The organism is Pradoshia sp. Z6_59 (assembly GCF_058267515.1).
The window spans coordinates 1-115,343 of the sequence record NZ_JBZCPP010000006.1 but is presented as its reverse complement, the minus strand read 5'-3'; the positions used below and the strand labels follow the sequence as shown (position 1 = coordinate 115,343).

The 115,343-nt window shown below is 37.0% G+C and carries 110 protein-coding genes, 1 pseudogene and 1 riboswitch (1 of these 112 running past the window's edge); of the genes and pseudogenes, 81 read left to right on the top strand and 30 right to left on the bottom strand.

Going from position 1 to position 115,343, the window contains the following annotated elements; translation table 11 throughout:
- The 5 genes and pseudogenes from AC4D4B_RS08435 to AC4D4B_RS08415 form a co-directional block, all read left to right on the top strand.
- Window positions 1-251 (top strand): annotated as a pseudogene (locus AC4D4B_RS08435) (SDR family oxidoreductase); it begins 470 nt to the left of the window's first position.
- A complete protein-coding gene (locus tag AC4D4B_RS08430) occupies window positions 251-1,285 on the top strand; it encodes an S-adenosylmethionine:tRNA ribosyltransferase-isomerase (protein ID WP_490999653.1) in 1,035 nt (344 codons plus the stop codon). Before AC4D4B_RS08435 ends, AC4D4B_RS08430 begins: the two are co-directional and overlap by 1 nt.
- Window positions 1,282-1,635: a VOC family protein gene (locus AC4D4B_RS08425; RefSeq protein ID WP_490999652.1), complete on the top strand. Its 354-nt coding sequence runs from the start codon at window positions 1,282-1,284 to the stop codon at window positions 1,633-1,635. Before AC4D4B_RS08430 ends, AC4D4B_RS08425 begins: the two co-directional genes overlap by 4 nt.
- 72 nt (window positions 1,636-1,707) lie before the next feature.
- A complete protein-coding gene (locus AC4D4B_RS08420) occupies window positions 1,708-1,866 on the top strand; it encodes a hypothetical protein (RefSeq protein ID WP_490999651.1) in 159 nt (52 codons plus the stop codon).
- Window positions 1,867-1,931: 65 nt separating this feature from the next.
- The gene (locus AC4D4B_RS08415) at window positions 1,932-2,495 is read left to right on the top strand and encodes an NAD(P)/FAD-dependent oxidoreductase (RefSeq protein ID WP_490999650.1); all 564 of its coding nucleotides are present in this window, start codon (window positions 1,932-1,934) and stop codon (window positions 2,493-2,495) included.
- A 196-nt stretch (window positions 2,496-2,691) separates the two neighbouring features.
- On the opposite strand, the gene AC4D4B_RS08410 is transcribed toward AC4D4B_RS08415, so the two are convergent.
- Entirely contained in the window at window positions 2,692-3,027 is a 336-nt protein-coding gene (locus AC4D4B_RS08410) for a L,D-transpeptidase (protein WP_490999649.1), read from the bottom strand.
- Between the two features lie 189 nt (window positions 3,028-3,216).
- Entirely contained in the window at window positions 3,217-3,945 is a 729-nt protein-coding gene (locus AC4D4B_RS08405; protein WP_490999648.1) for an NAD-dependent deacylase, read from the bottom strand.
- Window positions 3,946-4,130: 185 nt separating this feature from the next.
- Between AC4D4B_RS08405 and AC4D4B_RS08400 the strand changes: the two genes are divergently transcribed.
- Window positions 4,131-4,580 (top strand): hypothetical protein, encoded by a 450-nt coding sequence (locus AC4D4B_RS08400; protein ID WP_490999647.1) that lies wholly within the window; start codon window positions 4,131-4,133, stop codon window positions 4,578-4,580.
- Between the two features lie 63 nt (window positions 4,581-4,643).
- Here the strand turns inward: AC4D4B_RS08400 and AC4D4B_RS08395 are convergent, their stop codons facing one another.
- Complete coding sequence (locus AC4D4B_RS08395) at window positions 4,644-4,991, bottom strand: hypothetical protein (RefSeq protein WP_490999646.1); 348 nt, start codon at window positions 4,989-4,991, stop codon at window positions 4,644-4,646.
- 66 nt (window positions 4,992-5,057) lie between these two features.
- Window positions 5,058-5,204: a hypothetical protein gene (locus AC4D4B_RS08390; protein ID WP_490999645.1), complete on the bottom strand. Its 147-nt coding sequence runs from the start codon at window positions 5,202-5,204 to the stop codon at window positions 5,058-5,060.
- Between the two features lie 99 nt (window positions 5,205-5,303).
- Here AC4D4B_RS08390 and AC4D4B_RS08385 point away from each other — a divergent pair, with 99 nt between their 5' ends.
- The 4 genes from AC4D4B_RS08385 to AC4D4B_RS08370 all read left to right on the top strand — a co-directional run bounded on the left by AC4D4B_RS08385 (window position 5,304) and on the right by AC4D4B_RS08370 (window position 7,955).
- A complete protein-coding gene (locus AC4D4B_RS08385) occupies window positions 5,304-5,669 on the top strand; it encodes a DUF1878 domain-containing protein (protein WP_490999644.1) in 366 nt (121 codons plus the stop codon).
- Between the two features lie 37 nt (window positions 5,670-5,706).
- A complete protein-coding gene (locus tag AC4D4B_RS08380) occupies window positions 5,707-6,270 on the top strand; it encodes a hypothetical protein (protein WP_490999643.1) in 564 nt (187 codons plus the stop codon).
- A 388-nt stretch (window positions 6,271-6,658) separates the two neighbouring features.
- Window positions 6,659-7,213: an RNA 2'-phosphotransferase gene (locus AC4D4B_RS08375; protein ID WP_490999642.1), complete on the top strand. Its 555-nt coding sequence runs from the start codon at window positions 6,659-6,661 to the stop codon at window positions 7,211-7,213.
- Between the two features lie 211 nt (window positions 7,214-7,424).
- Complete coding sequence (locus AC4D4B_RS08370; protein WP_490999641.1) at window positions 7,425-7,955, top strand: tetratricopeptide repeat protein; 531 nt, start codon at window positions 7,425-7,427, stop codon at window positions 7,953-7,955.
- Between the two features lie 280 nt (window positions 7,956-8,235).
- On the opposite strand, the gene AC4D4B_RS08365 is transcribed toward AC4D4B_RS08370, so the two are convergent.
- Entirely contained in the window at window positions 8,236-8,412 is a 177-nt protein-coding gene (locus tag AC4D4B_RS08365; RefSeq protein WP_490995299.1) for a hypothetical protein, read from the bottom strand.
- A 332-nt stretch (window positions 8,413-8,744) separates the two neighbouring features.
- Here AC4D4B_RS08365 and AC4D4B_RS08360 point away from each other — a divergent pair, with 332 nt between their 5' ends.
- From AC4D4B_RS08360 to AC4D4B_RS08340, 5 genes are all read left to right on the top strand, one after another.
- Window positions 8,745-10,106 (top strand): aspartate kinase, encoded by a 1,362-nt coding sequence (locus tag AC4D4B_RS08360; protein ID WP_490995298.1) that lies wholly within the window; start codon window positions 8,745-8,747, stop codon window positions 10,104-10,106.
- A 118-nt stretch (window positions 10,107-10,224) separates the two neighbouring features.
- Window positions 10,225-11,007: an HAD family hydrolase gene (locus AC4D4B_RS08355; RefSeq protein ID WP_490995297.1), complete on the top strand. Its 783-nt coding sequence runs from the start codon at window positions 10,225-10,227 to the stop codon at window positions 11,005-11,007.
- Window positions 11,008-11,301: 294 nt separating this feature from the next.
- Window positions 11,302-12,990, top strand: coding sequence for a DUF6044 family protein (locus AC4D4B_RS08350; RefSeq protein WP_490999640.1), 1,689 nt, complete (start codon window positions 11,302-11,304; stop codon window positions 12,988-12,990).
- Between the two features lie 14 nt (window positions 12,991-13,004).
- Window positions 13,005-14,003, top strand: a complete 999-nt coding sequence (locus AC4D4B_RS08345; RefSeq protein WP_490999639.1) for a glycosyltransferase family 2 protein — start codon at window positions 13,005-13,007, stop codon at window positions 14,001-14,003.
- A gap of 46 nt (window positions 14,004-14,049) precedes the next feature.
- Window positions 14,050-14,646 (top strand): DedA family protein, encoded by a 597-nt coding sequence (locus AC4D4B_RS08340; protein WP_490995294.1) that lies wholly within the window; start codon window positions 14,050-14,052, stop codon window positions 14,644-14,646.
- Between the two features lie 87 nt (window positions 14,647-14,733).
- Here the strand turns inward: AC4D4B_RS08340 and AC4D4B_RS08335 are convergent, their stop codons facing one another.
- The 4 genes from AC4D4B_RS08335 to AC4D4B_RS08320 are packed head-to-tail and all read right to left on the bottom strand — an operon-like array spanning window position 14,734 to window position 17,729.
- Window positions 14,734-15,504, bottom strand: a complete 771-nt coding sequence (locus AC4D4B_RS08335) for an ABC transporter permease (RefSeq protein WP_490999638.1) — start codon at window positions 15,502-15,504, stop codon at window positions 14,734-14,736.
- Window positions 15,501-16,403 carry an ABC transporter ATP-binding protein gene (locus AC4D4B_RS08330; protein WP_490995292.1) on the bottom strand — a complete coding sequence of 301 codons (903 nt, stop codon included), beginning with the start codon at window positions 16,401-16,403 and terminating at the stop codon, window positions 15,501-15,503. Before AC4D4B_RS08330 ends, AC4D4B_RS08335 begins: the two co-directional genes overlap by 4 nt.
- Complete coding sequence (locus AC4D4B_RS08325; RefSeq protein WP_490995291.1) at window positions 16,403-16,606, bottom strand: PLDc N-terminal domain-containing protein; 204 nt, start codon at window positions 16,604-16,606, stop codon at window positions 16,403-16,405. The genes AC4D4B_RS08330 and AC4D4B_RS08325 overlap by 1 nt, the downstream gene beginning before the upstream one ends.
- A complete protein-coding gene (locus AC4D4B_RS08320; RefSeq protein ID WP_490999637.1) occupies window positions 16,599-17,729 on the bottom strand; it encodes a helix-turn-helix domain-containing protein in 1,131 nt (376 codons plus the stop codon). The genes AC4D4B_RS08325 and AC4D4B_RS08320 overlap by 8 nt, the downstream gene beginning before the upstream one ends.
- Before the next feature lie 624 nt (window positions 17,730-18,353).
- Here AC4D4B_RS08320 and AC4D4B_RS08315 point away from each other — a divergent pair.
- The 13 genes from AC4D4B_RS08315 (at window position 18,354) to AC4D4B_RS08255 (ending at window position 34,808) form a co-directional block, all read left to right on the top strand.
- On the top strand, window positions 18,354-19,292 hold the full coding sequence (locus tag AC4D4B_RS08315; protein WP_490999636.1) for a S66 peptidase family protein: 939 nt from the start codon (window positions 18,354-18,356) through the stop codon (window positions 19,290-19,292).
- Window positions 19,282-20,364, top strand: a complete 1,083-nt coding sequence (locus tag AC4D4B_RS08310) for a dipeptide epimerase (protein WP_490995288.1) — start codon at window positions 19,282-19,284, stop codon at window positions 20,362-20,364. The genes AC4D4B_RS08315 and AC4D4B_RS08310 overlap by 11 nt, the downstream gene beginning before the upstream one ends.
- Before the next feature lie 14 nt (window positions 20,365-20,378).
- Complete coding sequence (locus AC4D4B_RS08305) at window positions 20,379-21,302, top strand: C40 family peptidase (RefSeq protein ID WP_490999635.1); 924 nt, start codon at window positions 20,379-20,381, stop codon at window positions 21,300-21,302.
- Between the two features lie 422 nt (window positions 21,303-21,724).
- On the top strand, window positions 21,725-22,978 hold the full coding sequence (locus tag AC4D4B_RS08300) for a CDP-glycerol glycerophosphotransferase family protein (RefSeq protein WP_490995286.1): 1,254 nt from the start codon (window positions 21,725-21,727) through the stop codon (window positions 22,976-22,978).
- Between the two features lie 137 nt (window positions 22,979-23,115).
- The gene (locus AC4D4B_RS08295; protein ID WP_490999634.1) at window positions 23,116-23,244 is read left to right on the top strand and encodes a hypothetical protein; all 129 of its coding nucleotides are present in this window, start codon (window positions 23,116-23,118) and stop codon (window positions 23,242-23,244) included.
- A 433-nt stretch (window positions 23,245-23,677) separates the two neighbouring features.
- Complete coding sequence (locus AC4D4B_RS08290; RefSeq protein WP_490995285.1) at window positions 23,678-24,286, top strand: alpha/beta hydrolase; 609 nt, start codon at window positions 23,678-23,680, stop codon at window positions 24,284-24,286.
- 15 nt (window positions 24,287-24,301) lie between these two features.
- Window positions 24,302-24,916 (top strand): flavin reductase family protein, encoded by a 615-nt coding sequence (locus AC4D4B_RS08285; RefSeq protein ID WP_490995284.1) that lies wholly within the window; start codon window positions 24,302-24,304, stop codon window positions 24,914-24,916.
- 284 nt (window positions 24,917-25,200) lie between these two features.
- Window positions 25,201-28,533 carry a YhgE/Pip family protein gene (locus tag AC4D4B_RS08280; protein WP_490999633.1) on the top strand — a complete coding sequence of 1,111 codons (3,333 nt, stop codon included), beginning with the start codon at window positions 25,201-25,203 and terminating at the stop codon, window positions 28,531-28,533.
- 108 nt (window positions 28,534-28,641) lie between these two features.
- Window positions 28,642-29,193 carry a glycerol-3-phosphate responsive antiterminator gene (locus AC4D4B_RS08275; protein WP_490999632.1) on the top strand — a complete coding sequence of 184 codons (552 nt, stop codon included), beginning with the start codon at window positions 28,642-28,644 and terminating at the stop codon, window positions 29,191-29,193.
- Between the two features lie 185 nt (window positions 29,194-29,378).
- Window positions 29,379-30,218 carry an MIP/aquaporin family protein gene (locus AC4D4B_RS08270; RefSeq protein WP_490995281.1) on the top strand — a complete coding sequence of 280 codons (840 nt, stop codon included), beginning with the start codon at window positions 29,379-29,381 and terminating at the stop codon, window positions 30,216-30,218.
- 59 nt (window positions 30,219-30,277) lie between these two features.
- Window positions 30,278-31,771 carry a glycerol kinase GlpK gene (gene glpK, locus AC4D4B_RS08265; RefSeq protein ID WP_490995280.1) on the top strand — a complete coding sequence of 498 codons (1,494 nt, stop codon included), beginning with the start codon at window positions 30,278-30,280 and terminating at the stop codon, window positions 31,769-31,771.
- A gap of 168 nt (window positions 31,772-31,939) precedes the next feature.
- Entirely contained in the window at window positions 31,940-33,610 is a 1,671-nt protein-coding gene (locus tag AC4D4B_RS08260; RefSeq protein WP_490995279.1) for a glycerol-3-phosphate dehydrogenase/oxidase, read from the top strand.
- A gap of 133 nt (window positions 33,611-33,743) precedes the next feature.
- Complete coding sequence (locus AC4D4B_RS08255; protein ID WP_490995278.1) at window positions 33,744-34,808, top strand: lactonase family protein; 1,065 nt, start codon at window positions 33,744-33,746, stop codon at window positions 34,806-34,808.
- A 42-nt stretch (window positions 34,809-34,850) separates the two neighbouring features.
- On the opposite strand, the gene AC4D4B_RS08250 is transcribed toward AC4D4B_RS08255, so the two are convergent.
- Together AC4D4B_RS08250 and AC4D4B_RS08245 are read right to left on the bottom strand one after the other, a co-directional pair.
- A complete protein-coding gene (locus AC4D4B_RS08250; RefSeq protein ID WP_490999631.1) occupies window positions 34,851-35,072 on the bottom strand; it encodes a hypothetical protein in 222 nt (73 codons plus the stop codon).
- A gap of 91 nt (window positions 35,073-35,163) precedes the next feature.
- Complete coding sequence (locus AC4D4B_RS08245; protein ID WP_490999630.1) at window positions 35,164-35,712, bottom strand: peroxiredoxin family protein; 549 nt, start codon at window positions 35,710-35,712, stop codon at window positions 35,164-35,166.
- Window positions 35,713-35,872: 160 nt separating this feature from the next.
- Here AC4D4B_RS08245 and gntK point away from each other — a divergent pair, with 160 nt between their 5' ends.
- From gntK to AC4D4B_RS08225, 4 genes are all read left to right on the top strand, one after another.
- Window positions 35,873-37,411 carry a gluconokinase gene (gntK, locus tag AC4D4B_RS08240; RefSeq protein ID WP_490999629.1) on the top strand — a complete coding sequence of 513 codons (1,539 nt, stop codon included), beginning with the start codon at window positions 35,873-35,875 and terminating at the stop codon, window positions 37,409-37,411.
- Between the two features lie 103 nt (window positions 37,412-37,514).
- Window positions 37,515-37,715: riboswitch (Lysine riboswitch) on the top strand.
- Window positions 37,716-37,847: 132 nt separating this feature from the next.
- A complete protein-coding gene (locus tag AC4D4B_RS08235; protein ID WP_490995274.1) occupies window positions 37,848-39,287 on the top strand; it encodes an amino acid permease in 1,440 nt (479 codons plus the stop codon).
- Window positions 39,288-39,479: 192 nt separating this feature from the next.
- Window positions 39,480-41,129, top strand: a complete 1,650-nt coding sequence (gene cdr / locus AC4D4B_RS08230; RefSeq protein WP_490999628.1) for a CoA-disulfide reductase — start codon at window positions 39,480-39,482, stop codon at window positions 41,127-41,129.
- Between the two features lie 157 nt (window positions 41,130-41,286).
- The gene (locus AC4D4B_RS08225; protein ID WP_490999627.1) at window positions 41,287-41,427 is read left to right on the top strand and encodes a hypothetical protein; all 141 of its coding nucleotides are present in this window, start codon (window positions 41,287-41,289) and stop codon (window positions 41,425-41,427) included.
- A 136-nt stretch (window positions 41,428-41,563) separates the two neighbouring features.
- Here the strand turns inward: AC4D4B_RS08225 and AC4D4B_RS08220 are convergent, their stop codons facing one another.
- Window positions 41,564-42,832 carry an MFS transporter gene (locus AC4D4B_RS08220; protein ID WP_490999626.1) on the bottom strand — a complete coding sequence of 423 codons (1,269 nt, stop codon included), beginning with the start codon at window positions 42,830-42,832 and terminating at the stop codon, window positions 41,564-41,566.
- Window positions 42,833-42,984: 152 nt separating this feature from the next.
- Here AC4D4B_RS08220 and AC4D4B_RS08215 point away from each other — a divergent pair, with 152 nt between their 5' ends.
- The 5 genes from AC4D4B_RS08215 (at window position 42,985) to AC4D4B_RS08195 (ending at window position 48,074) form a co-directional block, all read left to right on the top strand.
- Window positions 42,985-44,190: a helix-turn-helix domain-containing protein gene (locus tag AC4D4B_RS08215; RefSeq protein ID WP_490999625.1), complete on the top strand. Its 1,206-nt coding sequence runs from the start codon at window positions 42,985-42,987 to the stop codon at window positions 44,188-44,190.
- A 528-nt stretch (window positions 44,191-44,718) separates the two neighbouring features.
- Window positions 44,719-45,993, top strand: a complete 1,275-nt coding sequence (locus AC4D4B_RS08210) for a right-handed parallel beta-helix repeat-containing protein (protein ID WP_490999624.1) — start codon at window positions 44,719-44,721, stop codon at window positions 45,991-45,993.
- On the top strand, window positions 45,990-46,490 hold the full coding sequence (locus AC4D4B_RS08205; RefSeq protein WP_490995269.1) for a nitrous oxide reductase accessory protein NosL: 501 nt from the start codon (window positions 45,990-45,992) through the stop codon (window positions 46,488-46,490). The genes AC4D4B_RS08210 and AC4D4B_RS08205 overlap by 4 nt, the downstream gene beginning before the upstream one ends.
- A 70-nt stretch (window positions 46,491-46,560) precedes the next feature.
- A complete protein-coding gene (locus AC4D4B_RS08200; RefSeq protein WP_490995268.1) occupies window positions 46,561-47,373 on the top strand; it encodes an ABC transporter permease in 813 nt (270 codons plus the stop codon).
- Entirely contained in the window at window positions 47,370-48,074 is a 705-nt protein-coding gene (locus AC4D4B_RS08195) for an ABC transporter ATP-binding protein (protein ID WP_490995267.1), read from the top strand. Before AC4D4B_RS08200 ends, AC4D4B_RS08195 begins: the two co-directional genes overlap by 4 nt.
- Window positions 48,075-48,195: 121 nt before the next feature.
- Here the strand turns inward: AC4D4B_RS08195 and AC4D4B_RS08190 are convergent, their stop codons facing one another.
- On the bottom strand, window positions 48,196-49,236 hold the full coding sequence (locus AC4D4B_RS08190; RefSeq protein ID WP_490999623.1) for an AI-2E family transporter: 1,041 nt from the start codon (window positions 49,234-49,236) through the stop codon (window positions 48,196-48,198).
- A gap of 224 nt (window positions 49,237-49,460) precedes the next feature.
- Here AC4D4B_RS08190 and AC4D4B_RS08185 point away from each other — a divergent pair, with 224 nt between their 5' ends.
- The 8 genes from AC4D4B_RS08185 (at window position 49,461) to AC4D4B_RS08150 (ending at window position 58,278) form a co-directional block, all read left to right on the top strand.
- Entirely contained in the window at window positions 49,461-50,249 is a 789-nt protein-coding gene (locus AC4D4B_RS08185) for an SDR family oxidoreductase (RefSeq protein WP_490999622.1), read from the top strand.
- Between the two features lie 380 nt (window positions 50,250-50,629).
- Complete coding sequence (locus AC4D4B_RS08180; protein WP_490995264.1) at window positions 50,630-51,571, top strand: ATP-dependent DNA ligase; 942 nt, start codon at window positions 50,630-50,632, stop codon at window positions 51,569-51,571.
- Window positions 51,481-52,773 (top strand): non-homologous end-joining DNA ligase, encoded by a 1,293-nt coding sequence (ligD, locus tag AC4D4B_RS08175; RefSeq protein ID WP_490999621.1) that lies wholly within the window; start codon window positions 51,481-51,483, stop codon window positions 52,771-52,773. The genes AC4D4B_RS08180 and ligD overlap by 91 nt, the downstream gene beginning before the upstream one ends.
- A gap of 69 nt (window positions 52,774-52,842) precedes the next feature.
- On the top strand, window positions 52,843-53,670 hold the full coding sequence (gene ku / locus AC4D4B_RS08170) for a non-homologous end joining protein Ku (protein ID WP_490995262.1): 828 nt from the start codon (window positions 52,843-52,845) through the stop codon (window positions 53,668-53,670).
- Window positions 53,671-54,100: 430 nt separating this feature from the next.
- Window positions 54,101-55,477, top strand: a complete 1,377-nt coding sequence (locus AC4D4B_RS08165; RefSeq protein WP_490995261.1) for a murein hydrolase activator EnvC family protein — start codon at window positions 54,101-54,103, stop codon at window positions 55,475-55,477.
- Window positions 55,478-55,656: 179 nt separating this feature from the next.
- Window positions 55,657-56,112: a hypothetical protein gene (locus AC4D4B_RS08160; protein ID WP_490995260.1), complete on the top strand. Its 456-nt coding sequence runs from the start codon at window positions 55,657-55,659 to the stop codon at window positions 56,110-56,112.
- A gap of 291 nt (window positions 56,113-56,403) precedes the next feature.
- The gene (locus tag AC4D4B_RS08155) at window positions 56,404-56,739 is read left to right on the top strand and encodes a DUF485 domain-containing protein (protein WP_490995259.1); all 336 of its coding nucleotides are present in this window, start codon (window positions 56,404-56,406) and stop codon (window positions 56,737-56,739) included.
- Window positions 56,740-58,278 (top strand): solute symporter family protein, encoded by a 1,539-nt coding sequence (locus AC4D4B_RS08150; RefSeq protein ID WP_490995258.1) that lies wholly within the window; start codon window positions 56,740-56,742, stop codon window positions 58,276-58,278.
- Window positions 58,279-58,467: 189 nt separating this feature from the next.
- Here the strand turns inward: AC4D4B_RS08150 and AC4D4B_RS08145 are convergent, their stop codons facing one another.
- From AC4D4B_RS08145 to AC4D4B_RS08130, 4 genes are all read right to left on the bottom strand, one after another.
- Window positions 58,468-59,418 (bottom strand): NADP-dependent oxidoreductase, encoded by a 951-nt coding sequence (locus tag AC4D4B_RS08145; RefSeq protein ID WP_490999620.1) that lies wholly within the window; start codon window positions 59,416-59,418, stop codon window positions 58,468-58,470.
- A gap of 239 nt (window positions 59,419-59,657) precedes the next feature.
- Window positions 59,658-59,864, bottom strand: coding sequence for a zinc ribbon domain-containing protein (locus AC4D4B_RS08140; protein WP_490995257.1), 207 nt, complete (start codon window positions 59,862-59,864; stop codon window positions 59,658-59,660).
- Between the two features lie 96 nt (window positions 59,865-59,960).
- Window positions 59,961-61,181, bottom strand: coding sequence for an MFS transporter (locus AC4D4B_RS08135; protein WP_490995256.1), 1,221 nt, complete (start codon window positions 61,179-61,181; stop codon window positions 59,961-59,963).
- A 166-nt stretch (window positions 61,182-61,347) separates the two neighbouring features.
- Window positions 61,348-61,989, bottom strand: a complete 642-nt coding sequence (locus AC4D4B_RS08130; protein ID WP_490995255.1) for a Bax inhibitor-1/YccA family protein — start codon at window positions 61,987-61,989, stop codon at window positions 61,348-61,350.
- 260 nt (window positions 61,990-62,249) lie between these two features.
- On the opposite strand from AC4D4B_RS08130, the gene AC4D4B_RS08125 reads away from it, so the two are divergent.
- Together AC4D4B_RS08125 and AC4D4B_RS08120 are read left to right on the top strand one after the other, a co-directional pair.
- A complete protein-coding gene (locus AC4D4B_RS08125; RefSeq protein WP_490995254.1) occupies window positions 62,250-63,515 on the top strand; it encodes a metallophosphoesterase family protein in 1,266 nt (421 codons plus the stop codon).
- Window positions 63,516-63,518: 3 nt separating this feature from the next.
- The gene (locus AC4D4B_RS08120) at window positions 63,519-67,049 is read left to right on the top strand and encodes an AAA family ATPase (protein WP_490999619.1); all 3,531 of its coding nucleotides are present in this window, start codon (window positions 63,519-63,521) and stop codon (window positions 67,047-67,049) included.
- Between the two features lie 55 nt (window positions 67,050-67,104).
- On the opposite strand, the gene AC4D4B_RS08115 is transcribed toward AC4D4B_RS08120, so the two are convergent.
- A complete protein-coding gene (locus AC4D4B_RS08115) occupies window positions 67,105-67,941 on the bottom strand; it encodes a formate/nitrite transporter family protein (RefSeq protein ID WP_490995252.1) in 837 nt (278 codons plus the stop codon).
- 601 nt (window positions 67,942-68,542) lie between these two features.
- On the opposite strand from AC4D4B_RS08115, the gene AC4D4B_RS08110 reads away from it, so the two are divergent.
- The 6 genes from AC4D4B_RS08110 (at window position 68,543) to AC4D4B_RS08085 (ending at window position 76,272) form a co-directional block, all read left to right on the top strand.
- Window positions 68,543-70,126, top strand: a complete 1,584-nt coding sequence (locus tag AC4D4B_RS08110) for a peptide chain release factor 3 (RefSeq protein WP_490995251.1) — start codon at window positions 68,543-68,545, stop codon at window positions 70,124-70,126.
- 132 nt (window positions 70,127-70,258) lie between these two features.
- Window positions 70,259-71,356, top strand: coding sequence for an SDR family oxidoreductase (locus AC4D4B_RS08105; RefSeq protein WP_490999618.1), 1,098 nt, complete (start codon window positions 70,259-70,261; stop codon window positions 71,354-71,356).
- Between the two features lie 17 nt (window positions 71,357-71,373).
- Window positions 71,374-72,918: an aldehyde dehydrogenase family protein gene (locus AC4D4B_RS08100; protein WP_490995249.1), complete on the top strand. Its 1,545-nt coding sequence runs from the start codon at window positions 71,374-71,376 to the stop codon at window positions 72,916-72,918.
- 247 nt (window positions 72,919-73,165) lie between these two features.
- Window positions 73,166-73,942, top strand: coding sequence for a TerC family protein (locus AC4D4B_RS08095; protein ID WP_490995248.1), 777 nt, complete (start codon window positions 73,166-73,168; stop codon window positions 73,940-73,942).
- Window positions 73,943-74,200: 258 nt separating this feature from the next.
- The gene (gene sigI, locus AC4D4B_RS08090) at window positions 74,201-74,947 is read left to right on the top strand and encodes an RNA polymerase sigma factor SigI (protein WP_490995247.1); all 747 of its coding nucleotides are present in this window, start codon (window positions 74,201-74,203) and stop codon (window positions 74,945-74,947) included.
- On the top strand, window positions 74,944-76,272 hold the full coding sequence (locus AC4D4B_RS08085) for an anti-sigma factor domain-containing protein (protein WP_490995246.1): 1,329 nt from the start codon (window positions 74,944-74,946) through the stop codon (window positions 76,270-76,272). The genes sigI and AC4D4B_RS08085 overlap by 4 nt, the downstream gene beginning before the upstream one ends.
- A 73-nt stretch (window positions 76,273-76,345) precedes the next feature.
- Here AC4D4B_RS08085 and AC4D4B_RS08080 read toward each other — a convergent pair whose 3' ends face one another.
- Entirely contained in the window at window positions 76,346-76,540 is a 195-nt protein-coding gene (locus tag AC4D4B_RS08080; RefSeq protein WP_066100972.1) for an alpha/beta-type small acid-soluble spore protein, read from the bottom strand.
- 191 nt (window positions 76,541-76,731) lie between these two features.
- On the opposite strand from AC4D4B_RS08080, the gene AC4D4B_RS08075 reads away from it, so the two are divergent.
- Window positions 76,732-76,887 carry a hypothetical protein gene (locus AC4D4B_RS08075; RefSeq protein WP_490995245.1) on the top strand — a complete coding sequence of 52 codons (156 nt, stop codon included), beginning with the start codon at window positions 76,732-76,734 and terminating at the stop codon, window positions 76,885-76,887.
- Between the two features lie 18 nt (window positions 76,888-76,905).
- Here the strand turns inward: AC4D4B_RS08075 and AC4D4B_RS08070 are convergent, their stop codons facing one another.
- A complete protein-coding gene (locus AC4D4B_RS08070) occupies window positions 76,906-78,678 on the bottom strand; it encodes a B12-binding domain-containing radical SAM protein (protein WP_490999617.1) in 1,773 nt (590 codons plus the stop codon).
- Between the two features lie 213 nt (window positions 78,679-78,891).
- Window positions 78,892-79,962, bottom strand: a complete 1,071-nt coding sequence (locus AC4D4B_RS08065) for an acyltransferase family protein (RefSeq protein ID WP_490995243.1) — start codon at window positions 79,960-79,962, stop codon at window positions 78,892-78,894.
- A 315-nt stretch (window positions 79,963-80,277) separates the two neighbouring features.
- Here AC4D4B_RS08065 and AC4D4B_RS08060 point away from each other — a divergent pair, with 315 nt between their 5' ends.
- From AC4D4B_RS08060 to AC4D4B_RS08035, 6 genes are all read left to right on the top strand, one after another.
- On the top strand, window positions 80,278-81,291 hold the full coding sequence (locus AC4D4B_RS08060; RefSeq protein ID WP_490999616.1) for a 2-oxoacid:acceptor oxidoreductase family protein: 1,014 nt from the start codon (window positions 80,278-80,280) through the stop codon (window positions 81,289-81,291).
- Window positions 81,291-83,591, top strand: a complete 2,301-nt coding sequence (locus AC4D4B_RS08055) for a thiamine pyrophosphate-dependent enzyme (RefSeq protein ID WP_490999714.1) — start codon at window positions 81,291-81,293, stop codon at window positions 83,589-83,591. The genes AC4D4B_RS08060 and AC4D4B_RS08055 overlap by 1 nt, the downstream gene beginning before the upstream one ends.
- Before the next feature lie 179 nt (window positions 83,592-83,770).
- Entirely contained in the window at window positions 83,771-85,915 is a 2,145-nt protein-coding gene (locus tag AC4D4B_RS08050) for an ATP-binding protein (protein WP_490999713.1), read from the top strand.
- 217 nt (window positions 85,916-86,132) lie between these two features.
- Window positions 86,133-86,306, top strand: a complete 174-nt coding sequence (locus tag AC4D4B_RS08045; RefSeq protein ID WP_490995241.1) for a Spo0E family sporulation regulatory protein-aspartic acid phosphatase — start codon at window positions 86,133-86,135, stop codon at window positions 86,304-86,306.
- 790 nt (window positions 86,307-87,096) lie between these two features.
- Window positions 87,097-87,534 carry a MarR family winged helix-turn-helix transcriptional regulator gene (locus tag AC4D4B_RS08040; protein ID WP_490995240.1) on the top strand — a complete coding sequence of 146 codons (438 nt, stop codon included), beginning with the start codon at window positions 87,097-87,099 and terminating at the stop codon, window positions 87,532-87,534.
- Window positions 87,535-87,785: 251 nt separating this feature from the next.
- On the top strand, window positions 87,786-88,811 hold the full coding sequence (locus tag AC4D4B_RS08035; RefSeq protein WP_490995239.1) for a YkvI family membrane protein: 1,026 nt from the start codon (window positions 87,786-87,788) through the stop codon (window positions 88,809-88,811).
- Window positions 88,812-88,917: 106 nt separating this feature from the next.
- On the opposite strand, the gene map is transcribed toward AC4D4B_RS08035, so the two are convergent.
- Window positions 88,918-89,661: a type I methionyl aminopeptidase gene (map, locus tag AC4D4B_RS08030; protein WP_490995238.1), complete on the bottom strand. Its 744-nt coding sequence runs from the start codon at window positions 89,659-89,661 to the stop codon at window positions 88,918-88,920.
- Between the two features lie 165 nt (window positions 89,662-89,826).
- Entirely contained in the window at window positions 89,827-90,006 is a 180-nt protein-coding gene (locus AC4D4B_RS08025) for a YkvS family protein (RefSeq protein ID WP_066100944.1), read from the bottom strand.
- A gap of 271 nt (window positions 90,007-90,277) precedes the next feature.
- On the opposite strand from AC4D4B_RS08025, the gene ykzS reads away from it, so the two are divergent.
- Together ykzS and AC4D4B_RS08015 are read left to right on the top strand one after the other, a co-directional pair.
- Window positions 90,278-90,472, top strand: coding sequence for a protein YkzS (ykzS, locus tag AC4D4B_RS08020; RefSeq protein ID WP_066100941.1), 195 nt, complete (start codon window positions 90,278-90,280; stop codon window positions 90,470-90,472).
- A gap of 42 nt (window positions 90,473-90,514) precedes the next feature.
- Entirely contained in the window at window positions 90,515-90,709 is a 195-nt protein-coding gene (locus AC4D4B_RS08015) for a hypothetical protein (protein ID WP_490999615.1), read from the top strand.
- Window positions 90,710-90,826: 117 nt separating this feature from the next.
- Here AC4D4B_RS08015 and AC4D4B_RS08010 read toward each other — a convergent pair whose 3' ends face one another.
- Window positions 90,827-91,330 (bottom strand): sigma-70 family RNA polymerase sigma factor, encoded by a 504-nt coding sequence (locus tag AC4D4B_RS08010; RefSeq protein WP_490995237.1) that lies wholly within the window; start codon window positions 91,328-91,330, stop codon window positions 90,827-90,829.
- A gap of 219 nt (window positions 91,331-91,549) precedes the next feature.
- Between AC4D4B_RS08010 and AC4D4B_RS08005 the strand changes: the two genes are divergently transcribed.
- From AC4D4B_RS08005 to AC4D4B_RS07990, 4 genes are all read left to right on the top strand, one after another.
- Entirely contained in the window at window positions 91,550-92,293 is a 744-nt protein-coding gene (locus AC4D4B_RS08005) for an SDR family oxidoreductase (protein ID WP_490995236.1), read from the top strand.
- Window positions 92,294-92,768: 475 nt separating this feature from the next.
- A complete protein-coding gene (locus AC4D4B_RS08000; protein WP_066100932.1) occupies window positions 92,769-93,035 on the top strand; it encodes a phosphocarrier protein HPr in 267 nt (88 codons plus the stop codon).
- Complete coding sequence (gene ptsP, locus AC4D4B_RS07995; RefSeq protein WP_490995235.1) at window positions 93,035-94,756, top strand: phosphoenolpyruvate--protein phosphotransferase; 1,722 nt, start codon at window positions 93,035-93,037, stop codon at window positions 94,754-94,756. The genes AC4D4B_RS08000 and ptsP overlap by 1 nt, the downstream gene beginning before the upstream one ends.
- A gap of 162 nt (window positions 94,757-94,918) precedes the next feature.
- A complete protein-coding gene (locus tag AC4D4B_RS07990; protein WP_490999712.1) occupies window positions 94,919-95,797 on the top strand; it encodes an NAD(P)-dependent oxidoreductase in 879 nt (292 codons plus the stop codon).
- Between the two features lie 65 nt (window positions 95,798-95,862).
- On the opposite strand, the gene AC4D4B_RS07985 is transcribed toward AC4D4B_RS07990, so the two are convergent.
- A complete protein-coding gene (locus AC4D4B_RS07985; RefSeq protein ID WP_490999614.1) occupies window positions 95,863-97,017 on the bottom strand; it encodes an aminotransferase A in 1,155 nt (384 codons plus the stop codon).
- A 171-nt stretch (window positions 97,018-97,188) separates the two neighbouring features.
- Between AC4D4B_RS07985 and corA the strand changes: the two genes are divergently transcribed.
- Window positions 97,189-98,151, top strand: coding sequence for a magnesium/cobalt transporter CorA (gene corA / locus AC4D4B_RS07980; protein ID WP_490999613.1), 963 nt, complete (start codon window positions 97,189-97,191; stop codon window positions 98,149-98,151).
- Window positions 98,152-98,225: 74 nt separating this feature from the next.
- Here the strand turns inward: corA and AC4D4B_RS07975 are convergent, their stop codons facing one another.
- Window positions 98,226-98,396, bottom strand: coding sequence for a hypothetical protein (locus tag AC4D4B_RS07975; RefSeq protein WP_490995232.1), 171 nt, complete (start codon window positions 98,394-98,396; stop codon window positions 98,226-98,228).
- Window positions 98,397-98,625: 229 nt separating this feature from the next.
- On the opposite strand from AC4D4B_RS07975, the gene AC4D4B_RS07970 reads away from it, so the two are divergent.
- On the top strand, window positions 98,626-99,534 hold the full coding sequence (locus tag AC4D4B_RS07970) for a chemotaxis protein (RefSeq protein WP_490999612.1): 909 nt from the start codon (window positions 98,626-98,628) through the stop codon (window positions 99,532-99,534).
- Between the two features lie 27 nt (window positions 99,535-99,561).
- Here the strand turns inward: AC4D4B_RS07970 and AC4D4B_RS07965 are convergent, their stop codons facing one another.
- A complete protein-coding gene (locus tag AC4D4B_RS07965) occupies window positions 99,562-100,056 on the bottom strand; it encodes a YkyB family protein (RefSeq protein WP_490995230.1) in 495 nt (164 codons plus the stop codon).
- 181 nt (window positions 100,057-100,237) lie between these two features.
- On the opposite strand from AC4D4B_RS07965, the gene AC4D4B_RS07960 reads away from it, so the two are divergent.
- The 3 genes from AC4D4B_RS07960 to AC4D4B_RS07950 all read left to right on the top strand — a co-directional run bounded on the left by AC4D4B_RS07960 (window position 100,238) and on the right by AC4D4B_RS07950 (window position 103,178).
- Window positions 100,238-100,618 (top strand): fluoride efflux transporter FluC, encoded by a 381-nt coding sequence (locus AC4D4B_RS07960; protein WP_490999611.1) that lies wholly within the window; start codon window positions 100,238-100,240, stop codon window positions 100,616-100,618.
- Window positions 100,570-100,977 carry a fluoride efflux transporter FluC gene (locus tag AC4D4B_RS07955; protein WP_490999610.1) on the top strand — a complete coding sequence of 136 codons (408 nt, stop codon included), beginning with the start codon at window positions 100,570-100,572 and terminating at the stop codon, window positions 100,975-100,977. Before AC4D4B_RS07960 ends, AC4D4B_RS07955 begins: the two co-directional genes overlap by 49 nt.
- 92 nt (window positions 100,978-101,069) lie before the next feature.
- Window positions 101,070-103,178, top strand: a complete 2,109-nt coding sequence (locus AC4D4B_RS07950; protein ID WP_490999609.1) for a sensor domain-containing protein — start codon at window positions 101,070-101,072, stop codon at window positions 103,176-103,178.
- Window positions 103,179-103,242: 64 nt separating this feature from the next.
- Here the strand turns inward: AC4D4B_RS07950 and AC4D4B_RS07945 are convergent, their stop codons facing one another.
- Window positions 103,243-104,031 (bottom strand): metallophosphoesterase, encoded by a 789-nt coding sequence (locus tag AC4D4B_RS07945; RefSeq protein WP_490999608.1) that lies wholly within the window; start codon window positions 104,029-104,031, stop codon window positions 103,243-103,245.
- Between the two features lie 323 nt (window positions 104,032-104,354).
- Here AC4D4B_RS07945 and AC4D4B_RS07940 point away from each other — a divergent pair, with 323 nt between their 5' ends.
- From AC4D4B_RS07940 to AC4D4B_RS07930, 3 genes are all read left to right on the top strand, one after another.
- The gene (locus AC4D4B_RS07940; protein ID WP_490999607.1) at window positions 104,355-104,564 is read left to right on the top strand and encodes a hypothetical protein; all 210 of its coding nucleotides are present in this window, start codon (window positions 104,355-104,357) and stop codon (window positions 104,562-104,564) included.
- A 181-nt stretch (window positions 104,565-104,745) separates the two neighbouring features.
- Window positions 104,746-105,510 (top strand): 2,4-dienoyl-CoA reductase, encoded by a 765-nt coding sequence (gene fadH, locus AC4D4B_RS07935; protein ID WP_490995224.1) that lies wholly within the window; start codon window positions 104,746-104,748, stop codon window positions 105,508-105,510.
- A gap of 227 nt (window positions 105,511-105,737) precedes the next feature.
- Window positions 105,738-106,376, top strand: a complete 639-nt coding sequence (locus AC4D4B_RS07930) for a DUF3993 domain-containing protein (RefSeq protein ID WP_490995223.1) — start codon at window positions 105,738-105,740, stop codon at window positions 106,374-106,376.
- A gap of 59 nt (window positions 106,377-106,435) precedes the next feature.
- Here the strand turns inward: AC4D4B_RS07930 and AC4D4B_RS07925 are convergent, their stop codons facing one another.
- Window positions 106,436-106,675: a glutaredoxin family protein gene (locus tag AC4D4B_RS07925; RefSeq protein ID WP_490999606.1), complete on the bottom strand. Its 240-nt coding sequence runs from the start codon at window positions 106,673-106,675 to the stop codon at window positions 106,436-106,438.
- Between the two features lie 409 nt (window positions 106,676-107,084).
- On the opposite strand from AC4D4B_RS07925, the gene AC4D4B_RS07920 reads away from it, so the two are divergent.
- The 6 genes from AC4D4B_RS07920 (at window position 107,085) to AC4D4B_RS07895 (ending at window position 112,710) form a co-directional block, all read left to right on the top strand.
- On the top strand, window positions 107,085-107,324 hold the full coding sequence (locus AC4D4B_RS07920) for a YkuJ family protein (RefSeq protein ID WP_066100892.1): 240 nt from the start codon (window positions 107,085-107,087) through the stop codon (window positions 107,322-107,324).
- A gap of 211 nt (window positions 107,325-107,535) precedes the next feature.
- Complete coding sequence (gene cbpB / locus AC4D4B_RS07915; RefSeq protein ID WP_490995221.1) at window positions 107,536-107,982, top strand: cyclic-di-AMP-binding protein CbpB; 447 nt, start codon at window positions 107,536-107,538, stop codon at window positions 107,980-107,982.
- 263 nt (window positions 107,983-108,245) lie between these two features.
- Window positions 108,246-109,751 (top strand): MDR family MFS transporter, encoded by a 1,506-nt coding sequence (locus AC4D4B_RS07910; protein ID WP_490995220.1) that lies wholly within the window; start codon window positions 108,246-108,248, stop codon window positions 109,749-109,751.
- A 106-nt stretch (window positions 109,752-109,857) separates the two neighbouring features.
- Entirely contained in the window at window positions 109,858-110,730 is an 873-nt protein-coding gene (gene ccpC / locus AC4D4B_RS07905; protein ID WP_490995219.1) for a transcriptional regulator CcpC, read from the top strand.
- 79 nt (window positions 110,731-110,809) lie between these two features.
- Window positions 110,810-111,520, top strand: coding sequence for a 2,3,4,5-tetrahydropyridine-2,6-dicarboxylate N-acetyltransferase (gene dapD / locus AC4D4B_RS07900; RefSeq protein WP_490995218.1), 711 nt, complete (start codon window positions 110,810-110,812; stop codon window positions 111,518-111,520).
- A 71-nt stretch (window positions 111,521-111,591) separates the two neighbouring features.
- Entirely contained in the window at window positions 111,592-112,710 is a 1,119-nt protein-coding gene (locus tag AC4D4B_RS07895; RefSeq protein WP_490995217.1) for an N-acetyldiaminopimelate deacetylase, read from the top strand.
- A 42-nt stretch (window positions 112,711-112,752) separates the two neighbouring features.
- Here AC4D4B_RS07895 and AC4D4B_RS07890 read toward each other — a convergent pair whose 3' ends face one another.
- Window positions 112,753-113,571, bottom strand: a complete 819-nt coding sequence (locus AC4D4B_RS07890) for a mechanosensitive ion channel family protein (RefSeq protein WP_490995216.1) — start codon at window positions 113,569-113,571, stop codon at window positions 112,753-112,755.
- 685 nt (window positions 113,572-114,256) lie between these two features.
- On the opposite strand from AC4D4B_RS07890, the gene AC4D4B_RS07885 reads away from it, so the two are divergent.
- Window positions 114,257-115,246 carry a cytochrome d ubiquinol oxidase subunit II gene (locus AC4D4B_RS07885; RefSeq protein ID WP_490995215.1) on the top strand — a complete coding sequence of 330 codons (990 nt, stop codon included), beginning with the start codon at window positions 114,257-114,259 and terminating at the stop codon, window positions 115,244-115,246.
- Window positions 115,247-115,343 lie beyond the last annotated feature (97 nt).

Genomic DNA, 115,343 nt, shown 5'->3' with positions numbered 1-115,343 from the left:
TTGCGCTGGAAGGGCTGACTGAAACATGGGCAGATGAGCTTTCGGAAACGAATATAAGAATTAATATGGTTGATCCAGGCAGCATGGACACGGATATGTATGCATTGGCAGACCCTGATCATAATGAGGAACTTGCAAAACCGGAAGAGGTATTGGATGCCTTTGTTTATTTAGCCTCTGATCATTCACGGCATATTAACGGTAAACGGTTTGAAGCCCAGAACTTTGAGCTTGAACAGGAGGGATTTTAATGGCATTGCCTCTCGAAAAGACTTTTTTTCTGCCTCAGGAACTGAATGCGTCTGAACCTCCTGAGTTCAGAGGGATGAGAAGGGACCAAGTCAAGCTAATGGTGACAGACAAAAGGACTGGAACAATGGAACACACTCAATTTTTCCACTTGGACCGGTATCTGAAGAAAGGTGATATTCTGGTTTTAAATAATAGCAGAACAATTCCTGCCTCAGCAAGGGCAACTATAACTAGGAAGGGCATCGTTAAAGCAGAAGCTGTAGAAGTAAGGTTTGCAAAAAAGATTGAGAATAACGCCTGGGATGTGCTGGCCCTGCATGAAGATATAGAAGCTGGAGATATGCTCATTTTTTCGGAGGGACAATTGAAAGGAGAGATAAGAGGCAGGGCAGAAGCTACCCCTTTGTGGAGGATTTGTTTTTCTCATTCAGAGGATCATATTTTGCATTATTTATATCAAAAAGGAGAACCCATTCGGTATGAATATACGAAACATGCACTTGATTTAAACTTCTATCAAACGGTCTATGCCTCAGTCCCTGGCTCCGTTGAAATGCCATCTGCTGGCCGAGCTTTTACCTGGGAAATGCTTTTCAATCTTCAAAAAAAGGGAGTGATGCTTCAGTTTATTCAGCTTCACACAGGCTTGAGCTATTTACTGGATGACTACTGGCCGGTAAAACCGGAAACCAATCCTGAAACCTATCAAATTCCCGTGGAGATAATGGATATGATTCGGCATGCGAAAGAAGAGGGAAGAAGAGTTATTGCAGTTGGAACTACGGTCGTTCGTGCTTTGGAGGCAGCTATGCTAACTGAAAAGCTTAAGGGTAGCACCCATTTGTATATCGGGCCTGATTATCGTATGAAGGCAGTTGATGGTATCCTCACCGGTTTCCATGAACCTGAGGCGAGCCATTTGGATATGCTCACTGCTTTTATTGATTCGGAGTTCCTTTTTAAAACGTATGAGGAAGCCGTACTAAAGGGGTATTTATGGCATGAGTTTGGAGATGTGAACTTAATTATATGAAAATGTTGAATTTCCATCACATCGGTTTTGAGGTGAGAAGCCTCGAATTTACAAGGTTCTTTTTTGAAAAATATCTGGGATTTCGCACTGAACAATACATGGAGTTGGATGGAGAAAAAATCGTATTCTTAGTGAATGACCGATTAAGGGTTGAATTGATTGAAAATGGAATGATTGATGAAAAAGGTTTATACGAGGCACATATATGTTTTGAAACAGATTGTTTACAAATTTTAAATGAATTTAATGTATCTATTTTGGAGGGGCCAATAAGGTTGGAAAATGGCTGGACAATTGTTTTTGTTGAGGGGAATAATGGTGAACGTATTGAGTTATTAAAGAGGATTTAGACTTTCTGCAAGCGAACATCTTACGAATGAATAAAGTACAGATGTGGATTTCAACATAACGCTGATAGGAATATGAGGTATGGTCTTTTAAAACATGTCTTCCAGTCAGTTGAGGTATTTAAGCAGATTATTAACCTACCATTTGCTAATAAAGAAATTGTGCCTATTATAAAAGAACTTGGTTTCACTGAAACGATTGGTCAGATATCGATGGAAAAATCTCTTCGATAGAATTTGGTAATTATTTCCGTTATAATAAGAGGGATTTTATAATTGGTTGGGGGAGGTTTGAGGATATGTATGATGTTATAGTTATTGGAGCAGGACCAAGCGGTGCGAGTGCTGCATTATTCACTGCCAAAGCAGGTAAAAAAACATTAGTGTTGGATAATGATAAAAGTGTCACTAAACGTGCCTGGATTGAAAATCATTATGGTGTAGAAGAAATTGCTGGACCTGATCTTATTGCAATCGGTAAAAAACAGGCAGAGAAATTCGGCGCTGAATTTAAGGTTGCAACGGTTGAAAAAATAGAAGTGGCGAATGATGGAGTGATCATCCAAACAGATGAAACCAACTATATGGCAAGTGAAGTGATTCTGGCTTCCGGTATGTTAGTTGACCTCGCTGAAGCTTCAGGCATCAAAACAAAGGATGGTACTGAACCACGTATTAAAAAAGTGATTGATGTCGATGATTCCGGTAAAACCTATCTTGACCATGTCTGGGCAGCCGGTACAGTTGCAGGTGTGAGCATGCATACAATTATTACAGCAGGGGACGGAGCAAGAGTCGCGATTAATGTTATCAGTTCTCTGAATGGGGAACGGTATGTGGACCACGATATTCTTAAATCTTAATTTAAATGAATGGTAGAATGATATGGTAACGGCTCATTAGTGGGTCGTTTTTTTGTTTGACTCTGTTTGTAGATAATGTTCGTTTTTGAATTCCTGTTCTTATTCAACTAAGGCGAAGATTAGTTGAATAGAGAAGTGATGCTTTTATGTCGTATTGGACCAAAATTATGCAGTAAGGGAAGCTAGATTAACAGAGTCATTTATGAATAACAACCCGAGTACCAATTGGAACTCTAGATGATAATTCTAGAACATCATGATTAAACATCCTAATACAGCCATGTGAGACATTCTTACCGATTGAAGCTGGGGTATTTGTTCCGTGTATACCGTAATGAGGCTTTGACAAACCCATCCAAAGAACCCCGAATTGTCTTCCAGGATTACGTTGTTTATTGATTATCTTGTATGTCCCAGAAGGTGTAGGTGATAACATTTTTCCAACTGCAATTGGGTAAGCTTTTATCAGCCTATTTCCGTCAAAAAGTTTTAATTGATGTTTCGATGTTGATATGTCAATCCATCTCGCCATGAATAACAACTCCAATTTTTAATATTGTATGAAGTAATTTAGGTATTTGTTAATTAACAGACATTAGCAGCAATATATACGAACAGAGCCCTTTGTTTAGTACTAATTTGTACAGCTTCCAGGTACTGAGATAGAAGATAACTGCATATAAAAAGCCATTCTTCTTCTCAAAGATTGGCATGAATCTGTTTAATTATTTTCAGATAACTCGGCATCTATTTCTGCTAAAAGCTCACCTGCTTTACGATCATTTATCACAAGGTCGGCATAAAAATCAAAATTAGTTGGCTCTAAATTAATAATAACCAGTTTCGCACCATTTTGCTTAGCAATTAAAGGGAACTGATTAGCAGGTGTCACTGATAACGATGACCCGAGAACAATAAACAGGTCTGCTTTTTTACTTTCAGCCTCAGCCATCATGAATGGTTTTTCAGGCAGCATTTCACCAAATAAAATGACGGATGGGCGAAGCTTGCCGCTACACTCACATTGATAGGATTCATTTAAATACATTTCACTGCCATATTCCTTACCGCATGTTTGGCAATGTACCTTTTGTAAGGTTCCGTGCAACTCTGCTACTCGATTGCTGCCGGCTTCCTGGTGGAATCCATCCACATTTTGCGTGATAATACTTTGTATAATACCTTCCTGTTCCCATTTAGCGAGAATAGAATGGCCTTTATGTGGGCCGTGTTCCTTCACTCCTACCACACGCTGGCGATAAAATTCAAAAAATTCTTTGACATTTTGATTAAGTGCATCTGTACTGGCAATAGTGCCTGGATCTTGCTTCTTCCACAATCCGTTATTAGTTGAGCGGAAATCTGGTAATCCGCTTTCAGTCGACATTCCAGCTCCTGTAAATACAACCGTATATTGGGAATTTTTTAACAAATTAGTTAGTTCGGACAAAATATCTGCCTCCTGTTTTATGTCCTATGTACATCATTATACCATGAGCCAATTGGCTATTCTAAATCATTGGTTTCGCGAAAATTACAACGCATATTATGAGAGAACAGTAGATTCGTATCTGAGTCGAGGGTTAAAAGCCTAGCTGTTCTCTTTAATTTTTATTTGAAAAGGAGAAAAGAAACATGAGTGAAAGATTGTCGGAGAAACATTTGAGGCAGGCAAAGGTGGATGAACTTAAGAAAAAATTGAGTGAGCAAATTCAGAAAGACTTAAAAGATTCGCTTACGTTTTTAAGTGTATCTTTTCCAGAGCATAACAATCCACTTGAAGCGAAGTACGTCATTGACAGAATTCATATGTTGCATGAGTTGGAAGAGTATTTGAAGAGGGACGGTTCGTTTATGAAGTATTATGCATTTTACAAAGATATGGATGTAATCGTGTATATTATAGACGATGACACTATTGATTATTTTCTTCAAGATGACTACATGCTTTCATCTACTTTACACGCTATGTCTCGATCTGGTTGCGTGTTAGCATGTTTATTAAACGATGAGTTTTTTAAGAACGAAGTTTTTACTATCATCGATAAAGTTCTGTGGAGTAAAAAGAAAGAAGAATTAGAGTAAAAGAATTCGGTTACAAAAAGAGGGGCTAGCGAAAGCTACAACCCCTCTTCTTTTTTACTCTTATCACATTTGATGTTCTTTCGCCCATTTTGTCTCTAAAGCTTCCATTTCCTTTTTAAAACAGCTCGGACAAATGTCTTTATATTCACCAGCCCATGATTTTACCGGGTAGTGTATTGTAGCTTTTTCTTCGTGACAATCTTGACAGATATCTGTTTTAATCGCGTTTTCGTCTGCTGAATATTTGATTGCAATAGCAGTAGCATCACATTTATAGGTAATACAGTCACAGGTCATCTCGCCGAAATAATAATCTGTTTCCCTGAAGCCTGGCGGTCCCGTTCGTTCACTTATGATTTCAATCGTCCCCTCCTTGCAGATTGGGCAAATATATTGATTATTTGTGTCCACTCTAAAAACCTCCTTTCTTTTTATTGTAACAAATGGAAATCACAAGTATATATTATTCGACGATTTTTACTTTTTCTTATTCTTATGTTCATCTTTAGGCACAAACTTTATCTTAATCTTTGCATCGTATTTGTCCGAAAATATCCTAGACATAACTTCTTCAATGCGAGACTTCATTATTTCGCCCTCTGTTTTCTCCTCTTCTTTATCCATGCAAGCATCCCCTTTTAAGAAGTATATTTATCTCTACCACATTAAAAGGGATTTACTTCCATTTTGTCGAATATAGGTAATAAGGAGGAGGTGATAGTAATGGATACAGAATTAGAGGAACGGTTGAACTTTATAGAATTTAGGCAAGATCTATTATTCGAAAATACAGCTTTCAGTAGACTGATGTATGACTACAAAGTAAATAGAGGTCAGCATAAAGCTTTGATAGATTTATTTGTTGAATATAGAGATGCTGTAGATAATGGGGAAATCGTGAGTAGCTCAAATTATGAAGTGCAGGTTGGAGAAATCGTGCTCCAACATATTCATAATTACCACTTCGCTGAAGATGTAGCGAAAACTTTACACGAAGAAGGAAAGTTCCAAGAAGTTTTTGAAGCGTTATATGGAGACGAGCCCAAGTTTCAAAGTTATTTAGAAGCATATAAAAACCAATATAAATAGATATGAAAAAGAGGGTTATAAGGAGGAGGTGAGTATAGTGAACAGTATAGAAGAGCACAGATTGATGTATATTAATAACGGTTTAATAGAGTCGCATAAAAGGTTTCACGAGTATCTGAACGCAGAGGGTACACAAAATAGTACATCTATAACCGCCGCGTTAACTGAACTTCTAATGTGGATTTGCATATCAGATGAGTGGCACCGTTTAAACAATAACGAAGATGGTAGCTATAATAATCGCAAATCAGATAACGTTGGCGGGAGGTATGTAAAAGGACTTAGATACGCTTTTAATTCGATAAAACACGTGATGTCTTTTATGAAATTAATAGGTACGACTGGTCAGAAAAGTTGGATTATAAAAGGCTATTATCAGGAGGATTACACTTCCGAAGTTATATGGCTGAATGTAGAGAATTTAATTGAACTAGAAAATGATAAATATAAAAATCAGAGACAGAACTATATAAAATATGTAGAGGGTAAATCCGTTATTGAAACGGTTGATAATGCATATAGATTTTTACGAGCTGAATACTCTGAGGTTGATTCAAGGGCTCGCTTTAGAAGAGCCATGGATGAAGAGGAAACCGAATAACAAACTAACGGCAGAACTCATTGAAGAGCCTGCCGCTTTTTATGCCTTATTATTAGTGTATATTTACATGATTATTGACCTATTTACAAATACGGTGTAACTGGACTATCTCAGTCGAAAAACCTGCACCTGTGAAGATAACGGTGTAGTTAGATTCTTTTAATAAAGTAGCTAGTTTGGACAAAATATTTGCCTCCTATTTTAGATCCTATATAAATGGTTATTTCATCATTATATCATGAGCCAATCGGCTATTATAAATCATTGGTTTCGCGAAAATACAACGCGTTTTATGAGAGAATAGAAGAAACTATTCGAATAATCGAGAATCAGCTTCGAACGTGGAGTTTCTATTCGCATTTTTTCTGTTATAAAGGAGGACCCAAAAATGAGTTTGATTAAAGCGAGCAGGTTTATGAGTTTGATTCTTCGTCACAAACCGGAATCGATCGGAATAACCCTGGACGAGCATGGATGGGCGAATGTCGAGGAATTGATTAAGGGTATTTCTAAAAAATATCCTTTTGATATGAACATCTTAGAGGAAATTGTGCGAACCGATGATAAGCAGAGATACGCTTTTAATGAGGACAAGACGCTTATTCGAGCAAATCAAGGACATTCCATTTCGGTTGATGTAGAGCTGGAAATCGTGGACCCACCGGAGTTTTTATGGCACGGTACAGGAGAAAAGTATACAGAATCCATTGAACGTATGGGACTGATTCCAAAGAGTCGTTTGTATGTTCATCTATCATCTGATGAAGAAACGGCAATCAATGTAGGAAAACGCCATGGAAAACCGGTTGTGTATCGTGTACGAAGTGGTGAAATGATGAAACAAGGATATGTGTTTTATCGATCAAAAAATCATGTTTGGTTAACAAAAACAGTACCGGTTGAGTTTTTGGAGGGCAATGAAAAAGATAAAAGAGGGATGTAACATTTAGTAGATGTGTTAGCTAGAACTCTTAACAAAATCTCATCAAAATATTTCTTGCCCCTTCGTTCTGCGATGATTTATAACAACTATTTTAGAAATCTGGATCTAATTGTACTTTTCTAAAAAGGGGTTTCATTCAATATTGTCGAATGTAGGAAACAAGGGGAAGGCGGCTGATTGTAAATTACAAGAAATAATGAGGTGGGAATAAATGGATAAAAATGTACGTGAGCTTCTGGATAATGCTATTGCGATGCGGGAAGATGGTCGTGCAAAACAGGATTCGGCTATCTTAAATCATGCACTTAATCTTCTGTTAAATCTATCAGAAAATGATCCAGAAAATGCAGAAATAAATTATCAAATTGGGATTGCCTTTGATAATTCTGGGTTATGTAAAAAAGCAATTCCATACTATGTTAAAGCAATCGAAAAAGGTCTATCCGGTACTAATCTACAAAGATGTTTCCTTGGTTTAGGAAGCAGTTACCGGATTTTGGGATATTATAAAGAAGCTGTTGACATCCTTCATCGTGGTGTGACGGAATTTCCTGAACATCGAGCCCTGCAAGTCTTTTATTCTATGGCATTATATAACACAGGGGAATATAAAAGGGCTATGGAAATTGTCTTAATGAATCTAATGGAAACTACAAATGATGAAATCCTTCAGTACTATAAGCGTGGTATTTCATACTATGCCCAGCACCTTGATGAAATTTTAGATTTAGACAATCCTTAAATCGGAATTACCTCACCCTGTAGGTAGAATAGGCTAACTGTATATAACCTTTTTACTTAGAAGAAGCATTCTATATGATTGGACAGTGATCTCTGGTTGCCATGTATGTTTCGTGGACGATCGATGTGATTTACGGTTGGTACAATTGGAGTAAATTAAATAAAGAAGAAGTAAAATAATAGTTACTAAAAAATTCAAGAATTTAAAAAGGGCAAGTCATAGTGACGGTCCTTCTATTGTTATTGGTACAAGTTATAAAGAATAAAGGACTGTATCAAGATTATGGATTTAACTGATTGATGCTATTACTTTTCTTGATTTCGTCACGAATTTCCTTTAGATATTCATTTTTTTGTTTCATTAACTTTAAGATAGTAAGTGCTACATAAATAATAAAAACGATAATTCCTAAGTATACCAATATAGAAATAAATCCAAATAAAGATGCCACAAACATAAGTTAACCCCCTCCAGACAATATATTATAATGATTTTACCTTATTTTTCCTCGTAATCTATTGTTTTTTTAAAATATATTTTCGACTTGTGTCTAAAATGTACCATTTACTCATTTCCGCGGTATCAAAATATGATCGATATCTAGAATATTTATTACGCCTTCATGAGGCAATCAGCCATTCTCATTCTTTGAAGAGTAGGCTTACTTTCAAAGAATGGAAGTTACAATGGATATTATTTGAAATTTTTCATATTTTCTCTTGAAACTTTAGCGCTGAGAAGTGATAATAGTTTATATTATCTGAAAATTAAACATAGGGGATATGCAGAATGAAAGTAGTTAAATTTGGGGGAACTTCTCTTGCATCCGGTGAGCAGTTGAATAAAGTTTTTGAGATTGTCGTATCAGATCCACAACGTAAAATTGTGGTAGTTTCGGCACCAGGTAAACGATTTTCATCCGATACAAAAGTGACTGATTTGCTCATTGCATGTGGAGAAAGCTGGTTAAATGGGGCTTGTGATCAATACTTATTTGATATGGTTATTGATCGATACCGATTAATAGCAGAAGATTTATCTATTTCAGGCTCTGTCGTCGAAAGAATTAAAGCTGATTTATTGGAAATTCTTAATGGAGACCTAAGTGATAAGGGGCAGTTTATGGATGCCGTTAAAGCCAGTGGAGAAGACAATAATGCCAAATTGGTAGCTGCTTTTTTCCAAGCCAGAGGTGTTGAGGCTGAATATATGAATCCTCGTGAGGCAGGATTAATCGTCAGTGATGAGCCGGGGAATGCTCAGGTTTTAGCAGAATCGTATGCCAATCTGTATCATTTAAGAAATAAAAAAGGGATCGTCATATTTCCGGGATTCTTTGGTTATACAACGGATGGAAAGGTGATGACGTTCCCGCGGAGCGGCTCGGATATTACAGGTGCAATTCTGGCTAATGCAGTTAAAGCTGATTTATACGAAAATTATACAGATGTTGATGCCGTATTTTCTGTTAATCCAACGATTATTAATAAACCAAAGGAAATCAGTGTATTGACGTATCGAGAAATGCGTGAACTTTCCTATGCTGGCTTTAGTGTTTTACATGATGAAGCATTAATTCCCGCCTTTAAAGCAGGGATTCCAGTGAATATTAAAAATACGAATAATCCGTTATCTCCTGGGACCATGATTGTGAATAAAAAAGAGTTAACCAATGGTCCGGTTGTCGGTATTGCAAGTGACAATGATTTTTGCAGCATTTATGTTAGCAAGTATTTAATGAATAGAGAAATAGGCTTTGGACGTAAACTTCTTCAAATCCTTGAGGATTTAAAGTTGTCCTATGAGCATGTTCCTTCTGGAATTGATGATTTGACTGTTATTTTAAGACAGAATCAAATGGACTCTGAGCTTGAAGGGATTATTAGAAACCGGATTATAGAGGAATTAGAGGCTGACGAAGTGAAAATTGAACACAATTTATCCTTGATTATGATTGTAGGAGAGGGAATGCGTTCGAATGTTGGTACGGTTGCCAGGGCATCCAAGGCTTTGTCTGATGCCGGCATCAATATCGAAATGATCAATCAGGGGTCTTCTGAAGTCAGCATGATGTTTGGTGTGAAAGAACTTCAGGAAAACCGAGCAGTGGCTGCTCTTTACAATGAATTTTTTACCAGTGTGAGCGTGTAAGGAAAAGTGGTAAATCCATTATAGAAATGTTTCATGATGTCATTTACGAAAGAACAAAACATTTCTATATTAATAGGATACTAACCGGAGTGGTTGATGCAGGGACGGAGGAACCGATATGGTAAAGGCAATCATGTTTGACCTCGATGATACATTGTTATGGGATCAAAAAAGTGTTCAGGAAGCCTTCAGGGTAACCTGCAGGTTGGCTATAAACAAATATCAGATTGATCCAGTGCAGCTGGAAGAATCAGTAAGAAAGGAAGCCGCTAAACTGTACAGCTCCTATGAAACATTCGCATTTACACAAATGATTGGGATAAATCCATTTGAGGGGTTATGGGGCGATTTTCAGGACAACCATGAGCAATTTCAAATAATGGCTCAAATTATGCCGCTCTATCGCAAGGATGCGTGGACGAATGGATTGAAAGCATTGGGAATAGAGGATGCGGATTTAGGCAAGGAATTAGCAGAAAAGTTTCCTGAAGAAAGAAGAAAACATCCCTTTATTTATGAGGATACCTTTGAAGTGCTGGACCAATTAAAGGGTTGTGTTAAGCTTCTTTTACTGACAAATGGCTCACCGCAATTGCAAACAACAAAACTGGAAATAACACCTGAAATAGCTCCTTATTTCGATCATATTGTTATTTCAGGGGATTTTGGACAAGGGAAGCCGGCTCCCGAACTCTTTGAACATGCTATAGGGTTATTAGAGGTTGAAAAAGAAGATGTCCTAATGGTTGGAGATAATCTGATGACAGATATTCTCGGTGCCAATCGGGCAGGAATAAGATCTGTTTGGGTAAACCGCTATCTTAAAGTAACGGATCAAGTGAAGCCTACCTATGAGATTAAGAAACTGGCAGATTTACTACCATTGCTGCAGGAAATATAACTATGGCCTGAAAGAAATTTTACAAAGTGTCGCGGAGACCAATTCATCCTTTAGGGGTAAAACCCCCGGGTTGAATTGGTTTTTTATTTTTGGCTGTTTTCGTAGTGATGATTTTATCTTTACTTACTTCAGTAAGCCTATATTTATAAGTGCCTATTTTTGTGACTATCAGTATCCATATTGACCCAATAGCTCCTTGACATCGGATATGTAAATAGCTACCATGAGTACATTGGAATTTTACAATTATTGGTGGGTTAGTTTAAATATATCTTGAAAAGTCGGTGTATAGCTGTGGGGGAATTAAGAAATAAATGGACTGAGGAAACTAAGTTATTGATAGCTGCGACGGTGTTGCTGATCATTTATTTGTCTCCGATGTTTATACTTGGTGAAAATTCTCATATACGGGTGCATGATAACTTAGATTCCAATATCGCTTGGTATAAGGTTCTGAAGGATAATCAAATGCTGTTTGGGCCGATAAATGAGACTATTCCACAAATCATTAATGGTTTGCCGAGGAATGCAATTGGAACCGAATTCAGCGGAATTGAGTGGCTCCATTATTTAATACCATCCATGACGGCATATTCAATCAGTCAGGCGATTACCAGGATCTTTGCGTTTATAGGCATGTACCTCTTACTTAAAAAGCATTTTGTTAGAAAAGAGGAATATGGCTTTATTCGTGTATTCGTTGCACTGGCCTTTGCTTTGACTCCTTTTTGGCCATCCGGAATGCTTGCAACATTGGGTCATCCATTAGCCTTGTATGCTTTTTTAAATATTAGAGGCAGAGATAGTAAATGGACGGATTGGCTCATTTTAATCCTACTGCCTTTTTATTCGAGCTTTGTCCTGGGGTTCTTTTTCTTCCTGGTGGCTATGGGATTGCTTTGGCTTTATGATTGGATCAAGAAAAAAGACCCTAATTGGAAGTTCTTCGGAAGTATTGCTTTAATGACTTTTATTTACTTGTTGATTGAATATCGCTTGGTTTATTCTTTAGTATTTCCTGAAGAGCCCAACAGCCGGGATGAATATTTCAGCTCAGCATTAGGATTTGCGCGATCTGTACGGCTTATATTTAAAAATTACATAATTGGACATAATCATGTATTAACGCTTCATCAATATATTATTTTGCCTGTGTCATTTATAGCTTTATGGTTTATTTATCGGAATAAGCTTTGGAAAAGTGAGAAACGCTTTGTGCAGCTGTTTATTTTGAATTTTATTTTGTCTGCGTGGTATGCGTTTTGGTTTTATGAGGGATGGGCATCCTTGAAAGAACAAATTTCACTTTTAAATAATTTTAATTTTGCCCGTTTTCATTTCCTGAGACCGTTAGTTTTGTACTTATTGTTTGCCCTGTCCTGCCGCGTTCTTTGGAAAAATGGAGGGGGATGGAGGCAGTTTTCAAAAGGAGTCATTGTTGCTCAGCTGATTGTCTTATTTATGTACAATCCGGAAGTGTATTATGGAAGACTGAATGCACCGACTTTTAAGGAGTTTTATGCTGTTGACCAATTTACTGAGATTAAAGATTATATTGGAAAACCTCAGGAAACGTACAGAGTGGTGAGCATAGGATTACATCCTGCCATTTCTCAATATAATGGCTTTTATACCTTGGATACGTATAACAATTACTATCCATTAGCGTACAAGCATCAGTTCCGAGAAATTATTGAGGGTGAGCTGGATAAGAACGCTCAGCTTAAAAAATATTTTGATAAATGGGGCGGGCGTTGTTATATTTTCGTGGATGAGCTTGGAAAGAAATATGATTACGAAAAAAATTCATCCAAAACGATAAAAAATTTAGAGTTGAATACGAATGTACTGAAAGAAATGGGCGGTCAATATATAATCTCAGCTGTACCTATTGTGAATGCAGATGAGAATAACCTTGAATTGATGGATGTTTTTGATCATGAAGATTCAGCGTGGAAGATCTATCTATATCATGTCATGTAAAGGAGTTACTCATAATGAATCTGCCTGTATTAACAATCGTTGTGCCTTGTTACAATGAACAGGAGGTATTGTCTAAAACATCTGAAGAGCTTTCATCCATTCTTAAAGAGTTATTGGACTCCCGCGTAATCTCAGAAAGAAGTGCTATTTTATTTGTGGATGATGGCAGTGTTGATGATACCTGGGATTTAATACAAATGGAGAGTGTACAGAATAGGTTAGTCAAGGGCCTGAAATTAGCTGGCAATGTGGGTCATCAAAATGCATTGCTCGCTGGTCTGGCAACGGCCCAAAAGCATTCCGATTGTGTCATCTCCATCGATGCTGATTTACAGGATGACATTCAGGTCATAAAAGAGATGGTTGAAAAATACAACCAGGGATATGATATTGTCTATGGAGTCCGAGATCAGCGGAAGAAGGATACTATATTCAAGCGGACTACAGCGCTTAGCTTTTATCGTATGATGGGTAAATTGGGAATCAAACTAATTCCTAATCATGCAGATTTTAGATTAATGAGCAAGCGAGCATTGGGAGAACTCTTAAAATATAAGGAACGGAATTTATTCCTAAGAGGGATGATTCCGATGATTGGCTTTTCCTCCGCTGAAGTCTTTTATAATCGGAAGGAAAGAGAAGCGGGAGAGTCTAAATATCCGTTAAAGAAAATGATTTCATTTGCGCTTGATGGGATTACCTCCTTTAGTGTTGCGCCGATACGCTGTGTTACCTACATTGGCATTTTGACGCTGTTTATCAGTGTGGTCGCAGGCAGCTATGCTCTGATTCAAAAAACACTGGGGAATACACAATCTGGCTGGACTTCCATTATGATTTCTCTATGGATTATTGGCGGGCTGCAGTTGATTGGTATTGGAATAGTGGGTGAATACATTGGCAAGATTTTTAAAGAGGTTAAACAAAGGCCGATATATGCCATTGATGTGGACAACTATACTGAAGATCAAAAAGACCAGGCGAACCAGGAAAATCAATATAAATCTCGTTAACAGGAATATATATGTATCATTGGTTTGAAAACAGGAAGGAAACTACATGACGCTTGATGCTATTACACATTATATACAGCTGTATGGATACTGGGTGATTATCTTTGTTTTATTTTGCGGGATTGTAGGTATTCCTGCACCTGAGGAAACATTTGTTATTTTTATCGGTGCTGTTATTGCTGAACAAAACCTTAATTTTCTTTGGGCCATTTGCGCTGCTCTATTGGGTGCTAATGTGGGCATGTTTTTTACCTATATGATTGGAAGGAAGCTTGGGACATCCATTATCCAGAAGTATGGAAATCTAGTGAAAATCACACCGGAACGCTGGCAGAGTATGCATACGAGGTTTGATCGATTTGAAAATAAAATGGTTGTTATAGGGTATTTTTTGCCGGGAATTAGACAGCTAACTCCCTATATGTCAGGAACACGTGAATTACCCTATGCAAAATTTTCCTCACTCGCATTTTTAGCAAGCTTACTATGGACAACCCTTTATATGACGATTGGATTTTATTTCGGAAATATGATTGGTCTCAAGTATTTGAGCTTCATTGCGGTCATTTTTTTCTTGATTTTCATCGTAGTACTTGCATGGAAAAACTGGTTCTCTCCTGCGAGAAATAAAATTAGACTTTAAAAATATTTTACATATAGTTCATTATAATGTAGAGAAACAGAAGCCGCTGTCGGATAATCCTGACAGTGGCTTCTGTTTTAACATATCTTATATCTTTTTTGTTTTGAAAATCGTTACCGCAACAGCAAGGCATATTCCGACCATGCCGGCAGATAGTGCTATCGGAGTGACATACTCTCCCGGTGCTTCGAGCCCTGTTAGGAGACTCATGGCTTCAGTTAGCTTTATCGGTGTGAAAGATTCTAGCTTTGGGAAAAGTCCGATGAGATAAACCGCCAGTACAGTACCCCCAGTTCCGAGTAAAACAGTGGTATTACTGGAGGATAGTGTAGAAAACAGTACCATAAATGACAGCACCCAAAGCCCGAAAAGCCAGTAACACATTGCTGCAAAGTTGGTGTACAAAGCAATGCTATTATCCCAATAAAAAGCATTATAAGCATAAGTGATGCCAAAGCAGATCCAATAGCAAGCTGTCCAAAATGTAAATATCATCATGCTCTTTGCGATAATGAATTTCCAGCGAGAGAGACCCTTTGTCAGAACAGGGATGAGTGTTCCTTTTTGATATTCTGAAGTAAAGGATCCACTGCATAGCAGTATAAAAATAATCAGGGCTATTGGCATGTTTTTATAAAACTGAGTCCAGGAGGTTAAGGCATCTACTGTAACCTCTGTAACGACAAGACCCGATCCCTCCAGAGAGTCTGCCATCATCTCCATCATCCATGGAGTTATCTTTGCTATGGCTGGATTCATAATCCCGAAAAGTACAAATACTAGCAGTAGAATGAGCATTCGTCCTGTTCGACTCCATTCCATCCACTCTTTTTTGAAAAAAGCTAGAAAAGATTTCATTTACTGACGACCTCCATAAACAGAGATTCCAGCGATAGCTCCTGCTTTTCGAAACGGCGGAAAGGGATATGATTCTCCAAAATAAAACGTAGGACAGCTTCTGTCTGTACCTGGTCAGTTCGTTCCAGCAATAGATGTTTCTCATTACTTTTTTTCATACTTTGAAAAGCAGCAAGCAGTTTTTCCGTATCTTCAGGATACTCCAACTCAATTTCATACCCGATGCTTGCATGGTCTCTTTTTAACTGTTCCATTGATTCCTGGAATACAATTTTTCCATCGTGAAGGAATGCGACCTCATCACATATACGCTCAACATCGGATAGGATATGCGTGGAAAAGAGAATGGTTGTATGTTCCTTTGCTGCTGTAAGAATATCTAGAATTTCCCTTCTTCCGACAGGATCGAGAGAGGAGGTAGGTTCATCGCAAATCAGCAGTCTAGGTCGGTTGAAAAGCGCTTGTGCAATTCCTAGCCGTTGCTTCATGCCGCGTGAAAATCCTTTGATTCGCCGTTTCTCATTGGAGAGTCCCACAAGCTCCAGAAGCTCCTTGGTACGAGCCTTGATACTCGAAGATGACATCCCTGTGAGCTCACCGCAAAAATGCAAATATTCCATAGGAGTCATAAAAGAATAAAACTCAGGTACATCAGGTAAATATCCAATAAGCCGATTTGTAGGAGTATCGCCGTAGCGAACCTTTTCTCCGCCAACAGTAATCTCTCCGCTGTTTGCCTCCAGCAAGCCAAGAATGATTTTCATAGTCGTGGTTTTCCCAGCACCATTCTGACCCACAAAACCAAAAACAGTATGCTCCGGTACAGAAAAAGTGACATCCTCTAATACTTTTTTATCTCCAAACCGCTTTTTAACATGAGATAAAGTTAACATATTCATCATGCATCCTCTTTTCCCAGCAGGAAATACAGAATGGGTCCTATGAATTGCATGCCGATTATCACGATAACTAGCCACATGGTACGACTGCCGCGCTTATAGGTCTTATGAGTCAAAATATGATGTATGGTAAAACCCAGCAATGTAAATTCTGCAATAACCAAAGGGATAATAAAGGGTAAGAATTCTTTGATTTCATTCATAATATTTTACTCCTTCCGTAAGTTCTCTTTGTATTCTCTGAAATTCCAGATCGTCTTGAAGTGCTGTAAATAATGGATGCTTAAAAGACTCCAATACACTCTTTGCCACAAGGCGCATATTTCGGGGTGGTGATGCCCCTAGGTCAAGCTTGCTAATCCATTCATCCAGCCTGTCAAAATAAGTATCCCCGTGGAGAATCGCGTGCTTATGGGTAAAAAGCACTCGAGCTGTCTGAACATATTGCCTTAGCATTGCCAATGCCTTTTCTTTTTCTCCATTTGTGATATAGACAAGTGCTGCCTGATAGAAAAATTGTGCTGCGCTATTCGGATGCAGGGTGACTAAATCATACAGCTGAATCAATCCTTCTGTTTTTTTAATCGTTTTTTCACATACTGCAGGGTCATCCATATGAATGACTAGGTATTGGACCGCAGTTGCAATCAGCGATATCAAATGTAGATACATATTGATTTGTGTATAGCTTTTGGCTTTTTCTAAATCCCCGACGGCCAAATAAGCCTGCGCCAAAATTGAATCACTTTGGTGAGAAATACGAGTCGGATCTGCCATCATCTCCAATGCTTCAATGACTTCTGCAGCTTTACCGAGTTGGAGGTTGATTACAGCTTTCACAGTAATAGCATCATTACAAATATCTATTACTTTACAATTTTCCTCAATATGCTCACAAAGTGTTACAGCTTCGTGCAAAATTCTTTGTTGCTCATCCTGGTCTTTTGCGAGAGGAAAATGGTTCAGCCAAAGGATGCACATCTGGAGTAAAAAGGGATAACAGGAATAATAGCGGCGAACCAGTTCTCTTGATTTATTCATTACTTCATTAAAGGGCAGTCTTGTATAGTCAGAAGCAAGCTCCACATATAGCTTTTGGATTTGTTCACGACTCAACTGTGCTTCATAGCCCAGCAATTCATCTATACTTACATCTAAAAAGGATGCGAGCTGGGGTAATAGTAAGATGTCCGGCAAGCTCTGTTTATTTTCCCATTTAGATACGGATGCTTTCGTAACGCCGATGAAATCCGCTAATTCCTTTTGGGTGAGTTTCTTTTTACGGCGCAAGTTAGCAAGGTTATACGAAAAATTTAATGAGTACATACAACTACCTCCTATACCTATTGTAACCATAGATGCTATAAAGCTAAATGGAGCAATACGATATTTTTCGATACAAAATCAACTGTCGAGAAACTTTGTGTTAAACAGTCGACAATTAATAAGTCCTAGGGTTTTGTAATGATGATGCAATGAATGTCAGTTCAACAGGAACTCCAATCATAAATCCAATCTCCAAGTGGCTTACTTATTATAGGTATAGGTTTATTGTCTTTGGTAATTAATAATCGTTCATCCAAATCGTTGTTTATTTATGTAAATTAAATGGGTTATTGTTATTATGAATAAGGGAAGGTAAAAGTACTTTTTGGAACTCTTTGAAGAAATGAGTTTTTTATGGTTTCTTTTCGCTTTAATTATTTGATAATTAAGAAAATAAGGGAGGGTATGTGGAAAAAAATCTACACAAAAAGCTAGTTGTTTTTAGGTATAGAACTGAATAGGACTGATTTATTTTACATACATTTAGTTTAGTTGGCTTTTTATTTTGTAGGAATCGTAATTTTTAGTATTGAAGATTCCTATAAAGAAACGAACCTATAGTTCTCGGCTAATTTAAGGATGTTCAATAGAGCATCCTTTATTTCATAATTGGGGAGTGAGAAGATGTTAGAACAACTTAAACCAAAACGTATCAAAGAGGGAGATACAGTGGGCGTTATTGCTCCTGCCAGTCCTCCGAAGAAGGAGGCCCTTCAAAAAGCACTGTCTTTTCTGGAAGAGGATTTAGGTCTTACTGTAAAAATGGGCAGCCATATCTATAAGGAATATGGTTATCTTGCAGGCGAAGACGCTGATCGGGTGGAAGATCTTGAAGCGATGTTTAAGGACGAAGATGTAAAAGCCATTATCTGTGCTTGTGGAGGATATGGGACGGCGCGAACTGCGGATGCCATCGATTATGACGTAATCAGAAATAACCCAAAGATTTTCTGGGGATATTCCGATATTACATTTATACATACGGCGATTCGACAAAAGACTGGCTTAGTCACCTTTCACGGGCCTATGCTTGCATCTGATTTAGGTAATGAAGATATTCATCCTCGCTCTAAGGAATCATTTAAACAGCTGTTTCAATCTGAAGAATTGATCTATACAGAGGATATCTCTCCATTGCACCCCATTATCGAGGGAGAAGCGGAGGGAGAATTAGTAGGAGGCAATCTAAGCTTGATGACAACGACCTTGGGGACTCCCTTTGAAATAGATACGAAGGGAAAGATACTTCTAATAGAAGATATTTATGAAGAGCCAAGGAATATCGATATTTTCTTAAATCACTTATGGTTGGCTGGAAAGTTAAATGATATTGCCGGTCTAGTCATTGGTGATTTTGCCGATTGCGAGCCAAAAAGCAGACGAACACTCACCCTCGATGAGGTGTTGACTCACTATACAAAATTGATTAATAAGCCAGCTATGAGTGGATTTAAAATTGGCCATTGCAATCCACATGTCGGAGTACCACTTGGCGTGAAAGCCAAAATCAACACGATAGAGAAGACACTTACCATTGAAAGCGGCATTGCTGATGAAGATTAGTAATATTGAAACCTATCGTATACAAGTTCCTTTACTTAAACCATTTAAAACAGCATTACGGAATGTAAACAATGCTGACTCTGTTTATGTGAAAATTCAATGTGATAATGGCCTGGTTGGATGGGGAGAAGCAACCGCAACTGCTGTTATTACTGGTGATACATTACAATCAATAGAAACAGCGATTCACGATTTCTTTAAACCCTATTTAATAGGAAAAGATATTTTGAGTTTCGAAGAGATCTTTCATGATCTTTCCGCTATTATGACAAGGAATTCAAGCGGAAGAGCGGCAATTGATATGGCCATTTATGATTGTTTGGCCCAGAATAGTAAGCTGCCTCTCTATCAGTATTTAGGTGGCAGAAGCTCTCAGCTTGAAACGGACTTTACGGTAAGTGTGGATATCCCTCACGTAATGGGGGAGGAGGCATTGGAATATGTGAAGAGCGGTTTTACGACCTTAAAGGTTAAAGTAGGTCTCGGTAATATAAATGAAGATATTGCCAGAGTGAAAGAAATTAGAAAGTGTGTGGGGAATGAGATTACGATACGTCTGGATGCTAACCAGGGATGGACAGCGAAGGAAGCGATTCGGGCAATCAGCCGTATGGAAGATATGGGTTTACAAATTGAATTGGTGGAACAACCGGTGAAGGCAGATGATTTGGAAGGGCTCAGACAAGTAACGAATCAGGTGAATACATGTATTATGGCAGATGAAAGTGTATTTACCCCAAGGCAAGCCTTAGAGGTCATTCGTACACGGAGTGCAGACATGATTAATATTAAATTGATGAAAACTGGGGGGATTTTTTACGCCCAATACATTAATCAATTAGCTGAGGCGGCAGGGATGGAATGTATGATGGGCAGTATGATTGAAACGCATTTAGGTTTAACCGCTGCTGCTCACCTTGCTGTAAGTAAACGTAATATTACCCGCTATGATTTTGATGCCCCTCTCATGTTATCCCGCTCCTTGGTTGAAGGGGGCATACAATATAATGGAAGTAAATTTATGTTACCTGAAACGGATGGATTAGGTATCAGGAATATTCAGCTCAAGTGAGAGGGGATCACAAAGTGGGAGATACTCCTAAAATCATGACTGTTAATGTAGCTGTAGCAACCGTTTGGACTACTAATCAGTCCTATAGAGAGCTTGATCGGCCAGCCATTAGCCATCCGGTCCGATTGGAGGAATGGCTTCTATTTATGAATGAGGCTGAGCGGCTTGATTTATGCGAATCCAATAGAATCCAGACCCAATTATTATTTGGGGAACAGGTCCTGCTGCTCGAATGCAAACATGGCTGGGCCCATATCATCGCTATCGAGCAGTCTTCAAAGAAAGATACCAGAGGATATCCAGGCTGGGTTCCTCTATGCCAGCTGGAGAATTATGAACCTGAATCCAATGACACTTTTGCCTTGATTACAAGTCGGAAGGCTTTGCTTACACTGGAGAAAACACAAGAAACCCTCGTATTAAGCTATCAAACAAGGTTATCGTATCTTGGTGAAAAAGATGGACAGATACTTGTAGACACACCTTTAGGTATTGGATTTTTACACAGAGACGATATTGCTTTACTTAACAATCAAGAGAGGGAGGTTCAAGGGAGTAATGCAGACATCGTCATGTCTGGAGAGCAATTTGTCGGCTTGCCCTATTTGTGGGGTGGACTGAGCAGCTATGGATATGATTGCTCAGGATTTACCTATACCATTTATAAGGCAAATGGCTATTCTATTCCGCGCGATGCAAGTGAACAGGCGCAGGAGGGCAAACAGATTGCTTTAAATGAAGTGCAAAGGGGGGACTTGCTTTTCTTTGCCTATGATCATGGAAAAGGAGCCATTCATCATGTCGGGATTTATTATGGACAAGGTAAACTTCTTCATTCACCACATACAGGTAAATCAATTGAAATTATCCCGATTGATGGCACTATATATGAAAAAGAGGTATGTATGGCAAGGAGATACTCCAATTACAATGATTAGAGTTTGCTAAATCGTTTTGGCACCAACCTAAGTCTGATTATAGAAAATTATTCTTTCAAGCGAAGTCATGGTTCATATAAAAAATATGACTAGATTGTTTACTGACTTAAATCAATTGTAATTTAATGGGGTGAGATATTAATTAGAATGAAGTGCTTTTAATAAATTTTCAGTTACATTATAAGGCTAGCCCCCTTTATTTTAGACATGAAAAGCATATTTCACTCCAATGTCCTTCATCATCACTTTTTTGTGAGGTAGAAATGATTTTCATTCGCAGCATGAATTAAGGAAAGTGTCTTCACTAGTTAATATGGTAAGCTTGTATTTTACAAAAATGTATATAATTGCAATAATAGATATAGAGGTTAAAGATTGATCCTATTTAAATTTGAAATATATTGGTGGATGGAGGGGTGTAAATGAATGAAGATTTCAATGAATTAAAGAGACTGATTATTAACTATTTTTCCAATATGTCAGAAGATGATTTGAAGAAAAAGGTCTTTCCACATCATCCAGAGTTATTTAACTTAATAGCTGAGCATCGTGGGTATGGTAAACCTTGGCAGTATCGAAATGCTGTAGAAAAACTGACTATTAATAATGAGATGATCTTTTTTGAAAGTAATCTAGGAAAACAGTATACCGGAAATCCGCGTTATATTTATGAAAGAATGCTTGAGAGGTACCCTGATTTAACTTATATTTGGTGTTATGAAGGGGATTCTAAGATACCTGGTAATCCCTTAATAGTATCACGGGCAAGTGAAGAGTATTACAAACTGTTGGCTCAGTCTAAATTCATCGTCAATAATACAACATTTCCTCTTTGGTATCATAGACCTGAAACGTTTTATTTACAAACATGGCATGGAACTCCTTTTAAAAGACTTCATTGGGATTTAACATCAAGACCTATAGAAAAGAGGTCAACCCCGGAATTTTATACAAAATCAACGACATGGAATGCACTCTTAACACCAAATACATATTCAACTGACATTTTTAAATCAGCATTTAAATACAAGGGTCCTATTTTGGAGTATGGTTATCCGGCAAATGATATATTCTATCAAAATAAAAAGTATGAGAATAAAAGAAAAGAAATCAGAACCAACTTGGGAATTCTAAGTGACTCTACCCCTGTATTTTTATACGCTCCTACATGGAGGGATGGAAAACATATTGGTAACGCGATGTTTGAGTTTGATTTATTATTGGATCCAAAGACATTCATAAAATACGCTCCTAAGGATGCAGTTTTACTCATACGTTCTCATCATATGAGTAGCTCCGGAAAAACTTTATCGAATCTTTCTAATAGAGTGATTGATGTTAGCCGTTTTGATGATGCGACGGAATTAATGTGCGCGGCAGATGTTTTAATCACTGACTATTCCTCAATTGTATTTGATTGGTATTGCAGTAGAAAACCTGTTATCTATTACGTACCTGATTATGACCACTATGTAGGAACGTTAAGGGGTTCTTATTTTGATTTAAAGGATTTTCATGCTGGACCAATTTGTAAAAATGAAGAGGAATTGTATGAAGTGTTGAAGGATATTGCTAGGAAAAAAGTTAAAAATTATCCTGAATTTTACGATAAGTTTTGTGATTTAAATGATGGTAAAGCATCGGATCGGGTGATTGATTTCTTACTTTCACATTAATTTATAATAATAAACTGCTGTTTATCTATAATTACATCATTTTAAAAAATATGAAAAAGATGCAATTTAGCTGTAGAAAAAGAATGGAGAGACCTATATAAAATAGGCTCTTTTTTATTATAAAGGAGGGGTTAGGATTGAAAATATGTGAGAGTGCTCTGTCGGGTATTGGAAAGAAGTTTGAGATAATAACAAAGGAGGATTTGCATGAAACGATTCATGTTTTAGAAGCGATTGATTCTTCTATACCGACTCCCCTTCTGTAGAGAGCTTGCTTATTAACTAACGAAAAACTCCAATAACATTTAGCGGCTTACTAAGGTATTTTAATAACCTGTAGCCAAAGAAACAAAACTCAGATTGAAAGAAAGGTTAGAAGTAACAATGTGGAACCATATTATCGGTATCAATGAATAGTCCTGATCAGAGTCTTTCCGTGCTGATCAGGACCTTTTTGCGTTGGTTGGTTATCTGAATACTTTTATGGACAATCACTATAATGGCCCTCTATCCTCATCGATTATTTTAATAGAGGAATACCCTTGCTGCTCAATTTTGTAATAAATAAAGTTCTATAATATACTAGTTTCAAGATAAATTTAAAGTGATCTTAATAGAATTGAAATCCTGTGAGGTAAGAATCTCAAGAATTCAAGGGATAAATTGGAACGTTTCAAGCGATCAATTGGGGGAATATGCATGAGAGACTATTTTATAAAGGGAACAAATATGAAACTTCCAACACTTTTTATGCTGCATGGTACAGGTGGAACAGAGCATGATTTAGTACCGATTGCTCAATTGATTTCACCTGAGTCATCTGTTTTAAGTGTCCGAGGCAATGTTTCGGAAAATGGAATGCCAAGGTTCTTTAAAAGATTGGCTGAAGGTATTTTTGATGTTGAAGATTTAAAGTTTCGTACAAAGGAACTAAACGATTATTTAAACGAAGCCTCAGTCGTGTATGGGTTTGACCGAAACAATGTGTTGGCAGTCGGCTATTCAAATGGAGCTAATATAGCTGCCAGTATGCTTTTTCATTACCAGGATGTATTAAAGGGAGCTATTTTGCATCATCCTATGGTTCCGTTAAGAGGAATGAAGCTACCGGAAATGGAAGGTCTGCCAATCTTTATAGGTGCCGGCAAAAACGATCCCATTTGTCCACCGGAAGAAACAGAAGAACTGAGTGAAATGCTGAAGGCTGCCGGAGCCCAAGTAGAGGTTTATTGGGAAAATAACGGACACCAGTTGACTCAATCAGAGGTTGAGGCTGCAGGCTTATGGTTTTCTCAGCAATTTAAATAAATTGGAGATGATTAGATGATATCGCTAAATCCAACCGAAATGAGTGAACGAGAGAATTATACCTTTTTAACAGGGGCAATCGTTCCCAGGCCGATTGCTCTTATCTCAACCATTTCTAACGAAGGAATTATAAATATTGCGCCTTTTAGTTATTTTACAATCGTTAGTTCAAATCCCCCGCTGATTGCTGTATCCATCCAGCGAAGGAACGGTGAAAGAAAAGATACAGCAAGAAATGCAATTGATTCGGGTGAATTTGTCCTCCATATTACAGATGAAGAAAACGTAGAGGGAGCAAATTGGACAGCAGCCGAATTACCTCCGGACCAAAGTGAACTAGAAGGATCGCCCTTTCAAACAGTAGATAGTGTTCATGTACGAGTTCCAGGGCTTAGCCCTGCGAAAATTCGGATGGAATGTACCGTACATAAAGTAATTCCGCTTGGAGGCCATACAGCAGAAGATGCAGGTTGTGATCTATTAATCGGTAATATTGTTTTTTATCATATAGATGAAGCCATCTACAAGGATGGCACAATCCGTACAGAATTGCTCAAGCCTGTTTCCCGGCTTGCTGGCCAAAATTTTATGAAGATTGGAGAACAATTTGTTCTGGAAAGACCAAAATAATAGATTAGAAAACTTCCCGTCTCTTGTAGGGAAGTTTTTTTTATGGAGTCTTTTGGAAATAAAAAAGGTCTAAAAGACTACTTATGATAAGTTTTTCTTTAATTTAGTCATAAGATTTTCTTATTGTAAATTAAAAAAAGGTACAAAATATCTAATTATTTTACAAATTTGTTAAATTACTAGAAGGAGTTTTACTAAATATTCAGAATATATAATCAGTATACGAGTGGTTGCGCTTTCATAACCGCCTTAATATAGATAAATCAGACAAGTGGGGGTAATGCATGAGCTCTTTAGGTAATGGAAATCGGATGTCAGAACTCGGTCGCAGGAGAGGTTTTTGGATCTCGTTAATTGCTGTCTTACTGGTACCGTTAGTTTATGGGTTGATTATGTTAACGCCAAGTTGGGGACCATATGATAATCTATCAAACTTACCGGTCGCAGTTGTGAATAATGATTCAGGTACTGTAACAGATGGCAAGGAAGTCAATGTTGGTAGAGATTTGGTAGCGAAACTGAAAGACGGGAATGACCTGGGATGGAGATTTGTCAGTAAGGAACAAGCAAATCGCGGACTTAATGATAATGAATATTATATGGTAATTGAGATTCCTGTAGACTTTTCCCAAAAGGTAGCAACCGTAATGGATGAAAATCCGGAAAAACCGGAACTAAAGTATACGCAGAATGAAGGGCTGCATTTTATAGCTGCAACAGCAACGAAAACAGCTATAGGAACAATTAAAGAGCAGCTTGCTGATACAATCACCGCTACCTATACCAGCACAGTTTTTGCCCAGCTTGGTGATGTAGCAGAAGGATTTAAATCTGGCGCGGATGGTTCAACAAAGCTTCACGAAGGCTCTGTTAAACTGAAGGACGGTACTGGAACCCTACTGGATTCATTAACAACAAAAACAGGAGATATTCAAAAACTTGCAGACGGTTCAAAAGAACTTGAACAAGGCCTCGGTCAATTGAATGGAACCATGGCTGGAAAATCTGCTGATATTGCAAGATTGGCAAATGGAGCAGCTCAGGTTAGTAATGGTTCAGGCCTTATTTATTCATCCGTAAGTGGTAAGACCGGTGATATTAATACACTTGCAAGTGGGTCGAAGCAGGTTGAGGATGGGTTGGGCCAGTTGAATGGCACAATGGCAGGAAGTTCAGCTAGTATTGCAATGCTTGCTGATGGCGCAGCTGAACTCAGAGATGGATCAGGTTTAATTTATTCAACAGTGGGCGGTAAAGCCGCTGAAATTCAACAACTAGCAGACGGATCAAAGTCAATTGAAGATGGTTTAGGGACCTTATCAGGAACATTTAGTGCGAAGGAGAAGGATATTGAAGCACTTGCAGATGGGACAGAGAGCTTGAAGAAGGGTTCCTCTGTCATGTACTCAACTGTAAGTGGGAAAACAGAAGATATTGAATTGCTGGCTAAGGGGTCAGACGATCTTAAAAATGGTTTAAATCAACTTCACGGAACAATGAGTGGAAAATCTTCTGATATTGAGAAACTTGCAAAAGGTGCAAATGAACTAAAAGATGGATCAGCAGCTTTATATTCTCAGTTAGATGGTAATAGTGGTAAAATTCAGGAACTTGCAGATGGTGGTAAAGCATTAAATGCAGGTGCAGGAGATTTGAAAACAGGAACTTCTGATATGTTAGTGGGATTGAAGTCAGCGCAAGATGGTGTAAATCAACTCAATGGAAGTATGCCAACCTTGGTAGATGGAAGTGCAGCATTAAGAGACGGCATAAATGAAATAGCTGCCAATACACCGGCTCTTGCAAAGGGTTCAAGTGATGTAGCAGGTGGAATAAAACAGTTAGGAGATAAGATAGCGCTAATCTATCCAGGTATAAAAGATGATCCGGATTTTCAAAAGTTATTAAAGGGTGCCCAGGATGTCGCGGCTGGGGTAGAAGCAGTTGATCAGGGTATTAGGAAAGAAAATGGTCTGAAAAATGGGGCTGAATCCTTATCTGCAGGCATTTCAGGTAAATTGCAGCCAGGGGTACAAAAATTGGCAGGTGCTTTTGATCAACAAATTATACCGGGTCAAGAGAAAATTGTTACAGGAGCATCTGAGTTAGCAGCAGGTGCAGCGCAAATAGAAACAGGAACCAGTACAGTGAATACAAATTGGGGAGCCATTACAACTGGAGTTGGGACGATTAAAGGCGGTCTAACCGAGGTAGCAGCAGGAAATGAATCAGTTGCAACCGGTTGGATGACAGCGGTTAATGGATCAAAAGATTTATACAATGGTTCGCAACAAGTGGCAGATGGAACGGCAACCGTTAACCAATCTTGGTCGACCTTATCGAATGGTCTTTTTGATTTGGATAATGGCCTTACCACAGTATCTGCCGGTAATAAATCCGTAAATGAAGGCTGGAAAACAGCAGTCACTGGTTCTAAACAGCTTTATGAAGGGTCTAAACAAGTAGCAGCAGGCACAGGGTCAGTTAACACTGCATGGGGTACGTTAACAACTTCGTTAGATACGCTAAATAAAGGTGCTGTGCAAGTGGCGGACGGTAATGCTACGGTTAACGATGGCTGGAAAACCGCAGTAGCAGGTTCTAAACAGCTTTATGATGGTTCCAAGCAAGTGGCCGATGGAACAGCAACAGTGAATAGCGCATGGGGTACATTATCAACATCTTTGAATACGTTGAAAAATGGTGCTGCTGAAGTGGCTGGTGGTAATGCCACAGTGAATGCAGGCTGGAAAACAGCTGTTGATGGATCTAAGCAGCTATTTGATGGATCTAAGCAAGTAGCCGATGGTAACGCAACGGTTAATACTGGCTGGGGTACGATGAAGGAAGGGGTAACTGAAATTGATAAAGGTGTCGGTCAAATCAAAGATGGCACACTTGAATTATCCAACGGCTTAGGTGACGGAGCTGAAAAAACGGCCGGTATAAATGCTACTGATGAAACGATTAGCATGTTCTCCTCGCCGGTTGAGCTGATCGATTCGAAAATTAATAGTTATCCGTATTATCGTTACGCAAACGCACCATATGTACTATCGTTAGCATTATTTGTGGGTGTTTTATTAATGATGTTAGTTGTTGGGGTAAGAAAACCAATGGATGCAGCTATCTCAAACTTCGCATGGTATTCCAAAAGATTTGGTTTGCTCGCTTTATTGGTAGCTGGTCAGGCGATTCTTCTTTCTGGCTTTACCATATTCTTTGTTAACTCAGGATTTGCGAATAGTCTATTGCTCATCTTGTTTGCTGTATTGGCGAGTATTTCATTTATGTCAATTGTGTTCTTCCTGACTATGCTTGCCGGCAACATTGGTTTGTTTATAGGTGTGGCACTTTTGATTATGCAGCTTTCTACTACCGGATCTGCATTGCCAATCGATATGCTGCCTGAATATTTACGTGATCTAAGCACTGTCCTACCGATGACTTATTCGATTGCAGGATTCCGTGCATTAGTATCCTTGGATGACTTCGGTATGATGTTTGCAAATGCAATGATACTAGTTGTCTTCCTGGTTCTGTTTGCTGGACTATCTGTTGGATTATCCTTTTTCAAGAAGAATGAATCAGCAGGGGATGCAGAAATAGTACGTTAATCATAATCATATAAATCCCTTTTAGTAGAAGAATACATAGATTAATTGTATTCTATATTGAAAGGGATTTTTACCTATGAATAAGGGGTCCGAATGGGAGAGATTAGATTGGATCAGAAAATATTACCGGCAGCTTCAACTATGAAGGACTTTGAAAAGTTTTTACAATCAGGATTTAAAACAGGTGTTATTTTAGAGACCCATCTTGGGCAAATCAAACATATTACTCAAATGGCCAAGATGGCAGATAAACAGCTGTTTTTTCATGTGGATTTAATCAATGGATTAAAAAATGATGAATATGGTACTCAATATCTTTGTCAGGAGTTTAAACCATTTGGTGTCATATCTACAAAATCAGCGGTTATCCAAGAAGCAAAAAAACATCAGGCATTAGCTGTCCAGCGAATCTTTATGATTGATAGCCATGCGCTCGAACGCAGCTATAAGATGGTTAAAAAATCACAGCCCGATTATATTGAAGTACTTCCGGGTGCACTTCCAAATATGATTAAAGAAGTTGCAGGGGAAATTCAGCTACCCATTTTTGCGGGTGGTTTAATCCGAACGGTTGAAGAAGCGAAAGAAGCACTTGAAGCTGGAGCTGTCTCAATAACCTCGTCTAAACGAGATCTTTGGCAGTATTTTGCAGGGGAATGAGTCGAATTCCCTATTTTTTTCGTTTTTAATTGACAGCGTTTACAAATAGTTTTACACTGTGTTTAAGTTAATAAGTATGTGAAAAGACATGGAGACACAGGTGGCAGTATTCCTTAATAAGTAGGAATACTTTAGTGCTTGTTTCTCCATTTTTTATGAAATTATATGATAGGGAGATGGAAGGAATGACACCATTTTGGGGAGAATTAGTAGGTACGATGATCTTGATTGTTTTTGGAGCAGGAGTATGTGCTGGAGCTAACTTAACCAAATCTTATGCAAAGGATGCTGGTTGGATTGTTATTACCATTGCCTGGGGGCTTGGTGTTACATTAGGCGTTTTTGCAGTTGGCGGCATTAGCGGTGCTCATTTAAATCCTGCTGTTACATTTGGTCTTGCGTTTAGCGGAGATTTTGCTTGGGCAGATGTACCTGGATATATTTTGGCACAAATGATTGGAGCAATGATTGGGGCAACTCTTATTTATTTACAATACTTACCTCATTGGAAAGCGACTGAAGATCCAGGGACAAAATTAGGGGTTTTCGCAACTGGTCCCGCTATTCCTCATACATTTTCAAATTTACTTAGTGAAATTATAGGGACATTTATCTTATTACTTGGTTTGCAATTTATTGGAGCAAATGATTTTACGGAAGGCTTAAATCCATTCGCAGTCGGTCTTTTAATTGTAGGAATCGGTATGGCTCTTGGGGGGACAACCGGTTATGCCATCAATCCGGCGCGTGACCTGGGTCCGCGTATTGCCCATGCGCTTCTTCCGATAGCAGGGAAAGGCCCATCTAATTGGGGATATGCTTGGATTCCAGTTGTAGGACCCATCCTTGGCGGATCCTTGGGGGCTTTATTCCATAAAGCGGTCTTCAATAATACGCTGACTGGAGCTTTCTGGGCAGTATTAGCTGGCACTGTGGTTATCCTGGTAATCGCTTATTTTATAACTAATAAAGATTCAGAACAAGCACTTCGACAGGCTAATGATCCAGCAAAAGCAAGGTTATAAGTTACTAACTTTAAAGAAATCGATTATAATATAAAAATTAGTAGATGGGAGATGAAAAAATGGAGAAATATATTTTATCAATTGATCAGGGGACAACTAGCTCCAGAGCTATTTTATTCAATAAAAAAGGGGAAATTGTACATAGTGCTCAAAAGGAATTTACGCAGTACTTTCCTAAGCCGGGGTGGGTGGAGCATAATGCCAATGAAATTTGGGGTTCAGTGCTTGCTGTTATTGCAGGCTGTCTTTCAGAATCAGGTATAGAGGCAACAGATATAGAAGGAATCGGAATTACAAATCAGCGTGAAACAGCGGTGGTGTGGAATAAAGAAACAGGTCAACCTATTTATAATGCGATAGTTTGGCAATCCCGCCAAACAAGAGATATTTGTGAGGAATTGAAAAATGCTGGCCATAATGATCTTTTTCATTCCAAAACTGGTTTATTAATAGATGCCTATTTTTCTGGCACAAAAGTTAAGTGGATCCTCGACAATGTAGAAGGGGCACGTGATTTAGCCAATGAAGGGAAATTATTATTCGGTACAATTGATACATGGCTAATCTGGAAGCTATCCGGCGGTAAAGCTCATGTTACTGATTATTCCAATGCTTCAAGAACAATGATGTACAATATTTATGACCTTGAGTGGGATGATGAATTGCTGGAGATTTTGGATGTTCCGAAATCCATGCTTCCAGAAGTGCGTCCGTCCTCTGAGGTATATGCACAAACGATTGATTATCACTTCTTTGGTAAGAGTATACCAATTGCAGGTATTGCTGGTGACCAACAGGCAGCATTGTTTGGTCAGGCATGCTTTGAAAAAGGAATGGCTAAAAACACATATGGAACAGGCTGCTTTATGCTCATGAATACAGGTGAAAAACCGGTTAAATCGGAAAAAGGATTATTGACAACTTTAGCCTGGGGATTAAATGGTAAAGTTGAATATGCATTGGAAGGTAGTATCTTTGTAGCAGGTTCTGCTGTTCAATGGCTCCGAGATGGATTAAGGATGCTTAAGGATGCTGCTGATAGCGAGACATATTGCCGGGCAGTGGACTCTACCGATGGAGTATATGTCGTTCCAGCCTTCGTAGGTCTAGGGACTCCATATTGGGATAGTGATGCAAGAGGAGCGGTTTTTGGTCTGACAAGAGGGACTACAAAGGATCACTTTATCAGAGCAACAGTTGAATCTTTAGCCTACCAAACAAAAGCTGTTATTGATGCAATGGAAGAGGAATCCGGAATTGAATTGAAAACATTGCGTGCCGATGGCGGTGCCGTTAAGAATTCATTCTTAATGGAATTCCAGAGTGATATTTTAAACGTGCCGGTTGAAATACCAAAAATTAATGAAACGACTGCCCTTGGAGCTGCTTATTTAGCTGGACTGGCTGTTGGATTCTGGGAAAGCCAGGATGAAATTGCTGCCCAATGGATCATTGATAAATCATATGAACCAACTATGGAAGAAGAGAAACGTAATGAATTAGTTGATGGTTGGGAAAGAGCTGTGGCAAGTACCAGAACCTTTAAATCATAATTCAATTTTGTATGAGTTTTTCTCAAAAAATGATATAATGAAAATAAGTTAATATAAGGTTAGAGATTTTAAGAGACCGCGAGTACATTCCTTTAATTAAGGGTAATGTATTTTGTGGTCTCTTTTTATTATCTCAATAGCACTTATCTACAGAGGAGGAACAAGAGGATGGGTTTAAATAGTTTAAATAGACATGAATATAAAAATAAATTACAAAACACACATTTCGATGTGCTTGTCATTGGTGGAGGAATTACCGGAGCAGGGATTGCTTTAGATGCCGCTACTAGAGGGATGAAGGTAGGGCTAGTTGAAATGCAGGATTTTGCAGCCGGTACATCAAGCCGTTCAACCAAGCTGGTTCACGGTGGATTGCGCTATCTAAAGCAATTGCAAGTAGGAGTAGTTGCAGAGGTTGGGAAAGAAAGGGCTATTGTTTACGAAAATGGTCCCCATGTTACAACACCTGAATGGATGCTATTACCCTTCCATGAAGGCGGTACATTTGGTAAATTTACTACTTCCATTGGCTTACAGATGTATGATTTTCTTGCTGGAGTGAAAAAGGAAGAGCGCCGCACCATGCTTACAGTAGAAGAAACGATTGAAAAGGCTCCATTGGTTAAAAAAGATGGCTTAAAGGGTGGCGGTTACTATGTTGAATACAGAACCGATGATGCCCGCCTGACGATGGAAGTCATGAAAGAAGCATTTGAACAAGGAGCAAGCTTACTGAATTATGCCAAGGTCGAGGATTTAATCTATGAAAATGGAAAAATAGTAGGCGTAAATGTGAAAGATCTATTGGATGAGGGTTCTTTCCAAATTAAAGCAAGGAAGATCATAAATGCAACAGGTCCTTGGGTAGACTTTATCCGTGAAAAAGACAATTCTAAAAAAGGTAAAGTGCTTCAGCTTACTAAAGGTGCACATATCGTGATTGATCAATCCCGTTTTCCTTTGAAACAAGCGGTTTATTTTGATACACCTGATGGAAGAATGGTATTCGCGATTCCGCGTGAAGGTAAGGCATATGTTGGAACAACTGATACATTTTATGGTCAAGATCCAATCAATCCCAAAATGACAGATCAAGACAGAGATTATATATTGGATGCTATTAACTATATGTTCCCTTCCGTAAAACTTACTAAAGAGGATGTGGAATCCAGCTGGGCTGGAGTGCGTCCATTAATCAGCCAGGAGGGGAAAGGTGCTTCTGAGATATCCAGGAAGGATGAAACATGGGTATCTGATTCTGGATTAATTACCATTGCAGGCGGAAAATTGACTGGCTATCGTAAAATGGCTGAAACCGTGCTGGATTTAGTAGCCAAACAATTCAGAGATGAAGGATATAAACATTTTGGTAGCTGCTATACCGAAAAAATGCCGATATCCGGAGGACGTGTTGGAGGATCAGCTAAATTTAATTCATATATAAGTAAAACTAAAGAAAAAGCAATCGGTACCGGGTTATCAGATGCAGAAGCTAGAGAGATTATTTCAACATATGGATCCAATGCTCCACTTCTGTTTGAAATAGCCCGAAAAAACAAAGAAAAAGCGGACGAAATAGGGCTGCCATTGCCAGTATTGGCTAAATTGGGCTATGCAATTGAATATGAACTTGCTTATACGCCGCTTGACTTCTTTAATCGCAGAACAGGTATGGTCCTATTCGATATTGCGCATGTTCATGAATACAAAGATCAAGTGATTTCATATATGAAACAAGTACTGCATTGGACTGAAGAGCAAACAGAGATTTATACAAAAGAGCTTGAAACTGCATTGCATGATGCTGCGAACCCACAATCCGAGTTGGTTACTAATTAATATCAGTATGGATAAATGACCCCACTTCCTTGAAATATAGGTTGTGGGGTTTTTAGGATTCAATATCTTTAAAAAGGGGAATAGAAATAAATCAGAAACTTAGTTTATTTAACATGGGATGGGGGCAGTCAAGATGAATGAAATTCAAGAAAATAAGAAAAATGAATGGATGATTTATACCGGTTCTTATGCTGAAGAACCAAGTGCAGGTATTCATTTATTCAAATTGAACGTGAAAGAAAAGAAACTTGAATTAGTCGAGAAATATACAGGTATTGAAAATCCTTCCTTTCTTGTTATAAATAAAGCTCAAACTCATTTATACGCGGTAAGTGAAGTAGAATATGGGATGGTTGTCTCTTATGCAATCAATCGCCAATCTGAACAGATTAGAGAGTTGAATCGTAAATCTACGAATGGGATGGCACCCTGCTATGTCAGTCTTAGTGAAAATGAATCTTGTTTATACATTAGTAATTATGGTGGCACGGTAACCAGGATAGAACTTCAGGAAGATGGATCACTTGGAGAGCATACGACAACAAATGAACATGTTGGATCAGGGGTTTGGGCAGACAGACAGGATGCAGCGCATGCTCACTCAATCGTACCTGTACCGAATTCCTCCGTTGTGGTTGCAGCAGATTTAGGTACTGATAAAATCTATGTATACGATGATAAGGACTTTTCTAATTTAGCTGAAATGTCTACTATTCCTGGGTCGGGCCCAAGGCATTTTGCCTTTCACCCTACATTGCCAATCATGTATGTCATCCAGGAATTAAGCAATACAATCGCTGTATTCGAATTAAATGAACAACGTATACCAGAGTCTCTTTTAGGAGTGGTTACTACATTGCCGGATGATTATAAAGAGGAAAATACTGCAGCCGATTTACACATTTCAGAGGATGGCCAATTCTTATATGCCTCAAATAGAGGGCATGACAGTATTGCAACGTACAAAGTGGCAGAATCAGGTATACCAGAAATTATCGCATTTACACATACGGAAGGACAGGGGCCGAGAAATTTCGAGCTAATAGACGAAGAAAAAGTACTTATTGCAGCAAATGAGAAAAGTGATTCATTAGTTTTATTTGAAATTAATCAAGAAGGTATTCCAAGCTTTACAGGGAATACGATTTCACTTTCGAAACCCGTTTGTGTTCAAGCGATAGTAAGGAATCATGAATGATACAAAAAAAGCTGGTTTGGATTCTTCCAAACCAGCTGTTATTTAATTGGATTGTTCTTTTAAAGACTGTGTATAAGCCGTAAAGATACCTAAAACAATAATAGCCATTCCGCCGTTTAATAGGGAGTATTGCAAGTCCCAATGGCCTGTATATAAATTTTTAATAGACAACACGCTAATTAACACAAGCATCAATGTAATTAAAATATTGTATGCTTTCATTCGTGAAACAACACCCCTTGATTTGAAATTGATCTTTTCCATAGATATTATTTTACTATGGTTTAGGTATGAAAATAAAGGATAATTTTGTCTTTTTTTGTAATATTTTTCTAGAAGTGCTATGGATCACTCCTTAATCTAGTGTTTCCATCAGATTTACTATCGTTTCTTTTTGCAAGGGTCCGATCATTCGCTTTTGAATGATGCCGTTAGAGTCAATGAAATAACTGGTTGGGATCGTTAAAATTTTATATAATTTAGCAATAGTACCTGTTTGGTCCAGTAATACAGGATACTTAATTTTATACATATTTTGGTAGGTTTGAACGGTTTGCTTGTTCTTTTCTGAATAGGTCATATTCACGCTTAATACATTAATCTCCTCCATTTTATGTTCACTATAAAATTCGTTGAGATCTGGTATTTCTAATTTGCAGGGTGGACACCAGCTTGCCCAAAAGTTTAATAAAACTTTTTGACCGCGAAAATCAGACAATTTTATGATTTTTCCGTCCTGATTCGTTAATTCGAAATCCGGTGCGAATTGACCTTCCTTAACTCCTGTTTGAGTCAAAACTGGTATAGATTCCTCTGTAATAGGCTCTTTTTTTGTCTGTGTGTAAATAAAAAGAAATATGAGCAAAAAGAATGGAACAAGAATGGCAATTGTTTTATTCTTCAATATGTAAGAAGCCTCCTGTTGTCGTTTTTAGTTAGTAGAAAGTATGTGCAAGCCGTGAAAAAAATAATCAATGGCTGTCAAATTGTGTTAAGTTGTTTATAAAAATATGAATAAAGGTAAGAATCTAGTATTGAGCTTTTAGGGAAGTGAGGGAAGATAGATGTTTTATATAGGAGTTGATATAGGAACCACCAGTACAAAGGCTGTATTATTTTCGGGAGACGCATCTGTAATCAGCACCTATCATGTAGAGTACCCGTTATATAGCCCGACTCCGCTTACAGCAGAGCAAAATCCGGATGAGATCTTTCATGCTGTACTTAATGCAATAAGAGGAGTAATGGTCCAAAGTCAAATAAATCCTGACGAATTGTCTTTAGTATCCTTTAGCTCGGCAATGCACAGCGTAATTGCAGTTGAGGAAAATGGGAACCCATTAACTCAATGCATTACATGGGCTGACAGCCGTTCAAAGAAGTGGTCCGACTATATTAAAAATGAGAGGAATGGGCAAGAAATTTATCGGAGAACTGGAACGCCAATTCATCCGATGTCTCCTCTTACAAAAATCACTTGGTTGGTAAATGATCATCCCGAATTAGCGGGTAGGACTTATAAATTCATTTCCATTAAAGAATATGTCTTTTATAAATTATTTGGGCAATATGTGATTGATTATTCGGTTGCTTCAGCAACAGGAATGTTTCATCTTGAAAATTTAGAATGGGATTCTGAGGCACTGGCAATTGCGGGTATTACAGAGACCCATTTATCTAAACCAGTTCCAACTACATACTATTTATCAGGCATGGACTCCGCTTATGCAGAGGAAATGGGGCTGCCCAGGGATACTCCATTTGTAGTAGGAGCCAGTGATGGCGTTCTCTCCAATTTGGGTGTCAATGCGATTGATCCAGGGATTGTGGCTGTTACAATTGGAACAAGTGGAGCCATTCGTACAGTAACAGATAGGCCGATTACGGATGAAAAGGGCAGAATTTTTTGCTATGCATTGACGGATAAGCATTGGGTGATTGGCGGACCGGTTAATAATGGGGGTATGACTTTCAGATGGCTAAGAGATGAGCTGGCTTCAGCAGAAGTAGAAACAGCTAAACGCCTCGGAATTGACTCGTATGAGGTACTCACCAAAATAGCTTCAAAAGTAGCACCGGGAGCAGATGGACTGCTGTTTCATCCATATTTGGCAGGAGAGAGAGCGCCCATTTGGAACCCTGATGCCAGAGGATCGTTCTTTGGACTTGGACTTCATCATAAAAAGGAGCATATGGTCAGAGCGGTGCTCGAAGGAGTCATTTTTAATCTCTATACAGTCTTATTAGCTTTGCAGGAATTGATAGGAGTACCGACCAAAATCAGAGCAACGGGGGGATTTGCGCGTTCAGAATTATGGCGGCAAATGCTTGCGGATATTTTTAATCAGGAAGTGGATGTACCTGAAAGCTTTGAAAGCTCTTGTTTAGGGGCTGTTGTACTCGGCAGATATGCACTTGGTGAAATTGACGATCTTTCCGTTGTATCAAATTATGTGGGAACTACGCATGTCCATACGCCGATTAAAGCGAATGTAGAAAGATATGAGGAATTATTGCCCATTTACATCAATATATACAGAAAATTGGAGTCCGAATATAGCAGTATAGCTGCTTTCCAAAATAAATGGATTAATCATAAATAATTCGTTTTAAATAACATTGTCGTATAGTATTGACAGCATTCTCATTTTCACTGTATCCTTTATACAGGAATAATAATTTTATACAAATCCTCATCGGACTAAAAGATGAGGTAGAGGTCGCGGATTTTATTAGTAAACTAAACGAGAGCCGGAAAGCTTGCTGACTTTAGTTGAAAGGAAAATCTGCCGAAGCGCTCTTTTTTTTCCGAAGAGAGCAGCTGGGACTGTATCCGAACAGGTGCAGGACTGTCATGGAATATATACTTCGTGATAGGTATTTATTCCATGGAGAACTATCCATTTATTGTCTGGTGTGGCTAATCATAAAATGTTGCACACCTTAACAATAAGGTGTGTTTTTTATTTGGTTTATTTACACAGATATGGATAATTCAAAAATAGAGAGTAACATGACAGCTTTGGAAGGGGAATTATCGTGAACAACAAGAAGGAATTGGGTTTTTGGATTTTAACGGCATTTGTAGTCGGCAACATGGTTGGGTCTGGAATTTTTATGCTGCCGCGTACGTTGGCCGAAGTAGCTAGTCCTGCCGGAGTAGTCATGGCATGGGGCTTAACAGGATTAGGAGTATTGACTATTGCACTGGTTTTTGGAAATCTGGCTATTCGGAAGCCACATTTAACAGGTGGCCCTCAGATTTATGCTAAGGAATTGTTCAAGGAAAATTCCTTAGCCTCTAGATTATCTGGTTTTATGTCCACATGGGGATATTGGATTGGTAATTTTGCTGGTAATATTGCCATTATCACAACGTTTGCAGGGTATTTATCTACCTTCTTCCCAAGTTTAACGAGTACGGCTGAACTGTTCAGTATAGGGAATTTTAGTCTAAAAGTAGGAAATGCCTTAACATTCCTTGTCTGTACAATCATGCTCTGGGGCGTTCATTTCTTTATTATGCGAGGCATTGAGAATGCCGGTAAATTAAACTTTGTTGCGACTGCGGCAAAAGTACTTGGATTTGGATTATTCATTGTAATTGGGCTATTTGCCTTTGAACAATCTAATATTATACCGTTTGCGGAAACTCGTATGATCGATGGGGAGAGTCAGGGATTACTCAGTCAGGTAAATTTTGCTGCTGTCTCTACCTTATGGGCTTTTTTAGGGGTTGAATCCGCGGTTGTATTCGCATCAAGGGCGAAGAAAAAAGCAGATGTAAAAAGAGCGACCGTTTTAGGGCTATTAATTGCCTTGGCTATCTATATGGGAATCAGTACTCTTGTTATGGGATTATTAACACAGGATGCACTTATTCATTCAGAAAAACCATTAATTGATGCAATTGAAACAGTACTGGGACCCATTGGTGGGAAAGCATTGGCAGTCATTGGGTTGATCAGTTTATTTGGTTCAACAATTGGCTGGATCTTATTAAGTGCTGAAATACCGTATCAGGCAGCAAAACAAGGTTTATTTATACCTAAGTTTTTGCAGGTCAATAAGCGTGGGATTCCTAATTTTTCCATGATTGTTTCGAATGGTTTAGGTCAATTATTTATCTTCTCAACTATTTCAAATTCGATTGCTCATGCATTTGACTTCATTATTTATATTGCGACACTATCTTATTTAGTTCCATATTTAATTTCCTCCTCATTCCAATTGAAATTAGTTTGGACTGGAGAGACGTATAAATCTAATGAAATGCGTTCACGAATTATTGATGGTACCATAGCCGTATTGGCGACGGCATATTCCATATGGGTAATCATCAAAGGAACGGCTGATTTAAAAACATTTATTTTCGGTGTTATCCTTCTGGCAAGTGGTATCCTGTTCTATCGTTTACTGCCTAAAAACATGGAGGAAGTTAAACAACACGAGAACTATTATTTGAAAAAATCTTTTTAGCTGTAATGATAAGCAAATCCATTCTTAAAAGAGTGGGTTTGCTTTTTTGTATTATTTAAAAGTATAACGGTGTAATGGAAACTTTTTTCGGGGAGTAATGATAGAGTTTAATCATGTAAGTTTGATAAATTGACATACCCAATAGGGTATATTACGATTGGATTAATCGATGAATTAATGGAGGTCTATAAAATGAAGATTTTAATTGTTGGCGGTGTGGCAGGCGGAGCATCTGCTGCGGCAAGGCTGCGTCGTCTAAGCGAAAAAGATGAAATCATGATGTTTGAAAAAGGTGAATATATTTCATTTGCGAATTGTGGTCTTCCATATTATATAGGAGAAGTTATCCAAAATCGTAATAAACTGCTTGTTCAAACGGTTGAAGGAATGGGTCAACGCTATAATTTAGATATACGCAACTGGACAGAAATTATCAAAATCAATCGTGAGCAGAAGACTGTCATAGCCAGAAAAGCAATGACAGGCGAGGAATATGAGGAATCCTACGATGTGCTAATACTATCTCCGGGTTCAAAACCGGTTCGTCCAGCCATTCCGGGAATCGATGAGGCTAAATCTGTTTATACACTTCGGAATGTTCCTGATACGGACCGGATCAAAGAAAAGGTGGATCAGGATAAACCTGAGAAGGCTGTCATCATTGGCGGTGGGTTTATAGGAATTGAAATGGCCGAAAATTTACGGGAGCGCGGCATAGATGTAACAGTTATTGAGATGGGAAATCAGGTAATGGCACCAATTGATTTAGAGATGGCTCAAATGGTTCACACACATTTACGGGACAATGGAGTTCATTTAATCCTTGAAGATGGTGTATCATCTTTTGAAAAGAATGGTCGTATCATTCGGTTGAAAAGCGGTAAAGAAGTAGAAACAGATATGATTCTTTTAGCGATTGGTGTTCAACCCGAAAGTACCATCGCGAAAGATGCCGGCCTCGAGCTTGGGGTTCGGGATGCGATAAAAGTAAATGAGCATCTGCAAACATCAGATCCATCTATCTATGCAGTCGGAGATGTCATTGAAGTAAAGGATTATATTAATGGAACGGATACTTATGTACCGCTCGCTTGGCCTGCCAATCGTCAAGGGCGTTTAGTGGCGGATCATATCCACGGGAAAGAAAGTGTTTATACCGGAACATTGGGTACTTCCATAGCGAAGGTGTTTGAGTTGACCGTTGCTTCTACAGGAAGCAACGAAAAGATGCTAAAATCTTTAGGTCTACCATATGAGGTTGTACATGTGGCACCAAGCAGCCATGCTGGCTATTATCCAGGTGCTTCCCAATTGCATTTAAAACTGATCTTCGATAAGGAAACGGGGAAAATATACGGAGCGCAGGCAGTTGGAAAGGATGGAGTAGACAAACGTATAGATGTAATCGCGACAGCTATAAAAGGTGGCTTAACGGCATTAGATCTTCCGGATATTGAGATTGCCTATGCTCCTCCATATTCCTCAGCTAAAGATCCTGTAAATATGGCTGGTTACGCGGCGACTAATATTATTGAGGGAATGGTCAGCACAGTGCAATGGCATGAAATTGATGAGATAGTGGAAAACGGAGGTTATTTAATAGATGTCCGCTCACCGGCTGAGGTTGCTAAAGGAGCAATTGCCGGCTCGGTCAATATTCCCGTAGATGAATTGAGAGAGCGGTTATCAGAGATTCCAACTGATAAAGATTTGTATCTTACATGTCAGGTAGGTATGAGAGGTTACTTAGCTACCAGAATACTTGAAGGAAACGGCATTAAAGTTAAAAACCTTGATGGCGGGTACAATTTATATTCAAAAGCATTTCCTGAAGAGAAATAATAGTAAATGAGAGTTGGAGCTCCCTTCATTCGATAATGTAGATTATCGCTATGGAGGGAGTTTTTTTGTTTAAAGAGATTTATTTGCTGAGACGGTTTATGTGATGGATCGGATTTAGAGAAGACTAAATATTGGGGTTAATCCTACATATATAGGTATGCGTCTAAATGTAGTTTGGCTGGATTCAAAGACGAATCGGCTGGAATCAGGCTTAGATTGGCTGGATTCTCAGAGAAATCGGCTGGATCAAAGCATAGATTGGCTGGAATCAAAGTCAATTCGGCCGGAAGCTAGCTGAAAACTCAATCAGAATTACTTCGTTAAATGGCAAACTGACTGGATATCCCTTTAATCTGCAGGATAATCTCATATGCCAGTAAAAACTAAAAAATGCCCAGCTGGATATGACCCAGATGGGCATTTCCTCTTTTTCATTAACTCGCTAATTCGACTTCTTCTGGTTCTTTGATGTTTTTCGTAGCAAGAATGTTAATTAAGAGCAGTGAAAATCCAGTGATGAGCGGTATATAAAAAGCTGGTATGTAGTCAAGCAAGATGCCGAAAAGGATCATCCCAAGCGGTGAGATCGCAGATGCAATCGTTTCAACTAATCCGAAAATACGTCCTAGATAGTGGGGCGGGGTTGTACGTTGTATTAGTACATGAATGGGAATATTTACGATCATGATGATAGAACCAATCATTCCAAGGATGATGATATAGTATCCGACATTAGCAATCTCTGAAGTCATTTTGAGAATAGGAGGCAAGCCAATCATAATGACAAGTATTGCTAAACCAATTAAGCCCAATCTGATTTTCTTTAATTTATCTTTCATTTCAGGGCGTTGTGAAATGATTAATGATGTGATGAGTGCTCCAACAGAAACCATCGAAGCAGCAATTCCGTATGATTGGGAAGAAAAATCCAGTGATGTGTTCAGGATGTAGGGGATTGCAACATTTATACCCGCAAAGAAGAAGTTAATCCAAAGCGATACTTTGAGCAGGGAGAATAAAAAATCATTTTCTTTTAAATAGGAGAAGCCTTCAGCCAAGCTCTTCATGAATTGCGTCTTTTCCTGTTGTTCCGCTTTCTCAGTGTACAGGTTGAAAATAATAAATAATTCAATTATACCGGCAAGTATGAAGGTGATTCCAGTTAGCAAAATGATTTCCTCAATTGCTAAGAATCCGTATAGAATACCAGCTATGATTGGACCGAGTATACCGGCAAGCGATGATGCGGATTGGTTTAATGAGCCTGCCTTTTGTATCGATTTATTCCCAGCCATTGAGGGAATGGTTGAAGATGCAGTCACAGAAAAGAAGGTGGAAAAAATCCCTAGTAGAACTTCTGATGTATATAACAATGCAAGTGAGAGCCCTAAGAAGTGAGAATAACCAATCATAAAAAACATGAGTATTCCGCTAAGAATTTCGGTCAAAATAATGATCGTTTTACGATTAAAGCGATCAGCAAGGGTTCCGGCAATTGGCCCAAATATAATTCGGGGAACAGAGGCAAACACAAGAGCAAGTGCAAAACTTGTACCTGAACCTGTAATTTTTAAAATGTATAATCCGATGGCGAATGAATAGATGCTTGCACCAAATAACGAAATAAATTTTCCAATAAAAAATAATAAAATATTCCTTGCGCTTAATCTCTCTTGTTCTGCTTCGGTATAACGTACACTCATGGGCTTTTCTCCTTTAGTTTAAAAGTTTAATATCATTAAACTTATTATATAAATACTAATTTTTGGAAGTCAACAAAAAGTTTAAAATAATTAAACTTTAATTTGTGAATCGGAAGTATTTACCGTATACTTTCCATAAGGAGGGGATAACCATGCTGGGCAATAAAATTAAAACGTTACGTAAAGCTTTAGGGATGACCCAATCCGAGTTGGCTGGAGATCGATTGACAAAGGGAATGCTGAGCCAAATTGAAAACAGTAAAGCAACGCCATCGGTGAGCACACTAGAATATCTTGCTCAACAGCTTGGTTGTGAACCTAGTGATCTTCTGAATGAGAAAGAGGATTATTTACCTTTATTAAATGAAATCAAGAATGATAAGAAACAAGAAAACTATTTAGCTATTTGCGATAAATTATCTAAGCGGGTTTCTGAGAATTTACCACGTAGTGTAATTGAAGCGAAATTATACAGTTTATATGCAGAAGCAGGCTTTCAATTGGATAAACCAGATATGAAAAAATATATTGAATTAGCAGCTTCTTATTTTCAGATGAATTCTTTGTTCTTAGACGGTGCTGAAACATTATGGTTTTATCATCAATATTGTTTGTGGCATGGAAAGTGGGATGAATCTTTAATCATTTTGAGTGAAATCAGAAAATTCTACTCTGGTAATGGACTTGAAGAAAATACCGTATTTCAATTGAAGCTTTTATTGGATGAAGGAATCGTCTTATCAGCGTTAGAAGAATATGAAGAATCCCATTTAAAATTGCAGGAAGCCATCACATTGTCCAAAGAGACGAATGTCTATTATCGTATGGATGATATATACAGGATTGCTTCCAATTATCCGCTTGTGATGAGAGATGATAAGGAGTTTCTTAGATTAATCAGTAAGTCTCGGGAATATGCAATTTTTTCGGAAAATAAGATTGCATTAATGATGTTTCCACTTTTATATGCGGTTTATCATAATGAAATAACAAAAGACTACAAAAAAGCTATTTACTACCTAGAAGAATTTGCGATTAATCCGGAAAAGATAGACGAACTTTATTATCTGGAATATGGGAAAGCACTATATGGTCTGGGAGAAATTGATCGAGCTTTGGAAAATCTACGTAAATGCCATCTATCCGGTGCTTTGGTGCATCCCATCGATGTAGGAATGGTGCAATCTGCAGGAATCTATATTGCTCTTTGTTTAAATCAACAGGGCCACAAGGATGAAGCCCTGGAGCAAATTAATAAAACTTATGATTTATTAAAGAGTATGCCGAAATCTATTTATTATAAAAGAGCTGTTGAGGTTAGAGAAACATTGCTAAATGAAAAGGGAACTGTACATTGAACATATATATGGCTGTTCATTCAGTTCCTTTATTTTTATCCATCTGTTTTCAAAGGTTTAGATCTCATTTATAAACGCTTCATGTAACCATACAATGTTGTTTGGACACGATGATTATGATGATTTTGACAGATGGTAGTGTATTTTTATTTAATGGTTCCAATCCATTCATTTCTGGTATTGAGATGTCCATTAAGATTTTCGGTTAGTTTACTTACTCGCTCAATTCCAGTTTGCATCGTCTCAATTCTACGGGTCCTTCTACTATCCCCTTAGTTTATTCTCATGAAGGAGAATAAACTTCTACAATAATAGGTTGTTAGTAATTTCACTCATTAACCCTCAAGGCTGATACATATAAGGATCTTCATAAAATAGCTCCATATAGATATAGGAATGATAGGCTTGATAGCTTTATACTGGAAAACAGAATTATTTTTCTAGTAAAATAATTATATAAAAGAATATGATTATACCATTAACTGCTTAATGTGGAGCGCACGATTGATTGAAAAAGGTGGGTTATTGATGAAGAGGTTACGCATCTTTTTAGTGTTTGTAGCATTATGGATTATATATGAACCGAGTAGTTTCGCAGAAACAACTCTGCAGCAGCAAATTGACCAAACGCCCGTTGGAGGAACTTTGATTGTTAAAAGCGGTACCTATGAAGATCCGGTTTCTATAAATAAGCCAATGACCATTAAAGGAACAGAGGATACAGTGCTGAGTTATACAGGAGAGGGGTCCTTTATAAACATTTCTGGTAAGGATGTACAGATATCAAATATTGAAATAGAGGCAACTCGCTTACCAATTGATGAATCTGCGATTGTGCTGGCTGGAAATCATCATAAACTTAACGATCTCACAATCAGATCAGCTGGGACTGGTATTAAACTGGATAAAGCGAATCATGTAAGTGTACTAGAAAGTTCATTTACAGGAACGTCTGAAGGCCATGCTATTAATCTATGGGAGTCAAATTACAACACATTCAGTAAAAATTCAATACGTAATGTTCAGGATGGATTTTATGTAGAATACAGCCATCATAATACATTTAAAAACAATAAAATTCAGGATGCCCATTATGGGGTGCATTTAATGTATTCCAATTCCTGTTTGATCGAAGGGAATGAATCACTCAATAACTTTACGGGTGCCATGATCATGGGTGCGGAAGATGCAATCGTACGTAAGAATACATTCGCTGAAAATAATGAAAATGTGAATTCTCAGGGTTTGTTACTATACGATTCAAGGAATGTTACGGTTGAAACAAATGAGATTCACAATAATCGGATTGGCATATTTATTGAAAAGGCCAATATGAATACCGTTAAGAATAACAGGCTGCAATCAAATTTTGTAGGTATTCAGTTTAAAGAATCAGAGGAAAATCGGATTAACCGAAATGATTTCCTGGGTAATGTGAATGATGCCCAGGCCATCGAAAGTGAAGGGAATCAATTGGATGGGAACTACTGGGACGCATCAGCGAAAATAGATTCAGACGGAGATGGTATAAGTAATTTAATCTACCGAGCCGATCCTTATTTTCTGGCTTTGACAGAGGAAGTTCCCGAGTATCAGCTCTTTTTCCAGGCACCGGGAATAACAATTCTGCAAAAAATGCTGAAAAGTACGGATGAAGAGCTATTAACAGACTCAGCTCCCTTAATGGAATCTATCCAATCAAACAATCAAAAAAATCATGCTGATCTGTCAGTATGGATAGTCAGCGGATTATTGTTTATAGGCAGTTTATTTCTATTCATAAAAGGGAGGAAACAACAATGAAACACTCATTATGGAAAACTGCGTTAGTCGGAATTGGAGCAGTTATGCTTATGTCTGCCTGCGGTAATGAATCGGCTGAGCCAGTGGAAATTGATCCAAAGACTGACACATGCGCAAACTGTAATATGTCGGTTGCGGATAATCAGCATGCAACAGAAATTATCCTAACAGATGGTAAAACATTTGTTTTTGACGACATTGGCTGCATGTTTAACTGGACAGATGAAAACGAGGAAAAGGAAATTGAAAAGACCTTTGTACGTGATTATCATTCTAAAGAATGGATAGATGTTGAAAATTCCTATTTCGTTTATGGAGAAGAAATCAAGACACCAATGTCATACCACGTGATTTCTTTTGAAGACCAATCAAGTGCTGAAGAATTTGTTGAAGAATCAGGAGGAAGTTTATTATCCTACGACGATTTACAAAAACATGATTGGAAACAGCATAAAGAGATGAATCATAATGAAACGGACAGTCATGGCCATAGTTAACAGGTAAAGAAAAACAAGGCAGCCGGCATGGTTGCCTTTTATTTAGATGTCGTCACGGGAGGGAAGAAGGATGTGGAACATATGGAGCTCTGAATGGAGAATGACTTCGCGAGGCCGTTCGTATTATTCAATCGCCATTCTATGGATTGTTGTCATTTCTCTTTTATTGGCATTGGAGCGGACAAATGGAGCAATCTCAGGATATACAAATATTACAGGAACAGTTGTTAATATTATGTTATATATATTGCCATTATTTATGTTGATTTTTGGCTCCTTTTCAATAGCTAATGAAATGGAAAATGGTCAATGGAGATTATTATGTACGTATCCATTAGATGTCGTCTCCTACTTTTTTGGTAAACTGGGAGGCCAATTTACTGCCCAGGCAGTGTGTTTTTCACTTGCATATTGGCTGAGTATGATAATTGGATTGTTGACTGGGATTGATATTTCATTAACTTGGATGCTTGTTCTTTTTCTATTTAGCATGCTGTTAATCTTATTTTTCCTGACACTTGGCCTTTTTATAGGGTCATTTGTAAGCACAAAATGGCAGGCACTTACTTTATCAGTGGCAGTCTGGTTTCTTCTTATCATGATATGGCCGACTGCGTTAATCGCTGTTTTAGGTGCTTTACCTTATTCAATGATAGGAGTGCTTATGAAAATTGCGATGATCGTAAATCCAGCAGAATTCTTACGCTTTTTCTTGGTAATCAGATTGGATGGCGGTTCTATCTTCGGTCAAGCCTATGATGGATTGGTTCCGCTATTTAATGAAGGAATTGTATGGGGAGTACTATTCTTATACGCCTTTGTATTTATTGCCGCGTTAGGCTTTATTGCAATTTGGTTTTTAAAAAGGAGAAGAGCACAATGACAAGGTTAGAAGTGACTGATATCTCAAAACACTATAAAACCGATACAGCGTTGCAGCCATTTTCGTTGGCAGTGCAGGAAGGCCAATGTGTTGCTTTATGCGGAGGAAACGGTGCTGGGAAAAGTACTATCCTGAATATTTTAGCCAGTATCTCTTCCCCTTCAGCCGGAACGGTTTTGTTGGATGAGGTCAATATGACTGCACAAAATAAAGAATATGTATCATTGATCGGTTATATGCCTGATGAATTTTATGCTCAGGGTGATATGAATGTAGAGGAGTTTATGTCTTTTTATGCTGCTATCCGAGAGGTTTCCAATGATCGAGTGAGAGATGTGATTGATCGTTTGGGATTAACCGGCAAGCGGAAAGAGCTCGTAAAAAATCTTTCTAAAGGCATGAGACAAAGGCTGTTATTCGGCCAATCGATTTTAGCTGAACCCAGACTTTTAATTATGGACGAGCCGACCAATGGACTCGATCCTTACTGGATTAATGAATTTATAGATATCATCAAAAAGCTTAAAGAAGCAGGCACAATAACGATTTTCTCTACTCATATGATGGATGTTGCCGCAGAACTTGCCGACAGGGTGTTATTCATTGAAAAAGGGCAGCTGGCTCAAACACTTAAAAATGATTTTTCTAATATAGATGGATTTACAAAAGAGTTACTAACCTTGTACAGACAACGAATTTAAAAAGGCTCGACTGCAGCCTTGTTTTCTAAGACGTACGCTTGATTTGAAATTAAAATATATAAGAATAATAAAAGGCATGAGTTCGGAAGATTCCCGAAACTCATGCCTATTTTATGGTCAATTATATTTGCTTAGGTTCAGTCACTTCAGCATCTGGAACATCAAGCATATTTAATAAGAAGATAAAAATAGGAATACCTAGAATCAACCCCCAAATTCCAAGGAAGTGTTCACCAAACACCAAGACCAGAAATGTGAAAAACGTAGGTAAATGTGTTTTGGCAGACATGAATTTAGGATTTAACACATAGCTTTCCAAAGCATGAATGGCTGCTATAAGGATAACTATATATAAAACATGCATTCCTCCGCCAATATTATAGGCAATTGTACAAAGAGGAATTAAGGAAATAATAACGCCCGCAACAGGAATAAGTCCCAATAGGAAAATCATAAATGCGAGTCCCAATAGCTGTGGAAATCCTAAGAAATATAGAATAATAGTCGATAATATAGCATTAACAAAGGCAATTAAAAATTGAACTTCAATAACCTTACCAAATGAATTTACAAATATATTTCCTAAATACTCTAATTCAGTGAATAAAACGCCCAGCTTGCTTTTCTTGAATGAACGGGTAAATCGTTTTATTTTTTCTTTTTCCAAAAGAAAGAATAAACTTAGCAGCAGAGCTAAAAACAACTGCAGACTTAATTTGCCGATATTCGCAGCATAACTGTACAGTGCCACTGCATTTTCCTCAATTTCAGAAGGTGATACAAATTTTTGCATTGCACTGATCACAACATCGATTGCTGTGTTATCAGGCGGGTGTTTGTAAAAATCAATAATTACTTTTACAAGGTCGGTTATTTGCATAGTAATAATAGGTATATATTTATAGACGATCATAACCAAAGAGGAAATTATGATTGTATAGAGCAGGATAATTATTATTTGTGGCTTAACTCGTATTGGACTGATTTTGGATATGGAAGATGAAATGATTCTCTCTAAACCGCCCATTAAGAAAATAAAAATAAAAGTGAATAGAACTAAATTCATCATATCTCTAAGGGCATAGAAGATCCCTATTATAAATAAGATGGTGAGAAAACGGACGAACCCTCTGCTTTTTATAAATTGGTTGAGTGAAAACATAAACCTATTGTTTCTCCTTTCGGCAGCACCGCATGCTTGATATATTAATTATATCTGTTAGGAGTAATGTTTATAAGAGGGTTTGGAAATAATTTTTAAAAAATTGGTGGAATATAGGAATTGTTCTATGAATATACGTATAAACCGTTCAGTCATACGTTTCAATAGTGTGCTTAATGGATAAATAAGTAGATAAATAGAAATGTACATGGGAGATGAAACGTATGGCATTATCTGAAAAATCAAAGGGGAAAGTTGCAATCGTTACTGGTGGAGGTTCAGGTATTGGCGCAGCCACAGCTAAGAAGTTTGCGGACAATGGCATTCGTGTCTGTATCATGGACATAAATCTTGATAATGCAGAGAAAGTAAAGGAAGAAATCACAAATGCTGGAGGAGAAGCCTGTGTTTATCAGGTTGATATCCGTGATGAAGTTCAAATTCGTGAAGGAATTTCACAGGTCATGGATAAGTGGGAAAGGCTTGATATTCTGTTCAGTAACGCTGGTATAAACGGGACCTTGTCTTCTATTGAAGAATTTGAAATTTCGGACTGGAATGAAGTGATTGAAACGAATCTTAGAAGCACATTCTTGTTTGTTAAATACTGCATTCCTTATATGAAAGAGCAAGGTGGCAGCATCATAATTACAAGCTCAATCAATGGAAATAGACGGTTCGCTGGTTTTGGTATGGCTGCCTATAGTACTTCAAAAGCCGGTCAAATTGGATTTATGAAGATGGCAGCCTTAGAGTTGGCCAGATATAAAATTCGAGTTAATGCTATTTGTCCTGGTGCAATTGAAACAAATATCGATAACAGCACAACTAAGTCTGAAAGTTTAAAGGAAATCGAAATACCAATTGAATATCCTGAAGGAATGCAGCCATTGGCAGATGGTCCTGGGTCAGCTGAACAGGTAGCGAATTTGGTATACTTCCTTGCATCTGACGAATCAAGTCATGTTTCCGGCACTGAAATATACGTCGATGGAACTGAATCATTACTGTAAGTAAATTTTGTATATATTAAGTTAAATCCAGTCATATTGAAATCAAGTATGACGGGTATTTGATAAATCATTCTGTAATTATAGTCATAATCATTTGATAGCAATCAAAAGGTAGCCAAGGTAATGGCTATCTTTTTTTAGTATCTTCAGCAAGGATTTCCTTCATACACCGTAATGGATCATATGTTTTGTCTCTACAGATACCTCCAGAATCTTCGAAGCCAATTTACTTAGTTCATTGGAGGTTTTAAATGCTTCTGATGATACTACACCTCATAGACTTGATTATTCACTCACTGACATATTCTCTGTCTTTATTCCCATACTATAAATATGAAATGTCGAATGCTGTTACACTTCTTTAAATGGAAGGAGAAAATATGGACCCTATAAAACCCTTTGAACCGATTTCAGCTGAAGTTATACCAAAAGGGGAGGAATGGATCTTCCAGGTTAAATGGGATGGTGTACGGATGTTAGTCTATAAAATAGATGATGAAGTAGAACTGGTTAATCGTAATTTAAATAATAGAACAAAGCAATATCCGGAGTTTACGGATTTGGGCAGCTATTGTTCTGCAACTTCTGTGATTTTGGATGGCGAAATTATCGCTATGCAAGATGGAAAGCCATCTTTTCATGAAGTAATGAAGCGGGACCGGATGAACCGATCAGAATTGATTCATCTTGCTATAAAAGAACAACCAGTCATCTTTATGGTTTTTGATATTTTATATCTGGATGGAAAATGGGTTATTGATGACGACCTTGCAGAACGTCAGAGATTATTGTCATCCATCATTACGCCAACAGAGAATGTACAGGTTGTAGAAAGCTTTTCGAATGGAGAGGCATTATACGAGGCCGTCAAGGAGCAGGGATTAGAGGGTATTGTTGCTAAGGATTTGCGTAAACCCTATAGCTTGAATGGGAAAGACGGTCGGTGGCAGAAGGTGAAATTTTATAAAGATCTTATTGCGGTAGTTGGGGGATATGTGACCAAGGGGAGTGAACTGCAATCCTTGGTACTGGGATTGTATGACCCCTCGGGTGAACTCCATTATATTGGCCGTGCCGGGAAAGGCCGCTATAAGCTGGAGGAGTGGAAGGTGATTAAAGAATTTATGGAAAAAGTCTTACAGACTGAAAATCCCTTCACCTCAAAAATAGGAAATACAAAGCAGTATCATTGGATACAACCCATTTATACAGTGAAGGTTTCTTATCTGGAATGGACAGAATCAATGACATTAAGACAGCCGTTATTAGAATCATTTGTCGACCGCGATCCACAGAAATGCCTATTGGAGCTAGAGATATGAGATATACAGGTCTATGTTTTTTAACTAAATATGATAGTGAAAATAAAGTCTGTACAGTGGCTGTTCTTCATGAAGAAAAAATTATTGAGGTTGCTGAAGTAAAAGAAGCATTTACTGACGAAGAGCGCGAGGCTATTTTGGGTGTCTTACAACAAACCGGGAAAGGGCAGCAACAGATTTATAAGGTCCCTCCTGGTATTTGTATACAAGTGGCATACCGGGGAGTTACAAATTATAAATTAAATTCACCGGTCTATGTAAGCCTGGCAGTAGCTGAGAATTGGACAGCCTGTACATGGACGAAATTACTGCTTTCCCAGTATGAACAGGTAGCCATTACGAATCCTGGGAAAATCATTTGGACAGAACAATCAGTGACCAAAGAAATGTATTTGGATTACCTTCTTACTGTAGCAGACTTTATGCTGCCCTTTTTAAAGGACAGGCACTTAACAGTTAAAAGATATCCAGAAGGTGTCGGTTCACAGGGATTTTATCAGAAATCTACACCTGACTATGCACCTGATTTTGTAAGAACGGATATGAACCATGATATTAACTATACCGTTTGTAATAATACCGAAACTCTTTTATGGCTAGGGAATCAGGCAGCCATTGAATTTCATATTCCCTTTAATGATATTGAAAAACAAAATCCGGCAGAAATCGTGTTTGATCTTGATCCACCTGAACTGGGCGATTTAAGCTTGGCTGTAAAAGCTGCACTGGTAATGAAACAAATACTTGATCAATTTCAGTTAACGGCTTTCGTGAAGTTATCAGGCAGAAAGGGGATTCAAATTCATCTTCCTTTAAAGGGAGCTGCTATCAGTTATACAGAAACACGTATATTTACTGAATTCATTGCTCTCTATCTAATTAACCGTTTTCCGGACAAATTTACAATAGAACGAATGAAAAAAAATAGAGCGAACCGTCTCTATATTGACTATATTCAGCATGACAAAGATAAGACGATTATTTGTCCGTATTCACCGAGGGAAACAGCGTACCCATCTGTTGCAGCACCATTGTTTTGGGATGAAGTAAAGAAAGGATTGCAGACAGAGCAATACTCAATGAAAACGGTTAAGGATAGATTAATAAAGGGAATGAATCCGTTTGAGAATTATTTTACAGTTGATCAATCGAGCCAAATGAAACAAATTATTGACTTTATCAAAAAAGAACATAAACCATAACATCACCTTGAATAATCATTTTAAAATTAATTAATTTGGATATAATATACAAAAAAGGAAGGTGTATTTATGCATACAATTTGGAAGGGAACCATTAGTTTTGGTCTTGTCAGTATACCAATAAAGCTTCATGCGGCAACGGAGAATAAAGATATATCCCTGCGCACCTTACATAATAAATGCCATGCGCCTATCAAATATTCAAAAGTATGTTCAGTTTGCGGGGAAGAGGTGAGCCAAGAGGATATTGTCAAAGCCTATGAATATGTGAAGGGAAAATATGTTGTCCTGGATGATGAAGAACTGGAAAATTTGAAGAAAGAGCAGGAGGACAAGGCCGTAGAAATTATCGATTTCGTCAAAATAGAAGAAATCGATCCGATTTATTTTGATAAGAGTTACTATATGTCACCAAATGAGGGCGGTACAAAAGCTTATTCCCTGCTGAGGAAGGCGTTAGAAGAATCCGGAAAAGTAGGACTGGCGAAAATTACGATCCGTGCAAAGGAATCGCTCGCTGTGGTCAGAATATTAGAAAATACTTTACTAATGGAGACCATTCATTTTCCTGATGAGGTAAGAAAGGCTGCAGACGTACCCAATATTCCCGCTGTGGAAGAGATTGTACAGAAGGAATTGGATACAGCTATTTTATTAATCGATCAGCTGACTACCACATTTGATCCATCTAAATATCATGATGAATACCGGACAGCTTTAATTGAATTGATTGAGCAGAAAAAACAATCCGATACAGTCACACCTACAGCTGGAAAGAAAACAGCATCGAATGTTGTTGATCTTATGGCAGCACTCCAAGCATCTATTGACCAAACAAAACCAGCAACAAAGCCAGCCAGAAAAAGAGCTCCACGCAGAAAAAAAGAGACTTCCTGATTTTTATTTTTGAATAGATTAGCCTAAATTAGAAGCCGTTTCTGTAAAGAAACAGGCTTTTTTACTATTCCCTAATAATTCAGAAAATATAAACTTTTATTTCGTTAACAAGAGTCCGGGATTATTTTTCTGGGTGTAAAGGTACATTTTTATCTGTGATTAGTAGTTTTATGGGTGAAAAACGTGTCGAAATTACTATAAAAACAGTCTTTATTAAATATATTACAAGATCGAAATTCGACGAAATATAAATGTAATGTTTGAATGGTAGATAAAATTTGTCAGATTGATATAATAAGGCAGTACCAATCATTGGTTTGATTGGCAATTATATATATGAATTTTTACTAGTCGCTTATTTTACTAGTCACTTATATAGAGAGAAGCAAGATACAAACTAACATGTGAGACATTGAAAGGGGATCATTGCTTGAAGAAGTCATTTATTGCGTTTAACATTGCTTTAGCAGTTGGTGCAGGTTCATTATTCTCAGGAGGATATGCTACGGCTGCATCACTATCAGAATTAGAGAAAAAAGAGAATCAAATCAGGGGCGAAAAAGAGAAAGTAAATCAAGATATTAATCAAACAAACGAATCTATCGGTCATGTAGTAGATCAGCAAACTGATTTAACAGCCCAACTTAAAAAGCTGGAATCAGAGATTACTGAAACTAATTCAAAAATAGATAAAATAAATACAAAAATTGGTGACACAAAAAAAGATATTGAACAATTAAGAAAAGATATCGTAGTACTTGAAGAGAAGATTGAAGCAAGAACAGAATTATTAAAAGAACGTGCTAGATCCTATCAGGTTACAGGCGGAAAGATGAACTATCTGGAAGTTGTAGTGGGAGCGAGCAGCTTTGGTGACTTTGTTGAACGGGTGAATGCCGTATCTACAATAATGGAAGCTGATAATGATTTAATCGCTGAACAAGAAAAAGATAAAAAGGATTTAGAGAAGAAAAAGCAAGAAGTAGAAACTAAGCTAAAAAGCTTGGAATCTATGAAAAAAGAATTAACAGATTTGAAGGCAAAACAAGAGAATCAAAAGCAAGAAAAAAATAAACTAATGAAAAAGCTTAAACTTGAAGAGAAACACTTGGAAGAGCATAAATTAAGCATGGAAGAAGAATCTTCTATTTTAGCTGGCCAAGAAACTGCTTTAAGCAAAGCAATTGCACAGGAAAAAGAACGTCAGGCTGAGGTTGCCAGACAAAAAGCGGCTGAGGCGGCTGCTGAGAAAAAACGTCAGGCAGAACTTGCAGCACAAAGAGCAGAGGAAGCTAAAAAGAGCCAATCCTCCTCCAGTGCATCATCAGGAAGTTCGTCTGTTAAAAAATCCAGTGCACCAAAAGCAAGTGAACCAACATACAGTGCACCTGCTCCAAGAAGCTCATCTGGGATGTTCATGAAACCATCTGCAGGGTATTATACTTCTGGATATGGTCCAAGATGGGGAAAATCACATGGCGGAGTTGATATTGCAACATCTGGTACTGTTCCAATCGTGGCAGCTGCAAGCGGTGTTGTATCTAGAGCTTACAAATCTTCTAGTTATGGTAATGTAGTATTTATCACTCACTATATTAATGGGCAACAATACACAACAGTGTATGCGCATATGAGAGACAATAGTATGAGAGTAAGCGCTGGACAATCTGTCAGCAAGGGCCAGCAAATTGGTTTGATGGGAAATACTGGACGTTCAACAGGCCAGCATTTACACTTTGAGCTTCATAAAGGACCTTGGACACAAAGTAAATCAAATGCTATAAATCCTACAGATTATATAAATTGATTTTAAAAGAGGCCATTTTAGGCCTCTTTTTTGTTGCTCTTAAATAAAAAAACGAATATCCATATTGTGGTATTATAAAAATAATGATATTTAACTATAGGATATAGACTGGCTAGTTCAACAAGACGATCAATGAAACATGAATAATGAGTGATAATCACGATAAAGGGGGAACTTAGTTGAAAAAACAATATCTGCCTTTGATTACAGTCTTATTTGTTGTACTTATTTCATTTTTACCAGCTAAAACAATGGCAACTAAATGGTTATACCCGTTTGTGGTTTGGGAAGGGTATGTCTATGAAATAAGTGAAGAATCCGTAACTGCAATTGGGGATGAAATTGGTCAAGTAACAAAGTATTCGGATATGGAACCCCAATCGGGTAATTTTTCAAATGCTTATCCGAAAGGTACAAAATACTATAAAATTAAAGGGGTTAGTACAGAGGAAGCCTTAGCCGTACAAGAATCCGCTGGTCAATATGTAAAAGCAGATAGAAAAGAAGAATATGAATTTAAACAAGACTTAGATGAACCACAAGACATACTTAAAGGGATTATTTTTTCAATAGTGGGCATTTTAGCTGGTATTCTCATGTATAAAATCCTAAAGAACCATCTGGATAAAAGGTAAATACTTTTTTAACTGCAACGGAGATAGTAAAAAGCTATCTCTTTTTTTATGCTACAAGCAAAATCCTTACGTAAACAACCTTTTTTATAGTGCTTGGTTGGTTGAGTAGAATCCCTTTATGTAAATCCTTTTTATTAAACGATCTCGTCTTTTTAAACCTTATTTTGGCTTGTATAAAAATAAGCCTAAATATTGATTTACCAAAGGCACTGAATAGAGTATACTATTAGTGTTTGGAATATTTAGAATATTTTGTAAGTGTTTCAATTAAATATTAGAAAGGGGATTAAGATGGAAGAAAAAATGCTATCCAAGGAGGAACAAAAGGGGAAAAGGGATTATTCGGCTATTGTAAAAAGTCCAGAGTTTCAACAACTTTTAAATGAAAAGAAAAAATTTATAATACCCTTAACCTTGTTTTTCCTAATTTTTTATTTTGCACTTCCTATAATGACATCCTATTCATCGGTGCTGAATAATTCTTTCTATGGACATATCACTTGGGCTTGGGTATTTGCTTTTGCACAGTTTATTATGACGTGGACGTTATGTATGATTTATTCTAAAAGAGCAGCCAGATTTGACCGCTTAAGTGATAAGGTGTTGAAATTAGGGGGTAAACAGTAGATGAATTATACGGCTTTTATTATGTTTCTCGCTATTGTATTTGTTACTTTGATTATTACTTATTGGGCTTCTAAAAGAACAAACAATGCGAGTGAGTTTTACACAGCTGGAGGTGGTCTGACCGGTTGGCAAAATGGCTTAGCAATAGCGGGTGATTATATGTCTGCAGCTTCGTTTTTGGGGATAGCCGGTGCAGTTGCTTTAACAGGTTTTGATGGCTTCTTTTATAGTATAGGTTTTTTGGTTGCTTACTTGGTTGTACTTTATTTGGTGGCTGAGCCACTTAGAAATTTGGGCAGATATACATTGGCAGATATGCTGGCAGCAAGGTTTGATGCAAAAAAAATACGTGGTGTAGCTGCTTTTAATACGATGTCTATTTCTATATTTTATATGATTGCTCAGCTAGTAGGGGCAGGAGCTCTGATTAAATTATTGCTGGGCTTAGAATATGCCACCTCCGTTTTAATTGTTGGAGCTCTCATGACTATATACGTTATTTTTGGTGGTATGCATGCTACTAGCTGGGTTCAAATTGTTAAAGCTGTATTACTGATGGCAGGGACCTTTATCATTTCATTCATTGTTTTTGCCAAATTTAATTTTAATATTGCAAGTATGTTTGAACAGATGAGTACGGCTACTCCATTAAAGGAGGCATTCCTGAATCCGGGTGTAAAATACACAGATGGTCTCGATACATTATCGCTGACGATGGGGCTAGTTCTTGGAACTGCTGGTTTGCCGCATATCCTTGTGCGTTTCTTTACGGTAAAGGATGCTAAAACAGCACGAAGCTCAGTTGTATATGCTACCTGGATCATTGGGATCTTTTATGTCATGACCATTTTCCTTGGATTTGGAGCAGCAGCTTTTGTGGGTAATGCTGATATAGTAAATGCGAATGCAGCAGGGAATATGGCAGCACCATTACTAGCCAAGGCTATTGGCGGGGATATATTGTTTGCTTTTATATCAGCCGTTGCATTTGCGACAATATTGGCCGTTGTTGCTGGTCTTGTACTAACTGGGGCATCTGCATTTGCCCATGATTTTTATAATGAGATATTGAGAAAAGGAAAGGCAACTGAAAAAGAGCAGGTTAAGATGGCAAGATACGCTTCTATTGGTGTTTCCGTCTTATCGATTCTGTTGGCATTAGTAGCACAAAATTTAAATGTAGCCTTTCTTGTATCATTAGCCTTTGCCGTGGCTGCCAGTGCAAATTTACCTGTAATTATTTATACAATTTACTGGAAGAAATTTAATACTACGGGTGCTATCAGCGCAATGGTAGTAGGTTTAATCACTTCAGTTGGACTTGTTTTAGTCAGCCCTAACGTCTTTAATCCGGAAGCTGGGGTTGCCATACTGGTTGGTGAACCTTTATTTCCTTTATCAACACCTGGTCTGGTATCCATTCCGCTCGGGTTTCTGGCTGGTTTTGTAGGAACATTATTATCTCGTAAGAAGGAAGATGAAGCGAAATTCGATGAGATTTTGGTTAAATCCAATACTGGTTTAGATACTATAAAATAGTGATATGACCTCTATTTGGTCTAAAGTTTATTAGGGGGCAGTTTCGTAGGTTATTTAATGACTTACAGCTGCCTCTTTTTTGTATCAATTATTTCAATGAAAAAACAGGCAAAGGTATGGATAATTACCTTTGCCTGCTTGATTATATCTCATTCTTCTTTTCTTCATTTCCCAAGAAATAACTAAATATTAATCAGCTACTAAGATTATTTTTCCTCTAGCATGTGAGGATTCACTTAATTCGTGAGCATTTTTAACACCTTTTTCGTTTAAAGGAAAGGTTTCACCCACTATTGGTTTCAATCTTCCCTCGTCTAGAAGCTTGGCTAATTCCTTTAATTGGTTACCATTTGGATTTAACCATACAAATTCTTCGGTAATTCCATAGCGATTAGCTAATTCTTCATTTGGCGGGTCTACAATGGATACTAATTTTCCGCCGCGTCTCAAGATTTTCATGCTGGCAGTTTGAACGGATTTCCCAATTGTATCTAAAACAGCATCGTATTCTGTCAATATATCTTCAATATTTTCGGTATGGTAGTCAATGCATAGATCGGCTCCTAATTCTTTTAAAAAGCCATGATTTTTTTTGCTGGCTGTGGTGGCTACATAGGCGCCTTTAAGTTTGGCTAATTGAATGGCGTAAGAACCAACACCACCTGCACCCCCATGAATTAGAATTCTCTGTCCTTCCATAATCTCCAATGCATCAAATAAACACTGATATGCAGTCATTCCAGTCAATGGGACGGATGCAGCCTCTTTAAAAGATAAATTATCAGGGATTTTCGCAAGCAGTAATTCGTCAACAGCCGTGTATTCAGCATAAGCCCCATAACGAGTTGTATCGGGACGTGCAAAAACCCGGTCTCCATTTGTAAAATCAACGACGTGTTTACCGACCTCTTTAACAATACCGGCAACGTCCAAGCCTAATATAATAGGGAATTCGAATGCATATTGATCAGCAAGATGGCCTTCTCTTAATTTCCAATCAATCGGGTTGACGGAAGCAGCTTTTACTTCAATTAATACCTGATTGTCTAAAAGAGGTGGCTTTTCAACTACTTTTTCCTTTAAAGTATTCTGTCCGCCATACTCTTCTATTACAATTGCTTTCATCTTGGTATTTTGCATATAATTCCTCCTTGACTGGTAATTAAGGCTTTGGAAATCCTTATTATGTTCATTCCCTGTACAAAATAAGGTAACCGTATTTAAACGTTTATTAAATAAAAACAGGAAATTTATCCTAAAAGGATTGATTGAGTTTTTTAGATTATAAAAGGAGGCGATTTAAGGATTGTAGATTTATTTAAACTAGGGGAAGGTCTAGTTTACCGCATAAACTAGACGAAGCAGAAGGGAGGGAATCATCACCCTCCGAAGAAAAAATCTAAAACATTGCTGCCAGCAGATGACCTTTTATTATAAAACTCCGAATAGCCACAATGATTGCAATAAACTACGAGAAATTGATTATTTTGAATATCAAACATTTTTGATAGGCCGGTCCCTGTCATAGATACTTCTTTTTGGCTGGCATCACGGCTTCCACATTTTAAACATCCTGTTTGCGCCAAAGTAAATCACTCCTCATTATGAAAATGAATTTCCAAAATAATTATAACATTAAAAAACATGCCCCAGTTGCCTATAAAGGCATGGGACATGTTTTTTTAGGTAGCTGCTTTTTCATCACTCTTTATAAATTTGAGAACAATAAAGAATAAAATCAATGAAATAGCACCAAAGCTATAAAAAAGATAAGATTGATTATGCTTCATAAAATAAGACATGAGCGGAGGACCTGCTGCTACACCAAAAAATCGTGCTGAGCTGTAAAAAGATGTGATTGTACCTCTTTGTTTTTTATCGATGTTTTCAGTAATAATTGCATCCAGTGATGGTAAAATCGTCCCAAGGCCGGCACCAAAAATAGATAATACTCCGATTAATATATAGATATTATCGTAAAAAGTTGTAAAGGTGATGGCAATCGCGCTAACAATGATAGATGCCAGAATTAGGATTTTCATTAATTTAATATTATCTTTTATTTTTTTTCCGGTGATAAATGAAGCAACACACAAGAAAAATAGAGGAACAGCAAGTACAAATCCCTTTTTAATTTGATGAATATCATACTTGGATTCAAGTATGGAAGATAAATAAAACTGGATGGCAAACAATATTAACATGACGAATGCCCCTGTCAGGAATACACTGTATAACCATGTCCCATCTTTCTTAAATATCTTTTTTGTATCCTTTAAAAATTCTTTTAGTGTAGGAGGATCTTCTGTTTTCTTTGGCACCTTTATACAAAAAAGAATCATAAAAAATGTGACTAAACTTAAAAAAGAGATGGCAAAGAAAGGAAGAAACCATAGAGAAATGGCTAATGCAGCTCCTAGTATGGGACTTAAAACTTTTCCAAAGGTATTGGATGTTTCCACAATTCCCAGAACAGAGCTTGCTTTATCATCGTCTTTAAAAAGATCGCCAACTAAGGGTAATATGATTGGAAAAGCACCAGATGATCCTATTCCTTGAATGATCCGTCCTATTATAATGACCATAAATGGATTTTCCATTTTCCAAGAGGCAAAGCCGGATACTAGCCCGCCGATAAAAGCTAAAACTAAACTAGGCAGTAAGATCATTTTCCTCCCAAAACGGTCGGATAAATAGCCTGCAATCGGTATTAAAAGGATGGAGGCAATTGAATAGCTTGTAATAATCAAACTGGATTGGAAAGAGGAGATTCCAACTCTCTTTTCTAAAATAGGTAGAACAGGGATAAGCATTGAATTACCTAATGTCATTATTAGTGGCACTGCTGCTATACTGGCCAAACACCAAAAACTAATTTTATTGGTATCCGTTTGTGATTTCATACAAAAATTCCCTCATCTCTCTAAGCAGTTCTGTGCAATTACTTTGCCACACAGGATGAGAAATTATGTACAAATGGTCGAGCTAATGTGTTGTGAAAATATGACAAAAATCGTGGGATTATAAATATTAAAGCACTGTGAATATAACTCACAGTGCTTCATTTGGTTAATCATCTGATGATAGGATCCCGATAAATCTTAGGATAAAAAGGAACAGGTTTACGAAATCAAGATATAAATTGAGTGCAGCCAATGGGATTTCATCTTCTGCTACTCCATACTGTTTCATACGGTTCACATCATATAATACGTATCCGCTGAAAACGAGTATCCCTATAAATGAGTAGACAAGCATAGCAGTAGAAGATAAGGGTGAAAAAATATTAAAAATCCCAATAACAAGGATGGCGAGTAAAGCAGCTAATAAAAATCCACTTAAAAATGTTAAATCCCGCTTTGTTGTTGCGGCATATAGAGAGAGTCCGCCAAATACAACTACTGTAGCAGCCAGGCTCATGATAATGGGCTGTGGTCCTATTGCTACCAAATAGTTTGCGATTACAGGATATAAGGTGATGCCTGATATTAAAGTAAACGCATATAAGAAACTATATGAGAGAATTTTCCTTCGTCTCACAAAAAATGCCGCAATAAGCATACCGAACTCTATAATCATCAGCGGCAAGAACAAGGATGGAGGAACAAAATTACCTACAATAAAGCCAAGTAAAGAAATGGCTAATGATAAAGCGAAAGTCCGGATAACGGCTGGAATGTGATATCTATTGGTTTCCGTATATGAATTCATTTATTTACCTCTCCTTTTATTTATCATATATGTATCTACGTTTAACTATATCAAAGGTTTCATGGTATATCCTGATTTTTACATAGAAATAGTAGAGACAAATACTAATGGATTTTATATAATAAAAATAAGAACATTTGTTCTGTTTAAGTAAAGTTACGTTTAGCTGTGAATATTTGGGAGTATGAAGTTAAGAACTCTAGTGTATACCATTTTATGCTATTCTATGATTATAAGGATGAGGAAAGGGGGAGATCTTTGTGAACTTTACATTTATTCATGCTGCTGATATCCATTTAGATAGTCCATTAAAAGGTTTATCAAGATATGAAGGAGCACCTGTCGAAAAATTGCGCAGTGCAACCAGAGATGCATTTAAAAATTTGATTGATTTTGCTATTAAAGAAAAAGTGCATTTCATCATTATTGCAGGTGATTTATATGATGGGGATTGGAAGGATTACAATACAGGTCTCTTTTTTGCAAACGAAATGGCAAGGCTAAAAATGCATCAAATTCCTGTTTATATGATTAAAGGGAATCATGATGCAGCCAGTATCATTACTAAAGAAATAAAACTTCCTGATAATGTAAATATTTTTGATGATAAAAAATGCAAAAGTATGTTTATAGATGAACTTGGAGTGGCTTTGCATGGTCAAGGATTTTCAACGCGTGCTGTAACAGATAATCTTGCTAAAAGCTATCCTCCAAAGGAAGATGGATATTTTAATATTGGGATTTTGCATACATCGGCAGTAGGCCGGGAAGGACATGAGAATTATGCGCCTTGTTCCATAGAGGATATGAAGGGAAAAGAATATGATTATTGGGCTCTTGGGCATATTCATAAACGGGAGTTTTTATGTGAGAAAAACCCAGTCATTCTCTTTCCGGGAAATATTCAAAGCCGTCATAGCAAAGAGACAGGTCCAAAAGGATGTTCTTTAATTAAAGTTAGCGATGGACAGATACAGGAATTAAATCATATATCACTGGATGTATTGCGCTGGGAAATTATTGAGATAGATGCGAGACCTCTCACTGATTACGATCAATTACTTATGAACATCGAAGAGCAGCTGGAAAAACAATTAGATGCTGCTGATGGTAGAATGCTCGCAGCCAGAGTAGTTGTTAGTGGCAATACTTCTTTATATCAGGAGCTTTTGAAAAATAAAGAAAGAGTATTAAATGATATTAGATCTGCAGCTTTCGCTATTGGACATGGGCAAATATGGATTGAGAAAATAAAGAATAAAACGGCCCCGCCGGTAGAGTTCAATCATTTCTCTGATGAAAATAATCCGGTGACATCCATTTTTAATTGGCTAGAGACCAGTGATATGGATGAGTTGCTCGAAGATGTGAGAAAAGAGTTTTCGGCGATCACCAATGTATTGCCGACCGATTTAAAAAGAGGAGAGAATATGGTTATCCCTGATTCAGTTTCCATGCTGGAAGAAAAACTGGAGGAAGTTAAACAACTGGTGAGTCTTGAGTTACAAATGGAAGGAGGTAAATAAGGCATGCGTTTTGAAGAGTTAAATTTAACTGCATTTGGTCATTTTACTGATTTCCCGGTTACCTTTCAGCCTAATCAATCTTTCCATGTAGTGTACGGAAATAATGAAGCCGGAAAGAGTACTATGCTGCGTTCTATTACTCAACTCTTGTACGGCATTCCGCATAATTCTAAGGATTCATTTATACATCCCAATTCTAGTTTACGTATAAAGGCCCGCCTATCCAATTCAAAAGGTAATACTCTGTCCTTCATACGAAGAAAGGGAAAGTCAAAGACCATTCTTAACGAAGCGGGAGAAGCATTACCAGATAATGTTTTATTACCTTATATAAATGTGCTGTCAGAGGAAACATTCCGAAATATGTTTGCACTCAATCATGAAACTTTGCGAGAAGGCGGAGAAGCTTTGCTTGAGTCAAATGGAAGCGTCGGAGAAAGTTTGTTTGCTGCGGCCTCTGGGGTTAATGCTGTAAAGAAAATCATGCAGGAGTTTGATTCGGCAAGTAAAGAATTATATAAATCAGGTGGTTCGAAACCTAAGATTAATGAATTATTAAAGAAAGAAAAAGAATTAACTCGCCGACTTAATGATTCGCAAATGCTCGCTAGACAATGGAAGCAGCTTGAGGATGATTACCATCATGGTAAGAAACAGCTGGATGAATTAAAAGAGCATTACCTTCATGTAGATGCAACTCTAAAAAAATTGTCCAAGCTAAACCAAGCTGCTCCCATTCTTATTGAAAGAGACACATTAATAGAGCAACAAAAGAGCTTCACTGAAATTCCGGATTTACCCAATGATTTTAATTTACAAAAAGAAAATGTATTAAATGAATTAAAACATGCTGATGAAAATGCCAAAATATCCAATATAGAAATAATGGCGCTCGAAGAGAAGTTAGCCAAACTGGATATTGATGAAAAACTCTTAACATGTGAGTCTATGATTCAATCTCTTTTCAGCCAAGTTGGTGCATACGAGAAAGAAAATAAAGATTTACATGTAAATAAGGCAAAGGCTGGGCAGATGCTCAATCGGATGAACGATATTCTTCATAAGCTGGGCTATGGTAGTGTAGATAGCGTCAATATTGAGGATTTTAGAATTGCCACTTCTCGTAAAGAAAAAATCAGCATGCTTTATAAGCAATATGGAATCTTACATGAAACGCTAAAAGAAATAAATAAACGACATGAAAGTTTAAAGGAAGCTGTTGCATTAAGGCGAGCGGAATGGGAAGGTTTTGAAGAGGTAAAGGATATTGCCAAGCTAAAACTTGTACTTGACCACGCCCAGATAGAAGGAAATATTGAAAATACCATTGATGTTTTGTCAGAGGAAATGAAGGACCTTAAAGACAAAACGATGGAAGAACTAAACTATTTACCATTATGGGAAGGTTCGGTAGAAGAGTTTGATTCCTTTTATATTTCCATTTTAGAAGAAACCATTAATCAGTACATTGAGCAACTTGATAGATTCAATGAAGATAAAACAAATTTAGAGCGCGGTATTAAAGTTGAGAAAACGATTATTTTGGAAGCGGAAAAATCGATTGCTGAATTAGAAGCCTTGTCTGTAATTCCTACAGAAGATGATTTAGAGAGAAGCCGTCAGATTCGCGACCGTGGTTGGAGCTTAATTAAGACTAAACTTAAAGGTGAAGCCATTGATCGTAAATTAATTGAGGAATACTGCAGCCAGCAAGAGGTAGAAGATAAATTTGAGCATGATTTAAAAATAACGGATGAGCTTTCAGATATTATGTGGCGAGAATCTGCAAAAGTGGGTATGAAGAATAAGTCGTTGCAGGATATAAAGAGATCTGAAACCAAGATTGCTACTGCAGAGACACAGCTGGAGTGCCTTAAAGATCAAATAAACATGTTTTTTCAGAAGTGGAACGAGCTTTGGGAACCATTCGGTATTGAACCATTATCACCAACTGAAATGAAAGAATGGGTAAGAAAATACACAATAATTAAAGAGAATCAAGGCGAATATAAAAAGAAGCAGAAACTTTGGGATGAGCTGACAGAAAAACGATCAGCTATCAAAAGCCGCCTATACCTTGCCCTGTCTGAAGTAGCTGATGATCTAGATATTCAGGTGCCAGAATGGACTCTTTCAGACTTAATCAGAGAAGCAAATAGAGCAATCCATTTAGAAACAGAGCGTATTAATGAGAGAAATTCATTGGAAAAAGAGTGGAGGAGTAAGGCTGCTGATCTGAAACAAATCGAGCAGGAGCTCACGAGTAAGCAAAGTGAGTTAATCAATTGGAGAGATGCATGGGAGGAAGCTACTAAACCCTTGCAAGTTGAAAGTCAGACACCAATTGATTACACATTGGAAATGCTTGATAAGTACAATGAATTGACAACCACGTATGATGATTGGGCTGATATCAATAGCAAAGCAAAAGCTGGTATGTTATTTGTCCAGGATTATGCAGATCATATCAAAATTGTAGCTGATACTTTACAAATACCTGAACCAATAAATATTCAATCCTTTGTCTATGATTTAACGAATCAGTTGCAGGAGCAGAAAAAGTGTAAGCAAAATCAACTCGAATGGCAAGCACAATTGGAAAAACGAAAAAAAGAATATCGCTTAGCGAAGGATAAGAAGGAGATGGCGCTTAATCGTCTTGATGAATTGTTACAGACAGCACGTGTAAAGACCATCGAGGAAATGCAAATTATTGAAGATAAATATCGACAAAAGCAGAAGCTGTCTGCAGAACTGCTCAATCTGGAGAAGGTTTTACTTGAGATTGGCAATGGCTTATCGATTCAAGAAATGAAAGATGAAATAGACAAGCTTGATTTAGATTTTATGGAAAGTGAAATGGCAGAATTGAAAGCAGAGCTTGCAGATTTGGAAGAGAAAAGGACGGAACAAAACCAAATCTTTGGTGTATGCAGAAAAGAATATGAAGAAAAGATTAAGGGGAATTCATATGCTGCTGTTCAGGCTGCTGAAGAAAGAGAAAGCATCTTGGCTGAGCTGGCAGAATTGACCGATCAATATGTCCAAAAAAAATTAGCTACATTTGTATTACAGAAGGGAATTGAATATTTCCGTTCCGAAAATCAAAATCCGATTTTAACAAAAGCATCAAAACTGTTTGCGAAATTAACGCTGAACTCCTTTGAAGGGTTAACTGTTGATTATAATGAAAAGGATGAAGAAGTGCTGCTGGGACTAAGAAATAACGAGAAAATTGGAATAGACGCGATGAGTGATGGAACAAAAGATCAATTGTATTTATCCTTAAGAGTTGCAAGCATAGAAAAATATTGTGAGGAAAATGAACCTATTCCATTTATTGTTGATGATATTCTTGTTCACTTTGATAATGAACGATCAAAAATTACGTTATCCATTTTAAAAGAATTATCGAAAAAAACCCAAGTTATCTTTTTCACTCATCATTTTCATTTACTGGATTTATTGGAGGAAACATTGGAGCATAAGCAGTATCAATTGATTCACCTTCATAAAGAGGCCGTCACGAACTGAAATTAAAAGAAGACCGATTTTATGGATCGGTCTTCTTTTTTCTTGGTTCACTTTATTATTTTACATTTTCTTTTTTAGTGATTTCAGAGATTTTATTCATATTGTCCTCTAATTGAAGCTGTGTGCTTGATTTACTTAGGAATTGATATAACATACCTACGAAAATCGCTCCACCGACAATATTCCCTAAAGTAACAGGAACCAAATTGTAGATGGCATTTCCGATTGTAATGGTATCAGGATGCGGTGATACTAGTGCAATTGAGAATAATGATAAGTTCGCAATGCTATGTTCAAAGCCTGATGAGAAGAATAAAAACACGACTGCAATCATCATTGCCATTTTAGCTCCGTCACCTTTTACTTGGCTAGGCAGGTAACAAGCTAAACAAACAAGCCAGTTACAAAGGATTCCTTTAAAGAATAAAGCTGTAACAGATCCATGCATTTTATAAGAAACAATTTCGTGCATTAAATGCTCGTTTGGAATATGGCTGAATATGCCTGTAAGATAAAATAAAATGGCAAAGAAGATTGCCCCAACAGCATTGCCAAGATAACAAGCGCCCCAATTTCGGCCTAAATCTCTAAGTGTTACCTCATTACGCATATAAGCGACAGTGAAATAAGCGGTATTACCGGTAAATAGCTCTGCCCCACCGTAAATAATAAGTATTAATGCGATACCAAAGAAAAGTGCCGGGAATAGGTATGCAAAAGGTGAGTCGGCTACCCTGAAATATTCTCCTGTTCTAAAGCAGGTAATGATTACAAACCCTACAAATATTCCTGCCATCATCGCTCTTAAGAAATAATGAAGAGGAAAATGGTCTAACAGCCTTTTCTTTTTCTTTGCAAGGGCAACTAAATACTGTAATCCTTGTTCTTCCATGATGTTAAATTCCTCCTATGCTGAAAAACGTCCATTAAATAAACTACTATGACTTCTCTAATTAATCAATAAGCTTGTGAAATTATTCACTTTTCTGATAGCCTCTTTTATTCAAATAAGGTAAACTTGCGTAAATCTTGTGATTATCTTCCACCGAATACGGGTAAGGTAGGTATAAGGATGGTGATTATCTTGAAAAGTAAAATTTTAAAAAGGGTTATTGCTGCAGCTGCACCCCTAGTGATTAGCTATATTACAAAAAAATTAACCAATAAGAAAAAAGTAGCTTAAAGGACGGGCATTAATGCTCGTTTTTTTTTATGTTAACTTACTTTTCCCCAAAGAAAGGTGAAATACTTAAACGTACACTAATTGACTGTAATTAACTACATATGAGAAAATATGACTGTTTGATTAAAACTTATGGTTCGCCTATTCACATATTATTTTTTTACATGGTATATTTGATAAGATGTATTTTGATTTTAATAAGAAGTGTTAAAAAATTATTTCCTTTTTACAACATCAAAGTATTATTGGAGATGTAGATCCAAGTTGAATAGATTTAAGAAGTTTTACAATATATAAAAGGATGGCTCACATGACTAATTTAAAAGAACAGATAGAATCAAGAAGAACCTTTGCTATTATTTCTCACCCTGACGCAGGTAAAACGACGTTAACAGAAAAATTGCTCTTATTTGGTGGTGCAATCCGTGACGCTGGTACTGTAAAAGGGCGTAAAACCGGTAAATATGCAACAAGTGACTGGATGGAAATTGAGAAGCAGCGTGGAATATCCGTAACATCCAGTGTTATGCAGTTTGACTATAATGGGACTCGTGTGAATATCCTCGACACACCTGGACACCAAGATTTCAGTGAAGATACGTACCGTACTTTAATGGCTGTTGATAGCGCAGTTATGATTATTGATGCTGCCAAAGGGATTGAAGCACAAACACTGAAATTATTTAAGGTTTGTCGCATGAGAGGAATTCCTATTTTCACATTTATTAATAAAATGGATCGCCAAGGTAAATTGCCGCTTGAGCTGTTGGCTGAGTTGGAGGAAGTGCTTGGTATAGAATCCTATCCAATGAACTGGCCAATTGGGATGGGGAAAGACTTCTTCGGTATTTATGACCGTTATTATAATCGAATTGAAATGTTTAAAGCTGAAGGTGAAGAGCGATACTTGAAATTGAATGAAGAGGGCGAAGTAGAAGATGAAAATCACTCTATTGTTGAGTCTCCTCTTTATGAGCAAACATTGGAAGAAGTGTTATTGTTAAATGAAGCAGGCAATGAATTTTCGCGTGAAAAAGTCCGTAATGGTGAATTAATTCCTGTATTCTTTGGAAGCGCCCTTACTAATTTTGGCGTTCAGACATTTTTGGATACGTATTTAGAGTTTGCGCCAAAGCCTCAGCCAAGACCATCATCTGTGGGACCGGTTGAACCTGTTCAGGATACTTTTTCAGGGTTTATCTTTAAAATCCAAGCAAATATGAATCCAATGCACCGTGACCGAATTGCCTTTTTCCGTATTTGCTCAGGTAAGTTTGAACGTGGTATGACTGTTCAACTAAGCCGAACAGGAAAGCCTATGAAACTTAATAATTCAACACAATTTCTTGCAGAGGAAAGAAACAATATAGCTGAAGCGGTAGCAGGAGATATTATCGGATTATATGATACAGGAACCTATCAGATTGGTGATACGCTAACTTCAGGAAAAGAAGCATTTTCTTTCGAACGTCTGCCACAATTTACACCTGAAATGTTTGTACGTGTTAGCGCTAAAAATGTATTGAAGCAAAAGCATTTTCATAAAGGTATTAATCAGCTTGTACAGGAAGGTGCGATTCAATTATTTAAAACAGTTGGAATTGAGTCCTATATTCTTGGAGCAGTCGGACAGTTACAGTTTGAGGTATTTGAGCACCGTATGAAAAATGAGTATAATACTGAAGTTATCATGGAAAGAATGGGTGACAAGATTGCCCGTTGGACGACAAATGAAAAAATTGATGAAAAGCTTTCAAGTTCAAGAAGTCTTTTGGTACGCGATCGCTATGATCAATATGCATTCTTATTCGAGAATGACTTTGCGCTGCGTTGGTTCCAGGAAAAAAATCCTTCTATAGAACTCTATAATCCAATGGATCAGCATGAACGCTAATTAAATTCAAGCAGGATTTAGCCCAGATTGGGTTAAAATCCTGCTTTTTTCTGTTATATAACAATTAATTGTTGACATATTTTTCTAAATATTCTTACAATGGTGGAAAGAATATATTAGGAGAGTGAAACAATGAAACATGTCTATTTTTTTACCGGGTTTCCAGGTTTTATTTCAAATCAACTAATAAGGGAGCTAAAAAAACAGGATCAGTTATTTAATAAAGTGATTGCTATTGTACTGCCTTCTGAGTGGCATAAGGCTGTCAGTGAAAGATTAAAAATTTTAAAGGAGTTCAATTTAGATGAAAATCAGTTTATCCTAATTGAAGGAGACATCACTAAACCAGGATTAAACATAAGTGAAAAAGAAAGCGGTTTCAAAAAGGAGGAAATTACCCATTTATTTCACTTGGCTGCCATTTATGATTTAGCTGTTCCAAAAAATATAGCCTATTTGGTAAATGTTGATGGAACAAACAATGTAAATGATTATGTATTGACCCTTCCTAACCTAATGAGGTATACCTATTTTAGTACAGCCTATGTAGCTGGAAGACGTGAAGGAAAGCTGTATGAGCATGAATTAATTAAGCCAGATGAATTTAAAAATTATTATGAAGAAACCAAATATGAAGCAGAAGTACTTGTTCGAAAGATTATGGACCATGTTCCTGTTACGGTCATTCGACCGGGTATCGTAAAAGGAAATACCCTAACTGGGGAAACCATTAAATTTGACGGCCCATATTTTATATTAAATTTCCTCGACAGAATCAGATACCTTCCAATTATCCCTAATATAACCAAGTCAACCTGTGTGATTAATTTGGTCCCTGTAGACTATATAATAAAAGCAACAGCTTATTTAACATTAAGTCCTAAAGGTGCTGGGAAAACCTATCATTTAACAGATCCTAATCCATATACGGTTACAGATATTTATAAGTTGTTTTTGAAAGGGTATAATGGAAAACGACCAATCGGCTATTTACCGTTTGGGCTTACAAAAATGGCTTTATCAATTAAGCCGATACGAAAGTTTCTGGGTGTGGAAGTTGAATCTCTTGATTATTTCACCTGGAAAGGAGAATTTGATTGTGCACAGGCACAGGCTGATTTAGCTGAAGGAGGCATTAAATGTCCTGATTTTAAGGAAGGTGTAGTGCCAATGGTTGAATATTACAGAGCCAATAAGAACAATCGGGCGTTTCATATAGAGATTACATAATTAGAGGAGGAACAGAGATGGAAGCCTTAAAAGAAATGGTAAATGTATATGCTCCTGCAACGGGAGAACTGATTATGCAGTATGAAGAAATGCCGGCTAGTCAAGCTGGTGAAATAATGAATAAATCCAAAAGGGCTTTTCTTTCATGGTCACAAGTAGATATAGACGAACGTTTACGCTATCTTCAGCAGTTGAGGCATACGATTGTGAATAGACTTGATGAAATTGCTGAGCTCATATCAAAGGATACAGGGAAAGTTAAAACTGATGCGTTAGTGGCTGATATCATGCCTGCCCTTGATGCTATTAATCATATTGAAAAGCATGCGAAAAAAACATTTAAAGCTCAGAAGGTTCGTACACCTTTCTTATTAATGGGTCACAAATCGAGTATTCATTATATGCCAAGAGGCTCTGTGCTTGTTATCTCACCATGGAATTATCCATTCCTCTTGGCAATGGTTCCTGTCGTATCCGCGCTTGCAGGCGGTAATACGGTTATTTTAAAACCATCAGAAGTAACACCTGCAGTGGGCAAATTAATTGAATCATTATTTGAAGAAGCTGGATTTCCTGATGAAGTTTTTCAAGTAGCACATGGCGGTAAGGAACTTGGTGCCAGTCTTACGAAGCAAAAGCCTGATTATATCTTTTTTACAGGGTCCGTAGGTACGGGACGTATTATTCAGGAAATAGCAGCACGCGATCTTATCCCAACGACTCTTGAGCTCGGTGGAAAGGATCCAATGATCGTGTTTAGCGATGCTGATTATAAGCGTGCAGCACAGGGTGCTGTTTGGGGAGCATTTACGAATAGCGGTCAAGTTTGTATGAGTGTTGAAAGATTGATTATCCAAAAGGATGCATTAGAGCCTTTCTTACAGGAGTTATTGCCAATTGTTAATCAGTTAAAGCAAGGGAATGGAAAAGAATCAGATATCGGTTCTATGACATCTATTCAGCAAATATCTATTGTAAGAGAGCATGTTGAAGATGCCCTGCTAAAAGGTGCCACCCTAATCACTGGTGATCCGCCTTCTGAATGGAATGAAAATTCCATGTTTATTAAGCCGATGGTTTTAACAAATGTTTCAGAGGATATGCTTGTGATGCAGGAGGAAACATTTGGTCCTGTTCTGCCTATACTAACTGTTGATACAGAAGAAGAAGCCATACGGGCTGCCAATCATTCCAATTACGGATTAAATGCAAGTGTTTGGACAACAAATAAGGAAAAAGGAAGGCTGACAGCTAAAAAGCTTCTATCAGGTGCTGTGTTAATTAATGATGTTTTAATAACAGTTGCCAATAATAATCTTCCTTTTGGCGGAGTTAAAGAAAGTGGAATAGGCAGGTATCATGGGGAACAGGGTCTTCGTATATTTTGTCATGAAAAAGCAGTAATGGAAGATATGGGGCTCAAAAAATCAGAGATTCAGTGGTATCCTTATGAAGGGAAATATAAACATTTCCATGCGCTGTTAACAGCCTACTTTGGTAAAAGGAAATCTATGATAAAGGTACTCAAGGAATATCTGAAATTAATAAAACTATCAAAATAAATACTCTATATGAGTAAATACTTGCGCTTGTATCCAGAAGCCAATATAATAGGTATACAAACTTCATACAAACCTTTCAAAGGGGAGTAGCGTTAGGGAAACCTAAAACAAAGTCGTCAGTACGTGGTTTTTAACCATCGGCTTTGTTGGCATTTATACAATGTCTAGCAAGACCTTTGTCAAAAAAGAATTACTTTTTTGGCATGGGTCTTTTTTGTTGGTTTGGAAAATAAAAGGAGGTTTACTTATGGATTGGGCAATATTTTTAGAGTACGCCTGGGTATTATTGGTTTTGATTGGACTTGAAGGAATTCTTGCAGCCGATAACGCAGTCGTAATGGCTGTAATGGTTAAACATCTTCCGAAGGAACAACAGAAAAAAGCATTGTTTTATGGATTGATTGGTGCGTTCGTCTTTAGGATCGGTTCCCTGTTCCTGATTTCATTACTTGTAGATTTATGGCAAATACAAGCAATTGGAGCTGTATATTTGCTCTACATTATGATTAATTATTTAGTGAAACACTATTTCTTAAAATCTGAAGATAAAGCGGTTAAGGAAAAAAAGAAATCCGGTTTCTGGATGACTGTTCTAAAGGTCGAGGTAGCGGACTTGGCATTTGCAGTTGATTCCATGCTTGCAGCTGTTGCTTTAGCTGTAACTTTACCGGCGGTAGGGTCGTTTAATATCGGCGGTATCAATGGCGGACAATTTATTGTTATGTTCCTTGGAGGATTTATTGGATTAGTTATTATGAGGTTCGCTGCAACACAATTTGTTGTATTATTGAACAAGCGACCATCTCTGGAAACAGCTGCTTTTCTAATTGTCGGCTGGGTTGGGGTTAAGCTGGCTGTCATGACATTGGCACATCCAGGTGTTGGAATTCTTGATCATCATTTCCCAGAGTCTACAACGTGGAAAATCATATTCTGGGGTGTCTTAGTATCGATTGTGGTTATTGGATACCTCGTATCAGGTAAAGATTTGAAAGCTAAAAATCAAATTGACCAGGAAATGTAAAATTACAAAGATATAAATTAATAGATTAATTGAAGATCCGGAATGCATGATTATGTGCATTCCGTTTTTTTATTTTTACACCAATTTGATAAAATTTGGGTATAACCCCTATATACGGAAATTTGTATACGTATGATATAGCATAATAGAAAAAATATATAACCAAGCATTATTTATAACTAGTGAAGAGTGAAAACATCCCACAAAGACCATACATTACAACATATGGTATAATTTGTGCAGGGATGAGGTGACATAATGCTTGGTATGCTTTTTCCGATTCTGAAAAAAAAGCAGGATTTAACAGAAATCGTACGCTTAATACAAGAAGGGGATCTGGAATTAAGAAATAATCTGCTTAAAAAATACAAACCCTTTATTAAAAAATCTGTTTCATCTGTATGCCGGCGTTATATCCGAGAAACAGATGATGAATTTAGTATTGGCCTGATAGCTTTTAACGATGCTATAGATAAGTTTTCAGCTGATAAAGGAAATGGCTTATTGCCATTTGCAGATACGGTGATTCGGAGAAGAGTTATAGATTACATAAGGTCACAATCGAAAAAAATGAATGAACTATCTTTTGAAATCAAACACTTTGCAGAAGATGAATACATACAAAGCCCCATAGAAATAGAAAAATCAATTGAAAACCATCAGAGACAATTAAACTCCGGAAATTTAAAGGATGAGATTATTCGGTATACTGAATTACTAAAAATTTTCCATATAACCTTTGACCAATTGGTTAAGCATACACCAAAGCATGTGGATGCAAGGAATAACGCCATAAAAATTGCTAAAACAATAGCAGATGAGCCTTTGATGCTTCAATATGTCATAGACAAGAAAAAATTGCCTATCAAAATGCTGGAAGAAAAAGTTGAGGTTTCAAGAAAGACAATAGAACGCAATCGCATTTATATAATAGCTATGGTGTTGATTTTAACGGGAGACTATTTGTTCTTAAAGGATTACTTGAAGGGGGTTCTTTCAAATTGAAGTGTGGAATCATTATGCAAATATCAACAACGGAAATTACTGTATTGACCCCTGAAGGCGATTTCATTAAATTGAACAAAGAACGCGAAGACTATCAAATTGGAGAAGAAATAAGGATTGATGTTACTGAGCCAAAACCAAAATTCAGCAAGAAGAATGGATGGAAATTTAAAATCCTAGTTCCAGTATTAGCAGCATCTGTTCTTTTAATAGTTAGTTTCTTTCCTGCTCTTATAACTAATTCAAAGGTATCAGCTTATGTCAGTATGGATGTTAAATCAAGTATCGAACTTGGTATTACAGACGAACTAAAAGTGGTTGAGGTAAAGGGAATTAACGAAGAAGGGAAAGAAATCATAGCAAGGCTTAAGGAATGGAAAGGCAGAGATATGGACGATGTTATTAGTGAAATGGTTGTTTTAAATCGTAGTGCAGGGCATCTTAAAACCAATTCCAATATATTGTTCTCCACCGTAATGATTGAAAAGGATAATCAAAATTTTGAAAATTCCTTACAGCAAAAATTAACTGATACTCAGGATCTCCCGCAAATTGGTAATTCTGTTATGATTGAAATGAAAAAGGCATCTGTTAAAGATAGAAAGAGAGCAACTGATAAAGGGGTTTCTACAGGAACATACCTAGAGCAAACCAATAAGAAAACCAAGAATCAGCCTTCAGCTGGAGTAAAGAAAAATGATGAAACTCAAGTAACAGAAGAAAAAAGCAATCAAAAAAATTCAAGTGTGGAAAAAGTTGGAATAAAGCAGAAAATCAGTAACACTAGTGACCCAGTCCAAATTCCGAATAAGTCTGCAGTCATTCAGGAAAATAAGCAAAAATCTGTTGAAATACCTAAAAACGCAGGTACCATTAAAAAACAGGCTAAAGCTAAATATAATGTAAAAGAGAAGGCTGTAAAACAAGAACATAAGGATATAAATTTAAAGCAAAGGCCCCACTCTAAAGACCAGCATATAAACACTGAGGTAAAAAAGGATACCATCCAGAAAGAAAGGGAAACCAATCAAAATAAAAGAGATACCGACCGAAACAATCAACAAGTAGATAAGCGAAATAAACCAAATCAGCAACCAAATCAGCAACCTTATAAAAGTCGGAAACAAGATCAGATGGACAAGCGTGATGTCCGGAAACAAGATCAGATGGACAAGCGAGATTCCCGGAAACAAGATCAGGTGGACAAGCGAGATGCCAGGAAGCAAGAGCGGATGGACAAGCGAGATGTACGGAAACCGCAGCATCAAAGAGATAAACAAGATGATCGTAATCAGAATCAAAAAAGAAAAGGTATGTACGAATAAATATAACCCATTTACATAAATAAATTCAGAAAATGTCCGGTATTTTACCGGACATTTTCTATGCCATATAGAGTTATTTAGTTTTTCCACTCATTTGTGCTTGTGCATGTTTAACAAGTTGCTTGGTTATTTCTCCACCTACTGATCCATTCGCTCGGGAGACCGTATCTGATCCTAACGTAACGCCGAATTCAGCGGCGATTTCATATTTATATTGATCAAGCATTTGCTGTACACCTGGTACCAATAATTTATTACTGCTGGACATTTCTATTCACCTCACTACATATACTGTGGATTTTTGATTCCTCCACACCATTAATATGGATGAAAAACATGATCTAATGCAATTTAAAGTATGGAGGAATAGGCATGGTTTCCCTTTTGATTAAGTTTGATTTATTGCATGAAAAAGAGTCTTGAACGAATACTAACAGCATAAAAGGAGTGTGTGTAAAAATGAAACGTAAGGCAGAAATGAATGCGGTTAATAAATTGAGTAAAACCCCTAAAAGAAATCTGCAGGAAACAGAGTTTTCCGCGGAATTTACACATGGTGAAAACCCTATGAAGGGCGCTAATCGTAATTCTAAGCGTGGTAAACAGGGAGAATAAAAAAATAGAGACTCGACGTTAGTCGAGCTCTATTTCTTTTGAAAATACCGTTGAAGGTACATAAAACAACTTGGACCCACCATGCTTTGGATGGAAGTATGCAATCAATAAGGTCGGATCTGTTGTTATTTCGCCAGTTTTTAAATAGTGATTCATATCAATAGAAAGTTCATCAATCAGTACATGTTTATACAGTTCTTTTTCATTCAAATTAAGTGCTTTAAAGTTCTCATCAACCAGATGAGGATTAGCCAAAACGGCCTGATAGATTGGAGATTTTTCATTTTTGGTCATGGAATATTCCCACCATGGTTTACGTGGTTTAAAGGTTAGTTGTGATAAATAATCCACTTTTAGTAATGAAATTAGTGTTTCAAGGCTATCGGGATTCGTTGCACCAATAAATTCGACGAGGCGCTTAAATAGATCCTCAGGCTGGTGTCCAATGCGTGACCATTTTTTCTCTTCCCAATAGCTTCCGAATTCTTGGAAGAAATCAAAAGGAGAGCTGTAAACAGTGCCTACTATATACTCCATTCCAAGATCCATTCGGTGATCATTCCAATATTTCTCCAGTACATCCTCAACCTGCTTAATTCTAATGATATCGGAAAACGGCATTACATTATTGCTGACAATTTCATATGGGGCTTGATCCATATATTGATAATCCCATTGCTTAGCCTGAGTTCTTAAGCCTGTACCGCGAAGCATTTTTAAAAAGCCCAGTTGAAGCTCCTCTGGTCGCATTTCAAACACATCATCAAAGGTTTTTCGGAAGGAGTTATAATTTTCTTCTGGAAGACCTGCGATAAGATCAAGATGCTGATCCACTTTCCCGCCGTCCTTAATCATGGTAACCGTCCGTTTTAACTTATCGAAGTTCTGTTTTCGTTTGACTAGTTCATTTGTATAATCATTTGTTGATTGGACTCCTATCTCAAAGCGAAATAGGCCGGGGGGAGCTTCTTTGTTTAAGTATTCAATTACTTCGGGCTTCATAATATCTGCTGTAATCTCAAATTGAAAAACGCAACCCGGTTCATGTTCTTTAATTAAAAATTCAAATATGTCGAGAGCATAGCTACGACTGATATTAAACGTCCGATCCATAAATTTAATCGTTTTAGCTCCATTTTTCATCAGGAATCGGATATCTTCTTTAATATCTTCTCTATTAAAGAAGCGAACGCCGGTTTCGATGGATGAAAGACAGAATTGACAGTTAAAAGGGCAACCTCGGCTTGTTTCAATATACGTAATTCGTTTGGACAAGTTAGGGATATCCTCTTCAAATCTAAATGGTGATGGAATAGACTTTAAATCTACCTTTGGAGCGGCAGGTGTCAGGATAGGTTTTTCACCTTCAAGAAACGCAATTCCCTGAACCGTGTGAAAGTCCTTATTGCCATCTATTTCAGCTAAGAGATTTTTAAATGTGGCTTCTCCTTCACCTATGACGATGAAATCAGCACCTGGGATATCTTTGAGCCAGAAAAATGGATCATATGTGACCTCTGGACCTCCAAGAACGATATAGATATCGGGATTGATTTTTTTTAGTATGGTAATAACCTTTTTGATTTCTTCCATATTCCAAATATAACAACTAAATCCGATTACATCTGGCTTTTGGTTATATAAATCTGTAACGATGTTCATTACCGGATCTTTAATGGTGTATTCAAGAATTTCTACATCGTATTCGGGTGCTGCATACGCTTTTAAATAACGAAGGGCTAAATTGGTATGAATATATTTGGCATTTAAAGTAGTTCCAATAATTCTCATGTATTTGTCATACTTCCTTTCACCGTTTGCTAACAATTCATATTATCATATTTGAGTATGGGTTTACAGTATTGGTGATATTTTACATAGGTTCTAATGTAGTACTGTTTGATTTTCAGTTGTCATTATGAGAGATGTTCGAGGAAATAATGGAGTGTATTGGTATAAGAGTGGTGGGAAAAAATAGCGATACAAAAAATCCCTCGGAATTACTTATTCCGAAGGACTACGATTCATCGATTTGGACAAATCATATTTTTGTTTATAAAAATGCAATAAGCCTTTTAATTTATAGAACATCATTTTCGTATGACGGGTATTAAACTCAATCATCGGCTGTGTGATTGACTTGACTAATGTACTAGACAGGATGATTGTAATGATCAATGAGATTGCTGCCAATAATATATAGTGTTCTGCTGTAGTGAAGTATTCATTTAAACTTGTAAATCTGAAGGTCCGGACAAAAAAGCCATGCAATAAATATACATATAGGGTTTGAGTGCCCCATCTAGTAAAGAAATAGCTACCCTTAGGTACTAGCGCCATAAAGCTCATGATCATAAGAGAATTTACGATGAAAAATCCAAAGCGCTTAAACATAGAGAGGAATGTTACCGCCTCAATTTCTGAATAAGGCTTTGACCCGAGGAGCCATTGGGAGTCTATTTCCGGAAAAAATGAAAACCATATAAAAATTACACCAAAGGATGCCAAAGCGTAAAATTTACTTTTCGCTGTGGTTATATTTTGAAAATGTTCTTTCTGTAAGTGATAACCAATCAGGAAAAACGGAAAAAAGACAAATGTCCGGGATAAACTCAGATAAGTAGAGATAGTATCAATATATCCTACAAGTAAAGCAAGCCCTATTGCTAATCCAATCCCTACTAAAGGTTTAAATTTTGTGAAGATGAAAAGCATTAAATTCCAACAGAATAGACTTAACAGAAACCATAATGACCAATTGGGTTCCAACGCTTCGAACTTAAGCGTTGATTTATCAAATAGATAATAATAATAGATCGTATAGAGGACCTGGAAAAGTAAATAGGGAAGAATCAGTTTAGTACTTAGTTTTTTTATATAGCCTTTTTTGTTAAAGCCTTTTGCAAAAAAGCCTGATAACAATATAAAAGCAGGCATATGGAAGGTATAGATTGTATTATATAGAGCATAAATCGTTTCATTTTGATCAATATATGTTCGTAAAATATGACCAAAGACAACAAAAAACATCAATATGACTTTTGCGTTGTCAAAATAACTTTCCCTCTGTCTCATAGTTGCCTCCTATTATTTCCGGAAAAATTCTTTCTATTATTCCCCTTTATAATGGTAATCAAACAATCGAAGAATGAATTAGTAAAAACATCCAATTGAACCATTATTAACAATGTGATAATCGTGTATTTCCATACTATAATCTATGTATCTGTACTATAAGAATAAAGATATCTGTTATATATAGTTTAAATGCAGAATAGCTATAGGTTTCAATATATAAATAATTCCAATTAAAACTGTATTCATTAATATTTAAATAATATTTAATAGACTAAACAAACTTTATCGTTAGGAAATAGGGAGGGAAAATAAATGACAATTCTTCCAAAAAAGAATGAACAAGGTTTTTATGAAATTCGTTTGGAATCAATAGGAGGACTTGGGGCAAACCTAGCCGGAAAAATGCTGGCTGAATCAGGTGTATTGGGGCATGGCTTAAATGGTTTCAACTTTTCATCCTATGGTTCGGAAAAAAAAGGTTCTCCTGTAAAGAGCTTTGTTCGTTTCTGTGATGCCAAAACTGAAATACGTGATCATAGCCCAATTGAAGAGCCCCATGTTATTGGTGTTTTTCATGAAGCACTTTATAAAATGGTTGATGTGGTGAGTGGTTTACGTCCGGATGGTATTGTTCTTGTTAATTCAACCCGTCAGTTCGATGAAATAAAAAATGACCTAAATCTTCAGTACGGAACGCTTGCAATCGTCGATGCACTTGGTATTGCAGTAGAAGAAAAAACAAAAGTGAACACAGCTATGCTTGGAGCTTTGTTCCGTATATGTGATTTCCTCAATCCCGAGTCCATGAAAGATGTAATTAGAAAAACATTTGAAAAGAAATATCCACATTTAGTTGAGCCAAATATCCGTACGTTTGAACGTGGCTATCATGAAGTGACGTTTAAACATTTCGAGGTACCGCAAGATGCAGAGGGCAAAAGCTTTAAAAGAGCATTACCTTTATTGGGGTACGAAACCCAAGTCATTGGCGGCACGATCATTGCTCAGGGAAATAGTATACTTAAAGACTTGTCCGGTTCCAGACAAGGTTTTTTACCTGAATGGGATGCTGAAAAATGTATACATTGTGCTGCCTGTGATACAGCTTGCCCGGATTTTTGTTTTGTCTGGGAAGAGGGAGAAGATAAGCGTGGGCGTAAGCAAATGTTTTTAACAGGGATTGATTATCAATACTGTAAAGGCTGCTTGAAATGTATTGAAGCGTGTCCGACTAGCGCCCTTCAGGAAATGCGGGAAATCTTAGGTTTTGCTGAGGAAAATACAGTGAAACAACGTAATCCTTATGTAGCAGGAGGGATGAAATGATGGCGATATCAGAAGTGGAACTAACTGAATTGGTAAAGGGTACAATGGCTGAACAAGTGACTACCTTTGAATCAGGTAATGAAATGGCCGCTATGGCTGCAGCACAAATCAATTATCATTTGATGGGGTATTTTCCAATTACTCCGTCAACTGAAATCGCTCAGTATTTAGATATTATGAAATCCAGAGGAGAACATGATATTCAATTAATCGCGGCAGATGGAGAACATGGTTCGGCAGGTATTTGTTATGGTGCTGCCGTGGCTGGAGCCAGGGTTTTTAATGCCACAAGCGCAAATGGACTTATGTATATGCTAGAGCAGCTACCGGTTCAATCAGGTACAAGATTTCCAATGGTTATGAATCTTGTTACTAGATCGATCAGTGGTCCGCTCGACATTCGGGGCGACCATTCTGATTTATATTTTGCCTTAAATACAGGTTGGATCATTTTGACAGCCAGAACACCTCAAGCTGTTTACGATATGAATATCATGGCGTTGAAAATCTCGGAGCATTCCGATGTACGTTTACCTGTTATAGTCGCTTATGATGGGTTCTTTACCTCTCATCAAAAGAGAAAAGTAAACTACTTTAAAGATAGAGAGATTGTCCAAAAATTTATTGGTGAAATGCCAACTCATTTTCCACACGTGGATATTCACAACCCGGTAACGATTGGTGCCCATATGAATGGGGATGATTTGATCAATAATCACTATCAGCAGTCTGAAGCGATGTATAAAGCCGGAGAGATTTTTACCCAGGTAGCTCGTGAATATGCTGAACTGTCAGGTCGTGAATATGGAGTATTGGATCTTTATAAGATGGAGGACGCGGAAGTTGCCTTATTCCTATTAAATTCAGCTGCCGAGACAGCCAAAGATACGGTCGATGATTTAAGAAAACAAGGAATTAAAGCTGGCGTGATCAGCCCTAACATAATTCGTCTGTTCCCGGCAGAAGAAATCAGGAAGGCTCTTAAGAATGTGAAAGTATTGTTGGTTGGCGAGAGAGCGGATTCCTATGGTGCCAATGGTCCAAACCTTACACATGAAGTGAAATCTGCCTTGCAGGAAGACCAGGATAATCATACTGCTGTGTTAAGCCGTGTGTTTGGTTTAGGAGGAAAGGATTTTTATCCGGAGGATGCAAGGGCATTTTTTGATTTGGCCTTGCAAGCATTAAATAATGGCCAGATTGAAAAAGCATTTGATTATTACGGAGTCAATCCGGGATTGCCTGATGTCCAACCACAGCCACTTTTAAAGCCGCATACCGAAGATTTATATAAAACAGGGCTCATTCAGGTCACACCTGATGAGGAGAGTGGGAAATTAAAGGTGCGTATTCCACCTTTACGCTCATTAATGAGCAAGCCGAAACGTTTGGCTTCCGGTCATGGAGCATGTCCAGGATGCGGAATTTTTCCAGCATTGGAGCTGTTCTTTAAAGGAATCGAGGGGGATGTTGTTGTTCTGTTCCAAACAGGCTGTGCCTATGTGGTAACAACGGCATATCCATATAGCTCTCATAAACAAACGATGATTCACAACTTATTCCAAAACGGGCCGGCAACTTTATCAGGTACACTTGAAGCATTTTTGGAGAAAAAACGCCGTGGTGAAATCTCAATCAGTGATGATGCGACCTTCGTTATGATCACCGGTGATGGTGGCATGGATATAGGGATGGGTTCAGCTATTGGAACTGCATTGCGCAATCACAAACTCATTATGCTTGAGTATGATAATGAGGGATATATGAATACAGGCTCGCAAATGTCCTACTCTACTCCGCTTGGTCATATGACAAGTACAACAGGTGTAGGAAGAGCGCAAAAAGGAAAAGCTTTTCATCATAAGGATACAGCTCAAATCATGGCTGCCACTGGAATACCATATGTATTTACAGGATCGGAAGCTTTCCCGCAGGATTTAATTAAGAAAGCGGCAAAGGCACAATGGTATGCACAGAATGTAGGTACCGTTTATGGCAAAATATTAATCACCTGTCCTTTGAATTGGAAAGCAGAAGAACGCTTTGGTGCCAAGATTATGGAAGCGGCAGTAAACTCATGTTTCTTCCCTCTATATGAAGTAGAGAATGGTGAAACGACCATTACTTATAATCCAGAAACGAGGAAAAAACGGATTCAACTATCTGAATGGTTAACATATATGGGGAAAACAAAGCATCTGCTGCAAGAAGAAAATGCAGGTATGCTTGAAGAATTTGAACAAGAAGTGGATAGAAGATGGAACAGATTGCTGGCTAAGCATGAAAATCCATCCCTTTAATAGTGTTTTAAAAGCCTGAAGAGATTCTATAAGATATTTCTTCAGGTTTTTTTATATTTTAATCTATACCATAAGGAGGTATTTAGTCTGATTCTGATTGTTCAAAAAGGTTTTTCCATAATTTTGTAGAATAAGTATCTTATTATGTCACAGGTATTAGGAGGATTCCCTTGGCTGATATGGATTTGAATGATAAGGAAGTAAAGATTAAAGAAAAAAATACGACCTTGAAAAATGATTACGAGACATGGGAGCATTTTTTTAACTCATTTACAAAAGCAATCATTGTTACTGATTTTGAAATGCAAATCATATCTCAGAATGAGCAGGCAATCAAGTTATACCATCAGTTAGGCCGAGAGGGTAAACCAGGAAATCTTCGGGACTTTTTTATCTCAGTTTCAAAAGAGGTGGTTGATAATCAACTCAGAAACGTGAAACAGCATGGTTTTTCAAATCATATATGGTCAGTAAGGAATTCTGGTGACACCTGCTCAGTTAAACTTGAACTTAATGGACTTTTGGATTCATATTCTAAAAAAATTATTTATATGTTAATCCCATTTAAAACAGAACATATAAGGGATCATGTAAAACAGGATAATTTATATGTAGATATTATTAATGATTTAAAGTGCTATATTGTTATCCATACAAAAGAAGGAATCATCGTGGATGGTAATAAAGCCTTTTGTGGGTTGGTCAAAATTGAGAGATCGAAAATTCTAGGCAAAAGTATTTATCAATTTATTACTGCCGCCGATAAAGATAACTTTGATACTGTTATCAAGCATCTATCATCTGGAAATTCCCATTTTAATTTATTTCAGCTTTATCTCGACTCAAAGGAAATCACATATCAATATACTACACAATTTAATTTTTACAGTGGATTGTACTATACGATTATTTATGATGTTCTTAAAGAATCAGAGCAAAATCACTATTTAATAGAAGGAATTCAAAGTGTGTTTTGTCAATCCGTGGATGGAATAATCATGCTGGACTCTAAAGGAATCATTGTACAGGCTAATGAGCAAGCCTGCATGTTGTTTGAGAAAACGCAGGTGGAAATAATTAATACGAATATAGAGAATATTGCGGGTGAAAAGATAAATACGCTTTTTACCTTGGGAGATCAAGAGAGTTCTGAGCTGATTTACAGTTCATCGAGTGGGAAAAAAAAGATTATAGAATTAACAAAAAAGCAGATTAGCAAAAGTCCTTATACTCTTTTAATTTGTAAAGATATTAGTGAAAAGTGGGAGATTGAGCAGGAACTTCTTATCTCGGAAAATAAATTCAAGAAAATTTTTGACGGTACCTTTGATGGCATTATGATTTGGGGAGCAGACGGGGAAATATATGATATTAATGAACCAGGTGCTGCAATTATAGGGGCTTCTATTGATCATATCCAAAACAAAAACTTCCATGAAATATTCGAACTGACTGAACATCAGATGAAACATTTACAAAGACATATATCCTTGATCAATAAAAATAAGCATCATCATTTTGTGTGTGAGCTTACATGCAGGGATGGGCTAAATAAACAACTGGATTTTTCATCGAGACTGGATGTTATACCGGGTAAGAATCTGACCATTTTTAGAGATGTAACAGATAAGATTCGTATGGAGGAACAATTAAAAAAATCAGATACATTGAATGTTGTAGGTGAGCTGGCAGCCGGTATTGCTCATGAAATCAGGAATCCTATGACAGCTTTGAAAGGTTTTATTCAATTGCTGGAAGGCAGCTTGAATGGCGAATTTTCAACCTATTTCCAGGTTATTTCTTCAGAATTACAAAGAATCGAAACAATCATTACAGATTTTTTAATCCTTGCAAAGCCACAGGCAGTTTCCTATCAAATTAAACAGGTAAATACCATAATCGCAAATACGTTGGATCTGCTAAGTGCGCAAGCATCTATGCATAATATTCAATTCCACACACATTTTTCTAAAATACCACCCATCCATTGTGAGAGTAACCAACTTAAACAAGTTTTTATAAATTTAATCAAAAACTCTATAGAGGCTATGCCTGCAGGAGGGTTTATTGATATCACAACAGAATTATTTTTTGATAGCCATGTATTAATATCGATACAGGACTATGGAACCGGAATCCCTGAAACTGTTCTTGATAAATTGGGAGAACCATTCTATACAACTAAAGAAAAGGGGACAGGTCTAGGATTGATGGTTACCTACAAAATCATTGAAGAGCACGCCGGTTGGATTGAAGTAGCCAGTGAAGAAGGGAAAGGAACTCTGTTTCAAATCTATCTGCCTATTAATCATGAGTTCACTTAAGAGAAAAAGTTAGAATAGGATGGTAAAATGGAAACTCTTCTGGTTTATAAGGGTTTCTTATTTTTATTTATTGGAAGGGGAGACAGATTCTTTAATAACAGACTGAAATAATTCTTATTTTTTGTCTTTTTTTGCGATTGTATTTACATTATTTTAAGATTCTGACATAATACCACTTAATGTTATTTTTTTAGTGAATAAGAAGGAGGAGCTTTTCTTGCAGAATCAAAAAGATTGGCTGGAAACTGCCATAAGAAACAAAAGAGAACAAATGATTAGCCATGCTAGGAACAATGGCCTTCTTGATGAAGGTACATTAAATCTGAGTCGGCAGCTTGATCAGTTAATTCTTGAGCATATTAGAATGAAATACTCAATAACAAATTATTAAATAACCAAGGAATGCGTAAAGGTAAAAGCAAGGGTTCTATGACATAAACGTATTTACCATTTAACTATTTACATATGTTTTTTTGGTTGAAAACTAACTAGTAAAACAGTGTAATACTAGGATAGGTATAATCAATTCTAGAAAAGATATCTCTACCTGGTCGTAAAGTGCATTTTAACCCAGGCCGACTTATATATACTCCTTTTCTATGTGCATTTTAGGCTGTAATTATGAATGCAGAAAATAACCCCTTTTCTAAATGATCACAGTGGAAGGAATAGGTATAAACATATACTTCCGTCACTTATCCTCAGGCGAGACCTTCTCCATATTCGTTTATTAACCCTATTTTTCAGGTTAAGCATGAGTCCTTTTTACTGGGAATAGAATAGCTTATACTTAACCAATCATCATTACAGCACGATTTGGATGACTGAATCTCATCCTGCGAATAGATGAAATGACTGCTTGGACCTAAAGGATGTTCCTTGTAAGAGATCTATTTATACAGAGCAATAACTAACAAAGGAACAGACATTAGAAGATTTATTTTGTACTTCAGGAAATATAATCTCTTCGTTTGCATAAGGTTATACATCATCAATAAAGGGAATAGTGTCACCAAAATATTAGGATTTCTGCAAATGAACTGGAAATGAAAAAAGAAAGGTAAATACTAGGTTATTACGACTATCTGGATGATTATAAAGTTTTACTTTTTAATAGGAAAGAAGTATAATTACGCGGATGATAATAGTGAATTTTAACCGTTAATTGTGGGTGATTAAATATGGAAGAACAAAATCAATCTCTAAAAGTATTTATAGTTCTGTCGAGGGCTTATCGGGCTATCAGTGACTATACCAACAAATATATCCAAGCCTCAGGTGTAAATCCAACCGAATTTGCTGTCCTTGAGCTACTCTACCATAAAGGTGATCAACCAATGCAGCATATAGGGGATAAAATCCTGCTTGCCAGTGGAAGTATCACTTATGTAGTAGATAAACTGGAAAAAAAGCAATTACTAAAAAGGATTGCATGTCCCAATGATCGAAGAGTAACATTTGCGCAAATTACGGAAAAGGGCAAGGAATTCCTGGAAGGAATTTTCCCAGAGCATCAGGAACGAATTGAGCATTTAATGGATGGGTTAACGGTTGAAGAGAAAGCAACGGTGATTGAGCTTCTGAAAAGGATAGGTAAATCCGTACCGTTAAGTAAATAATCCATTATTACCTATATAAGCAAATAAAAGTGAACTAAAAGAATAAGATAGACTGGCTGTCGAAATAACCGGCAGTTATTTTTTTGCCTAAAATTTGAAGGAAATAAACTGGTTCATTAATGAATCAAGGAGTTAAGAGGTAAACGTAACTTTCTTTCATTTATGAATATACCCTATATTCACCAGAAAAATATTTGGTCATAAACAGAATCAACCCGCATACAGTGAGTAGTAAGCGGGGAGGGACAAGGGTGGATCGTCAATATGTAAGTATTTTTCAAGTTGCAGCTGTTTATGTTGGAACGGTTATTGGAGCGGGTTTTGCAACTGGAAAGGAAATATATGAATTTTTTACCCAATATGGACTTTATGGCCTATTTGGGATTCTTCTTTCGGGATTTATTTTTATTCGGATTGGCAGAAAAATAATGATTGTAGCTTTACATAGAAATATTAAAAATTATATGGAATTTAATGATTGGTTATTTGGTAAACGTATATCCTTTTTTGTTAATATCATTTTTATGGGCATGTTGTTTGGAGTTACAGGTGTAATGATGTCAGGAGTTGGCGGCCTATTTGAAGAGCAATTGGGATTTTCTAAAATAGGTGGCATGCTTTTTACTACATTTCTATCAATTGTTGTCATGAGCTGGGGAACTAAAGGTTTATTATCTATTAACACCTTTGTGGTACCGGCAATGATTATTTTTAATTTAATCCTTATGTTTGCTTCATTATTCCAAATGAATCCTGTTCAAAGTCTGCTAACCATTCCTGATGAAGTAAGCTGGAAGATGGTCTTATCGCCCTTCTCCTATACGGCATTTAACCTTGCTTTGACACAGGCTGTTTTGGTTCCATTGGCTGCCGAAATAAAGGATGAAAATATTATTCGAAAAGGTGCAAATTTAGGAGGATTTATTTTATCCGTTGTTTTGGTAAGCTGCCATATTTCTTTATCCTCCATACCAGGGATTGAACAGATTAACATTCCTACGGCTTATGTCATGAAACATATTGCGCCTTTTTTATATGGACTCTATTTATTCATTATTTTTGGAGAAATTTTTTCAACCTTGATTGGGAATGCCTTTGGACTTGAAAGGCAACTTAAAAAAGCAACGGAATTGCCTTCCTGGTCTCTATATGTAGGGATTTTTGCCATAAGTTTAATGATTGGCCAAATTGAATATGGTCCTTTGATCTCTATATTGTATCCGATTTTTGGATATATTAGTTTAACCTTTTTGCTGTTAATAACTGTAAGGAAGTGAATGTCAGCTATGATTTATGCTGTTTTAGAAATTGATTTATAAAAAGACAAAAAGAAAAGAGAAGGGATAGTCCCCTCTCTTTAGAACGGTCAATACCGTAGGCACATTATAATGTTAAAATAATCGGCTCATTCTTTGTCACTATGATAGTATGTTCACATTGTGCAACCAAGCTTTTGTCACTCGTGATAAATGTCCATCCATCACCGGCTTCTGTAACCATGGTTGCTTTTGTAGAGATAAACGGTTCAACGGCCAATACTGTACCTTCATGAAGAAGATCTGAATCCCATGGGTCAAAATAGTTTAAAATATGATCCGGTTTTTCATGCAGGCTTCTACCTATTCCATGGCCGGTTAAATTTTTGATGACAGTGAATCCATTTTGTTTTGCTGTATTGAAGACAGCTTTACCAATTTGGTTTTTCTTGGAGCCTGCTTTAGCTTTGCTGATTCCCTGATAAAAAGCATCAACTGCGCATTGGCATAATTTTTCTTTTTCACTAGTTGCAGTGCCAACAGGGAACGAAATTCCTGTGTCCCCATAATATCCATTTAATACTGCAGAGACGTCGATATTTACCATATCGCCTTCGTTTATTATACGTTTTCCTGGTATTCCATGAGCAACTTCTTCGTTTACACTGATACATGTAAAACCGGGAAAATCATACTCATTTTTAGGTGCAGAAACAGCTCCGGTTTCTTCAAATATTTTCTTTGCAATTAAATCAAGCTCCAGTGTTGTAATACCGGGAACGGTAGCTAATTTCATTGCTTCCCTGACACGTGAAACAACTGCACCTACTGCTTTTAATCCTTCTAAATCTTTTTCGTTTTTTACAATCATGATACTAAACCCGCTTTCTGTAATGCTCTTCATTAATATGAAAAGTTTAGTGAAAGGTTCCAAATGGAATCGATTCTCACTATTATATCTAAGTTTTTCACAAATTTAAAGTAAGGGAAATTAATGGGACAAGAAGAAAACGAGGCAAGTAGCCCCGTTCTCGAATTATTCATATATGATTTTATAATTTTTATGGTTAACGACTGTCTTTTCTTCTAATTCAAGGTCATGAAAATTCTCCATTAAAGTTAAATCCACAATCACAGAGTTTTCATTCACTTTTTCTACAATCCCACGTAATCCATCGCGGAATTCAATTATATTGCCTACATCAGCCTTTTTCATCATGTTCACACCTTTTCAATTTATTAAAGTTATCAACAGATCTTGATTAGTAAACTAATATCCTTGCAATTTCGGGATTCGTAAGTCTACTTAAGAAGAAATTATCCCTACTATTTAGCTTATGCAGAATAGTATTGTAATTATAGTATAAATTGTGATTAATTGGAATGTTAAAAGAATAAATAGTCTTTATATTTTCGCTTCTATGGAATACTTGTTTAATGTAGGGGTTTAAGAGTATCATGTTTTGTATATATAGGAGGTTTTACGAATGAATAAAGAAGAAATCCAATCCATATTTGATCAATTGAAAAATGGAGAAATAGATAAACTTGAAGTTGCCAAGCAGGACTTCATGGCTTTTCGATCTGTGCTTGTAGAAAGAGAAGATTTTAAACACTTTCGGGGAACAGCTCATATAGGTGGAGGGGTGACCTATCATTACTTAGAGGAGCCCAGAAGTTAAATAGAAATCGACAAGAGGATGGGACATAACTTATAAACGATTTTGAAAAGACGAACGATATCTGATTTATTGACTTTGTTATTTATTAAAGAGTTAAGTTGGAAAAGTTCGTTCCATTGCGCGCTTACTCCACTCGCTTTCCGCGGGGAGGAAGCTGAGCCTCCGTTACTTCCCGCAGGAGTCGGTGGCTTCCGCTCCATTCCACTAAGTTTAATAATGGTATACAGAAGTAAATAAATAAAAATCCGAACTATTAGGCGAAATATTTATTAAAATATCAGTTAATAGATCGGATTTATATTGACTGAAATACTTATGTCCCACCCTCTTGTTGGCATTTTAATGAAAACGTCCTTATTTAATAAACACATCTGGATGTATTTCAAGGTAATGCTTTAGTTTTTTTAGCGCCATCCGTCTCCAAGATTTCACTGTTGCATACGTTGTGTGGTATTCGTAAGCGATATCTGTGATGGTTTTACCAAATTGAATGTATTCAGCCAACCAAATATATTGGTTATCCGTTAAGGAAATTAGAAAAGGTTTAGGGAAGTACCATTCCAAGAAGGAAACATCTTCTTCAACCTTTAATAAATTCCAATACTCCGGTGATTTTTTTACCTCTCTCCCGTTTATTTTAGTGGACTTGCAAAGCTGTATAAGCATTTTACCTTGTATGGACTTGTAGGCATAGGATAGAAACTGTCCTTTTTCAGGGTTGAAATTTTGACTGGCTTCCCAAAGTGCAATTAATCCTATTTGGTAAAATTCATCTTTTTCACAAATAATATTAAGCTTTCTCATAATATGATGAATTAACGGATTATATTGGTTAACTAATGATTCGAAATCTTCCATACTCGCGTGATCCTGCCCTATGAGGAGCGACCTCTAAATTCCCGGGTATCTTTAAAGTACGCTTAAAAATTCTTTCTGTAAAAAAAGCAAATCTGAAAATCTGTTCAGTTTTTTGAAAATAATGATGATAAATTTAATTAAAATAGTCATATTTTTAAAGAATATGGATTCCTACAACAAAATCTACCCATTTAAATTTAAAAGAGAGGATTGAATACAATGAAATTTCAGGATCAAGTTGTGTTAGTAACAGGTGCTGCAAATGGAATTGGTAAAGAAATCGCATTGCAATATGCAAATAAAGGCGCGAAGGTTGTTTTAACCGATATGGATGTGGAAGCTGGAAAGAAAATAGAAGCTGAACTATTGGCAATGGGAAAAGTTGCTTTATTTGTTGAGGCTGATCTCAGCAAAGAGAATGATTGTCTTCATATAATGGAAATAATCAGGGGTGAGTGGAATAGATTGAACATTATAGTAAACAATGCAGGTATCAGTGAATTCACTTCATTATTAGAAATGACAACAGAGAATTGGGATCGCATTATCAATACCAATTTACGAAGTGTATTTATTTTGTCAAGAGAAGGAGCCAAGTTGATGACTGGAAGGGGTGGTTCTATTATTAATATTGCATCAACTCGAGCTATACAATCTGAACCGAATTCAGAAGCATATGCTGCATCCAAAGGTGGAATCCTAGCTCTAACTCACGCTCTCAGCGCATCATTAGCCAAAAAGGGTATTCGAGTTAACAGTATTAGCCCTGGGTGGATTCAAACGACTGATTACACTGGTTTACGTGAGATAGATCACGCCCAGCATTTTTCGGGTAGGGTAGGTAAGCCGATAGATATAGCAAAAGCATGTTTATTCTTAAGCGATTCAGAGAACGATTTTATTAATGGAGAGAATCTGGTTATTGATGGTGGAATGACAAGGAAAATGATTTATGAAGATTGAAAATATGAATATAAAACAGAATAGAAAGGTTCTTCAAATTTGTCATTAGAAATACCTTTGTTGTAAAATCGATAGGAAATACAATATATAGATATTTCTCCAAGCTATGTGAAATTTAGTTGTAGAATTGCTTATCTGTGTGCAAACACTTTACTGAATAAATTCATTGTATATAGGATTCTGGTATATATAGGAAACGAATCTTATATTTATTGAAAGACTATGTTTCAATTAATCTTACAGCTGAGATATATTTATGGTTCTTAATTTATAAAAGCAGTTGAACAATTTTAATTTTTCAGGTACATTTCTCTTATAGGGTTTTACTCTATATTGTGAGAAAAGCTACATAATTTCGACTGTTCATCCTTTTATACATAGGACCGGTTGAAACTGGGTAAAATCATAAGATGTAAGCAGCTAGAATTCGTATAGCTAAAACAAAATAATTATTAATAAAGGAGCTCGATTACTTATGGTACAAAAAACTTTTCATGTAACTGCAGAAACAGGAATTCATGCTCGTCCAGCAACATTGCTTGTACAAGCAGCAGGTAAATTCAACTCTGATATCAACCTTGAATATAAAGAAAAGAAAGTTAATCTTAAATCAATTATGGGTGTTATGTCTTTAGGAATCGGCAGTGGTTCAGATATTACAATTATCGCTGAAGGAAATGACGAACAAGATGCATTAAATGCCATTGAGGAAACATTAACAAAAGAAGGATTGGCTAAGTAATGACAACGATGTTAAACGGGATAGCGGCATCTAATGGAATTGTCATAGCAAAAGCTTATCGTTTAATGGAGCCTGACTTAACTGTAACAAAAAGCACGATTAATGAAGTGGATACCGAATTAACTCGTCTTGAAGAGGCGGTTAATAAGGCTCAGACCGAATTAGAAACAATTCGTGAAAAAGTCAAAACAGAACAAGGTGAAGATAAAGCAGCTATTTTTGATGCTCATATACTTGTTTTGAATGACCCTGAATTGCTTGGTGCAGTACAAGAGAAAGTTAAGTCTGAAAAAATTAACTCTGAATTTGCTATGCGCGAAATTGCTGATATGTTCATAACCATGTTTGAACAAATGGATAATGAATATATGAAAGAAAGAGCAGCTGATATTCGTGATGTAACAAAACGGGTAATCAGTCATCTTCTTGGCGTACAAATACCAAATCCAAGTATGATTGCTGAAGAAGTGATTGTTGTGTCCGAGGATTTAACTCCTTCAGATACAGCTCAATTAAACAGAGAATTTGTTAAAGGCTTTACAACTGATATTGGTGGACGTACTTCTCACTCTGCAATTATGGCACGCTCGCTTGAAATTCCAGCAGTTGTTGGGACTAAACAGGCAACTGAAACTATTCAAAACGGCGATATGATTATACTTGATGGGCTGAAAGGTGAAGTACATATTAATCCGACACCTGAATTGATTGAGGAATACAAAAAAGCTGCTGATGCATATGCACAGCAGAAACTTGAGTGGGCTAAGCTTGTTAACGAAAAAACGGTAACGGCAGATGGCCATCATATAGAATTAGCAGCGAACATTGGTACTCCTAAAGATCTTGAAGGTGTTAAAGCAAATGGTGCTGAGGCTGTAGGCTTATACAGAACAGAATTCTTGTACATGGGAAGAGATAATCTTCCGGGAGAAGAAGAACAGTTTGAATCCTATAAAGCTGTACTTGAAGGGATGGAAGGTAAGCCTGTTGTTGTACGCACATTGGATATTGGTGGAGATAAGGAGCTTCCTTATCTAGATCTTCCGAAAGAAATGAATCCGTTCCTTGGATTCCGCGCTATTCGATTGTGTCTTGAGGAACTGCCGATTTTCAGAACGCAGCTTAGAGCACTTTTACGGGCAAGTGTGTATGGGAATTTAAGAATTATGTTCCCGATGATTGCCACTTTAGATGAATTCAGATCAGCCAAAAAGGTTCTTGAAGAAGAAAAAGCGAAATTAATTGAAGAAGGTATTGAAGTATCAGATTCTATTCAATTGGGAATCATGGTGGAAATCCCTTCAACTGCGGTAATCGCAGATCAATTTGCTAAGGAAGTAGATTTCTTCAGCATTGGTACGAATGACTTGATTCAATATACAATGGCTGCAGATAGAATGAACGAACGTGTATCTTACTTGTACCAACCGTATAATCCTGCTATTTTACGTTTAGTAAAAATGGTGATTGAAGCTGCACATAAAGAAGGCAAATGGGCTGGAATGTGTGGAGAAATGGCTGGGGATGAACTGGCGATTCCGTTGCTTGTTGGATTAGGATTGGACGAGTTTTCAATGAGTGCAACATCTGTTCTGCGTGCACGTTCCCAAATTAAAACACTTACTAGAACCGAAATGAAAGATCTGGCTGAAAAAGCTATTCAAATGCAGACATCAGCAGAAATTGTTGAAATGGTTAAAGAAGCTACAGCTCAAAAATAGTTTCAATAAAAATAGAAATACAGGTTTATTTATTTGAATGTAGGGGTACATTAAAGGTGGACACAAAACAGCAACATGCTTTTAGTGACCCCCCTTTCTTAATCAACTGGTTTTCCAGTTGATTTTTTTTGCTATTATAGAGGTATAGGAGGGAGCGTTATGATGAATTTACAGATTGGTTTTATCGGTATTGGTGTAATGGGTAAAAGTATGGCAATGAATATAATGAAGGCGGGATACCCTGTCAGTGTTTATTCCAGAACAAAGTCCAAATGTGAGCCATTGCTTTTGGAAGGTGCAGATTGGAAGGAGTCCCCCCGTGCAATCGCTGAGGAAGCCGATGTTATTATTACGATGGTTGGCTATCCTTCTGACGTTGAAGAGATCTATCTAGGGTCGGAAGGCTTATTAAAATATGCCAAGCCGGGTACTTATTTAATTGATATGACCACTTCAGCTCCGTCTTTGGCAAAAAAGTTATATGCGGCGGGTAAGGATTTAGGATTGCATGTCCTTGATGCGCCTGTCTCCGGAGGAGATATTGGTGCAAAAAATGCTAATCTTGCCATTATGGTTGGCGGTGATCAATCGGATTTTGAGAGCATGATGCCTGTATTTAAAGCAATGGGGACAAATATTAACCATCAGGGAGATGCTGGCTCGGGCCAACATACTAAACTATGCAACCAGATAGCCATTGCTACGAATATGATTGGTGTATGTGAAGCGATCGTTTATGCCGAAAAATCAGGCCTGGATCCGGAAACAGTTTTGAAAAGCATATCTACTGGTGCTGCTGGCAGTTTTTCCTTAACCAATTTGGCGCCTAGGATATTAAAGGGTGATTTTGAACCGGGATTTTATATCAAACATTTCTTAAAAGACCTAAAAATTGCATTAGAAGAAATTGAACGATTAGGTCTTGATTTTCCAGGACTGACTTTAGCCAAAGCTATGTATGAAAAATTAGCGGATATGGGAGAAGAGAACCGTGGAACACAAGCCTTGTATAAATACTATACTGAGGCATCCAATCAGTAACTTAGTTTTATTAAAACAAAGAAGCATTTCGAAAAGGGATCATGCCTCTAACGAAATGCTTCTTGTTATTTTATCTGCTGGATTAGAAAATGTTCAAGTCTGTTTAACCCTTCTTTAAGCTGTTCCATGGAAACAGCATATGATAAACGGAAATATCCTTCTCCGTATTCCGAAAAAGCCGATCCAGGTATAACAGCTACTTTTTCAGCCTGAACCAGTTTGAGGGCAAAATCGAGTGAATTTTTAAAGGCATCCGGTATTTTAATAAAAAAGTAAAATGCGCCATCCGGTAATACAGTCTGGAGATTCATGGCTGTAAGTCTATTAAAAACATAATCACGGCGGTTTTTATATTCTTCTCTCATAGCAGCTGGATCATGTTCGCCGTTCCTCATAGCCTCCAGTGCAGCCATCTGTGAGACAGAGGAGGCGCAGGATACATTATATTGATGAACCTTGATCATATGCTTAACAATTGCTTTTGGTGCCATCAGAAAGCCGATTCGCCAACCGGTCATGGAGTGTGACTTTGATAGACCATTTATTGTTATGGTTTGCTCTCTTATAATGGAACCAATCGATGTATGATTTCTGTCCAAAGTTAATTCACTATAGATTTCATCAGCCAGGATAAAAATATCTTTCCCTCTAACAAGGTCAGCAATTTCCTCCAGTTCCTCTCTCGTTAATGATACCCCGGTTGGGTTCGATGGATAGGGAAGAACAATGCATTTTGTTTTTTCAGTTAGGCGTTCTGTGATTAATTGTGGAGTTAATTTAAAGGAGGTGCTTCTTGTATCAACATGGACTGCTTTTCCCCCTGCTAAGTGAATTAATGGTTCATAACCGGGATATACAGGGCCAGGCAGAATGACTTCATCTCCGGGTGTTAAAATAGTCCTGAAGGCAATATCAATCGCCTGGCTTGCTCCTACGGTAATCAAAATTTCATCATCCGGATTATATTCAAGTGAATAATGGCTATACATAAATTTTGATACTTCTTGCCGGAGATCGAGTAAACCGGCATTGTGGGTGTAGGTAGTACAATCATTTTGAATGGCGTCTATTGCTTTATCTTTTATATGTAAGGGTGTTGGGAAGTCAGGTAATCCTATTGTAAAGGACAGGACATCATCAATATCAGATACCATATTATAAAACTGTCGAATACCGGATATTTCTATCTCTTTTACATGAGGATTAATTAAGTGTTCCATTCCAGGTCTTACCTCCTAATTACAGTTCTTATCTTTATTATTATAAGGTTGCTTTATGAAAGTGTACACTATCCTACTCCAAATGGTTTTTATACAAAATCGGGTGAATGATGCATACATGGATTTGGAATACTATGGATACTTCGTTTTGCGTAGCTGGGGGGGTAGGGTGTGTACCGAATACTTGCTAAAGATCAAACTGATGGTATGAAGGAAATAAATTTGGAGGACTTACAGAATCAGGAATATAGCCTCGTATGGATTGATATCCTCGCACCGCAAGAATATGAGGCTAATATACTCCGGACGTATTTTAATTTTCACCCTCTCACTATAGAGGACTGTCTTGATCGAATTAACCAGAGACCTAAAGTGGATTTTTATCCATCCTATATGTTTTTTGTCATTCATTCCTTAAATGGAAACCTCGAAAGAAATGAGATTGATATTTACGTAAATGAAAGATCAATCGTAACTGTTCATGAAGATCATATTGAGGAAATAGATAAGGTATGGGAAGTAACAGATCAACTGGATAATTCTATCCATATCCTGCATAGAATTATTGATGCAGTCGTAGATGCCTATATTCCAAAGGCCTATCAAATAGAAGAACAATTAAATATCTTGGAAGACCACCTGCAGCAGCATTCTCTTCATAATGATCCAATGAGTCAGTTGTACGAAATTAGAACGATGATTTCGCAACTAAGAAGAATTATCCTGCCCATGAATGATTTGATGTACAGAATTATTCATTCTGAGAGAATCAGTGCCCTTTCTGAACATCATCATTACCTTAATGATGTGTATGATCATTTATTGAAATTAAAAGAATTGGTTGATGGCTATAAAGAGTTCTCAACTGATCTGAGAGATAGTTATATGGCGGTCAGTTCAAACAAAATGAATGAAACAATGATGACCTTGACAATTATTACGACTATTTTCATGCCATTAACATTTATTGCAGGTTTATATGGTATGAATTTTACTGAAATGCCTGGTTTAACATTTCGGAATGGTTTTTGGTATGTCCTTCTGTTTATGATCATCATCACAGTTATAATGATGATTCTTTTTATGCTAAAAGGATGGTTATTCCGAAGGCTGTACAGAAAGGAAAATAAATAGCGGCTTTTAGCTCTATGGTATTTAGAACTAAAACCGCTTAGGTCATGTGTACAGGACTAGGTCCTTTATTTATATTAATACCCGTAATCCCAATCGATTTCTTCTGGATGCCACATAGTAAGCTGAGGAGTTGCGTAAGATTCGTCCGTTTGGTTATGTGTGTATTTTTCAACTTCGCTAAGTTGAATATTCTCTAAACAAGTAATAACATGGTTATCTTCATATAAAATGGCAGTACCTTTCATTAGTCGTACCCCTTCTTTCCAGCATATTGATTTAAGTTATGCTTCTATCTGTATAATAGTCCTCATCTGTTAAAGCGTCTATAACATTGAGCAATGTTTCACAAAATAAACACTATTTTCGACTTGATTTTAAATAGTAATAAAAAATTGATCATTTAAGCCGATACTAAAAAGAAGGCTTTATCTTACTGCAATTAATCGTAAGAGATATGGAAAGGCGCTGTTAAAAATGAATGAACAACAAAAAGGAATCCTGTTAGAGAGCGGAACAAATGAGTTGGAAATCGTGGAATTTGGTATTGGGGAGCATAAATTTGGAATTAATGTTATTAAAGTTAAAGAAATTATTAACCCAGTGCGGATTACCGGTGTTCCACAAACACATCAACATGTTGAAGGAATCATTGAACTTCGTGGAGAGATACTGCCTGTAGTAGATATTGCCAGTGCATTAAATCTTCCGGCATCCCAATCTCCTGAAAAGGATAAATTTATAGTGACTGAGTTTAATAAAATGAAGGTCATTTTTCATGTACATACCGTTACTCAAATTCATAGAATTTCATGGAACCAAATAGAAAAACCATCTGATATGTACCAGGGTTTGGATAGTCAGATTACTGGTGTCATTAAAATGAATAATGAAATGCTTTTATTGCTTGATTATGAAAAAATTATTTTGGAAATTAATTCAGAATCAGGAATAACCGTTAATCAGATTCAAAAATTAGGAGTTAGAGAACGATCTGATAAGCGTTTATTAATTGCTGAGGATTCACCGCTGTTGCGGAAGCTGTTGATGCAGACATTAAAAGAAGCCGGTTATGAACAACTCGATTTCTTTGAAAATGGCCAGGAAGCGCTAACCTTTTTAGAAGGTAAGGCACAAGCAGGAGGCATACTGAATGAAATACATTTGGTAATTACAGATATTGAAATGCCACAAATGGATGGTCACCATCTAACCAAACGAATTAAAGAAAATCCTGCCTTGTCAGATCTGCCTGTTATCATTTTTTCATCATTAATTACGGACGATTTAAGGCATAAGGGAGAGTTGGTAGGAGCAGATGCGCAAATTAGTAAACCAGAAATAGTTGAATTGGTCAAACAGTTAGACAAACTATTGCAAAAGTAAAGCTGCTGAACCATTTGTTCAGCAGCTTTACTTTTTCCAATTTTGATATGGATAGGATTCACCAAGACGCGTAAAAGTCGGTTTTTGGTATTTCTTTTTATAATCTTTAGCGCGATCATTATCTGTATTTTCCTTGCATCCTGTATAAGACATCAATAGTTTTTTTGCTTTAGATAAGGAAAGACGTGAAGAGGGGTTTCTTACCTCTTTTGATAAATGACCAAGATGTGTTAATGTTTGAAAGTCGTCCTTTGAGGGCGGAATATGGAATGTATACTTTCCGCATTGTATCAGTACATCTGATTGTTGGAAGCTTAAATGAGGATGGTCTGAATATTGCAGGCCTATTTTCTTTGCTTTTCCTTCTTCAAGCATTTTAATAATCGTTTTTTTCTTTAGGTTGTATAGAAATTTAGGGTCTGATGCAGTTTTTGCATGTCTATTCACAGAATAAATCGCTTCTCCTAGGTCATCGGCAGTAAAACAGGTGGGATTAGGTAGATTCCCATTATTTTGATTCATAAATGTTCCTTTCTTCTAAGAATATTTCATGATAATAAGTAAAAGCATATAACTGATTATAACGTGTTCTGCTATGGGATAAAAGGAAAAACGTTTTATATCTTACTTAAACGAATATATGTTCAAAACAGACTACCCGAGAAATTGAAGGTATAAGAATTATGAAAGTGAGTGTGATACGTTGCAAAAGCTGCTACTTACTGGATGCGGAGGGGCAATGGGTGCGTTAGCTCGATACGGGATTAGCTTATTGCCCCCTTCTTCTGGCAGTCCTATTCCGTTTAACACCTTATTCATAAATGGTTTTGGAAGCTTTGTTTTAGCTTTTCTCACCTATTCGCTATTTAAAAATCAGGGAAATGAAAGATTGAAATTATTTTTTGGAACCGGATTATGTGGAGGGTTTACAACGATGAGTAGTTTTGCATTGGAAGTAACCAATCTCGCAGCAACTAATCCCCTATATAGTCTTTTTTATTTATTACTGAGTATGATTGCAGGTCTCTTATTGGCATGGTTAGGATTTATTATGTCCAGTTGGATAAAGAGGGAAGCACGTTGATTATATTAATTGTGATAGGTGGTTTTCTCGGAACGTGTTTAAGATATATAATGACAGGCTGGTTACAAAAATATAATCATTCGTTTCCTCTAGCTACTCTTGTTATTAATTTAATTGGGTCGTGTTTAATTGGTATATCGGCTGGGATAGGAATAGAGCGGGGGACCGGTATGCATATGTTTACTGTGATAGGAAGCTTGGGGGCTTTTACTACATTTTCTACTTTTGCAATTGAATCCCTGGATTTAATGCTGAGCCGGGAACATCGCAAGTTAATGCTTTATGTATGTTTTTCTTTGGTGGGAACGTCAGTTTGTTGTATGTTATGCTATCATCTTATGAAAAATATAGGACATTAATCGCTCGTCTATATGAAAATTCGACAATGTATTATAAAATAATTGGAAGAAATGTAATTTATTTAAAAAATGAACTGTTAGGTGCCATAACTATGACAACTTTAAAGAATAACATTAAAAGCTATACAGGTAATAAACAGGTAAATGATAAAAAGATTCAAAAGGTACTCTTCAATATTTTATTTCACCATATTGAAGAATTGGTATTTGTCATGGAATATGATGCTGAACACATATTTCGATATGTATTTGTAAATGAGTCCGCTTATAAATTAACTGGTATACCAGAAGATTGTATTGGTAATACCTGGTGGGATTATTTGCCTGCAGAAAAGGCTGAATTATTGCAAAGGTACTATGAACAAGTAAGGAATAATAATGAACCTGTAACGTTTATAGATGCTTTCGATTTCAATGGCTTTGAACGCTTTGGAGAGACAACTATAAGCCCGGTTTTTGATTCTGAAGGAAATATGGCTTATCTGGTGGGGATTACACACCTATCAGCTCAATATATGCAAGAGAATGGAATGATCATTGAAAGTGAACAGATTTATCGTTCGTTATTGGATCATAATCTGGATGCAATCGTTTCGCTTAATCGCAATGGAGAAATTCTGAACTGCAATCCTTCGACTATTTCAATTACCGGGTATCGGGAGAATAATCTAAAAGACTACTCTTTTTTTGATTATATTCACTCGGACGATTTGGAAAGGATTATGAACTTATTTGAAAGAGCGTTAGAGGGATATCCAATGGAAGCAACGGCTGTGTTTTTCCTGCATAAAAGAGGACATTACATCCAAATTCAATTAAAATCAGTCCCTATTATTGTGAACAAGGAAATTAAGGGCGTTTATTTTATTATGCGGGATCTTTCCGAGCAGCTCCGAAATACAGAAAAGATTAATTATATGGTACTGCATGATCAATTAACAGGTCTATTAAATCGATCAGCCTTGATGAAAGATTTACATGAAGCTATTCATATAGCTAAGAAACTGAATAGTGAATTCTCGTTAATATATATGGATTTGGACCGTTTTAAATTTATGAATGATTCCTTTGGGCATCAGTCTGGGGATCAGCTCTTAAAAGTAATCAGTGAGCGGCTTCTGTCTATTCAGGGAGATTTTCACTCTGTATACCGACAGGGGGGAGATGAGTTCGTTATATTGCTTGAGAAAACTTCCAGGAATGAAACCATACGATTTATTGGAAAGCTGATTTCCCTTCTTGAGGTACCTTTTTACATTCATGAGCAGCAATATTATGTTACAGCAAGTATGGGTATTAGTATGTATCCCGATGACGGATTGGATGCGATAACCTTAATGCAGAAAGCAGATGACGCCCTATTTCAGGTCAAAAAAAGAGGGAGGGCACACTTTTTATTTTACAGTGAGCGTATGAGAAATGATCAATTTGCGAATCCGTTTTTAATGGATACCAGTTTAAGACGGGCTATTGAAAAAAATGAATTGTCTGTGCATTATCAACCTCAAATTAATTTGCTTAATAATGAAACAACCAGCTTTGAGGCATTATTAAGGTGGAATCATTCCAAACTGGGCTATGTTTCTCCAGCAGAATTTATTCCAGTCGCAGAGGATACAGGGTTAATAATCCCAATTGGCGAATGGGTCATAGAAGAAGTATGCAAGCAAATAAATAAGTGGAATTTATGTGGATATTATACAAAAGTAGCGATTAACTTATCCCCCAAACAATTTCAACAGCCTAATATTGTAGATATCATAAAATTGTATATGGATAAGTATAAAATAGATGCATCATCATTGGAAATTGAGATTACCGAAGGGACAATACAGGATACAAAAGAGACGAATGAGACACTGAAAGAAATGAAGAGATTGGGATTAAGTATATCTGTAGATGATTTTGGCACTGGATATTCTTCTTTAAGCTATCTGAAACAATTCCCATTAAACACGTTAAAGATCGATCGATCATTTATAAGCGAGTTAATGACTGACAGTAAGGATGCAGCAATCACGAGAACAATTATCCATTTGGGGCACAGTCTGGGTCTTGAAGTCATTGCCGAAGGTGTTGAAACAAAGGAACAGGTAGATTTCCTGTTAGATATACAGTGTGAAAAAGCACAGGGCTTTTATTTTTCAAGACCAATTCCGGCTATTGAAGCTGAAGAGAAATTCTTGAAAAAGAAGAAATAAAATATAGCATAAAACAGCCAGACAATAGGCAAACGGTCAGAATGTAGGTTCTGCTCGTTTGCCTTTATCGTTTTTTTAAGCCTTCTTGGCCATTCTGCAAATCGATGACCGTGATTTCAGGACGTGAAAATAATCGGTATGGAATACGGGTTGTACCTAATCCGCGATTTACATACAAGGATAAAGGACCAACTGTATAAGATCCTTCCCTGTATTTTTCTGCAAAAGGAGGGGTCACAATCGCACCCAAAAGTGGAATTTGAATTTGTCCTCCATGACTATGTCCGCTTAATTGCAAATGCACTGGGTAACTGGCGGCATAATCAGCATAATCAGGAGCGTGAGACAGAAGAATGGTAAATAAATCACTGGATTGTCCCGGTATACTTACATCCAGGTTGGGCTTGCCAAGCATTGCATCATCTATCCCGCTTATTACGATTTGACTGCCATTCTCCTGGGTTATAAAGTTTGATTCATTTACTAATAGGGTAAATCCATTATTAACCATAGTCTCTTTGTAAATTTCCGTACCATAACCGCCATGATCATGATTGCCAAATACGCAATATTTACCAAGAGGTGCCTCCAGTTGACTTAATAATTGATTGAGCTTAGGAGTTATCTTATATTCATTCGGATTATCCATCAAATCACCTGTAAAACAAATAATATCGGGATTAAGTGAATGAATGGTTTCGACTGTTTTTTCTAAATCTGTCAAATTATATTGGAAACCCAAATGAGTATCACTAAATTGGACAATTCTACTATTATGAAAGGATTCTGGAATAAGTGGGTGGGAATAGGAAAAGCTTGTTATGTCAATCCAGGATGGTTCAATATCTTTCATATAAAATCGCCCTCCTATAAGAGAGCAAAGAATAGTAGCTATATAGGCAAATGATTTTTTTAAAAAGAATCTTCTGGTTATTTTCTTCATTGTAAAGTTCCTATCTCATAATTGTCAGTCTAATCCTATCATTCATTAAGATAATTGTTAAGATGTATGAGTATTACTTTTTGATTACAAAATTTATGTGCTATTTGGTCTATAGATTAACTACCCAAAATAAGGTAAAATTAAAATACAATAGGTATTTAGATTTATAGGAAAGATGATTATATATTTTTAACTGAATGGGATGTTTCATTCTGAGGACGAGGGTGTTACAGATGAATAAAGCCAAATCATATGAAATGATCTATCTTCCTGCAAAAATAGGAATGATAAAAGTATATATGTATGGATTCCATAAAAAAGGAGATCCCGGCAGAGTATTTGTTATGCTTAATGATTTAAGAGTAAATGGCAAAGGCACGAATAAAAAGGAAACATTGATCAGTACTCTCTCTAAACTAAATGAGCTAATCAATCATAAGTAAATTTGGAGGGCAGCCTAATGGCTGCCCTTTTATCATTTTATTGGATTGGACAAAATTTAATAAATCTCGTTATACCTATATTTCTCTTCTATTTTTCTAATTCAGTACTTCTGGATATTATTGACAGAATTTTGTGATATAATAAAAGTGAATAATCATTCATTTTATTTGGAGGGCTCATATGAAGGGAAAAGTAGTGATTGTAACTGGTGGTTCGAGTGGAATGGGAAAGGCTATGGCTCAACGTTTTGCAAATGAAGGGGCTAAGGTAGTCATTACCGGAAGGAATAAAGAAAAACTGGATAACACCATTAAAGAATTTGCAGAAAATCAGGAGAATATACTGGCTGTTCAGATGGATGTTCGAAATGTGGAGGATGTTGAAAGAACCATTGAAGAGACGGTTACCAGATTTGGTACAATCGATTATTTGATTAATAACGCAGCAGGTAATTTTATTTGTCCGGCAGAGGATCTATCACCGAATGGCTGGAAATCTGTCATTGATATTGTTTTGAATGGTACCTTTTACTGCAGCAGTCTCATCGGCAAGTATTGGATAGAAAACGGCATTAAAGGATCAATCATCAATATGGTCGCTACCTATGCGTGGGATGCAGGTCCATATGTCATTCACTCTGCCTCAGCAAAGGCCGGTGTTCTGACAATGACAAGAACTTTGGCTGTGGAATGGGGTAAAAAATATGGAATCCGCGTAAATGCAATTGCTCCCGGGCCGATTGAAAGAACCGGGGGAGCAGATAAGTTATTTCAATCGGAGGAGGCAGCTCAAAGAACTCTTGAAAGTGTTCCGCTTGGAAGATTAGGAACACCGGAGGAAATTGCAGATTTAGCCCTCTATTTACTATCTGATCGGGCATACTATATTAATGGTGACTGTATTACAATGGATGGCGGTGCTCATCTTAATCAATTTCCGTTTTAGGTATAGATGAATGGTAGTATGGTAGTAGTAAGAATAGGAATCAATAAAAAACAGTTCAATTTGCTGATGAACTGTTTTTTTGTGCGTTCATTGACTGGTTGTTTATGAATATACTTAAGTTTTCACTATCCTTGTATTATTTTTCAGTAAAAAGTGTTTATTCTGGTAAAAAGGGGAATAAGCTAATAAAGGCCTTGAGATAGATGTACTTAAAAAGGGGGATCATAATGAAAAAGGTTTTAACTTCGTTGTTTATTGCCATACTTGTATTAGCGGTTTCTCCTCTTGTCAAAGTAGATGCTAAAAGTACACTGGATAAACAGGATGCATTTAATCTTTTAGATAGCGCATTTCAATTGCAAGTATCTCTTTCAGAACAACCAAGATCAATGGACAAAATTCGAGACTTATTAAAAAATTCCTTCTCAGAGGAATACACTGAGGATTTTATGAACATGAATGTACAAAAAAGTGTGGATGGAAGTGGCTATCAGACATATGGTACCGATATAGCCCTTTATTATATTCCTTTTTTTACATATAGTGAACATACTAAACTAGGATATAGTTCAGCTAATGATCAATGGTATGTGTATGAATGGTTCCCAGGCAATACAGATGGACCAATTAGCTATGAAGGGCATTACGAGGCAATCGGGCTGATGTATGACCATGATAAATGGGTAATTAATGATTACCAAATTGCTTTCGATCCCAAAACACTTGATAATAGTCAAGAAACAGCCCAAAAGTCCAATGTGGGTGAGGAGCCATCCAATCAAACTTTCATAAACAGAATGACAGATTATATTAGCTATGGGTTCATTAATCAAATGTCTCATTGGTTTGGGATGATTGCTTTCTAAATCCTGATGGCATGAATAGAAAAGCTAATCCTGCTTAAATGAGGATTAGCTTTTTTGTATTAATTTTCAATATTTAACAATTCCATAATTCGTTCCTGGTTAAATCCAATGATTACTTGATCACCAATGACAAACGTTGGGGTAGAATATGAATCATATTTGGTCATAAGTATTTTTTTTGCTTTTGTATCCTTCTGAATATCTTTTAAGGTATAGGGAATATTGTGCTCATCAAAAAAATTTTTGGCGTAAGCACATGGCGGACAGCCTGGTTGCGTAAAAAAGAGAATTGGTTCCACTTTTTTCTATCCTTTCTTTTGTTTATTTTGTATCTACCAGTATACATGAAACTTTTTTGTTTACTATAGTACGAATTTTAAGTAGGATATCAGGCAGGACTCTCTTTTAATTAAAAGAACAAGAAAAGAGAAAAAGGATTGCCAACACCTGAGTTTCTTGTCAATTTATTTTGATAGATTCTGCTTTAAAGTGAAAAAAATGGCGCTGGAATTTTTCTTGGAACGTTTTTATGATAAAATGATGAAGTCTCTAAAAAAAGAGATGAAATAAAAGGTGTAACCATCAAATACGTTATAATGAATTTGGGTATACAAATAATGCCTATTCCTCTATTCTGTTACTAATGGCAAGTCCATAAGCGACAATATTTTATTTGTTGGTAAGTCATGAAAGGAGCATATATTAGATATGTCACGATTACAAGGAATTTTATCACGTTTGAAAAACCTACAGGAGCAAGGGAAAGTATCAGATACAGCACAACGTGTGTTTGAAGTTGAAGGTCAAGTGAAATGTCAAGTATCTTATTTCGATAAAACTGAAACATTCGAGCTAGAGATTTTCCAAGATAAAGGAAAGACTATGAAGTATCAATTTGATAATATTGATATGATTGCCATTGAAATTTTTGAGTTAATTTATAGCTAATTTGGAAATTTGAGATGATTTGGTTATGTTCCATTAGCATGATGAAGGTATTTGTTCCTTATCATGTAGGTAATGCTTCTTTAAAATCTCTAACTTGAATTAATCTAAAGTAGGGAAGGGAAGATAATTACTGACAAATCGAACAGTTGAGTCTTCCGAATAAAACCAAAAATGGATAAACAGGAACTAACTATATAAGGGGTTCTTAACCATGTTAGATATGCAAAAATTAGATGGATTCGAACTGACTGTAAAGGATTTAATGATTTCGTCTGAACGTGTTGCTCATGTACAGCAGGAAAATAATCTCGAACATGCATTATTGGTTCTTACTAGAAGCGGCTATACTGCTATACCAGTTCTGGGACATGATTATAAATTGCATGGATTAATTAGTACACCAAAGATAATGGATGCGATATTAGGCCTTGAGCGAATTGAATTTGAAAAACTGGAAGAGATGAAGGTTGCAGAAGTGATGGATCCTAATCTCCCATGTCTTAAAGAAAATGATTCAATTGAAAAAGCAATGGAACTACTTATCGATCATCCATTTGTATGTGTGGTAGGTACTGAGGGAGCTTTCGAAGGTATATTGACCAGAAGGCAGGTTATGAAGCAAACAAATCGTTTAATAAAAATCATTAAATATAATTAATATCAGTTATCTCAATCGATAATGATTAGTGGAACAAAATTTAAACAATCTTTTAAAACGCCTGGATAAAGCTCCAGGCGTTTTTTACTTGGTTATAAAGTTCAAGTGTATAACTAAAAAGGAAAGTGATTATAAACGAAGTGATCAATAAGACACTGTTTAGATACTGATATCTAACAAAAATTTTTGTTAGGTATTATCTTCCAAATTTACTTTATCCAGGATAGGAACTTCGTTAAAATGATAGGGAGGGGCGTGGGAAAATGGACTCGAACAATTCAAGTGTAGAAAAAAAGTTGTTCAAAAGGGCAAAGAAGAAGACAAAACGCCCTTACGTATTAATTTCTATCCTATTGGCTTTATTCATGGGTGCTATCGAGGGTACTATCGTTTCAACGGCAATGCCTGAGATAGTTGGTGAGCTGGGAGGCTTCTCCCTATATAGTTGGGTCTTCTCAGCCTATTTGCTAATGAATACGGTAACGGTATTGATCTATGGGAAGCTATCTGATTTATTTGGCAGAAAACCCATATTGTTATTTGGGATTACAGTCTTTCTGCTTGGTTCCCTTGGCTCTGGATATGCATGGTCCATGCAAAGCTTAATTTTCTTCCGTTTAATCCAGGGTTTTGGAGCGGGAGCCATTACGCCCGTTGCCATGACAATTGTGGGGGATATTTATACGAAAGAAGAACGAGCAAAAGTTCAAGGGTATTTATCAAGTGTATGGGGAATATCGGCCATTTTGGGACCTGCAATTGGCGGATTATTAATCGAATACATATCATGGAGCTGGATCTTTTGGATTAATATTCCGTTAGGATTTCTCTCTTTAGGAGGTTTGTTATTTTTCTTCCATGAGCATAAGGCGGTTAAAAAACAAAAGGTTGATTATATGGGTTCAGGGCTGCTTGCTGTTTTTTTGTCGCTTTTAATGTTTTTATTTGTGCAAGGCGGGATCTCATTTTCCTGGATTTCTCTAAAAAGTTTGTTGTTAATTATACTCTTGCTGATTTTGGTGTTTTGCTTTGTGAAGCATGAAAACAGAACTGAAGAGCCCGTTATGCCCTTTTCTATCTGGAAGAATCAAGCAATATTGTTTGCTAATTTAACCTCTCTTACAACCGGTATTGTTTTAATTGGAGTATCAAGCTATTTACCAACATTTGTACAGGGAGTGATGGGGAAATCCCCAACGATAGCAGGATTTACTCTTACTGCTATGTCTATAGGATGGCCGATTGCATCCTTTATATCAGGCAATATGATTTTGAAGATAGGGTATCGTACTACCTGTATAATAGGTGGAATCTTTATCATTTTGGGTGCATTGGCTTTTACATTTTTGCCCTCCCATGGATATGTGTTTTTGGCCGCTTCGGGATCGTTTTTACTTGGTGTGGGAATGGGGCTTACAAGCACTTCGTTTATTGTGTCCATCCAATCTACTGTGGGTTGGGAACAAAGAGGTGCTGCAACGGCCGCCAACATGTTCATGAGAAATCTGGGAAATACAATCGGTGCCGCATTATTGGGAGGCATATTGAATAACCGATTAAACGCCTATTTTTCACAAAATGAAAATATAGATTTAAATTCGGTAAACGAATTGCTTAACACAGAGATTCGATCTTCATTAGGACCGGAAAGATTGGAACTGCTCCAAAGTGGATTAACACATTCATTGGGTATTGTTTATTTTATTGTCTTACTACTGGCTATACTTAGCGTGTTCTTAATATTGAAAATGCCAAAAGAGAAATCGTAACAGCCTAATTAACCTGCTATATTGTAATATTTGCAGTTCAGCAGAATATAAAGGTAAAATAAATTGAATGTCTGATTAAGAAGAGATTGGTTTGTGAGGAGAACAAATGGTTATAACTGATTTTGAATTATTGGATACTCTTGCTGTTGAACTGAATTTACGTAAGACTGCCGAAAGAATGTTTGTCTCTCAGCCGGCACTTTCACAGCGTCTTCAATCAATAGAAAGAGAATGGGGAACACCGCTTTTTATTAGGTCAGCAAAAGGAATGACGTTGACGGAGGCTGGAGAAATTGTCGTTCAATATGCCAGGGAATCCCTGAAATTAAAAGAAAAAACACGAGAAAAAGTAGACGCTCTTAATCATAATGTACAGGGTACTTTAAAAATTGCGAGTGCTTCTATAGTCGGCCAATATTGGCTCCCGATGATTTTAAAGAAATATGTTAACAAATATCCCAATGTTAAGATTTCACTTGTGACAGGATGGAGCAGTGAAATGATCGAAAATATCTATAATGGAGAGTCCCATATTGGTATATTGAGAGGAGTCCCTGACTGGCATGGCTATAAAAAGCTATTGTTCAGTGATCACTTATACCTTGTGGATACCGAGCTTAGCCAATTATCAGATGCGTTAACTACAGAACGCCCCTTTATCTTGTTTAAAAGTGATTCGAACTATTATCGAGAGATTCAAAACTGGTGGATTCGCCATTATGGAATTCCTCCGACACGTACCATTCTTGTTGATCAAATTGAAACTTGTAAACAGATGGTGATGAATGGAATTGGTTATGCCATTCTACCGGGTATATCTTTAAGAGAAGGTGAAGCCTCGTATTTTAAACATCCTTTGTATGACCTGGAGGGACAGTCAGTTGAAAGAAAGACATGGCTTGTAAGCTATGATGCTTCCCTGGAATTAAGGCAGGTTAAGGCTTTTGTTAGTTTGATTGAGGAAATGTTAACGGAATAGAAATGAAATCTCTATTCTTGTTTTTCCTACGCTTGTTTGATAAAGTAATAGAAAATTATTTAGGGGAGAGAAATATACTATGAAAATGATGGACGCAAATGAAATTATATCCTTTATCGGAAATAGTGTTAAAAAAACGCCGGTTAAAGTATACATAAAGGGAGAAATCAGTGAACTGGTATTTAATCCTGAAGTTAAAACATTTATTACCGGTAACACTGGGGTAATTTTTGGAGAATGGTCTGATATTCAACCAACATTAGAAGAAAACAAGGAGAAAATAGAAGATTATGTGATTGAAAATGATCGTCGAAATTCTGCGATTCCAATGCTGGATTTAAAAGGGATTAATGCACGTATTGAGCCGGGTGCGATTATCCGTGATCAGGTTCATATTGGCAATAATGCGGTGATTATGATGGGAGCTTCCATCAATATTGGAGCAAGCATCGGAGATAAGACCATGATTGATATGAATGCTGTGCTTGGCGGACGTGCAACTGTTGGTGAGAATTGTCATATTGGAGCAGGAGCAGTGTTGGCTGGAGTAATAGAGCCACCATCTGCCAATCCCGTTGTAATTGAAGATAATGTACTTGTTGGTGCTAATGCGGTTATTTTAGAAGGTGTCCGAGTAGGAGAGGGAGCTGTAGTTGCGGCTGGCGCAATTGTAGTAGAAGATGTTCCTGCTCATACAGTAGTTGCTGGAGTTCCGGCTAAAGTAATTAAAAAAATTGATGAAAAGACTAAATCCAAAATTGAAATTAAGGATGAGCTTCGTCAGTTATAATAAAAATGGAAGGGCGTGGAGATGATGATTTCCGCGCCTGTTTTTAAATTGGAGATGAGGTGAGCTGTGATTTGGAAAAGTTAATTTCGATTAGAAGAGATCTGCATCGGATCCCTGAGCCTGGTTATAAGGAATTTAAGACTCAACAATATTTGATAGATTACATAAGAAATCTTCCTCAGGATCGTATAGAATGGGAAAAATGGAGAACAGGACTATTTGTTCGAGTAAAAGGGCTATCTCCTGAGAAAACCATAGGCTACCGTGCTGACATCGATGGTTTGCCAATTCGTGAAGAAACGGAGCTTCCCTTTAAATCCGAGCATGCAGATTTTATGCATGCATGTGGCCATGATTTTCATATGACCATCGCCCTGGGTGTATTAACAGATTTAGTGGAAAATCCAATTAATGACCATGTTTTATTTATGTTCCAGCCCGCAGAAGAGGGACCTGGAGGAGCAGAAGAGATGATTGCTGCTGAGCAGTTTTCTAAGTGGAGGCCTGATTTGATTTTTGGATTGCACATAGCTCCGGAATATCCGGTGGGAACAATTGCCACCAAAACAGGTTTACTCTTTGCCAATACCTCGGAGATCTTTATAGATTTTAAAGGGGTTGGTGGGCATGCTGCCTATCCCCATCTGACGAATGATATGGTGATTGCATCCTGTCAATTTGTTACTCAGCTACAGACTATTGTAGCAAGAAATATTAATCCACTCGATTCGGCCGTTGTTACAATTGGAAAAATTACAGGAGGGACCGTCCAAAATAGTATTGCTGAAAATGCGCGGATAGAAGGGACGATTCGGACGCTTTCTGAGGATTCTATGCTATTGATCCGGAATCGAATACTGGAAATGGCAAAAGGAATGGAAATGGCTCTTGGTTGTAAGATTAATGTTGATTTTGGTTCATCCTACTATCAAGTATATAACGAACCAAATCTAACAGAAGAGTTTATGAAATTTCTGTATCAGCGCCATGATACGTCATTAGTCAATTGTAAGGAAGCGATGACGGGTGAGGACTTTGGATACATGATTAAGGAGATCCCAGGCTTTATGTTCTGGCTTGGTGTTCAGTCATCGTATGGATTGCACCACGCTAAATTAAATCCGGATGAGAAGGCACTTTCCTTTGCTGTATCGGTTATAACAGATTATATTCGAATGAAATCAATATAAAAAGAGAACCCGGCTTGAGTATAACAGCCGGGTTCTCTAGTATTATTCCGTTCCTTCAGCAGCGTATTGAAGCCTTATTTGATCAATGGCAATTTTAATCCTAGAGCGCAGCTGGCGTTCGACATGGTATTGCTGTCCATTTGTTGTTCTGGCTACAATTCGAATTGTATAATCAGCTGTACCCATATCCTGGATGCCGAGAATCTCAGGCCCCATCAGAATATCTTCATCCTGTTCGGCCATTGTGTGGCATATCTCTTTGACCGATTTTGTGATTTCCTCCAAATTATCTTCTGCTTTAAGTTTAATTTCCACCATAGCTCTCATAGCTCCACGGGAATGATTGCTTAGTATGGCAATTTGTCGATTGGGAATATAGTGGAGGCTTCCGTCATAACCTCTTATTTGGATTGTTTTAAGTCCGACTACCTCAACAACGCCTTTAATAACTCCTATTGTCACTTCATCCCCAACATCAATCTGTTTTTCGAGCAGGATAAAGAAGCCGGTTACCACATCACTCACTAATCCCTGGGCACCAAAACCGACCGCTAAACCGACGATTCCGGCACCGGCTAGAATCGCACTCACATTGATTCCCAACATTTCCAGGATGGTAACAATTAAGATAAATATAAAGACGTAACCAAAAGCGTTTTTCGTTAAGGATTCCAATGTTTTCGTGCGATTCTCTGAAAGATTCTCTTTCGCCTGCATGCGTGAGAAAATCTTTTCAATGATTTTGAAAGTAAACGTGCGTATTACTTTATAGATTAAATAAAATAAAAAGATTTTTAGAGCCCAAATTCCAATATCAAAAAGCCAGGTTTCCCACTTCAGATCTGAAAATTTAAAACCCATTACGAACATATTCTCCATTAAACCAATCCTTTCCTAACAACTTCTTTATTGATATAAACGGAAGTATTCAGTTATGATAGATACTGTTTTTGGTATACTATAATCTTCATCTTAGAGGAAAGTGTATGCACCCATTTACTATCATAATAGAATAATATAGGTATACCTTAAAGGAAGTTGAATGATTTGCCAAGTGAAAGGTAAAATGTTTGAAAAGACATAATCATTTTTTAACATAAACTGATAAAATAATAAAGTTATAGATAATAAAGCTTACCTATGTCGATTTCTATATATTTTAAATACGATTCTCGAGTTTGTTTAAAGAATTATTGATATATTTATTAGTATACTATATAGAGCTAAATTTCTACTTGACGTTACTGGTGGGTTATAGATTTTTTTATTAGGTTAATCAATAGTCAGTTTTACTATTTTTCCAAAAAGTTTGGGTGAAAATACTGTAAACATTTAACTGTATTATGTATTATTTGCATATGTGATATTTATTTTGGACATATATTGGAATTTTAGGCGGGATGAAGGTTCGTTGATTGGATCTCAATCGGTGATTTGGGACATTCAAGAAACATGTGAAGAATGAAGAGCGGTTCTCCCTTTCCGCTAAATAGTATAGATCGGGTTAATAATCACTTTATAAAACTGAAAAGGAGGCGTCGTAGCCTTGAATTTTGAACTGCTGACAATAACGGTATTATGGTCCTTCCTTTATGTATATGTCATAATTGCATCCATTGAGTTTGGTGTTGGTTTTTTTACATATTATGGTCGTTTTAAAGGTAAGCAGGTGGGAATTCCTAAATGGACAGGTCATTATGATCCGCGACTATGGCATATTACGATTATTTTCTTTATATTTTTTGTGGCTGGATTGATTGGATTTTTCCCAGATACATTTTATTATTTTGGCAGAGCATTGGTTATACCAGGGCTGGTTGTTTTATTACTGGTAGTCATCAGATTTATGGCACATTTCCTGTACAAAAAAGGGAATAAAACAAGCTGGTCATTTTTATTTATTTATGTATCGACTGGAATCCTGATTCCTGCTTCTTTATCCATTGGGCTTACGATATCTGAGGGAGGATTTATAAAAAAAGAAGGGGAACGAGTATTTCTCCTGGTAAAAAAATTATTCCTCAGTCCTTATTCCTGGAGTGTCGTGTTTCTGGCAATTGTAAGTGTCTTATTTATAAGCGCGGTATTTTTGCTCTATTATAAGGAAAAGTCCAATGATAAGGAGGCAAGTATGACTGTGCGGGGCTACGCTCTTTTTTGGAGCGTTCCAACGATCATAGCAGTCGCTTTAGCTACTATTTCATTAAGGGGACATAACTTGCGTCATTTTGAAAATGCGTTGGAGATTTGGTGGTTATTTGCCTTTTCATTAATTTTCTTTATGTGTGCCTTATATTTAATAATTAGAAATAAAAGACATGGTTTAGCATTTATATTTGTATTACTTCAGTTTTTATTTGCTTTCTATGGATATGGAATTTCACATTTGCCTTTTATACTTGATCCGTTCATTACATTGGATTCGTTTAATGGGCGTCACTTATGGTTAACCTTAGGCTGCTTATTGCTATTTGGATTATTGCTCTTGACCCCATTTACTCTATTGATCAATAAAATGTTATTCCGAACAAAATGAAAAAAACGCGAGTGCCTAAATGATCTGACCCAAGAAAGTTAGACACAAAAAATTAAGCAGCTTCTAAGATCTGAGTCCGGTATTCAACTGGACTTAG

What these genes read in the sequence shown, in the direction of transcription:
- AC4D4B_RS08285 (WP_490995284.1), top strand. Translation starts at nt 24,302, where the DNA reads ATGATATCGCTAAATCCAACCGAAATGAGTGAACGAGAGAATTATACC.
- AC4D4B_RS08410 (WP_490999649.1), bottom strand. Translation starts at nt 3,027, where the DNA reads ATGGCGAGATGGATTGACATATCAACATCGAAACATCAATTAAAACTT.
- AC4D4B_RS08055 (WP_490999714.1), top strand. Translation starts at nt 81,291, where the DNA reads ATGGCGATATCAGAAGTGGAACTAACTGAATTGGTAAAGGGTACAATG.
- AC4D4B_RS08365 (WP_490995299.1), bottom strand. Translation starts at nt 8,412, where the DNA reads ATGTTTGTGGCATCTTTATTTGGATTTATTTCTATATTGGTATACTTA.
- AC4D4B_RS08220 (WP_490999626.1), bottom strand. Translation starts at nt 42,832, where the DNA reads ATGAGTGTACGTTATACCGAAGCAGAACAAGAGAGATTAAGCGCAAGG.
- ku (WP_490995262.1), top strand. Translation starts at nt 52,843, where the DNA reads ATGCATACAATTTGGAAGGGAACCATTAGTTTTGGTCTTGTCAGTATA.
- AC4D4B_RS08320 (WP_490999637.1), bottom strand. Translation starts at nt 17,729, where the DNA reads ATGTACTCATTAAATTTTTCGTATAACCTTGCTAACTTGCGCCGTAAA.
- AC4D4B_RS07950 (WP_490999609.1), top strand. Translation starts at nt 101,070, where the DNA reads ATGACAACTTTAAAGAATAACATTAAAAGCTATACAGGTAATAAACAG.
- AC4D4B_RS07985 (WP_490999614.1), bottom strand. Translation starts at nt 97,017, where the DNA reads ATGGAACACTTAATTAATCCTCATGTAAAAGAGATAGAAATATCCGGT.
- AC4D4B_RS08005 (WP_490995236.1), top strand. Translation starts at nt 91,550, where the DNA reads ATGAAATTTCAGGATCAAGTTGTGTTAGTAACAGGTGCTGCAAATGGA.
- AC4D4B_RS08210 (WP_490999624.1), top strand. Translation starts at nt 44,719, where the DNA reads ATGAAGAGGTTACGCATCTTTTTAGTGTTTGTAGCATTATGGATTATA.
- AC4D4B_RS08280 (WP_490999633.1), top strand. Translation starts at nt 25,201, where the DNA reads ATGAGCTCTTTAGGTAATGGAAATCGGATGTCAGAACTCGGTCGCAGG.
- AC4D4B_RS08110 (WP_490995251.1), top strand. Translation starts at nt 68,543, where the DNA reads ATGACTAATTTAAAAGAACAGATAGAATCAAGAAGAACCTTTGCTATT.
- AC4D4B_RS08255 (WP_490995278.1), top strand. Translation starts at nt 33,744, where the DNA reads ATGAATGAAATTCAAGAAAATAAGAAAAATGAATGGATGATTTATACC.
- AC4D4B_RS08065 (WP_490995243.1), bottom strand. Translation starts at nt 79,962, where the DNA reads ATGAGACAGAGGGAAAGTTATTTTGACAACGCAAAAGTCATATTGATG.
- glpK (WP_490995280.1), top strand. Translation starts at nt 30,278, where the DNA reads ATGGAGAAATATATTTTATCAATTGATCAGGGGACAACTAGCTCCAGA.
- AC4D4B_RS08400 (WP_490999647.1), top strand. Translation starts at nt 4,131, where the DNA reads ATGAGTGAAAGATTGTCGGAGAAACATTTGAGGCAGGCAAAGGTGGAT.
- AC4D4B_RS08200 (WP_490995268.1), top strand. Translation starts at nt 46,561, where the DNA reads ATGTGGAACATATGGAGCTCTGAATGGAGAATGACTTCGCGAGGCCGT.
- AC4D4B_RS08325 (WP_490995291.1), bottom strand. Translation starts at nt 16,606, where the DNA reads ATGAATGAAATCAAAGAATTCTTACCCTTTATTATCCCTTTGGTTATT.
- cbpB (WP_490995221.1), top strand. Translation starts at nt 107,536, where the DNA reads ATGTTAGATATGCAAAAATTAGATGGATTCGAACTGACTGTAAAGGAT.
- AC4D4B_RS08050 (WP_490999713.1), top strand. Translation starts at nt 83,771, where the DNA reads ATGGATTTGAATGATAAGGAAGTAAAGATTAAAGAAAAAAATACGACC.
- AC4D4B_RS08010 (WP_490995237.1), bottom strand. Translation starts at nt 91,330, where the DNA reads ATGGAAGATTTCGAATCATTAGTTAACCAATATAATCCGTTAATTCAT.
- ykzS (WP_066100941.1), top strand. Translation starts at nt 90,278, where the DNA reads ATGAATAAAGAAGAAATCCAATCCATATTTGATCAATTGAAAAATGGA.
- AC4D4B_RS08155 (WP_490995259.1), top strand. Translation starts at nt 56,404, where the DNA reads ATGGAAGAAAAAATGCTATCCAAGGAGGAACAAAAGGGGAAAAGGGAT.
- map (WP_490995238.1), bottom strand. Translation starts at nt 89,661, where the DNA reads ATGATTGTAAAAAACGAAAAAGATTTAGAAGGATTAAAAGCAGTAGGT.
- AC4D4B_RS08250 (WP_490999631.1), bottom strand. Translation starts at nt 35,072, where the DNA reads ATGGAAAAGATCAATTTCAAATCAAGGGGTGTTGTTTCACGAATGAAA.
- AC4D4B_RS08270 (WP_490995281.1), top strand. Translation starts at nt 29,379, where the DNA reads ATGACACCATTTTGGGGAGAATTAGTAGGTACGATGATCTTGATTGTT.
- AC4D4B_RS07945 (WP_490999608.1), bottom strand. Translation starts at nt 104,031, where the DNA reads ATGAAAGATATTGAACCATCCTGGATTGACATAACAAGCTTTTCCTAT.
- AC4D4B_RS08370 (WP_490999641.1), top strand. Translation starts at nt 7,425, where the DNA reads ATGGATAAAAATGTACGTGAGCTTCTGGATAATGCTATTGCGATGCGG.
- sigI (WP_490995247.1), top strand. Translation starts at nt 74,201, where the DNA reads ATGCTTGGTATGCTTTTTCCGATTCTGAAAAAAAAGCAGGATTTAACA.
- ligD (WP_490999621.1), top strand. Translation starts at nt 51,481, where the DNA reads ATGGACAGAATCAATGACATTAAGACAGCCGTTATTAGAATCATTTGT.
- AC4D4B_RS08000 (WP_066100932.1), top strand. Translation starts at nt 92,769, where the DNA reads ATGGTACAAAAAACTTTTCATGTAACTGCAGAAACAGGAATTCATGCT.
- AC4D4B_RS08300 (WP_490995286.1), top strand. Translation starts at nt 21,725, where the DNA reads ATGAATGAAGATTTCAATGAATTAAAGAGACTGATTATTAACTATTTT.
- ptsP (WP_490995235.1), top strand. Translation starts at nt 93,035, where the DNA reads ATGACAACGATGTTAAACGGGATAGCGGCATCTAATGGAATTGTCATA.
- AC4D4B_RS08340 (WP_490995294.1), top strand. Translation starts at nt 14,050, where the DNA reads ATGACGCTTGATGCTATTACACATTATATACAGCTGTATGGATACTGG.
- AC4D4B_RS08345 (WP_490999639.1), top strand. Translation starts at nt 13,005, where the DNA reads ATGAATCTGCCTGTATTAACAATCGTTGTGCCTTGTTACAATGAACAG.
- AC4D4B_RS07910 (WP_490995220.1), top strand. Translation starts at nt 108,246, where the DNA reads ATGGACTCGAACAATTCAAGTGTAGAAAAAAAGTTGTTCAAAAGGGCA.
- AC4D4B_RS08185 (WP_490999622.1), top strand. Translation starts at nt 49,461, where the DNA reads ATGGCATTATCTGAAAAATCAAAGGGGAAAGTTGCAATCGTTACTGGT.
- AC4D4B_RS08180 (WP_490995264.1), top strand. Translation starts at nt 50,630, where the DNA reads ATGGACCCTATAAAACCCTTTGAACCGATTTCAGCTGAAGTTATACCA.
- dapD (WP_490995218.1), top strand. Translation starts at nt 110,810, where the DNA reads ATGAAAATGATGGACGCAAATGAAATTATATCCTTTATCGGAAATAGT.
- AC4D4B_RS08120 (WP_490999619.1), top strand. Translation starts at nt 63,519, where the DNA reads ATGCGTTTTGAAGAGTTAAATTTAACTGCATTTGGTCATTTTACTGAT.
- AC4D4B_RS08430 (WP_490999653.1), top strand. Translation starts at nt 251, where the DNA reads ATGGCATTGCCTCTCGAAAAGACTTTTTTTCTGCCTCAGGAACTGAAT.
- AC4D4B_RS07955 (WP_490999610.1), top strand. Translation starts at nt 100,570, where the DNA reads ATGGTTAGGATTTATTATGTCCAGTTGGATAAAGAGGGAAGCACGTTG.
- AC4D4B_RS07990 (WP_490999712.1), top strand. Translation starts at nt 94,919, where the DNA reads ATGAATTTACAGATTGGTTTTATCGGTATTGGTGTAATGGGTAAAAGT.
- AC4D4B_RS08330 (WP_490995292.1), bottom strand. Translation starts at nt 16,403, where the DNA reads ATGAATATGTTAACTTTATCTCATGTTAAAAAGCGGTTTGGAGATAAA.
- AC4D4B_RS08215 (WP_490999625.1), top strand. Translation starts at nt 42,985, where the DNA reads ATGCTGGGCAATAAAATTAAAACGTTACGTAAAGCTTTAGGGATGACC.
- AC4D4B_RS08080 (WP_066100972.1), bottom strand. Translation starts at nt 76,540, where the DNA reads ATGTCCAGCAGTAATAAATTATTGGTACCAGGTGTACAGCAAATGCTT.
- AC4D4B_RS08040 (WP_490995240.1), top strand. Translation starts at nt 87,097, where the DNA reads ATGGAAGAACAAAATCAATCTCTAAAAGTATTTATAGTTCTGTCGAGG.
- AC4D4B_RS08225 (WP_490999627.1), top strand. Translation starts at nt 41,287, where the DNA reads ATGCGTCTAAATGTAGTTTGGCTGGATTCAAAGACGAATCGGCTGGAA.
- AC4D4B_RS08390 (WP_490999645.1), bottom strand. Translation starts at nt 5,204, where the DNA reads ATGGATAAAGAAGAGGAGAAAACAGAGGGCGAAATAATGAAGTCTCGC.
- ccpC (WP_490995219.1), top strand. Translation starts at nt 109,858, where the DNA reads ATGGTTATAACTGATTTTGAATTATTGGATACTCTTGCTGTTGAACTG.
- AC4D4B_RS08360 (WP_490995298.1), top strand. Translation starts at nt 8,745, where the DNA reads ATGAAAGTAGTTAAATTTGGGGGAACTTCTCTTGCATCCGGTGAGCAG.
- cdr (WP_490999628.1), top strand. Translation starts at nt 39,480, where the DNA reads ATGAAGATTTTAATTGTTGGCGGTGTGGCAGGCGGAGCATCTGCTGCG.
- AC4D4B_RS08385 (WP_490999644.1), top strand. Translation starts at nt 5,304, where the DNA reads ATGGATACAGAATTAGAGGAACGGTTGAACTTTATAGAATTTAGGCAA.
- AC4D4B_RS08315 (WP_490999636.1), top strand. Translation starts at nt 18,354, where the DNA reads ATGTTAGAACAACTTAAACCAAAACGTATCAAAGAGGGAGATACAGTG.
- AC4D4B_RS08115 (WP_490995252.1), bottom strand. Translation starts at nt 67,941, where the DNA reads ATGGAAGAACAAGGATTACAGTATTTAGTTGCCCTTGCAAAGAAAAAG.
- AC4D4B_RS08130 (WP_490995255.1), bottom strand. Translation starts at nt 61,989, where the DNA reads ATGAATTCATATACGGAAACCAATAGATATCACATTCCAGCCGTTATC.
- AC4D4B_RS08150 (WP_490995258.1), top strand. Translation starts at nt 56,740, where the DNA reads ATGAATTATACGGCTTTTATTATGTTTCTCGCTATTGTATTTGTTACT.
- AC4D4B_RS08205 (WP_490995269.1), top strand. Translation starts at nt 45,990, where the DNA reads ATGAAACACTCATTATGGAAAACTGCGTTAGTCGGAATTGGAGCAGTT.
- AC4D4B_RS08375 (WP_490999642.1), top strand. Translation starts at nt 6,659, where the DNA reads ATGAGTTTGATTAAAGCGAGCAGGTTTATGAGTTTGATTCTTCGTCAC.
- AC4D4B_RS08425 (WP_490999652.1), top strand. Translation starts at nt 1,282, where the DNA reads ATGAAAATGTTGAATTTCCATCACATCGGTTTTGAGGTGAGAAGCCTC.
- AC4D4B_RS08420 (WP_490999651.1), top strand. Translation starts at nt 1,708, where the DNA reads ATGAGGTATGGTCTTTTAAAACATGTCTTCCAGTCAGTTGAGGTATTT.
- AC4D4B_RS08060 (WP_490999616.1), top strand. Translation starts at nt 80,278, where the DNA reads ATGACAATTCTTCCAAAAAAGAATGAACAAGGTTTTTATGAAATTCGT.
- AC4D4B_RS08135 (WP_490995256.1), bottom strand. Translation starts at nt 61,181, where the DNA reads ATGAAATCACAAACGGATACCAATAAAATTAGTTTTTGGTGTTTGGCC.
- AC4D4B_RS08070 (WP_490999617.1), bottom strand. Translation starts at nt 78,678, where the DNA reads ATGAGAATTATTGGAACTACTTTAAATGCCAAATATATTCATACCAAT.
- AC4D4B_RS08260 (WP_490995279.1), top strand. Translation starts at nt 31,940, where the DNA reads ATGGGTTTAAATAGTTTAAATAGACATGAATATAAAAATAAATTACAA.
- AC4D4B_RS08355 (WP_490995297.1), top strand. Translation starts at nt 10,225, where the DNA reads ATGGTAAAGGCAATCATGTTTGACCTCGATGATACATTGTTATGGGAT.
- AC4D4B_RS08195 (WP_490995267.1), top strand. Translation starts at nt 47,370, where the DNA reads ATGACAAGGTTAGAAGTGACTGATATCTCAAAACACTATAAAACCGAT.
- AC4D4B_RS08415 (WP_490999650.1), top strand. Translation starts at nt 1,932, where the DNA reads ATGTATGATGTTATAGTTATTGGAGCAGGACCAAGCGGTGCGAGTGCT.
- gntK (WP_490999629.1), top strand. Translation starts at nt 35,873, where the DNA reads ATGTTTTATATAGGAGTTGATATAGGAACCACCAGTACAAAGGCTGTA.
- AC4D4B_RS08145 (WP_490999620.1), bottom strand. Translation starts at nt 59,418, where the DNA reads ATGCAAAATACCAAGATGAAAGCAATTGTAATAGAAGAGTATGGCGGA.
- AC4D4B_RS08310 (WP_490995288.1), top strand. Translation starts at nt 19,282, where the DNA reads ATGAAGATTAGTAATATTGAAACCTATCGTATACAAGTTCCTTTACTT.
- fadH (WP_490995224.1), top strand. Translation starts at nt 104,746, where the DNA reads ATGAAGGGAAAAGTAGTGATTGTAACTGGTGGTTCGAGTGGAATGGGA.
- AC4D4B_RS08290 (WP_490995285.1), top strand. Translation starts at nt 23,678, where the DNA reads ATGAGAGACTATTTTATAAAGGGAACAAATATGAAACTTCCAACACTT.
- AC4D4B_RS07890 (WP_490995216.1), bottom strand. Translation starts at nt 113,571, where the DNA reads ATGGGTTTTAAATTTTCAGATCTGAAGTGGGAAACCTGGCTTTTTGAT.
- AC4D4B_RS08075 (WP_490995245.1), top strand. Translation starts at nt 76,732, where the DNA reads ATGAAACGTAAGGCAGAAATGAATGCGGTTAATAAATTGAGTAAAACC.
- AC4D4B_RS07965 (WP_490995230.1), bottom strand. Translation starts at nt 100,056, where the DNA reads ATGAATCAAAATAATGGGAATCTACCTAATCCCACCTGTTTTACTGCC.
- AC4D4B_RS08025 (WP_066100944.1), bottom strand. Translation starts at nt 90,006, where the DNA reads ATGAAAAAGGCTGATGTAGGCAATATAATTGAATTCCGCGATGGATTA.
- AC4D4B_RS07920 (WP_066100892.1), top strand. Translation starts at nt 107,085, where the DNA reads ATGTCACGATTACAAGGAATTTTATCACGTTTGAAAAACCTACAGGAG.
- AC4D4B_RS08100 (WP_490995249.1), top strand. Translation starts at nt 71,374, where the DNA reads ATGGAAGCCTTAAAAGAAATGGTAAATGTATATGCTCCTGCAACGGGA.
- AC4D4B_RS08105 (WP_490999618.1), top strand. Translation starts at nt 70,259, where the DNA reads ATGAAACATGTCTATTTTTTTACCGGGTTTCCAGGTTTTATTTCAAAT.
- AC4D4B_RS07930 (WP_490995223.1), top strand. Translation starts at nt 105,738, where the DNA reads ATGAAAAAGGTTTTAACTTCGTTGTTTATTGCCATACTTGTATTAGCG.
- AC4D4B_RS07970 (WP_490999612.1), top strand. Translation starts at nt 98,626, where the DNA reads ATGAATGAACAACAAAAAGGAATCCTGTTAGAGAGCGGAACAAATGAG.
- AC4D4B_RS07940 (WP_490999607.1), top strand. Translation starts at nt 104,355, where the DNA reads ATGAATAAAGCCAAATCATATGAAATGATCTATCTTCCTGCAAAAATA.
- AC4D4B_RS08095 (WP_490995248.1), top strand. Translation starts at nt 73,166, where the DNA reads ATGGATTGGGCAATATTTTTAGAGTACGCCTGGGTATTATTGGTTTTG.
- AC4D4B_RS07975 (WP_490995232.1), bottom strand. Translation starts at nt 98,396, where the DNA reads ATGAAAGGTACTGCCATTTTATATGAAGATAACCATGTTATTACTTGT.
- AC4D4B_RS08190 (WP_490999623.1), bottom strand. Translation starts at nt 49,236, where the DNA reads ATGTTTTCACTCAACCAATTTATAAAAAGCAGAGGGTTCGTCCGTTTT.
- AC4D4B_RS08335 (WP_490999638.1), bottom strand. Translation starts at nt 15,504, where the DNA reads ATGAAATCTTTTCTAGCTTTTTTCAAAAAAGAGTGGATGGAATGGAGT.